The following is a 112,756-nucleotide window of genomic DNA, read 5'->3' as shown; positions in this document are numbered from 1 at the left end:
GAGCTCAAGCCCGGCGGCTACCATGTGATGCTGCTGGGTTTGAAGGCGCCGCTGAACGTCGGCGACAAGGTGCCGGTGACGCTGAAGTTCGAACAGGGCGGCAAGCTGATCGAGCAGCGCGTCGAAGCCGAAGTGCGCGGGCTGACGGCGCCGGCTCACGGCGGCGGCGCCGCGGCCAATCACAAGCACTGACGTCACGCTTCGCCGCAACGCCAGCGGATCGCACCGGCGCGAAGCCGGCCGGTCCGCGGCCGAACCGCCGGGTATCAACCGCGCAGGCTGATCGCCTCGTCCAGCCCCTGGCCCGCGCCGACCGCCAGCAGCCGTTCGCGCAGCCACGCATGCCCCGGATCGGCATCGTTGCGCTCGTGCCAGATCGCGCTGAAGGTGAAGCCGGGAAACGCGAACGGCGGCTCGAACACCGCGAAGCGCGGATCGTCTTCCAGCGCCGCCAGGCTGCGGCGCGCCGTGGTCAGGACCAGGTTGGTGCCGGCGATCAGCGCCGGCGCGACGCTCCAGTGCGGGACCACGCAGGCGATCTTGCGGCGCCCGCCGTGCTTGGCGATCGCTGCATCGATCGGATCGACCTTTGCGCTGTGGGCGGCCACCAGCACGTGCGAGCGCGCCAGGTAGGCAACCTGGTCCAGCCGCCCGTGGTCGCGCACCGTCGCCGCATCGACCGCGCAGCCGTACTCCTCCTCGAACAGCGCCGCCATCCTGACGCCCTCGGGCTGATAGACGAACACGCCCAGCGCCAGATCGATCTCGCCATCGGCGACCTGCGCCGACATCGCTTCGCGGCTGCCCTGTGTCACCACCAGCTCGATGCCCGGAGCGGCCTTGCGGACGGCGCGCAGCAGATTGGGCAGCACCACCATCGCGCCGTAGTCCGACATCGCCAGACGGAAGGTGCGCCGGGCCGTGGCCGGCTGGAAGCCAGACGGACCGAGCAGGATGCGCACCTGTGCCAGCGCCTCGGCCAGCGGACCGGACAGTTCGTGCGCCCGCGCGGTCAGCACCAGCCCGCCCTGGCCGCGCACCAGCAAGGGGTCGTCCAGCAGCTGGCGCAGCCGGGCCAGCGCGTGGCTGACCGCCGGCTGGCTCAGATGCAGCCGCAAGGCGGCGCGGGAAATATGACGCTCGGCCAGCAGGGCCTCGAGCACGACCAGCAGGTTCAGGTCGACGTTGCGCAGATTATTCATGCGGCGAATATTAAACGTTCGAAACGAGAATTGGAAATCCATCCGGCGTAGGGGCAGACTGGCGCGGTCTCGTTTTCGCAAGCATCGAGGAGGTCGCATGTTGTCTTCGTCCCATCCCGCCGCCCCGGCCCTTGCGGCCGCGGTGCCGGTGCTGATCGCCGCGCTGGCCGGCGCCATGATCCCGCTGCAGGCGGGCGCCAATGCCGCGCTGGGCCGCGCGCTCGGGCATCCGTTGTGGGCCACGCTGGTGTCGTTGCTGGTCAGCCTGGCGGTCGTGGTGGTGCTGATGCTGGCGCTGCGTGTCGGTCCGCCGGGCGCCGGCTGGGCGGGCGGGCCCGCGTGGATGTGGATCGGCGGCGCGGTCGGCGTGTTCTATCTGACCGCCGCGCTGATGCTGGCGCCGCGGCTCGGCGCCAGCGGCTTCATCGCGGCGGTGGTGGCCGGCCAGATGCTGGCGTCGCTGTGGATGGACCATGCCGGCCTGGCCGGCTTCGCGGTGCGCGAACTCACGGCGCCGCGGCTCGGCGGCGCGCTGCTGATCGTGCTGGGTGTGGTGGCGATGCAGTGGAGCGGACCGGCGCGCGTGGGCGCGGCGCTGGATTGAAACGGCGGGACCGATGGGAAAGCCAAGCCCATGACCGGCTCCCTGTCCGTGTTCACTGTCCCGCTTGAGCCTGCCGCGCGCGCAGGCAGTCCGGACACAGGCAGTGCTGCCCCGGCACGATCAGCCGGGCCGGCAGCAGCGGCATCGTCGCACACCAGCAATGCGGCAGGCCGGCGGCATGGCCGCAGACGAAGCGCGCGCCGCAGGCCGCGCACTGCTCGACCGGCCGCAACTGGCCGGTCAGCACGGCAGCGGGGCCGGTGTTCGCGTCGGGGCTTTTCGCAGCGCCTTCTGCTGACATCGCGGTGGCTTCCGTTGGCGTAGTTGTTGCATGAAAAGAACGGCCGATGGGCCCCCGGACGCACCGTTGGCGCCCCGCGCAGGGTCCGGTCGGCCCTGTCGCTAGCGTGGCACCCCGTTTCTTGTAAAATTCGGGCGCCTGCCGCGGGGCGCCGGATGCGCCGCGTTGCCATGATACCTGTCGATTTTCACGGATTGCCATGACCTCCGATACCTCCGGGCCCACCGCAACCGCAGTGGCCGCCATCGCCCCCGCCCTCAAGGCCGAGATCCTCGCCGAGGCGCTGCCCTATATCCGCAAGTTCCATGGCAAGACCATCGTGGTCAAGTACGGCGGCAATGCGATGACCGAAGAGAAGCTCAAGCATGGCTTCGCGCGCGACGTGATCCTGCTGAAGCTGGTCGGCATGAATCCGGTGGTCGTGCACGGCGGCGGTCCGCAGATCGACGAGGCGCTGAAGAAGGTCGGCAAGGTTGGCACCTTCATCCAGGGCATGCGCGTCACCGACGAAGAGACCATGGAAGTGGTCGAGTGGGTGCTCGGCGGCGAGGTCCAGCAGGACATCGTGATGCTGATCAACCAGTACGGCGGCCAGGCGGTCGGCCTGACCGGCAAGGACGGCGGCCTGATCCGCGCCAAGCGGCTGAAGATGCCGGACCGCGAGAATCCCGGCGCGTTCATCGACATCGGCTATGTCGGCGACATCGAGGCGATCAATCCGGCGGTGGTCAAGGCGCTGCAGGACGATGCCTTCATCCCGGTGATCTCGCCGATCGGCTTCTCCGACGACGGCCAGGCCTACAACATCAACGCCGACGTGGTAGCCGGCAAGATGGCCGAGATCCTGAAGGCCGAAAAGCTGGTGATGATGACCAATATCCCCGGCGTGATGGACAAGAAGGGCAATCTGCTGACCGACCTGTCCGCGCGCGAGATCGAGGAGCTGTTCGCCGACGGCACCATCTCGGGCGGCATGCTGCCGAAGATCTCGTCGGCGCTGGACGCCGCCAAGAGCGGCGTGAACTCGGTGCACATCATCGATGGCCGCATCGAACATTCGCTGTTGCTTGAGATCCTGACCGAGCAGGCGTTCGGCACCATGATCCGTTCGCACTGACGTACCGCCACCAGGCGCCCGCCGTCGCCGCGGCGGCGCGGCGCCTTCCCCTCGTGCCTTCCCACGCCTCCCGCCGCTCCCCCCACCGCCTGCGGCATCGCCCGGCCGGCAACAACGCCGGCGACACGGTCTGGCTGTTCGATCTCGACAACACGCTGCACGATGCCTCGCACGCGATCTTCCCGGCGATCAATGCCGCGATGACCGCGTACGTCGCGCGCGTGCTCGGCTGCGACGAGGCCACCGCCAGCCGCGTGCGCGTCGACTACTGGAAGCGCTATGGCGCGACGCTGCTCGGCATGATCCGCCATCACGGCGTGGACCCGGCCGACTTCCTGCGCGCCGCGCATGAATTCCCCGACATCGCGCGGATGGTGCGCGTGCGCCGCGGCCTTGCGAAGCAGCTGCGCCGCCTGCCCGGCCGCAAGGTGCTGCTGACCAACGCGCCGCAGGACTACGCCCGCGCGGTGCTGCGCGTGGCCGGCATCGAGCATTGCTTCGAGCGCGTGATCGCCATCGAGCAGATGTGGGTCCATGGCGATCTGCGTCCCAAGCCCGATCGGCGCATGCTGCGGCGTCTGCTGGCACGGCTGCGGATCGCGCCGGGCCGCGCCGTGCTGGTCGAGGACACCGTCTCGCATCTGAAGCGCTATGCTGGCCTGGGGATACGCACCGCGTGGATCACCGGCTATCTGCGCTCGATCGCGCCGAGCCGGCCGCATGACATACCGGCGGGCGCGGCGCGCGATGCCGCGCAGCAGGCGGCGCTGCGCGCCGAGGCCCAGCGCCATCCCCACGACCGCGACGCCGATCGCGCGGCCAGGCAGGAGGCGGTGACGCTGGTCGCCGCGGAGAACCAGGCGGCCCGCGCACCGCGGCTGTCGCCCGAGGCGCAGCAGGCCGATCGCAACGCGGCCCACACCACGGTACGCACGCGGGCCCGCATGGTGCACCGGCCGGGCTATGTGGACATAAAAGTACAATCGGTGCATCAACTCCATCGACGAATGCGGAGAAACGGGTCATGACGCAGAGCAACGAGGCAGCCGCGCCGGCCGCGAACGCGGACGAGCGCAGCCGGCAGGGCGAGGGCGGTGGCGCTGCCGAGGCCGTGGTCGCGCGCAAGCGGCCGCGCCCCGGCGAGCGGCGCGTGCAGATCCTGCAGACGCTCGCCGGCATGCTCGAGCACCCGCGCTCCGAACGCATCACCACCGCCGCGCTGGCCGCCCGGCTCGGCGTCTCCGAGGCCGCGCTGTACCGGCATTTCGCCAGCAAGGCGCAGATGTTCGAGGGGCTGATCGCCTTTATCGAGCAGACCGTGTTCGGCCTGATCAACCAGATCACCACGCAGGAGGAGCACGGGCTGCGCCAGGTGCAGGCCATCGTGCGGATGCTGCTGTCGTTCGCCGAGAAGAATCCGGGCATGACGCGCGTGCTGACCGGCGAGGCGCTGGTCGGCGAGCATGAGCGGCTGCAGGAACGCATCAATCAGCTGGTGGACCGGATCGAGGCGTCGATCCGCCAATGCCTGAAGGTCGCCGCGACGCAGGGCGCGTTTCCGGCCGACGCCGACGTATCGGCACGGGCCGCGCTGATTGTCGCCACGGTGCAGGGGCACTGGCATCGCTATGCCAAGAGCGGCTTTCGCAAGCTGCCGGCCGGGCAGATCGACGCGCAGCTGCGCGTGCTGCTGGGCTGATCCCCGTAGCCGGACTGCGGCCGTCGATATTCATCTCCGCGCGCCCCTTCTGCCGACTTCAGCTGATGTCTATCGCTTTGCTCTATAATCTGCCGGTCGCGCCGATTTGATGACTGGCTTGCGGGCGCGCGGCGGGGAAACTCCCCGCCACTATAAATGCGGCTAAAGAGGTTGGTCGGCGCCCCCTCTCCGATTCGCGATTCGACAGGAACGCATTTCAGGGACAACGCCACCGCGCGGCGGACAGCGAAGCATCCGGTGCGAAACAACCCGACTTGGCTGCGTGATTCCAGACGCAAGACCGGTCGGGTTTTTTGATGCCTGCTTCGCGCGGGCCCGCCTACATGACTGACGTTGCCTCGCCATCCGCGCACGCGGACCCGGTGGAACCGGCCGCTTCCGGCACTGCTTCGGACGCCGCTGCCGCCGCCGCGCTGCACCTGCCCCTGCCGCCCGACTCGGTCGGCATCGTGACGCCGCAGCGCATGCATTTCGCCGAGCCGCTGCCGCTGCGCAACGGCTCTTCGCTGGCCGGCTACGACCTGATGGTCGAAACCTACGGCACGCTCAATGCCACGCGGACCAATGCCGTGCTGGTGTGCCACGCACTGAACGCCTCGCATCATGTGGCCGGCGTCTACGCGCACGATCCGCGCGACGTCGGCTGGTGGGACAACATGGTCGGCCCCGGCAAGCCGCTCGACACCGACCGCTTCTTCGTGATCGGCATCAACAATCTCGGCTCGTGCTTCGGCTCGACCGGTCCGATGAGCCTGAACCCGGCCACCGGCCAACCGTTCGGCGCCGCCTTCCCGGTGGTCACGGTCGAGGACTGGGTCAATGCGCAGGCGCGTGTGGCCGATGCCTTCGGCATCGAGCAGTTCGCGGCGGTGATGGGCGGCAGCCTCGGCGGCATGCAGGCGCTGGCCTGGAGCCTGATGTATCCGGAGCGGCTGCGCCATTGCATCGTGGTGGCCTCGACGCCGAAGCTGTCGGCGCAGAACATCGCCTTCAACGAGGTCGCGCGCAGCGCGATCCTGTCCGATCCCGACTTCCACGGCGGCAACTACTACGCGCATGGCGTCAAGCCCAAGCGCGGGCTGCGCGTGGCCCGGATGATCGGCCATATCACCTACCTGTCCGACGAGGACATGGCGGCGAAATTCGGCCGCGAGCTCAAGGCCGAGGACATCCGCTTCTCGTTCGACGTCGAGTTCCAGGTCGAGAGCTATCTGCGCTACCAGGGCGACAAGTTCGCCGAGTACTTCGACGCCAATACCTATCTGCTGATCACGCGCGCGCTCGACTACTTCGATCCCGCGCTGGCCTTCGGCGGCGACCTGACCCGTGCGGTCGCGCATACCCGGGCCAGCTTCCTCGTTGCCAGCTTCACCACCGACTGGCGCTTTGCGCCAAGCCGCAGCCGCGAGCTGGTCAAGGCGCTGCTCGACAACAAGCGGCCGGTCAGCTACGCCGAGATCGACGCCCCGCACGGCCACGATGCCTTCCTGCTCGACGATCCGCGTTACCACAACCTGATGCGCGCCTATTACGAACGCATTGCCCGGGAGATCGGCGCATGAATGCCAAGTCCATCACCGAAGCGGCCAACGGCGTGCTGGCACGGCGGCCGGACTTCCGCGCGATCGCGCGCTGGATCGAACCGAATGCGACGGTGCTCGACCTGGGCTGCGGCGACGGCAGCCTGCTGCGCGTGCTGCAGGACGAGCTCGACGTGCAGGCCTACGGCATCGAGATCCGCGACGAGGGCGTGCTGGCGTGCGCGCAGAAGGGCGTGCATGTCATCCAGCAGAACCTGGAGGGCGGGCTGGCGCTGTTCGAGGACAAGAGCTTCGACACCGTGATCCTGTCGCAGACGCTGCAGACCATCCACAACACCGCGCAGGTGCTGCGCGACACGCTGCGCGTCGGCTGCGAATGCATCGTGTCGTTCCCGAACTTCGGCTACTGGCCGCACCGGCTGTCGGTGTTCCGCGGCCGCATGCCGGTGTCCGAGTCGCTGCCCTACCAGTGGTACGACACGCCGAACGTGCGCGTGCTGACCATCAGCGACTTCGAGGCGCTGGCGCCCAAGGTCGGGCTGCGCATCCTCGATCGCGTGGTGATGCACGAGGGCATCACGGTCAACTGGGGCGTCAACTGGCGCGGCAGCTTGGCGGTCTATCGGGTCTGCTCCGCCTGATCGGTTCGGCCCGATCGGTTCGGTCCGAGGATGGCCTCGAACGGAGTGGCCGGCACTTGACGTGCGGCCACTCGGGCGACTACCGTACGGAAATTCCGAACGATCGTTCGCTTTTTCGGCGAGGCCCCATGTCCGCGACATCCGAGCTGCATCCCTTCGACGACGCGATTGCGTTGACCCCCGCCGGCGAGCACCGCTTCGCCGGCCGCACCACCGAGTCGTACTGGAACATGATCGGGCCGTACGGCGGCATCACCGCGGCGACGCTGCTGCAGGCGGCGCTACAGCATCCGCAGCGGCTCGGCGATCCGATCGCGCTGACCGTCAATTTCGCCGGACCGATCGCCGAGGGCCCGTTCACGATCGAGGCGCGGCCCTCGCGCACCAACCGCTCGACGCAGCACTGGTCGCTGGAACTGGTACAGAACGGCGAGGTGGCGACTACCGCCAGCGCGGTGTTCGCGGTGCGGCGCGATACCTGGGGCTGCGGCGAGGCCATCTTTCCCGACGTGCCGCCGGCCGACGCCATCGCGCCGCTGCCGAGCGGCTTCGCGCCGGTGCGCTGGCTCAAGTCCTACGAGATGCGCCCCGTGCGCGGCGCCAAGCCTGCAACCGCCGAACCGGGCACCGAGCATCCCGACAGCCTGACGCAGTTCTGGCTGCGCGACCATCCGGCGCGCACGCCCGACTATGCGTCGATCGCTGCCTGGTGCGACAGCTTCTATCCGCGCATCTTCCTCAAGCGCGCCGGCTTCGTGCCGGCCGGCACGGTCTCGCTGACGACTTACTTCCACGCGGATGCCGCCACGCTGGGGGCGCTGGGCGATCGGCACGCGCTGGGCAGCGCGCGGGCGCAGGTGTTCCGGCAGGGCTTCTTCGACCAGAGCGCGCAGCTGTGGAGCCCGGACGGCGAGCTGCTGGCGAGCTCGCATCAGATCGTTTACTACAAGCAGTAGAGGCGCCTGCTGCCCTCTCCCCAGCCCTCTCCCGCAAGCGGGAGAGGGAGCCAACCGGTAGTCCGCTAAGGGATACCGCTTCGGACCGGCTCCTCTGCCGCGGTCGCTCGCATTCGGCTCCCCGCTCCCGCTCGCGGGAGAGGGGTGGGGGAGAGGGCAGCGGCGCCCGCTGACCCACTACCGCGTCAGCCCTCGCGAACGCCCTTGCCCTCTCCCCGGCCCTCTCCCGCAAGCGGGAGAGGGGGAACACCCGCAGCCTCGACGGACGCCGTGCGCGTCTGGCTTTCATAGCGCTCGACCGTGCCGCGCATCGCACGCAGCAGCAGCAGCCCCGGCAGCGCGACCAGCACCGTGCCGAGATAGAAGGGCGCCCACCCGTACGATTCGACCAGATAGCCCGAGGTCGGGCCGACATAGACGCGTCCGACCGAGGCCAGCGCCGACAGCAGCGCATACTGCGTCGCCGAAAACGAGCGGTTGCACAGCGCCATCAGCAGCGCGACGAACGCCGCGGTGCCCATGCCCCCGCACAGGTTCTCGACCGCGATGGTCGCGCCCATCGACCACAGATGGGCGGGCGTCACCGCCAGCAACCAGTAACCGAAGTTCGACACGGCCTGCAGCACGCCGAACAGCATCAGCGAGCGGTACAGGCCGAGCCTGACCATCAGCGTGCCGCCGAACAGCGCGCCGATGATGGTCGCGGCCAGGCCCAGCGTCTTGTTGACCAGCCCCACCTCGCCAGCGGAAAAGCCCACGCCGCGGATCAGGAAGGTCGTCGACAGGCTGCCGGCGAAGGCGTCGCCGAGCTTGTACAGCACGATCAGCCCCAGCAGCCACCAGGCGCCGGTGCGGCCGAAGAAGTCGCGCAGCGGGCCGACCACCGCCTCCTCCAGCGAGCGCGGCGCGCGCGGCGGCGATTCGGCGCGCGGCGCCCACGGCAGCGTCAGCAGGCCGACCGCCATCAGCGCCGCCATCAGCAGGTACATCTGCTGCCAGCCCAGCACGCGGTCGGCCAGCCACAGCGCCAGGCCGCCCGAGACCAGCATCGCCAGCCGGTAGCCCAGCACCTTGACCGCCGCGCCGGCGCCGCGCTCGGCGGGCCGCAGCACGTCGGTGCTGTAGGCGTCGAACACGATGTCCTGCGAGGCCGACAGGAAGGCCACCAGCGTGGCCAGCCCCGCCAGCAGCCACAGCGCCTCGCGCGGCGGGCAGAACGCCATGCCGGCGATGCCGAGCACCAGGCCGACCTGCGTCAGCAGCAGCCAGCCGCGCCGCCGGTCCAGCAACGGCGGCGTGTAGCGGTCCATCAGCGGCGCCCACAGGAACTTGAAGATGTAGGCCTGGCCGACCAGCGAGAAGAAGCCGATGGTCTTGATGTCCAGCCCTTCGACCGTCATCCAGGCCTGCAGCGTGCCCGAGGTCAGCGCCAGCGGCAGCCCCGAGGCAAAGCCCAGTGTCAGCATCGCGCCGATGCGGCGGTTGCGGAAAATATCGAGATAGTCTTGGAAGGTCATGAAGGCGGGAGCAGGGGCCGGGCGGAACAGGCGGTGGAAGTGCCTGGAGGGCCCTGGGTGGCGATCGGGCGCCGTGTATTATTGCATCAGCCTTCGTGATGTCTGTCGCATTCTCGTTGAAACGATGCCCCTTCCCTTGCGTCTGGCCATGTCCGCTCCCTCCGTTGCCGTTCCCCGCATTGCCGTTCCTTCCTCGCGTTCGCTCGGGCTCGCGGCGCCGCTGCGCCGGCTGACGCTGGCCATGCTCGGCGCCGTCGCGCTGCTGGGCGCGCCCGCCGCGCTGGCGCAGTCGGACGGCGTCAATGTGCAGCGCGGCGGTGGCGCGGTCAGCCAACTGGTGCCGGCCGAGGCGATCGAACAGCAGGCCGCGCAGGAATACGAGCAGATCAAGCAGGAGGCACGCGCCAAGGGCGCGCTGGCGCCGTCCAACGATCCGCGGCTGGCGCGCCTGCGCACGATCTCCGAACGCATCCTGCCGCAGGCCGGGCGCTGGAACGACCGCGCCCGTGGCTGGAAGTGGGAGGTCAACCTGATCAAGGCCAAGCAGGTCAATGCGTTCTGCATGCCCGGCGGCAAGATCGCGGTCTATACCGGCTTTCTGGACCAGATCAAGCCGACCGACGACGAGCTGGCGATGGTGATCGGCCACGAGATCGCCCACGCGCTGCAGGAGCATGCGCGCGAGCGCGCCGCCAAGGCCGAGATCACCAACCTCGGCGCCAACGTCATTTCGCAGCTGTTCGGCTTCGGCAACCTGGGCAATCTGGCGCTGGGCACCGGCGCGCATCTGCTGACGCTGAAGTTCTCGCGCTCGGACGAGACCGAGGCCGATCTGGTCGGCATGGATATCGCGGCGCGCGCGGGCTACGATCCGCGCGCCGCGGTGACGCTGTGGCAGAAGATGGGCAAGGTGTCGCAGTCGTCGGCGGCCGGCGCCAGCATGGACTTCCTGTCCACGCACCCGTCCGGCCAGTCGCGCATCGCCGAGCTGCAGCGGCATATGCCCGAGGTGCTGCCGCTGTACGCGCGGGCGATCGGCACCACCGTCGACCGGCTGCCGGCCTACCGGACCAATATGGGCGGCCTCGCCAACGCGCCGGTGGACCGCGGCGACGAGGACAAGCAGCAGCCGCTGAAGCGGTAGCACAGGCCTCGTTCCCGCGCAGGCGGTACCCAGCGTCTTGTGAAGTCACTGGGTCCCCGCATTCGCGGGGACGACAAGCTTGCCGACAAAAGCAAACGGCCCCTGATTCAGGGGCCGTTTGCTTCGGTCAGGCAGGAAAGCGTCAGGCGGTCAGCCCGGTCGCCTCGTCCGCGCCGATATGCACGTTCATGCATTGCACCGCGGCGCCGGCCGCGCCCTTGCCGAGGTTGTCCAGCCGCGCGATCAGCACGATGCGGTCCGCCGAGCCGAACACGAACAGGTCGACGCGGTTGGTGTCGTTGTTGGCCTGCACGTCGAAGAAGCCGTTGTCCAGATGCTCGTCGCTGGCCGCGGGCATCACGCGCACGAACTGCTCGCCCTCGTAGTGCTTGCGGTAGATCTCGGCGACTTGCTCCGGCGTGACCTTGCGCGCCAACCGATCCGGGAACACCGGCACCGTCACGGCCAGGCCCTTGTAGAACTTGCCGACGATCGGGCTGAAGATCGGCGCCTGCGCCAGGCCGGTCTGCACCCGCATCTCGGGCAGATGCTTGTGCTCCAGCCCCAGCGCGTAGGCGCGCGGGCTGTCGAGCTTCGGATTGCCGCCCGCCTCGAAGTCCGCAATCATCTTCTTGCCGCCGCCGCTGTAGCCGGTCAGCGAGAACGCGGTGACGGGGTAGTCGGGCTGCATCACGCCGGCATCGACCAGCGGACGCACGGCCAGCACGAAGGCGCTGGCGTGGCAGCCCGGCACCGCGATGCGCTTGCTGGCGCGGATCTTCTCGCGCTGGCCGCGCACCAGTTCGGGCAGGCCGTAGGCCCAGTTGTCGGCGGTGCGGAACGCCGTGCTGGCGTCGATCACGCAGGTGTCCGGATTGGTCACCAGCGACACCGCCTCGCGCGAGGCCACGTCCGGCAGGCACAGGAAGGCCACGTCGGCGGCGTTCAGGAAGCGTGCTCGCTCGGCCGGATCCTTGCGCTTGTCTTCCGCGATGCGCAGCAGTTCGACATCGGAACGGCCGGACAGATAATCGAGCAGCCGAAGGCCGGTGGTGCCTTCCTGGCCGTCGACGAACACTTTGAATGCCATGGTGGACTCGCTTGGGTATTACGGGTAAGAGGTGCATTGTAGCGAGGATGCCCCGGCATCGCAGCGGCAATCCGCCCCGGCGGCCGGGCGGCCCCGTTACAGCGGGAAGTCGTAGTCGATCGACAGCGGCGCGTGGTCGCTGAACTTCTCGTCCTTGTAGATCGAGCAGGCCTTTGCGGTGTCGGCGATCTTCGGCGTCGCCAGGTGGTAGTCGATGCGCCAGCCGACGTTCTTCGCGTAGGCCTGGCCGCGGTTGCTCCACCAGGTGTACTGCTCGGGCCGCGGGTCGAGCTTGCGGAACACGTCGACATAGCCGTGCACGTCGAACAGCTCGCCGATCCAGGCGCGCTCCTCGGGCAGGAAGCCGGAGTTCTTCAGATTGCCCTTCCAGTTCTTGATGTCGATTTCCTTGTGCGCGATGTTGACGTCGCCGCACAGCACGATCTCGCGCCCGCTGGCCTTGAGCTGCAGCAGATGGGGCAGGAAGGCCTCCATGAAACGGTACTTGGCCAGTTGCCGTTCCTCGGAGCTGGAGCCCGACGGCACGTAGACCGAGATCACCGCCAGATGCGGATACTGCACTTCAACGTAGCGCCCCTCGCTGTCGAACTCGGCATTGCCGAAGCCGGTGATCACGCGCTCGGGCTTGTGGCGCGTGTACAGGCCGACGCCGCTGTAGCCCTTCTTCTCGGCGTAGTGGAAGTAGCCGTGATAGCCGTGCGGGGCGAGGAAGGCCTCGGTCATGTCGGCGGCCTGCGCCTTGAGCTCCTGCACACAGACCATGTCGGCGTCCTGCTTGCCCATCCAGTCGAAGAAGCCTTTCTTGCTGGCGGAGCGGATGCCGTTGAGGTTGGCACTGATAATCCGTAACATCTCGGGAAATTTTTGGAACAGAGAGAAAAGATGACGCAGCAAACCACGCCGGCGGCGGACGACCTCAGCCAGACCTTCATCCGCTTCGCGCTGGACGCGGGCGTGCTGTCCTTCGGCGAGTTCGTCACCAAGGCGGGACGCAAGTCGCCGTATTTCTTCAACGCGGGGCTGTTCAACGAGGGCGCCACGCTGGGCCAGGTGGCGCAATTCTATGCGAAAACCCTGCTGGCCTCGGGTGTCGCATTCGACATGCTGTTCGGGCCGGCCTACAAGGGCATCACGCTGGCGTCCGCCACCGCGGTGGCGCTGGCCGGCATGGGCCGCAATGTCGGCTTCGCCTACAACCGCAAGGAAGCCAAGGACCACGGCGAGGGCGGTACGCTGGTCGGCGCAAAGCTGCAGGGCAAGGTGGTGATCGTCGACGACGTGATTTCGGCCGGCACCTCGGTGCGCGAATCGGTGCAGCTGATCCGTGCCGCCGGCGCGGAGCCGGCCGCGGTGCTGATCGCGCTGGACCGGATGGAGAGAAGCGGCACCGCGGAGCAGATCGGCGCCCATTCGGCGGTGCAGGACGTGCAGCGCGAATTCGGCGTGCCGGTGATCGCGATCGCCTCGCTGGCCGATCTGCTGGCATACCTGGACGCCGCGCAGGACCCGGCGCTGGGTGCGTCGCGCGACGCGGTGGCCGCCTACCGCCAGCGCTACGGCGTCTGATCAGTCGACCTTCAGCTGGTCCAGTCCCGGCGCCGACGGCGGATAGGCCGGCTTGAGCCGCGCGAAGGTCTCGCGCAGGATCTCCGCGATCATCAGATTGCGGTGCGTCTTCGAATCGGCGGGAATCACATGCCAGGGCGCGTCCGGCGTCGCCGTCGCGGCGATCGCGTCCTGGTAGGCGTCCATATAGGCGTCCCAGTGCCGGCGCTCGGCCAGGTCATTGGGATCGAACTTCCAGTGCTTGTGCGGATCGGCGAGCCGCGCCTCCAGGCGCGCCTTCTGCTCGTCCTTCGAAATATGCAGGAAGCACTTGACCAGCGTGGTGCCGGTCTCGGCCAGCAGGCTTTCGAAGTGGCGGATCTGCCGATAGCGGCGCTCGCACTCGGCCGCGTCGATCCAGCCATGCACGCGCGTGATCAGCACGTCCTCGTAGTGGCTGCGGTTGAACACCGCGATCTCGCCGGCGCGCGGCACCTGAGCGTGGATGCGCCACAGGTAGTCGCGCGCCTTCTCCTCCGCGGTCGGCGCCTTGAAGCCGACCACGCGCACGCCGAGCGGATCGAAGCTGCGGAACACGCCGCGCACGGTGCCGTCCTTGCCGCTGGTGTCCATCCCCTGCAGGATCACCAGCAGCTTGCGTGACTGCTCGGCGTAGAAGATGTCCTGCTGCTCGTCCAGATGCGTCGACAGCTCGGTCAGGCGAGCCCGGTCGCTGGTCTTGTCGCCGCTGGAGAAGGGCCTGGCGCCCGCGTCGAAGCGGTCCAGGCGAAATCCCTTGCCATTGGCGATGCGGTAGGGGTCGAGCGGGGTGTCTGGCATGGCGCGTCTCCGCGTGGGCGCCGGGCTTCCGGCAGGGTCGCTGGGGCGGGGCGCCGCTGGGGCATGCCCCCCAAGGTCGCTGAATCAGCCGCGCGGCTGCAGCGCGTCCAGATCGATCGAACCTTCGAACACCGTGGTGGCCGGGCCCGTCATCCGCACCGGCGTGCCGTCGCCATCCCAGGCGATGGTCAGGTCGCCGCCGTGCGTATGCACCTTGACCGGCGAATCGAGCAGGCCGCGCCGGATGCCGGCGACCACCGCCGCGCAGGCGCCGGTGCCGCAGGCCAGCGTCTCGCCGGAGCCGCGCTCGAACACGCGCAGCCGGATCGTGTTGCGGTCGACCACCTGCATGAAGCCGGCATTGACGCGCTTCGGGAAGGCCGCATGGTGCTCGATCACCGGGCCGTCCTCGCGCACCGGGAAGCGCTCGGTGTCATCGACCACCTGCACCGCGTGCGGATTGCCCATCGACACCGCGGAAATCCACACGGTGCGGCCATTGGTCTCGATGCCGTACAGCGTGTCGTCGCCCTCGGTCCGCGTCGGCAGCCCCTCTGGCAGGAACGGGATGCGCGCGGGCTCGAACTCGGGCGCGCCCATGTCGACCGTGACCTGGCCGTCGTCCTGCAGCGTCAGCGTGATGACGCCGTTCATCACCTCGACCCGCACCGAGCGCTTGTCGGTCAGGCCGTGGTCGGTGACGAAACGGACGAAGCAGCGCGCGCCGTTGCCGCAGTGCTCGACCTCGCCGCCGTCGGCATTGAAGATCCGGTAGCGGAAGTCGACGTCGGGGCGGGTCGGCTTCTCGACGATCAGGATCTGGTCCGCGCCCACGCCGAAATGGCGGCTGGCCAGCGCGCGCCACTGCTCGGTGCTCAGGTTCAGGGTCTGGTGGATGCCGTCCAGCACGACGAAGTCGTTGCCGGCGCCGTGCATCTTGGTGAACTGGATTTTCATGGCGGGGAGGGCGGGGCGGTCTTGGTTCGATGGATGGGCCGCGGCGGGCGGTTCAACAATGCCTGGGACCGGCGTACCGGTCCCTCATCAGCGTCAATATATCCCGGGCTCGCCGGGCGGGCGATTCTTGAACCGCTTGTGGACCCAGTAGTACTCGGGAATCCTCGGCCGGATGCAGTCCTCGAAGAACGCGTTCATGCGGCGCGTGTCCTCTGTCACGTTCTCGCCCGGATAGTTGTCCCACGCGGGGAGGATCCGCAGCACGTAGCCGCGATAGTCGGGCAGCTGCTCGGTATAGATCGGCACGACCTTGGCGCCGGTCAGCCGCGCCAGCCGCGACACCGAGGTCAGCGTCAGCGCCTGGGCGCCGAAGAAGGGCACGAATTCCGAGTCGCGCTCGCCGAAGTCCATGTCGGAGATCAACTGCAGCGCCTCGCCCTTCTTCAGGCAGCGGATGATGTCCCGCACGCTGTCGTTGCGCGCGATCATGTGCGCGCCGAAGCGGCCGCGCGCCTGCTTCAGGAAGCCGTCGAACAGCGCGTTCTTCTGCTTGGTGTACAGCGAGGCGCCGGAGCGGCCCACGTGGTCGCGCAGATAGATGGTCAGCCGGATCGCGCCGGCCTCGACGCCCGACAGGTGCAGCGTGACCAGGATGTGCGGCTCGCCGTCGAGCGCGACCAGGTTGGCCTGGTCGTCGATCTGCACCCAGCGGCGCATCTGCGCCTCGCTGCCGGTCCAGAAGATGCCGCGCTCGGCGAAGCTGCGGAACACCGAGCGGAACGACTGGCGCGACAGCTCGGCGATCTCGGCCTCGGACTTGTCGGGAAAGGCGAGCCGCAGGTTGGCGCGGACCACCTCGCGGCGGCCACTGGGGAACAGATACAGCAGGCTGCCCAGCCCCTCGCCGAAGCGTGCGACCAGGGGGTAGGGCAGCTTGCCGAGCACGGTCAGCAGACCGATGCCCAGCCAGGTGAAAAGACGGCTCATGGATGGGAAGTGGACGAAGTCGATTCCGTGGCGCCCGCGTCGGCGGCCTTGAGCGGTGCCGGCGGCGTGGTGGACGGCGCGGCGGACGGCGTGGGCAGCGATGGGGCTTCGGCATCGGCGGGCCACGCGGGCGGCAGTTCCGCGCCGGCCGGGTGCTTGTAGCGGTTGTAGCCCCACAGGTACTGGGTCGGCGCCAGCCGTACCAGTTCCTCGACCACGCCGTTGATCACGGCGGCGGCCGCGGCCGGATCTTCCGGCAGCGGCTCCTCGATGACACGCACAAAGGCGCGATAGCCGCTGCCGCGCGGCAGCCGTACCGAAGCGACGATCGCCAGCGGCGCGCCGCTCCATTGCTGCAGCCGCTGCACCAGCGTCATCGTGTAGGCCGGGCGGCCGAAGAACGGCGCCCACGTGCCCTCGCCGCCGATCGGCACCTGGTCGGGCAGGATGCCGATGGCTTCCTTGCGCTTGAGCGCCTTGACCAGCATCCGCACGCCGCGCGGATTGGCCGGCGCGCTGGTCATGTTCGGGCGGTTGCGCATGCGTTCGACCCAGTCGCGCAGCCAGGGCTGGTGCGGCGGCTTGAACAGCACCGTGACGGGCCGGCGCATCGCGTACGACTGCGGCAGCACCTCGAAGCAGCCCAGGTGCGGCGTCAGCACGATCACGCCGCGCCCCTGGTCCTGCAGCCGGTCCAGCGTCGGCCAGACCACCTCGTTGAAGTCGACCAGCTTTGCCTTGATGGTGTGCCGGGTCCAGAAGTACGGCATTTCCAGGATCATGCGCCCCATCGAGCGAGCCGCCTCATCGATCATGTCGTCGGTGGCGTCCGGAAAGGCGTGGCGGAAATTCTCGGTCAGGCGGGTGCCATAGCGGCCGGGCATCCTGGCGGCCAGCAGGCCGAGCGCGCCACCGATGGCGTGCAACCAGGCCAGCGGCAGACGGGAGATCAGCCAGAACAGGAAAGTCATGGAAGTCGGTCACGCAGCCCGGGGCGGAAGCTCCGCACCGGCCGGGTGCTTGTAGCGGTTGTAGCCCCACAGGTATTGGGTCGGCGCCTCGGCCACCAGCGACTCCGCGGTGCGGTTCAGCAAGGCCGCGGCGTCGGCGGGGTTGTCCGGCAGCATGTCTTCCAGCACCCGCATATGGGCGACATAGGTCGCGCCGCGGGCGGTGCGCTCGGCGAAGACCATGGCGATCGGCGCGCCCGTCAGCTGCTGCAGACGCTGGACCAGCGTCATCGTGTACGCGGGTTTGCCGAAGAACGGCGCCCATACCCCATCGCCGCCGGTGGGTACCTGGTCGGGCAGGATGCCGATCGATTCGCCGCGCTTCAAGGCCTTGAGCAGCGTGCGCACGCCACGCGGCGTGGCAGGCGCCATCACCAGGTTCGGGCGGGTGCGCATGCGCTCGATCCAGTCGCGCAGCCAGGGCTGGTGCGGCGGCTTGTACAGCGCGGTCACCTTGCGGCGCATCGCGTAGGCCTGTGGCAGTACCTCGAAGCAGCCCAGATGCGGCACCAGCATGATCAGCCCGTTGCCCTTGCCGAGCAGCCGGTCCAGTTCCGGCCAGGTGTGCTCGGAAAACCGGGCGAGCCGCTTGCTCAGCGTCTTGCGGCCCCAGAAATACGGCATCTCCATCATCATCCGGCCGGTGGAGCGGGCGGCCTCGGCCAGCATCTCGTCGGTGGCGTCGGGATAGGCGTGGCGGAAGTTTTCGGTCAGCCGCCTGCCGTAGCGGCCGGGCAGGCGTGCGGCCAGCAGGCCGAGCGCGCCGCCAATGGCTTGCAGCCATGCCAGCGGCAAGCGCGCAATCAGCCAGAACAGGAAGGTCATGGAGTCCCAACAATGGCCGGCAGCAGGGCCGGCGAGTTCATTTTTCCGCGGATATTGTTTCCCCGGCAGTGGTTTCCCGGCGGCGGCCGATAACCCCGACAGCAGCGATGGCATCGGCATCCTGCCGCGGGGTGCGTGTGCCGCGCCGCGCAGGCGCGTATAATACCGCGCATCGCCGAGTTAACTGACAACTTGCGGGGCGATGCGGACCGAATCCCGATGGGAATCCGGCCCGGCTGAAATACCGCTAAAGCGTCGCCCTCCAGGTTTGAGCATGGTTGGCACGCAATAGCCAACGATAGCCAACAAGTTTCGAACAGCGCCATCCCGGCGCCGTAGCCAACCTGGAGAATAGTTCGTGGCAAACGACTTCCTGTTTACTTCGGAATCCGTCTCCGAAGGCCATCCCGACAAGGTCGCCGACCAGATTTCCGACGCCGTCCTGGATGCCATCCTGGCCCAGGACAAGTACGCGCGCGTCGCCGCGGAAACCCTGTGCAATACCGGGCTGGTGGTACTGGCCGGGGAAATCACCACCACGGCCAACGTCGACTATATCCAGGTCGCGCGCGAAACCATCAAGCGCATCGGCTACGACAACACCGACTACGGCATCGATTACAAGGGCTGCGCGGTGCTGGTCGCCTACGACAAGCAATCGCCCGATATTGCCCAGGGCGTCGACCGCGCCTCCGACGATTATCTGAACCAGGGCGCCGGCGACCAGGGCCTGATGTTCGGCTATGCCTGCGACGAGACCCCGGAACTGATGCCGTTCCCGATCTACTACTCGCACCGCCTGGTCGAGCGCCAGTCGCATCTGCGCCGCGACGGCCGCCTGCCCTGGCTGCGTCCGGATGCCAAGTCGCAGGTCACGGTGCGCTATGTCGACGGCCGTCCGCACAGCGTCGACACCGTGGTGCTGTCGACCCAGCACGCGCCAGACATCACGCAGGCGCAGATCCGCGAGGCGGTGATCGAGGAGATCATCAAGCCGGTGCTGCCGCCCGAGATGCTGAAGGACACCAAGTACCTGGTGAACCCGACCGGCCGCTTCGTCATCGGCGGCCCGCAGGGCGACTGCGGCCTGACCGGCCGCAAGATCATCGTCGACACCTATGGCGGCGCGGCGCCGCACGGCGGCGGCGCGTTCTCGGGCAAGGATCCGTCCAAGGTCGACCGCTCGGCGGCGTACGCGGCCCGCTATGTGGCCAAGAACGTGGTGGCCGCGGGCCTGGCGCGCCAGTGCCAGGTGCAGGTCAGCTACGCGATCGGCGTGGCGCGCCCGATCAACGTGACGGTCTACACCGAAGGCACCGGCAAGATCTCCGACGAGGCGATCGCCAAGCTGGTGATGGAGCACTTCGACCTGCGGCCCAAGGGCATCGTGCAGATGCTGGACCTGCTGCGCCCGATCTACGAAAAGACCGCCGCCTACGGCCACTTCGGCCGCGAGGAACCGGAATTCTCGTGGGAAGCCACCGACAAGGCCGCGGCGCTGCGTGCGGCAGCCGGGCTGTAATTCGCGGGCGCCGGGTCCATTCGGCCGGCGCGAGGGAGCCGGGGGCGTGAAAGACCACCCCCTCTCCCCAACCCTCTCCCCCTGAGGGGGAGAGCGAGAAAGACCTGCCATCTCCCCCGCGGGAAAGAGGGAGAAAGACCTGCCATCTCCCCCGCGGGAAAGAGGGAGAAAGACCTGCCATCTCCCCCGCGGGAGAGAGGGAGAAAGACCTGCCATCTCCGCCGCAGGAGAGAGGGAGAAAGACCTGCCCTCTTCGCCGCGGAAGAGAGGGAGAAAGACCTGCCCTCTTCGCCGCGGAAGAGACGGAGAAACACCTCCCCTCTTCGCCGCGGAAGAGAGGGAGAAACACCTCCCCTCTCCCGCTTGCGGGAGAGGGGCCGGGGGAGAGGGCAGCGGCGCGGACTGCCGCCACCGCCGCCTTCCCTCCCCACCTCCACTTACCCCACCTTCACTTCGATCCGCCGCGGCTGCGCTTCGGCCTGCTTCGGAATCCGCAGATTCAGCACGCCGTCCTTGAGCACCGCCGAGATCGCGCTGCTGTCCAGCTCGCGGCTCAGCGTGAACACGCGCTTGTAGCGCGCGATCTGGACCTCGGCATAGACCGGCTCCAGCCCTTCGGGCATCTCCTGGCGAATCTCGCCCTCGATGGTCAGGCTGTCGCGGTCGGCGCGCACCTGCAGCGTGTCGCGCGACACGCCCGGCAGGTCGGCCAGCAGCGTGATGCCGGTCGCATCCTCGGTCACGTCCACGCGCGGCAACAGCGTCGCGCTGGTGCCGGCATTGCCGTTGCCGTTGGTGTTCCCGCTGACGTTCACGTTCCGGTCCTGCTCGGTCCGGGTAACGGCTTGATCGTTCATGTCGAACCTCCTGCTCGGTGCAATCATCGGGTCAGTGATCGGGTCAGTTCACGGTGATCCGGCGCGGCTGGGCCGCTTCCTGGCGAGCGATCGAGATCCGCAGCAGCCCGTCGCGATAGGTCGCCTCGATCCTGGCGGTATCGACGTCCTCCGGCAGCGAAATCACGCGCCGGAAGCTGCCGTCGAAGCGCTCGCGCACATAGACGTTGGTGTCGTCGCGCAAGCTCGACGCGCCCGGGGCCGGCTGGCCCTGCTGGCCGGCTTGCGGATTGGCCTGCTGATTGGCCGACGGGTCGCTCTGCCCGGTTTGTTGCCCGGTGCCCTCGACCCGCGCACTGCGCCGCCCGGCGATGGTCAGCAGTCCGCGGTCGACGCTGACCTCGAGCGTGGACGGATCGATACCCGGCGCGAACGCATAGACCTCGACGCTGGACGGCGTCATGCCGATATTGACCGCGGGAAAGGCGCCGCGCGCCACCGCGCGGATGCTGCTCGGCGCCGAGAAGGCCTGCTGCAGTTCGCGCTGCAGCCGGTCGAACTCGGCAAACAGGCTGCCCGGAGAACTCAGCAACGATGCATACATGGCATTCCCTCCTTGCTCCTTGCTACTGCTGGCTGTCTGCATTCGGACCGGCGCGGCCGGTCCCCCGCGTGCCGGACCTTGCCGGCGCGCTTCGACACGAATGTAGTGTCGGACCGCGTCGCTTCAAGAGTCGCATGCGTGGCCGCGGGCGCGCGCGAAGCGTTCCGCGGCGCGGCGGTAGAATCGCGCCATCAGGCGTGGCACACGCCAGCATGCCGAGGAATCCCATGTCCGTTCAAACCGTTGTCCCTCCCGCCGCGCCTGCCAGCGGCGCCGCACCGTCCGCTGTGTCCGCCGCTGCCGGCGGGCTGGACCTGATCCGCCCGCAGCCCTATACCGACTGGGCGCCGCAGCTGCGCGCCGAAACGGCCGCCGGCCTGCGCCGCGAGCTCGAGCAGGGCGCCGTGCTGTATTTCCCCGATCTGCATTTCCGCTTCGAGCCGGGCGAGGAACGCTTCCTCGACAGCCGCTGGTCCGATGGCAAGTCCAAGAACATCAACCTGCGCGCCAACGACTCCGCGGTGCGCGGCGCCGTCGGCAGCCCGCAGGACCTCGCCGGCCTGTATGCGCTGATCCGGCGCTACGCGGAATACAGCGAGCGTCTGGTGCTGTCGCTGTTCCCCGAATACGGTCCGCATCTGGAGCGCGCCGGCACCTCGCTGCGGCCCAGCGAGATCGCCGGGCGTCCGGTCAGCTGGCGCAAGGACGACACCCGGCTGCACGTCGATTCGTTCCCGTCCAATCCGCTGCTCGGCAAGCGCCTGCTGCGCGTGTTCCACAACATCGATCCGCAGGCGCCGCGGGTGTGGCGCGTCGGCGAGCCGTTCGCCGATTTCGCCAAACGTTTCGTGCCGCGTACCAAGGGCATGTGGCCGGGACAGGCCTGGCTGATGAAGCAACTGCATATCACCAAGCGCGAGCGTTCGGAATACGACCACCGCATGCTGCAGCTGCACGACATGGCCAAGGCCGACCTCGACTACCAGGCCAGGGTGCCGCAGCAGGAATTCCACTTCCCGCCGGGTTCGACCTGGATCGTCTTCAGCGACCAGGTGCTGCACGCCGCGATGCGCGGGCGCGCGATGATGGAGCAGACCTATTACCTCGATCCGCGCGCGATCTCGGACCACACCCATTCGCCGGAAGCGGTGCTATCGCGGATGCTGGGCAAGCCGATGCTGAAGTCCTGATACGCGCTGCAAGGGCAGGGCGCGCGGGCGCGCGTCCTGCCTTGTTTCCACCCTGTTCCCCTCCTTTCGCCGGGCTTGTCCGGCCCCTCGCTTTCCCCCGCCGCCCCTCCACAAAGCGCCTACACTGGGCAGCATAGACCGCGTTCGCGCCCCGTCCGCCAGCCTTCGGTGGCGGCCCGACGCGCGAGCGAGCGGCGCGCCGACTTGCCATCGTGCGAGGGGACAAATGGACACCAGTTTCGATTACATCGTGATCGGGGGCGGCGCGGCGGCATGCGCGCTGGCCGGCAGGCTCGCCGACAGCGGCAGCGAATCGATCGCACTGATCGAGGCCGCCTGGCCCGACGATGACGCGCCGGACTGGGGCCCCTATCTGCGCGGCGCGCCATCCGACTACGACGGCTGGGCCGAGGCCGGTTGCGACGGCTGGTCCTGGGACGACGTACTGCCGTGCTTTCGCCGCGCCGAATGCAATACCCGCGTGATGGGGCGCGACGACGATCCCTGGCATGGCGGCAACGGCCCGCTGCATGTCGGCGATCCGCCGGCGCCTTCGCCGCTGGCCCGCTACTTCGTCGAGTCGGCCGCGCACGCCGGCCATCCCCGCAACGACGACTTCAACGGCCCCGAGCAGGAGGGTGTCGGCTGGTTCCAGAGCGCGCGCCATCGCGGCGAGCCGTGGAGCGCCGCGCGCGCCTATCTGCATCGCGGCGTCGGCGGCAATCTGCAGGTTCTGCACGGCATGCAGGCGCAGCGCATCGTCTTCGAAGGACGGCGTGCGGTCGGCGTGCAGGCGCTGCGCCATGGCAGGCAAATCGCGTTGCGCGCGCGGCGCGAGGTGGTGCTCGCAGCCGGCGCGATCGGCTCGCCGCAGTTGCTGATGGTTTCCGGCATCGGCCCCGCCGATCATCTGCAGGAGCACGGCATCGGCGTGGTGCAGCATCTGCCGGGCGTGGGGCTGAACCTGCAGCAACCGGTCGGCATGCTGCTGCACAAGCGCGGCCCGACGCCGCCGTCGCTGCGGCAATCGTTTGGACCGCGCTGGTTCGGCGTCCAATCGGCGATCGGCATGTCGGTCGGCAGGACGTTCGCCGCGGCATGGCACTGGTTGCGGCATGGCGCCGGACTGGGCGGGCGGCGCAGCACGCTGGCGCAGGCAGAGCCGATCAGCGCCGGCGCACTGCTGAAGAGCCAGCCCGAATTGCCGGAACCCGATCTGCAACTGCGCTTCGTCGTCGGTCCGGGTCATGCGCGCGGCGACGGCGGCGGGCACGGCCAGAGCTACGGATGCCGCGTGCTGCTGCTGCGTCCGCGCAGCCGCGGAAGGTTGCGGCTGGCCGGCAGCGATCCGCAGCGGCGCCCGCTGGTCGAGGCCGGGCTGCTTGGCGATCCGCAGGACGTGCGCGACCTGATCGCGGGCGTGGCGCTGGTGCGGCGCATTCTCGCCCAGCCCCCGCTGGCCGCGTTCGGCGGCAAGGCGCTGTATTGCGGCGGGGTGCGCGCCGATCCCGGTGACGAGGCGGCCATCGATGCGCTGGTCCGCGCCCATGCCGAGGCCGCGGAGCGGCCGGCCGGCACCTGCCGGATGGGCATCGATGCGCTGTCGGTGGTCGATCCGCAATTGCGCGTGCGCGGCGTCGAGGCGCTGCGCGTCGCCGATGCGTCGATCATGCCGACGCTGGCCGGCGGCGATGCCGATGCGCCGGCGATCATGATCGGCGAGCGCGCGCATGACCTGATACGGCACGGTCCGCGGGTGAGGCTGCGCGCGCTGGAGACCTTGCTGGCACGCGCCTGAGCGCCACGCTCGCCCCGCGGACGCCGGTTTTCCCCTGCTTTCGCCGCATTTTTTCCCATTTTCGGTACGCCGATACTCGCGCAGCAGCCTGTGCGGCGGCGAGCGGCCTTATGCTGTGAGCCCACCATGGAAAGGAGAGTCACCGTGCAAAGCACAGGGACCCCCAGGGCCGCCGCGGCCTGGCATGCCGGCCGGCCCCCCGCGGATGCGCGCCATCGTCAGCCGCCCGGCGCCGCCAACGCCAACGCTCCGCTGTCGTCCCATCGGATCGACTGGATCGAAACCGAGGGCGACAACGCCCGCGATCCTGGCGCCGACGGATTGCGGCGTGCCTGGATCGCCCTCGGGGCCTTGACGCGCCATCATCGCGCGCTGGCGACCGTGGTCATGGCGACGGCGATGTCGCTGCCGATCGGCCTGGCCGGCGCCGTTGTGCTGGTCCGCGGCGACCCGCAAGCGCTCCACCCTGGCGTGGCAATGATCATCGCAGCCACGGGCCTGTGGTGCGGCACCTGCTGCCTGTTCTATCTGGATCAATGTCGGCGCCTGCTGCGCGACGGCGAGTCCAACGAGTAGACCTGACCGCAATTGCCGCGATCAAACCGGCCAGGCCCGCTCGATCAGCTTGCCCAGCTGTGCCGCGCCGCCGTCGAGCGTGCCGAACACGCGCCCATGCTGCCGCTCGAGCCGGCTGGCGACGAAGCGCTCGGCGCTATCGGCATCGGCGTGCGCCAGCATCAGCGCCGCCTGCGCGGTCAGGACCAGACCCTGCGCGAAGCGGCGCGCGCAGGTTTCCAGTTCTTCCGGCGCGGCGCGCAGCATCGCCTGCAGCGAAGCAAGTTCGGCGCGCACCGCGGCATGCCCGCCGGCGCGCTGGCCGAGATCCTGCAGCAAGCGCAGCGCATCGTCGGGACTGCGCTGGATCGCGCGCAGCACGTCCAGGCACATGATGTTGCCGGACCCTTCCCAGATCGAATTGACCGGTGCCTCGCGGTAGAGCCGCGCCATCGGCCCTTCCTCGACGTAGCCGTTGCCGCCCCAGACCTCCATCGCCTCGCCGGTCGCCTCGATCGCGCGCTTGCAGATCCAGAACTTTGCGGCGGGCGTCACGATGCGCTTCCACGCGCCGGCCAGCGGATCGGTGGCTGCGTGTTCGAACGCATGGGCGAGCTCCATCATCAGCAGCGTCGCGGCCTCGCTCTCGAGCGCGAGATCGGCCAGCACATTGCGCATCAGCGGCTGGTCGGCGAGCCGCTTGCCGAACGCCGTGCGATGGCGCGCATGGTGGATCGACTGGACCAGCGCGGTCCGCAGCAGCGCGGCGCTGCCGATCACGCAATCGAGCCGGGTATTGGTGGCCATCTCGATGATGGTCGGAATGCCGCGCCCTTCCTCGCCGATCAGGATGCCGCTGGCGCCCCGGAATTCGACCTCGCTGCTGGCATTGGAGCGGTTGCCGAGCTTGTCCTTGAGCCGCTGGATCTGGATCGCGTTGCGGCTGCCGTCGTCGCGAAAGCGCGGCACGAAGAAGCAGGACAGCGGCCCGTCTTCGGCGCCCATGCGGGCGACTACCAGGTGCGCGTCGCACATCGGCGCGGAGAAAAACCACTTGTGTCCGGTCAGTGCGTACTCGGCGCCGCGGCCCTCGCCCCGCACCGGCCGCGCCACCGTGGTGTTGGCGCGCACGTCCGAGCCGCCCTGCTTCTCGGTCATGCCCATGCCGATCATCACCGCGCGCTTGTCGCGCCAGGGCAAGTCCTCGGGATCGTGCGCGGTGGCATAGAGCCGCGGGGCCAGCTCGCTGAACAGCGCGGCTTCCTTCTGCAGTACCGGGATGCTGGCGAAGGTCATCGTCGCCGGGCACAGCGAGCCCGATTCGAGCTGCGCCTGCAGGAAATAGCCGGCGGTGCGCGCGGCCCAGGCGCCGGGGCGCGGCTGCGCGAACGGCAACGCCTGCAGCTGGCGGCTGCGCAGCAGCGACAGCAGCGCATGCCAGCTCGGATCGAAGCGGACCTGGTCGATCCGTTCGCCGGTGCGGCTGTGGGTGTGCAGCTCGGGCGGATGGCGATTGGCCTGATCGGCCCAGGCCTGGACCTCGGGCTGGCCCAGCGTCGCGCCGAACTCGCGCAGCTCGCCGGCATGCCAGCCGCCGCCAAGGCGTTCGAGCGCGGCGCCGAGCGCGGTGTCGATCGCGAACAGGTTGTGGTGCGCCAGATCGGGGACCTGGTTGAAGACGCGGTGAGTGGCGGCGTCGCTGGTGCTCATGGTGTCTCCTGTGGCGGGCTTTCCCGGCTCTGTCCACGCCGTTGCCGTTGCGATTGCCGTTGCGATTGCCGCTGCAATCGCCGCCGGCGCGCTGTGCATGCGCGGACACGCTTTCTGCATGGTAGAGCACCGCCGGCGCTCGTGGCCGGCGCCGACGCAGGCGGCCCAGGCGTCACGCCGAAAGGCCGATCCGATACCGCAGTGCACCACAGTGCGAATGAAACAAGGCTGGCGCAGCCAGTTTCCTTGTGCTTAAATTGGCCCCGTTGGATGAAACAGGGGTGCCGTGCGGATTGGCCGCGCGGCTGAGAGAGTCCCTTCGAACCCGATCCGGTTAGTACCGGCGTGGGAAGTTTCACTGAAGACCCGCAGTTCCCGCCGGCGCGCATTCCAGCCGCGCCAGCATGGTCCCCGAGGGACATGCTCACAGGACTCCTGGTTTCGTCCATCCCCCAAAGAGAGAGGACGATATCCATGGCCCGCAACAACGCCGCCCCCGCCGCATCCTTCGAATCGCTCGCCAGCGATCTCGACCAGAAGTTCGCCTACCCCGCGTCGAACAAGACCTACCTGACCGGCAGCCGCCCGGACATCCGCGTGCCGATGCGTACCATCCTGCAGACCGCGACGCGCACCGAGCACGGCGAGATGCCGAACCCGCCGATTCCGGTCTACGACACCTCGGGCCCGTACAGCGACCCCGACGTGCGCATCGACCTGAAGGCCGGTCTGCCGCCGGTGCGGGCCAAATGGATCGAGGAACGCGGCGATACCGAGGTGCTGCCGGGCCTGTCGTCCGAGTACGGCCAGGCGCGCGCCAACGATCCGGCCACCGCGCACCTGCGTTTCGCGCAGCTGACCAATCCCCGCCGCGCCAAGGCTGGCGCCAATGTCTCGCAGATGCACTACGCGCGCCGCGGCATCGTGACGCCGGAGATGGAATACGTGGCGCTGCGCGAATCGCTGAACCTGCAGGCGCTGTACGACAAGCCCGAATACAAGGCGCTGCTGCGCCAGCATCCCGGCAATGCGCTGGGTGCCGGCCTGCCGCTGCGGCCGGAGGACATCACGCCCGAATTCGTGCGCCAGGAAGTGGCTGCGGGCCGCGCGATCATCCCCGCGAACATCAACCACACGGAGCTCGAGCCGATGATCATCGGCCGCAATTTCCGCGTGAAGATCAACGGCAACCTGGGCAATTCGGCGGTGACCTCGTCGCTGGCCGAGGAAGTCGAGAAGATGGTCTGGTCGATCCGCTGGGGTGCCGACACCATCATGGACCTGTCCACGGGCAAGCATATCCATGAGACGCGCGAATGGATCCTGCGCAATTCGCCGGTGCCGATCGGCACGGTGCCGATCTACCAGGCGCTGGACAAGACCGGCGGCATCGCCGAAGACCTGACCTGGGAGATGTTCCGCGACACGCTGATCGAGCAGGCCGAGCAGGGGGTCGACTACTTCACGATCCACGCCGGCGTGCTGCTGCGCTATGTGCCGCTGACCGCGGACCGCGTGACCGGCATCGTGTCGCGCGGCGGCTCGATCATGGCGAAATGGTGCCTGGCCCACCACAAGGAAAACTTCCTGTACACGCACTTCGACGAGATCTGCGAAATCATGAAGGCCTATGACGTGTCGTTCAGCCTCGGCGACGGCCTGCGTCCGGGCTGCATCGCCGACTCGAACGACGAAGCGCAGTTCGGCGAGCTGCGCACGCTGGGCGAGCTGACCGCCAAGGCGTGGAAGCACGACGTGCAGGTGATGATCGAAGGCCCGGGCCACGTGCCGCTGCAGCGCATCCAGGCCAATATGGACGAGGAACTGAAGCACTGCTACGAGGCCCCGTTCTATACGCTCGGACCGCTGGTCACCGACATCGCCCCCGGCTACGACCACATCACCAGCGGCATCGGCGCGGCCAATATCGGCTGGATGGGCACGGCGATGCTGTGCTACGTCACGCCGAAGGAGCACCTGGGCCTGCCGGACAAGGAAGACGTGCGCGAGGGCATCATCACCTACAAGATCGCCGCGCATGCCGCCGATCTGGCCAAGGGCTGGCCCGGCGCGCAGCTGCGCGACAACGCGCTGTCGAAGGCGCGCTTCGAGTTTCGCTGGGAGGACCAGTTCAACCTGGGCCTCGATCCGGAACGCGCGCGCTCCTTCCACGATGCGACGCTGCCCGCCGAGGGCGCCAAGATCGCGCACTTCTGCTCGATGTGCGGTCCGAAGTTCTGCTCGATGAAGATCACGCAGGACGTGCGCGACTACGCCGCCTCGCTGAAGTCCGACGAGGCCGCGCAAGCCGAACGCGGCATGCAGGAAAAGTCGATCGAGTTCGTCAGCAAGGGCGCCAAGATCTACTCGTAAACACCGGCGTGTCGTTCCCGCGAGCGCGGGAACCCAGCGGCTTTTCCCCGCCGCAACAGGCGAAGTCGCTGGGCCCCCGCCTTCGCGGGGGCGACGCAGTGGCTTGCTGGCGAATTCGATGTTCCCGGGCCGCCCGCGGCCGGGCTGGCACAATACACCCCATGAAACAGCAGTTTGACGTCGCCATTCTCGGCGCCGGCCTGGCCGGGCGCCTGGCCGCCTGGCGCCTGGTCCGGGCCGGGCTGCGCGTGGCCCTGGTGGAACGCGCCGGTCCCGACGGCGCGGGCGCGGCCGCCCATGTCGCCGCCGCGATGCTTGCGCCGCTGGCCGAATCGGCCATCAGCGAGCGCCGCATCGTCGAGCTCGGCATCGCCAGCGTGGACCTGTGGCGGGCATGGGTGGCCGAGCTCAATGCCGAACAGGCGGCCGAACAGGCGGACGGGCCCACCGCGGTCGAACCCGTCTTCTTCCAGCAGGACGGCACGCTGGTGGTCTGGCACGCCCACGACCGCGGCGAGATGCCGCTGTTCACCAGCCGCATCCGCGCCGTGTCGCCGCCCGAGCTGGTCGCCAAGCGTCTGCACCGGGTCGACGGTGCGGGCATCGCGGCGCTCGAGCCCGCGCTGGCCGGCCGCTTCCAGCAAGGGCTGCTGCTCGAGGGCGAGGGCCAGCTGGACAACCGCGGCACCCTGCGCGCGCTGCTGGCCTGCGCGGTCTCCGCCGGCGTGCATTGCGTCTGGGAAGCGGGCGAGATCGACGAGCGCGACCTGCCGCGGCTTGGCATCGACGCGCGCGTCGTGCTCGATTGCCGCGGCCTGGGCGCCCGTGCCGCGTGGCCCGCCGAGGGCGGCATCAGCGGCGGGGGCGGGATGCCGGGCCTGCGCGGGCTGCGCGGCGAGGTGGTGCGGGTATTCGCGCCCGAGGTTTCGCTGCACCGGCCTGTGCGGCTGCTGCATCCGCGTTACCCGATCTATATCGCGCCCAAGCCCAACCATCTGTACGTGATCGGCGCCACCGAACTGGAAAGCGAGGACGACTCGCCGATGAGCGTGCGCTCGGCGCTGGAGCTGCTGTCGGCCGCGTATTCGCTGCATCCGGCCTTCGGCGAGGCGCGCGTGCTCGAGCTGAACGTGCAGCGCCGGCCCACGCGTCCCGATCATCTGCCCGCGGTGCGGGTCGACGAAGAGTCGCGCGTGGTGCGCCTGAACGGCCTGTACCGGCATGGGTTCCTGATCGCGCCGGCGGTGGTCGAGGCGGCCTGCGAAGTCGTGTGCGCGCTCGCCGACGGCGATCCCGCCGCGCATGCGGTGCCCGCGTCGGCGCGCTGGCCGGGCATGATCGCGCCCGTGCATGGCCAGGCGGTGCTGCATTGATGCGGCATCGAGACAACCGTGCGCTGCTGAACCCCATGCAATCGCGCCCCACCGTCGATCCTCGATCGCCGGACGGCGCGGTTCATCTCAACCGACGACCTACGCGCTGAACATGGAAATCCTGCTCAATGGCAAGCCGCTGGCGCTGAATGCGCCCGCCACGCTGGCCGACGCGGTGGCCGCGGCGCAGATCCCGCCACCGTTCGCCGCCGCGCTCAACGGCCGCTTCGTGCCGCGCGGCGCGCATGCGGATACGCCGCTGTCCGCCGGCGACCGCATCGATCTCGTGCAACCCGTTACCGGAGGCTGATCCCATGACCTTCCCGACCCAGGATGCCGTGCGCGATCCCTTCGTGCTCTACGGCGAATCGTTTTCCTCGCGCCTGCTGCTCGGCACGGCGCGCTATCCGTCTCCGGCGACGCTGCAATCCGCGGTCGAGGCCTCGAAGCCGGCCATGCTGACGGTGGCGCTGCGCCGCCAGGGCGCGGTCGGCGATGGCGAGGGCGGCCACGCCTTCTGGCAGATGCTCAAGTCGATGCAGGTGCCGGTGCTGCCCAATACCGCTGGCTGCATGGCGGCGCAGGAGGCGATCACCACGGCGATGATGGCCCGCGAGGTGTTCGAGACCGACTGGATCAAGCTGGAGCTGGTCGGCGACGACTACACGCTGCAGCCCGACACGCTGAACCTGCCGGCGGTGGCCGAGACGCTGATCAAGGAAGGCTTCAAGGTGCTGCCGTATTGCACCGAGGATCTGGTGCTGTGCCGCCGCCTGCTTGACGCCGGCTGCCAGGCGCTGATGCCGTGGGCCGCGCCGATCGGCACCGGCAAGGGCGCGGTCAATCCGCATGCGATGCGCGTGCTGCGCGATCGCCTGCCCGACACCCCGCTGATCGTCGACGCGGGCCTGGGCCTGCCGTCGCATGCGGCGCAGGTGCTCGAGTGGGGCTACGACGGCGTGCTGCTGAACACCGCGGTGGCGCAGGCCGCCTATCCGATCGAGATGGCCCGTGCCTTTGCGCGTGCGGTCGAAGCGGGACGCCTCGCCTATCTGGCCGGACCGATGCCCGAGCGCGAGATCGCGCAGGCCAGCACGCCGGTGGTCGGCATGCCGTTCTGGCACGCACAGGAGCACGCATGACGCGCCAACCGACGCCGATGCCGGTCGATGCGGCGCTGCAATCCGCACTGGTCGCGCGCCATGGCGAAACCTTCGGCGTGGCCGACCGCGACTGGCGCGCCTTGCGGCTGCAAGACACGCTGACTGCCGATTCCGCCGAGACGCTGGGCCAGACGGACCTGTTGCTGGCCGACGGCGAGGTCGATGCGGCGACGCTCGAACGCGTCGCCGCACGCGGCGCGATGCTGATCCAGACCGAGCGCGAGGGCGGGCAGTGGATCGACACGGTGCGCTCGCCGATGGGGACCTGGGTGTTCGCCACGCCGGCCGACGCCAGCGACGATGCCGCGCAGCCGCCGGCCTTCGTCGCGACGCTGCTGGCCACGCTGGCGCTGCATTTCCCGGCGCACGACGCGCTGTGCCTGGCACGCGCCTGGCAGCCCGGCACGCTGGACTGGCCGGCCGAGTTCGCACGGTTCCCGCGCGTTCGGCACGCCGCGCTGGTCGCGCCGGAGCAGTCCGCCGAACCGTTCGTGCCATGCCCGGCGCGCCTGGGCCTCTACGCCGTAGTGCCGACCGCCGACTGGATCGAACGGCTGGTACCGCTCGGCGTGCCGACCGTGCAGCTGCGCTTCAAGTCCGACGACGCGGCCGCGGTACGCGAGCAGATCGCGCGCTCGGCGGTGGCCGCGCGCGGCAGCCGCAGCCGACTGTTCATCAACGACCATTGGCGCGCCGCGCTGGACTACCACGCCGCGCACGGCAACGACAGCGCGGCCAGCGGCATCTATGGCATCCACCTGGGCCAGGAAGACCTGGATGAGGCGGACCTCGACGCACTGCGCGCCTCCGGCCTGCGGCTCGGCGTTTCCACCCACGGCTACGCCGAGATGCTGCGCGTCGCGCCGCTGCGTCCCAGCTACCTGGCGCTCGGCGCCATCTTCCCGACCACCACCAAGGTGATGCCCACGCAGCCGCAAGGGCTCGGACGCTTTTACGCCTACGCGCGCCTGATGCGCGAGCAGGTCCCGGCACTGGTCGGCATCGGCGGCGTCGACGCGGGCAATCTGCCGCAGGTTCTCGAGGCCGGCGTCGGCAGCGCCGCCGTGGTCCGCGCGATCACCGAGGCGGCCGACGTGCCGGCGGCGGTGGCGCGGCTGATGGCGGCGTTCGGGCAGGCTGATTGAAGCGCCGGGCGGCACCATGCTGCCCGGCACGCTCATAGGGTAGTGCTTCGTGCACCGCGCTTTGATTAGATTTTGCGGCAGAAATAAATCAAGGCGCTATTTGTTCTGCCCACGCTAATCGATTCTGCCGCAAGTGTTTGGATCTAGTGCTATTCTTCAACGATGGTTGAAGTTTCGCGCTACCAGATAATCAAACGCCTGCAGACCGGTCTGCACCGGGGGGCGCCGTTCAGCCTTGCGACATTGCGGGAATTTGGCGTGTCGCCACAACTCGCCGCGCGCTATGCCGATGGCGGCTGGCTGGTTCGCCTTGCCCAAGGCGTCTATGCCTTCCCGAACGATGACTTCGGCATCGATGGCTCGCTACGTTTCCTGCAGCGGCAAGTGCCCGGCTTCCACGTAGGCGGCAAGACGGCTCTGGCCTGGCAAGGCATGCGACACAACCTGGGGTCCCGCGAAGCCATCGTCGTTTGGGGCGATGCCCGCTTTTCGCTTCCGGAGTGGTTCACCGCGCGACATCCTGCTCGCTATGCGCACGCGCGCCTGTTCGATTGGCCGGATCGCGCATTGGCCGATCGAACGCTGATGACTCCGCCCGGCATGTCGAACGGCGTCAGCGTGTCGGCTCCCGAACGTGCCGCACTTGAGATGCTTTACGAGGTGGGTGTTAAGCAAAGCCTTGAGGAGGCGCGTAACGTTTTCGACGTCTTACGCTCCCCTCGCAAGGACCTGCTGGGACAATTGCTATCGTGCTGTACCAGCGTCAAGGCCGTTCGCCTCTTTTTGACGTGGGCCCGAGAGACCGAACTGGTCGACGTCGATGCCCTGCTGGCCCAGTATCCGGTGCGCTCAGGCAGCAACAAGCGATGGATCAGCCGTCTCGACGACGGTACGTTGCTCAGCCTGAAGCCCCATGGATAACGCCTACGCCAATACTGTCCGTCTCCTGCTTGCCATTGCTCCCACGGTTTTCGCCAGCGACCTGTTCGCCATGAAGGGGGGCACCGCCATCAATCTGTTCGTCCGCGATATGCCTCGCCTCTCCGTGGACATCGACGTGGTCTACCTTCCGCGCGACGTGCTGAGAGAGGACGCGATGCTTGCCATCCATCGCGAACTGACTGCTATCGCGCAACGCGCGGCAGCGCTTGGCTTGCGCACGAGGATGATCGGCGCACGCGATCAGCGCGAAACCAAGCTCATCGTCGACAACGACATCAGCCAGGTGAAGGTCGAGGTCAACCTGGTATTTCGTGGCACTGTGCTGCCGGTCGAGCGACGGACGTTGAGCAAAAGGTCCGCTGATCTTTTCGGTGTCGAGTTTGACGTGCCGATTCTCGCCACCGATGAGCTCTACGCCGGCAAACTGGTCGCTGCGCTTGACAGGCAGCATCCCCGCGATCTCTTCGACGTATGGCGACTGTACGAATCGGGCGGGATCACGGACGGCATGGTGGAGTGCTTCGTGACCTATGTCGCCGGCCACAATCGGCCCATTCATGAGGTGCTGTTCGGCAACGACAAGGAAATCAGTGGCGAGTATCACCGCGCCTTTGTCGGCATGACGGAGGTCGACTGCTCCCTGAAGACACTGATCGATACCCGGATACGGCTGAAGGAAGAACTGCCAAGGCGGCTCAGCGAGCGGCACAAGCAGTTCCTGACGGGGCTATCCCGAGCCACGCCGGACTGGTCGCTGCTCCAATGCAGGCATGTCGCGGAACTGCCGGCATTGCGATGGAAAGTCGGCAATCTGGAAACGTTTCGCCAGCGGCGCCCCGCGGAGTTTGCAAGGCAAGTGGAACTGCTCGAAGCGGCGTTCGTCGCGCAAGGGCATTGAATTGTCGGGGCGCCACGGCAAGGGTCACCGTGGCCCGCTATCGATTCGCTCCATCACCCGTCCCCCGCGCCAGCAACGTGTACAAATGCGAGCGCGAAATCCCCAGCGCCTGCGCGGCGCGTTTCTTGTTGCCGCCATGGTCGGCGATGGCCTTCAGTGCGGCTTCGTAGGCGAGTTCCCGCAGGCCGGATGAGCGGGAGGCTGGCGTGATCGCAACGGGTGGCGGTGTCCCGCTGCGCGGGTCGTCTTCCAGCTCGTGTTCGGCATAGCTTCGTGCCAGCGGGTACGGTGTCGCGTCGGCGGCGAGGGCCGCTGCCGCGGAGTCGTCGCCGCGGGCGAAGTCGGCCACGCGCAGGCGGCCGCCGTCGCAGAACACCAGCGCTTCCTCGATCTTCTGCCGTAGCTGGCGGATATTGCCGGGCCACGGCCGTTCGGCCAGATGGCGGGGGACCGCGCTGTCGATGGCGGGCACCGGCACGTTGTTGCGCTGGCAGAAGGCCTGCACGAAGTGGTGCAGCAGCGCGGGGATGTCCTCGCGGCGCTGGCGCAGCGCGGGGATGCGCAGCACCACGCCGCTCAGTCGGTAGTAGAGATCCAGCCGAAAGCGGCCGGCGTCGATCAGCGCCTGGATGTCGCGGTTGGTCGCCGCCACCAGCCGGAAGTCGATGCGGCGCGCCTGCCGGCTGCCGATGCGCTCGACCAGATGGTCCTCGAGCACCCGCAGCAGCTTGACCTGCATCTCCATCGGAATGTCGGCGACTTCGTCGAGAAACAGCGTGCCGCCTGCCGCCTGTTCCAGCTTGCCGGCCTGGCCCTGGCGGCGGCTGCCGGTGAAGGCGCCGGCGGCGTGGCCGAACAGTTCCGACTCGATCAGCGTGGCCGGCAACGCCGCCAGGTTCAGGCTGACCAGCGGCTTGCCGTCGCGCGTGTCGCCGCCGTCGCGCTGGCTGGCCTCGTGGATCGCGCGTGCGACAAGCTCCTTGCCAGTGCCGCTTTCGCCCAGGATCAGCACCGGCACGTCGAGCCGCGCGACCGTTTCGATCTCGCGCCGCAGCCGCTGCATCGGCGCGCTGTCGCCGATCAGCCGGCCGGGGCCGCCGCGCAGGTCGTCCAGCGCGCGCCGGTAGTGCGCGACCTGCGAGCGCAATTCGCTGACCTCCTTGTGCATCCGCGCGATCGCTTCGGGTTCCTTGAACAGGACCTGCCCGATCGCGCCGACCACCTCGCCGTGCTGGACGATCGGGATGCGGTTGACCACGCGCGTGACGCCGTTCATTCGCTGCAGCTGCCCGATCTCGGCCTTGCCGGTGGCCGCGACCTGCGGCAACCGCGAATTCGGAATCACGCGCTCGGCGGGCTGGCCGATGCCCTCGCCGGTGCGCAGCCCCAGGAAGCGCTCGTGCACCGGGCTGATATAGCGCATGCGGCCGTCGCGGTCCGCCACGGTGATTGCCTGGTACGGGTTGGTGATGAAGTGTTCGAGGATGGCGCCGGCAAACGGCACGGCGCCAAGGAAATCGAACAGCGCGGTGGCGCTGCCCGGACGGTGCAGCAGCACCAGCGTCGTGGTGCCGTCGTCCAGCGCCAGCGCGATATGGCGCGTTGCCTCGGCGCCGGGCGCGGCTACCTCGAACAGATACGGACGAGTGCCGGCAACTTCATCGGTGGAGGGGCGGCCGGCCCGGGCGGTGTCGGAATCGGTGGCCTGTGCCAGCGCGGCCAGCGCGGCCAGCGCGGCGCCGGCCAGTGTGTCGTCGCGCGCGATGCCGGTTGCCGCGGCGACCCGCCCGTCGCGGTCGATCACCAGCGCGCCCAAGGCGTCCGGAACGGGAGCCGATGTCCCGATAGGTGTCTTCAATGACGACAAGAACTGTCTCCGTGGCGGACACCGCGGTGTCCTGATATGTCGTTATCGCGGACACCGTAACAGCCGCCGCTCTCGTCCGCAAGGTTTTTTGCAAGCAGATCAACGACTTGCAGCGGTGGCGCCGCCTGGCACGGTTGCTGCGCTTGTGTTGTCCACAGCAACGAGCAACAGGAGACAACGCGTGTCGTGGCAACCCGAAATCGATGAACTGGCCTACCGCCGGCAACTGGCGGCCCAATTGGGCGGGCCGGACAAGGTCCAGCGGCACAAGGACGCCGGCAAGCTGACGGTACGCGAGCGCATCGATGCGCTGGCCGACCCCGGCTCCTTCCATGAGGTCGGCAGCCTGACCGGCAGCGGCCAGTACGACAGCAACGGCCGGCTGGTCGGCTTCACGCCGGCCAATCTGGTGATGGGACGCGCCCGCGTCGACGGCCGCCCCGTCGTGCTGGTCGGCGACGACTTCACCGTGCGCGGCGGCGCCAACGATGGGGCGGTCGGTGACAAGCTGGTCCACGCCGAGAAGATGGCGCGCGACCTGCGGCTGCCAATGGTGCGGCTGGTCGACGGTACCGGTGGCGGCGGGTCGGTGCGCAATATCGAGACCAAGGGCCATACGCTGATTCCGACCATGAAGGTGTGGCAGCACGTGGTCGAGAACATGTCGCTGGTGCCGGTCGTGTCGCTGGCGCTGGGCTCGGTGGCCGGCATGGGCGCGGCGCGGGTCGCGGCCAGCCACTACTCGCTGATGGTCAAGGAGACCTCGCAGCTGTTCAACGCCGGTCCGCCGGTGGTCGCGCGCATCGGCCAGCATCTGACCAAGAACGAGCTCGGCGGCAGCCATATCCACACGCGCAACGGCGTGGTCGACGACGAGGTCGCCAGCGAAGAAGAAGCGTTCGCGCGCGCCCGCCAGTTCCTGTCGTATCTGCCGACCTCGGTGTTCGAGTTGCCGCCGCGCGCCGAGCCGGCCGACGATCCGGCGCGCCGCGACGAATGGCTGCTGTCGGCGATTCCGCGCGATGGCCGCGCGGTCTACAAGATCCGCCCGATCGTGCAGACGCTGGTCGACTCCGGCTCCTTCTTCGAGATCGGCCGGCATTGGGGCCGCGCCATCGTCACGGGGCTGGCGCGCGTCGACGGCTGGCCGGTCGCGGTGGTGGCCAGCGACCCGTACTACTACGGCGGCGGTTGGGACAGCGCCACCGCGGAGAAATTCACGCGCTTCGTCGACATGGCCGAGGCCTTCCATCTGCCTGTGATCAATCTCGTCGACATCGCCGGCTTCCAGATCGGACTCGAGGCCGAGAAGGCCGGGACCATGCGCTACGGCGTGCGTGCGCTGTCGGCGGTCTATCAGGCCACGGTGCCGTGGTGCTCGGTGATCCTGCGGCGCGCCTACGGCGTCGCCGCCGCGGCGCACCAGCATATGGGCCGCTTCAACTTCCGCTATGCCTGGCCGTCGGGCAACTGGGGCTCGCTGCCGATCGAGGGCGGGCTCGAGGTCGCCTACAAGGCCGAGATCGAGGGCGCCGACGATCCGGTGCAGAAGCGCGCCGAGATCGAGCAGCGCGTGCGCAGCCTGACCTCGCCGTTCCGCAGCGCGGAGGCCTTCGTCATCGAGGACATCATCGATCCGCGCGATACGCGGGCGCTGCTGTGCGAGTTCGCCAACCTGGCCGCGCCGCTGCGCGAGGCCGGCGTGCGCAAGTTCGGCATCCGGCCATGAGGCGGGGCTGTGGCACGCCGGCGGCAACGACAACGCCGCGCACAAAGACAACGACAACAACGACAGCCAACATCAAGGAGACCATCATGAATCGAACCCACCGGCCCATGCGCCGAACCACGCTGGCGCTGACCGTCCTCGGTGCCATGGCCGCCGTGTCGGCCATCATGCCGAGCACCGCCGCCGCGCAGGAGAACTGGCCGTCCAAGCCGGTCACCATCATCGTGCCGTTCCCGGCCGGCGGCATGACCGACGTGCTGGCGCGCCGCATCGCCAAGGACATCGCCGTCGACCTGAAGCAGCCTGTCGTGGTGGAGAACCGCGCCGGCGCCAGCGGGCAGATCGGCACCGAGATGGTCGCGCGCGCCAAGCCCGACGGCTACACGCTGCTGGTCTCGGCGACGCACCACGTGATCAACCCCGCGGTGCGCGGCACGCTGCCGTACGACGCGGCGAAGGACTTCACGCCGATCGCGCTGCTCGCGACCACGCCCAACGTGCTGGTTGTCAACAACAACATCCCCGCCTCGACGTTGCCCGAATTCCTGGCCTACGCGAAGAAGCAGAAGGAGGGGCTGTCGTTCGGCTCGTCGAGCATCGGCGGCGCGACGCACATGTCGGGCGAGCTGCTGAAGCTGATGACCAAGGCGCCGATGGTCCATATCCCGTACAAGGGTGCGACGCCCGCGATGGCGGACCTGCTCGGCGGGCAGATCCCGGCGCTGTTCCACGATGCGATGACGATGGCGCCGTACGTCAAGGACGGCAAGGTCAAGGCGATCGGCATGACCTCGGCCAGGCGCAGCGATGCGCTGCCGAATGTGCCGACCATCGCCGAGCAGGGCGTGGCGGGCTACGAGGCCACCACCTGGATCGGCTTCTACGGGCCGGCCAATCTGCCCAAGCCGATCGTCGACCGGCTCAACCGCGAGGCGGTCAAGAGCATGAACGCGCCGGATTCGAAGGCCAGCCTCGCGCAATCCGCGACCACGCCGGGCACGATGTCGGCCGAGCAGTTCGGCGGCTTCGTGCAGGCCGAGCTGGCCAAGTGGAAGCGCGTGGCGAGCGAAGCCAAGGTCAAGGTGGAATGACGCGATGACCGATCTCCATGCCAATCCGATCGCGTCGGCGGACGACGGCCGCGCGCTGCTGTCGCTGCTGTCGCCGCGCTCGGTCGCCGTGCTCGGCGCCTCCGACAGCACGATCAAGGCCGGCGGCCGGCCGATCGACTACATGCGGCGGCACGGCTTTGCCGGCGCGATCTATCCGGTCAATCCGAATCGGGCGACGATCCAGGGGGTGACCGCCTATCCGTCGCTGGACGCGCTGCCGGCCGCGCCGGATCTCGTCGTCATCAGCGTGCCCGGTTCGGAAGTCGAGTCGGCCATCGACCAGTGCCTGGCGATCGGCGCGCGCGGCGCGGTGATCTATTCTTCGGGCTTTGCCGAACTGGGCGAGGATGGCGCGGCGCAGCAGCGGCGGCTGGTCGAGCGTGCGCGTGCCGGCGGCCTGCGGCTGTTCGGCCCGAACACGCAGGGCCTGGCGAATTTCGCCAGCGGCGCGATCGCGCACTTCTCGACGATGATCAATGAGGAGGCGGGCCAGGACGGGCCCGTCGCCATCGTCAGCCAGAGCGGCGCCGGCTCGGCCATTGTCTATGGCGGACTGCGCCGCAACGGCATCGGCGTGCGCTATATGGTCGCCACCGGCAACGAGGCCGACGTCAGCGCCGCCGAAGTCGTGCGCGCGGTGCTGCACGACGAGCAGGTGCGCGTGGTGCTGCTCTATATCGAGTCGCTGCGCGACCCGCAGGTGCTGGCGCAGGCCGCGCGGCTGGCGCACGAGCGCGATGTGCCGATTCTGGCCGTCAAGGCCGGCCGCACGCGCGCCGGCCAGCTGACGGCGAGCTCGCACACCGGCGCGCTGGCGGGCGAGGACGCGCTCGCCGATGCCTTCCTGCGCCGGCATGGCATCGTCCGCGTGGCGGACTTTCGCGAGCTGGCCGAGTACTGCCAGGTCTTCGCCGGCGGCCAGCGGCCGCGCGGCGACGGCGTGGTGGCGATCAGCAATTCGGGTGCGACCTGCGTGCTCGCGGCCGATGCCGCCGAGGACGAGGGCCTGCGCCTGGTCGAGTTCGACGCCGCCGGCACCGAGGCGCTGCGCGCCGTGCTACCCGGCTACGTCAGCGCGCGCAATCCGATCGACATGACGACCGCGCTGCTGGGCCAGCCGCAGATCTTCGGCCGCACGCTCGACGCTGTGGCCGAGCGCGGCGCCGCCGACATGATCCACGTCGGCTTTCCGATCGGCGGCGAGGGCTACGATTTCGACGACTTCTCCCAGCAGACCGGCCGCTTCGCCTCGGCCAGCGGCGTGCCGGTCGTGGTCAGCGCCAATCAGCAATGGGTGGCGCAGGCCTTCCGCCGGCATGGCGTGCCGGTGTTCGACAGCGAGCGCGCGGCGATGCGCGCGCTGGGGCTGCTGTCGCGCTATGTGCGGGGGCGTGCCGCGGCGCTGGCGGCGGCGCTGGCGGCACCGCCGGCGGCACCGGCGGTGTCCGGTTCAGCGAGCCAGCCCACCGCATCGTCAACCACCACGCTCGATGAAGTGCAAAGCCTGGCGCAACTGGCCGCGGCCGGCCTGCCGGCGGTCGCCCATCGGCTGTGCCGCGACCGCGAGCAGGTTCGGCACGCCGTGGCCGAGCTGGGTTTGCCGGTGGTCGCCAAGGGCGTGTCGGCGTCGATCACGCACAAGTCCGAGTACGGGCTGGTGCGCCTGGGCCTGGACAGCGAAGCGCGCGCGCTGGCCGCCTTCGACGAGCTCGATGCGAGGCTCGCCGCGCTGGCCGCCGAGCAGGGCGTCGAGCATGGCGGCGTGCTGATCGCGCGCCAGCACAAGGGAGCGTTCGAACTCGCGGTCGGCGCGCATCGCGATCCGGTCTACGGGCCGGTGGTGATGATCGGGCAGGGCGGCGTGCTGGTCGAGGCGCTGGACGACGTGCAGTTCCTGCCCGCGCCGTTCTCGGCCGCGCAGGCGCGCGAGGCCATCGACCGCCTGCATGTTGCCCGCGCGTTTGGCGCGGTGCGCGGCATGCCCGCAGTCGATGTCGATCGGCTCGCGGCAATGCTGGTGGCGCTGGGCGACTGGTTCGCCGGCAGCGACGCCGGACGCGCTTGCGCGTCGGTCGATGCCAATCCGGTGATCGTGCCGCGTGGCGACGCCGCCCCGGTCATCGTGGATGCCGTGGTGGTCCGCAACGTCGCCAGCGAGGAGACCGATCGATGACGCCAAAATTGCAGGTCCGTCCGTTGCGCCGCGTGCTGGTCGCCAACCGCGGCGCGGTGGCCGCCCGTATCCTGCGCGCGCTGAACGCGCAGGGCATCGAGTCGATCGCGGTCTATTCCGACGCCGATGCCGAATTGCCCTATCTGCAGCAGGCTACGGTGCGCGTGCGGCTGGGCGAGGCCGCGCCGCTGCAGAGCTATCTGAACCAGGACGCGCTGCTGCAGATCGCGCGCGAGCATGCGGCCGACGGCGTCCATCCGGGCTACGGCTTCCTGTCGGAGAACGCCGGCTTTGCCGAGCGCGTCGAGGCGGCGGGACTGTGTTTCATCGGCCCGTCGTCGCGCTGGATCCGCAGGCTCGGCCACAAGACCGAGGCGCGCGCGCTGATGGCGACCCATGGCATGCCGATGACGCCCAGCAGCGCCGTGCTGCCCGACGATCCGGAGGTCGTCGCCAGGGCGGCGGCGCGCATCGGCTATCCGGTGCTGATCAAGCCGGCCGGCGGCGGCGGTGGCATCGGCATGCTGCCGGCCCACGACGACAGCGAGCTGGCCGCGGCGTGGCAGCGCGCCCGCTCGGTCGCGCAGCGCAGCTTCGGCCAGGCCGAGCTGTATCTGGAAAAGCTGATCGAGCGGCCGCGCCATATCGAATTCCAGGTGCTGGCCGACCGCTACGGCGGCGTGCGGGTGCTGGGCGAGCGCGATTGCTCGGTGCAGCGGCGCCATCAGAAGGTCATCGAGGAGGCGCGCGCGCCGAACGTGCCGGCCGACGAGATCGACGCGATGGCCAGGCGCCTGGCGACGCTGCTGGCGGCGCTGGGCTACGACGTGATCGGCACCGTCGAGATGCTGTACACGCCGGCGACCGGCTTCGTCTTTCTCGAGCTCAATACGCGCCTGCAGGTCGAGCACGCGGTCACCGAGCAGGTCACCGGCATCGATATCGTCGCGGCGCAGCTGCGGCTGGCCCGCGGCGAGCCGATCGAGGCGGTGCTGCCGACGCCGGTTCGCTCGCGCGGCCATGCGATCGAGGCGCGCGTCTATGCCGAGGATCCGGTGCGGTTCCTGCCGTCGCCCGGTCCGCTGACCGTGTATCGGCCGCCGGCGGGCGAGGGCGTGCGGGTGGAGACCGGCTATGCGCAGGGCGGCCGTGTCACCTCCTACTACGACCCGATGCTCGCCAAGGTGATCGCCACCGGCGCCGATCGCGCCCAGGCGATCGCGCGGCTGCGCGCGGCGCTGGACGCCTTCGCCATCGAGGGCGTCAAGACCAATCTCCCCTTTATCCAGCGGGTGCTGGACGACGACGATTTCGTCGCCGGCCGCATCGATACCGGCCTCGCGCAGCGCGTGCTGGCAGGCGGTGCGAAGTCCGCCGCCGCGGCGCAGGCGGCCGCATCCACCTGACATCCTGATCCCGGAGTCCCCCATGAAGCAAATCGAAGCGGCCGTCGCCGGCCATGTCTGCGCCGTCGACGTGCAAGTTGGCGCTACCATTGCGGCCGGCGATGCCGTGATGACCATCGAGTCGATGAAGATGGAAATCCCGCTCGAGTCCGAGCAGGCCGGCGTCGTCAAGGCCATCCTGGTGCAACCCGGCGATGCGGTCGCCGAGGGCCAGGTCGTGATCGAACTCGAGTAAGGAAGTGGTTTTGGAAAGCAGTACGCAAATCGTCCCGCAGATCGTCCCTGAGATCGTTCCGGCCGCGCCGGGCACGGCCGAGAAGCCCTATTTCGGCATTGACGTCCCGCTGATGCGGCATCTGGGCCTGCAGCCGGTCCATATCGAGGAGGGGCTGTGCCAGACGCGGCTGCCCGCGCATCCGGCCCTGGTCAACAGCCGTGGCGACGTGCATGGCGGCACGCTGATGGCGGTGCTGGACTTCACGCTGAGCGGCGCCGCGCGCTCGCATGCGCCGCTGGAGACCGGCGTGATCACGATCGACATGTCGACCCACTTCCTGGCCGCCGCGCGCGGCGAGTTGACCTTCGAAGCCCGCTGCATGCGGCGCGGCGCGCGCATCGCGTTCTGCGACGGCGAGGTCAAGGATGCCGCCGGCAACGTCGTGTGCGTGGCGCGGGCGGCGTTCAAGCTGGTGCCGTTGGCGGCCGGGGGGAATTGAGGGCAGAGGTCGGCCGCATTGGCTGGCCGGGCGCCCTTTGCCCTCTCCCCCACCCCTCTCGCGCAAGCCGGAGAGGGGAGTGAGGTTTCCGTGAGGGCGTCGACCTTGCTGACGCTATCGTCGGTGATCTCCCTCCGACCGCCCGCGGGAGAAGGGATGAGGTTTTCGAGAGGGCGTCGGCCTTGCTGACGTTATCGCCGGTTTGCTCCCCTCGCCCGCTTGCGGGAGAGGGGCCGGGGGAGAGGGCAATCCAGCGTCCGCAAAACCGCCATCACCCCAACACCCGCGGCGCGAAGCCGTGGTTCAGCGGGCCGTTGCCGGCCCCGAGTCGCAGGTCCGCGCCCGCCGCGATGGCCTTGGCGACAAAGTCCAGCGCGGTGCCGACCGCCTGCTCCAGCGCGTCGCCGCGCGCCAGTTGCGAGGCGATTGCGGCGGCCAGCGTGCAGCCGGTGCCGTGCAGGTTGCGGGTATCGATGCGCGGATGGCTGAACACGCGCACGCTGCCGTCGGCGCTCATCAGCAGGTCGTCCAGGCTGTCCTGGCCGGCTTCGGCCAGATGCCCGCCCTTGAGCAGCACCGCCTGGCAGCCCAGTTCGATCAGTTCCCGCGCGGCGCGCTCCATGTCGGCGCGGCGCGTGACCGGCCGGCCCAGCAGATAGGACGCTTCCGGCAGATTCGGCGTGACCAGCAGCGCGCGCGGGAACAGCAGCCGCACCATCGCCTGCGCGGTGGCGTCGTCCGACAGCGTCGCGCCGGACGTGGCCACCATCACCGGATCGACCACCAGCTTGCGCACGCCGTGGCGGTCCACCGCGGCGGCCACCGCCTCGACGATCGCCGCCGTACCGAGCATGCCGGTCTTGGCGGCGTCGATGCCGATATCGCCGGCCACCGCATCGATCTGCGCCGTCACCATCTCGGCAGGGATCGCATGCACGCCGGTCACGCCGAGCGTGTTCTGCGCGGTGATCGCGGTGATCGCGCTCATGCCGTAGCAGCCAAGCGCGGCGAAGGTCTTCAGGTCGGCCTGGATGCCGGCGCCGCCGCCGGAGTCGGAACCGGCGATGGTCAGGGTACGCGGGGGAAAGGCGGTCATAACGAGTCGAAAGGCGAGGCCCGGGACGGCCGGCGGAGGAGCGCCGGCCCAGTCCGGACCTGGCAGAAAAGAATTCGGAGAGCGGCACACCGTCGCCGCGCAGGGCAGGTACAATACCGCCACTCCGAGGAGCGTTGCAACGGACGGCGCGCGGGCCCAACCCCGCATTCTGCCATCCGCCAGGCTCGGAATGTCTTCAACGGCGCTCGCTGAACCGTGGTCCGCACGGTGGCGAGTCGACCTATCCGCACGCTGCACCCATCCCTGGGCACGCAGCCGTCCCGGATCCCGTCCCCCCTCCCGTCACCGGCGTCCCACTCTTCGACGGAGTGAAACATGAACGCTGTGACCGATCTCAAGAACGATTTCGTGGTGGCCGACATCGGCCTGGCCGGCTGGGGCCGCAAGGAAATCGCCATCGCGGAAACCGAAATGCCGGGCCTGATGGCGATCCGCGAGGAATTCGCCGCCAGCCAACCGCTCAAGGGTGCCCGCATCGCCGGCTCCCTGCACATGACGATCCAGACCGCGGTGCTGATCGAGACGCTGAAGGCGCTCGGCGCCGACGTGCGCTGGGCCTCGTGCAACATCTTCTCGACCCAGGACCACGCCGCCGCCGCGATCGCCGCCTCGGGCACGCCGGTGTTCGCCTTCAAGGGCGAGTCGCTGAAGGAATACTGGGACTTTACCCATCGCATCTTCGACTGGGCCGACGGCGGCACGCCGAACATGATCCTGGACGACGGCGGCGATGCCACGCTGCTGCTGCACCTGGGCGCGCGCGCCGAGCGCGATCCGACGGTGATCGCCAACCCCGGCAGCGAGGAAGAGACCTTCCTGTTCGCCGCGATCAAGGAAAAGCTGGCCAAGGATCCGGGCTGGTACAGCCGCAACCTCGAAGCGATCCGCGGCGTCACCGAAGAAACCACCACCGGCGTGCACCGCCTGTACCAGATGGCGCAGAAGGGCGAACTGCGCTTCCCGGCGATCAACGTCAACGACTCGGTCACCAAGAGCAAGTTCGACAACCTGTACGGCTGCCGCGAATCGCTGGTCGACGGCATCAAGCGCGCCACCGACGTGATGATCGCCGGCAAGGTCGCGGTGGTGTGCGGCTACGGCGATGTGGGCAAGGGCAGCGCGCAGGCGCTGCGCGCGCTGTCGGCGCAGGTGTGGGTCACCGAGGTCGACCCGATCTGCGCGCTGCAGGCGGCGATGGAAGGCTATCGCGTGGTGACGATGGAATATGCGGCCGACAAGGCGGACATCTTCGTGACCTGCACCGGCAATTACCATGTGATCACGCACGACCACATGGCGAAGATGAAGGACCAGGCGATCGTCTGCAACATCGGCCACTTCGACAACGAGATCGATATCGCCTCGCTGGAGAAGTACCAGTGGGACGAGATCAAGCCGCAGGTGGACCACGTGATCTTCCCCGACGGCAAGAAGCTGATCATCCTGGCCAAGGGCCGCCTGGTGAACCTCGGCTGCGCGACCGGCCACCCGTCGTACGTGATGAGCAGCTCGTTCGCCAACCAGACGCTGGCGCAGATCGAGCTGTGGCAGCAGCGCGATAGCGGCAAGTACCCGGTCGGCGTCTACACGCTGCCCAAGCACCTGGACGAGAAGGTCGCGCGCCTGCAGCTCAAGAAGCTCAACGCGCAGCTGACCGAGCTGACCGACCAGCAGGCCGCGTATATCGGCGTGTCGAAGGAAGGCCCGTACAAGGCGGATCACTACCGGTATTGATTGCAGAACCATTGCCCGGATGGTGCTCCCCTCTCCCGCTTGCGGGAGAGGGGTTGGGGGAGAGGGAACGAGCGGTGGTCATGCCGCCGTCGCAAGCCACTGCGAATGCCCTTGCCCTCTCCCCAACCCTCTCCCGCAAGCGGGAGAGGGAGTACGCCAAAGGCAATCGGCGCGTTTTCGCTTTGCCTTTTTCCACCGACAAGGAGTTGCCATGAGATTGCTGGCGGTATGGATCATCAACGCGCTGACGCTGTTCGCGATCAGCGCGGTGGTCGACGGCATCGAAGTGCGGGGCTTTGGCTCGGCGATGATCGCGGCGGCGGTGCTGGCCATCATCAATACGCTGATCCGGCCAATCCTGGTGCTGCTGACCCTGCCGGTCACGCTGCTGACGCTGGGCCTGTTCATCTTCGTGATCAACGCGCTGCTGTTCCTGTTCGTCGGCAATCTGCTGTCGGGCTTCACCGTGTCGGGCTTCTGGACCGCGCTGCTCGGTTCGCTGCTGTACAGCGTGATTTCGACCCTGCTGGCCGGCCTGCTGCTGCGCGACCGCGAAGCAGCCTGACGCCGGGCGCTCCCTTCCCCGCGCCGCCTCGGCGGCGGCGCCACCCATCATGCAAGACCGCTACTACAGCTTCGAGTTTTTCCCGCCCAAGACGCCCGAGGGCCGGGAAAAGCTGCGCAATACCCGCGCACAGCTGGCCCCGCTCGGGCCCAAATACATCTCGGTGACGTTCGGCGCCGGCGGCACCACGCAGCAGGGCTCGCTCGACGCCGTGCTGGAAATCCAGCGCGACGGCATCGACGCCGCCCCGCACCTGTCCTGCGTCGGCTCGACGCGCGAGGGTATCCGCGAGATCCTGCGCACCTACCGCGACAACGGCATCCGCCATATCGTCGCGCTGCGCGGCGACATGCCGTCGGGCATGGGGGAGATCGGCGAATTCCGCTACGCCAACGAGCTGGTGGAGTTCATCCGCGCCGAGACCGGCGACTGGTTCCAGATCGAGGTGGCCGCCTATCCCGAGTATCACCCGCAGGCACGCTCGCCGCGGCACGACCTCGAGAACTTCGTGCGCAAGGTCAAGGCCGGCGCCGACTCGGCGATCACGCAGTACTTCTTCAACGCCGACGCGTACTTCCGCTTCGTCGACGACGTGCGCGCGCTCGGCGTGGACGTGCCGATCGTGCCGGGCATCATGCCGATCACCAACTACTCGCAGCTGATGCGCTTCTCGGAGATGTGCGGCGCCGAGGTGCCCCGCTGGGTCGCCAAGCGTCTGGAGAGCTTTGGCGACGACCGCGAGGCGATCCGCGCCTTCGGCCTGGACGTGGTCACCGCGCTGTGCGAGCGGCTGCTGGCCGGCGGCGTGCCGGGCCTGCATTTCTACACGCTGAACGCGGCCGGCGCGACCAAGGCGATCTGGCAGCGGCTGAAGCTGTAAGGCGGTAAGGCTGCAGGGCTGCAAGGCGGCCCGCCGCAATGGTGGCGATGCGGTGCCCGGTGCCGATGGCATACTGTGCCGCATGGTTACCGCCACGTTCCGCTTCTACGAGGAGCTGAACGATTTCCTCCCCCCGGCGATGCGCGGACGGGACTGGTCCTGTCCGTGCGCCCGCGCGGCCACGGTCAAGCACATGATCGAGGCGCTCGGGGTGCCGCACACCGAGGTCGAACTCATCCTGGTGAACGGACAGTCGTGCGGCTTCGACCGCGTGCTGGCCGACGGCGACCGTGTCTCGGTCTACCCCACCTTCGAGGCGCTGGACGTCACGCCGCTGCTGCGGGTACGGCCGGCGCCGCTGCGGGTCACCCGTTTCGTCGCCGACGCCCACCTCGGCGGGCTCGCGGCGCTGCTGCGCCTGACCGGCTACGACACCCTCTACGACAACCACTTCGACGATCGCGAGATCGAGGCGATCGCGGCGCGCGAGGGCCGCATCGTGCTGACGCGCGACCGCGAGCTGCTCAAGCGCAGCAGCATCACGCATGGCTGCTATGTGCGCGCGCTCAAGCCCCAGGCGCAGTTGCGCGAGATCTTCGGCAGGCTGGACCTGCGCCGGCAGGCGCGGCCGTTCTCGCTGTGCCTGAGCTGCAATGTGCCGCTGCGCGCCGCCTCGAGCGACGAAGTGGCCGGCCGCGTGCCGCCCGCGGTGCTCGAGCGGCACGAGCGCTTCTCCACCTGCGAGGCCTGCCGGCGGGTGTTCTGGGAGGGGTCGCACTGGCGCCGGATGCGGGCGCTGGTCGATTCGCTGATGCTGCCGGAAGGGACGGCCGACGCGCCCGACGCGGCGGCCGACTGCTGACGACGTCCCGATTGCCGCCATGTCGTTCCCGCGAAGGCGGGAACCCAGCGTCTTCAGCAGTCGCCGGGTCCGCGCATGCGCGGGGATGACGCAGGCGTCAGAACCGCCCGGCCTCGGTCACCATCCAGTCCATCGGGATATCGTGCGCGGCCGGCGCCAGCGCGATCCGGCAGTCTTCGTAGCCGATGCCGATCGCCACCGGCTTGCCCGGCAGCGCCGCCAGCGTGCGGTCGTAGAAGCCGCCGCCGTAGCCGAGGCGGAACTTCTGCGCACTGAAACCGACACAGGGAATCAGCAGCGCGTCGGGCGTCACCGCGGCGGTGCCGTCGGGCACCGGGATGCCGTAGCGGCCCTCGCGCATCGGTGTGTCGGGCGTCCAGCGATGGAAGTCCAGCGGCACGCCGGGCCGGCTGACGGCCGGCAGCGCGGCGTCGCGCCCCGGTGCGGCCGCGAGCCAGCGCGCCACCAGGCCGCGCGCGTCGAATTCCTGCTGGATCGGCCAGTAGAACCCCAAGCAACGCACCGGCAACCAGTCGAGCAGCGCGGCCAGCTCGGCCTCGATGCGCGCGTCCAGCCGCTGCCGCTGCGGCAGGCTGGCGCGGCGCGCCAGCAGAGCAGCCCGCAGCGCCCGGCGTTCGGTCCCCGGATCAGCGGCGGGATCGCCGGACGGCGAGGACGGTTGCGCGGACGAGGGCGAGGGATCGAGCGGACCGGTCGGTGCGTTGGCCATGAGCGGGAGAAATACGTGCCGAAGCGGGGCGTTAGTCCCGGATCGGCCGGTGAGAAGTGCGTGTGATAATGTCCGCGGACTATTGGTTTTCAAGCGGTTCGGCAGCCACATCCAGCGCCGGCCGGGCCGCCACAACAAGGAAAGACAGGATGCGCAACGGAGTATATCGGCAGCGTGCGGGACAGTTCGCATTGACCGCGATCGCCACCGCCTTGAGCTTGACGCTGCTGGCAACACCGGCCGCCGCGCAGAAGCGCACGGTATCGTCGAACGGACAGGGCGCCGCATCGACGATGATCCCGGGCAATCCGGACGACGCCTTCCGGGCGCTGCGCGAAGCCGCCCGCAAGAACGACGTGGCGCGCGCCTATGCGATCTCGGCCACGCTGGTCGACTACCCGGTGCCCTCCTACGTCGAATACTTCCGCATCAAGCCGCAGCTGTTCGATGCCAGCGGCCTGGCGCGCATCGACGCGCCCGACGACGAGGTGCGCGCCTTCCTGCAGCGCTACCAGGGCGAGGCGATCGCCGACCGCATGCGCAACGACTGGCTGCTGGTGCTCGGCAAGCGGCGCGACTGGGCCAACTTCGACGCGCAGTATCCGCAGTTCGTGCTGAAGGACGATACCCAGGTCGAGTGCTATGCGTTGCTGTCGCGCGCGCTGAAGGGGCAGAACGTCGCCGCCGAGGCGCGCGCGCTGCTGACCGAGCCGAAGAACTATGGCGAGGGCTGCGTCGACCTGATCGGCTATCTGTACCAGAGCCGCCAGATCACGCGCGCGGACGTCGCCTTCCAGGCCCGCACCGCGCTGGAGCAGAACTACACCACGCTGGCCGGACGCATCGCCGCCACCGTGCCGGACGCCCCCGTCGACGGCGATACGCTGGCCATGGTGGTCAAGATGGCGCGCAGCGATCCGGCGCAGGCCGCCGCCTACCTGACCGCCAGCTCCGGCAGCCTGTCGCGCGACGAGCAGGGCGCGGGCTGGGGCGTGGTCGGCCAGTTCGCCGCCAAGAAGCTGCTGCCCGATGCGGCCGGCTACTTCCGCCGCCAGGTCGAACTGGGCGGCAACCAGTGGCTGTCGACCGAGACGCAGGAGTGGCGCGTGCGCGCGGCGCTGCGCCAGGGCGACTGGAAGCTGGTGCGGCTGGCGATCGAATCGATGCGCCCCGAATTGCGCACCAAGGATCCGGCCTGGACCTACTGGCTCGGCCGCGCGCTGGCCGAAGCGGGCCGCAACGACGAGGCCCGCCAGCAGTACCAGTCGATCGCCAGCGGCTTCAATTTCTACGGGCAGCTCGCCAGCGAGGAACTGGGCCAGCGCATCACGCTGCCGGCGCGTACCCAGGTCAGCGATGCCGAGGCGATGGCGATGCGCACGCGCCCCGGCTTCCAGCGCGCCAAGGCGTTCTACGACATGGACCTGCGCTTCGAGGGCAACCGCGAATGGAACTGGGAGCTGCGCGGCATGAGCGACCGCGAGCTGCTGGCCGCGGCGGAGTACGCGCGCCGCATCTCGCTGCTGGACCGCACCGTCAACACGGCCGACCGCACCCAGGCGCAGCATGACTTCTCGTTGCGCTTCCTGATGCCGTTCCGCGACATCATGCAGCGCGCGACCGACCAGGCGGGCCTCGACATGGCGTGGGCCTACGGCATCATCCGGCAGGAGTCGCGCTTCATCATGAACGCGCGCTCGTCCGCCGGCGCGCACGGCCTGATGCAGGTGATGCCGGCCACCGCGAAGTACGTGGCCCGCAAGATCGGCATGACGGACTTCACGCCGTCGATGATGAGCGATCCGAACGTCAACATCCTGCTCGGCACCAGCTACATGAGCATGGTGCTGACCGACCTGGACAGCTCGCAGACGCTGGCGTCGGCCGCGTACAACGCCGGCCCGGGCCGGCCCAAGAGCTGGCGCACCAGCCTGTCGCGGCCGGTCGAGGGGGCGATCTTCGCCGAGACCATTCCGTTCACGGAGACGCGAACCTACGTCAAGAATGTGCTCTCCAACGCCACGTACTATGCTGCATTGATGCACGGACATCCGCAGTCGCTGAAGGCGCGGCTGGGCACGGTGGTGCCGTCGCAGGTCACCACCACCAGCCTGCCCTGACGGGGCCGTGACGGCGCCCCGCGGGTGCGCCGACGGGGTGCCCCGGGGCGAGATGTCCGCCGCTGCTTGACGCAGCATCGAACGCGCAGCATCGAACGCTGGGTCGAAACCCGCCGCGGCAGCCGTGCCGCGGCCACCGTGCCACGGAGGACATCATGCTGACGAGCAATGTGCTGGTGATCGGCGGTTCGGGCTTTATCGGCAGTCATCTGGTCGCGCGCCTGTCGGGCGTGGCAAACCGCAGCAACGCGCCGCTCGAACACGCGACGGTGGTCATCCCGCCGATGGATCCCGAGCGGATCGTGGTGGCCACGCGCAACGAGGACAATGCGCGCGATCTGCTGGCGCTGCCGCGGGTCGAGATCGCGGTGCTCGATGTCGCCGACGAGGCGGCGCTCGACAGCGCGATCGGATCGCTCGGCATCGAGGGCATCGCCGTCAATCTGGTCGGCGTGCTGCACGGCGGGCGCGGCGACCCTTACGGGGCGGGGTTTGCCGCCGCCCATGTCGAACTGCCACGCCGCCTGATCGAATCGATGCGGCGCACCGGCGTTCGCCGGCTGCTGCATATGAGCGCGCTCGGCGCCGACAGCGCGGGCCCGTCGATGTATCTGCGCAGCAAGGGCGACGGCGAGCGCGCGGTGCGCGAGAGCGGGCTGGACTGGACGATCTTCCGCCCCTCGGTGGTGTTCGGCCCCGACGATCATTTCCTCAACCTGTTCGCCAGCATGCAGCGGCTCGCGCCCGTGGTACCGCTGGCCTGCGCGCAGGCGCGGTTTCAGCCGGTGTTCGTGCAGGACGTCGCGCAGGCGATGGTCAATGCGATGGCGACCCCGGCCACGATCGGCCGCTGCTACGAACTCGGCGGCCCGCAGGTCTATACGCTGGAGGAACTGGTGCGCTTTGCCGGCGAGGCCTCCGGCCATCCGCGCCCGGTACTGCCGCTGCCCGACGCGCTGGCACGCCTGCAGGCGGCCGTGCTCGAACATATGCCGGGCGGCCCGGTGATGTCGCGCGACAACCTCGATTCGATGCGGCTGGACAATGTGCTGAGTGGCCCGATGGCGCCGGAGCTCGGCGTGCATCCGACCAGCCTGGAGGCGGTGATGACCGAGGCGCTGTCCGGTGGCAGGGAGACGCGGCTGGAGGCGCTGCGCTCGAGCGTGCATCGGCGGTGAAGGTGGGGTGGGAGCTGCCCTCTCCCCGGCCCTCTCCCGCAAGCTGGAGAGGGAGAAAACCGGCAGGCGGCTCCCACTGCCGCTTGCGGGAGAGGAAGAAAACCGGCAGGCGGTTCCCACTAACGCTTGCGCGAGAGGAAGAGAAACCAACAGAGGATTTCTCACCCCCCTTGCGGGAGAGGGCAGCGGACCCGATGCGCTCGTATGTGACCCAGATTGACACTCCTTGCGAGCCCAATTCGTTTGGCCCGGCCCCGAGCCGCTGGCTACAATGTTCGGCCTGAAGCGCAGAGTGGTCAGCCATACCGCTTTCCTGTCTTTCCGGTCTTTCCCGCATGCCACCGATCGCGCTCGCCTCGCTCTCTCCCTCTCCAAGGACTCCCAAATGAAGCTCGTCATCGGCAACAAGAACTATTCCTCCTGGTCGTTGCGTCCCTGGCTGGTGATGGCGCACGCCGGCATTCCATTCGAGGAAGTGCCAGTGCGCCTGTTCACGCCGAGCTTCGCCGAGGAGATCGGCCGCTATGCGCCGGCCAACAAGGTGCCGGCGCTGATCGACGGCGATATCGTGGTCTGGGACTCGCTGGCGGTCGTCGAATACCTGGCCGAGCGATTCCCCGACAAGCAGCTGTGGCCGCAGGACCCGGCCGCGCGGGCCTTCGCGCGCTCGATCTGCGCCGAGATGCACGCCGGCTTCGGCAATCTGCGCAGCCAGCTGCCGATGAACCTGAGCGCGATGCTGCCCGGCATGGGCTGGAACGTCGCGGTGCAGCGCGATATCGACCGCATCGTGCAGCTGTGGCAGCAGGCGCGCGAGCGCTTCGGCAACGGCGGCCCGTTCCTGTTCGGCGCGTTCTCGATCGCCGATGCCTACTTTGCGCCGGTGGTCTGTCGCTTCGCGACCTATGGCATCCACCTGCCCGAGCACGCCAAGGCCTATGCCGATCTGGTGCTGGAACTGCCGGCGCTGCAGCGCTGGATCGCGGCGGCCCGCGAGGAGCGCGATTTCCTCGCGCCGGACGAGCCGTATCGCGCCGCGCCGGACCGCGACGACGCGATCGTGATCCAGCACTGAAGCGTCGGACCGAGGAAGCAGCTCCATGCAGATCTATGCCGTCGGCGGCGCCATCCGCGACCAGTTGCTGGGCACCCCCAGCCAGGACCGCGACTACGTGGTCGTCGGCGCGACGCCGGCGCAGATGGAAGCGGCCGGCTTCAAGCCGGTCGGCAAGGACTTCCCGGTCTTCCTGCATCCGCGCACCCGCGAGGAATACGCGCTGGCGCGCACCGAGCGCAAGACCGCCGCCGGCTACAAGGGCTTCGCCTTCTATTGCTCGCCCGATGTCACGCTGGAGGACGACCTGATCCGGCGCGACCTGACCATCAACGCGATGGCGCAGGCGGTGGACGAGCAGGGCAGCCTGGTCGGCCCCGTGATCGACCCGCACGGCGGCCAGCGCGATCTGGCCGCTCGGGTATTCCGCCACGTGTCGCCGGCCTTCGCCGAGGACCCGGTGCGCATCCTGCGCCTGGCGCGCTTTGCCGCGCGCCTGCCCGAATTCACCGTCGCGCCGGAGACGCTGGCGCTGATGCGGTCGATGGTGGACAGCGGCGAGGTCGACGCGCTGGTGGCCGAGCGCGTCTGGCAGGAGTTGGCGCGCGGGCTGATGGAGGCGCGGCCGTCGCGGATGTTCGAGGTGCTGCGCGAGTGCGGTGCGCTGGCGCGGCTGATGCCGGAGCTGGACAGACTGTGGGGCGTGCCGCAGCGGGCCGAGTATCACCCCGAGGTCGATACCGGCGTCCACGTGATGATGGTGATCGATACCGCTGCCGCGATGCGGGCACCGCTGACGGTGCGCTTCGCGGCGCTGGTCCATGACCTGGGCAAGGGCACCACGCCCGTCGACGTGCTGCCGCGCCATATCGGCCACGAGCAGCGCAGCGTGGCGCTGCTCGAAGCGGTCTGCAAGCGGCTGCGCGTGCCGACCGATTGCCGCGATCTCGCCGTGCTGGTCGCGCGTGAGCACGGCAATATCCATCGTTCCACCGAATTCGGCGCCGCCGCGGTGACGCGGCTGCTCGAGCGCTGCGACGCGCTGCGCAAGCCCGAGCGCTTTGCCGAGGCGCTGCAGGCCTGCGAGGCCGACGCGCGCGGCCGGCTCGGCTTCGAGCAGCGCGACTATCCGCAGCCGGCCCGCCTGCTGGCCGCGCGCGAAGCCGCCGCCAGCGTCGATGCCGGGGCCATCGCGCGGGACTGCGCGGGACAAGTCGAACTGATCCGCGAGCGCGTGCACCAGGCGCGGGTCGCCGCGGTGGCACGCGCGCTGGGGCAGCCGGGCGAGTAGCGCGGCGGGCGACGAGACAAGTCACCGCGGCAAGTCACCGCTGCAAGCCACCGACACAAATCGATAGCGACGGTCAGGAGCGGACAACAGAATGGCGCCTCGCTCGAATGCGGGGCGCCTGCCGGCCTGTCACTGCGTTCGAGCGGCTAGTCGCCGACGCCTGCACCGACGCGCATCGTCTCTTCCTCGCCATGGTGCCGATCCGGCACGGCAGCCCAGCGTCGGCGTTGTCCTGTCCAAAGGTCCAACGCCATGCCCGATCCCATCGCTCCGTATCTCCCCGCCTGTCCGATGCCGCCGGCATCGAACGATTCCACCGCCGCGATCCCGTACGTCCCAATCGAAGCCGAAAACAAGGCCGACACCAACCTCGACACCAACCTCGACACCAACCCCGACACCAACCCCGATACCGATATCGAACCCGACACGGGTTGGCATCGGCTGCCCGCCGAGCTGGTCGTCCATATCGGAGGTTTCCTGCCATGGCAGGCGCTCGACGCGCTGGGTCGAACCCATCACCGGTCGCGCCAGGCGCTCGCCGCTTGCATCGTTCACTCGCGCATCGGCTGGCGCATTGCCTGCGTTTCGAGCCTGTCGCTGCTCGGGCGCACGGTAGGCGAGTTGCGCAGCCCCCAGCTGTCCGGCCTGCAACGCGCTCGGGCGCTTGGCGCGCTCGCGGGCCGCCTGCCGAGCCTGGATGGCGGCATGGTCTGCGCGGCACGAGATGTCCTGCTGGACGAGATTGCGCGGCTGCCGCGCCCGCTGCGGGCAGAGCCGCTTGTCGGCGTGATGCATGGGCTCGCGCGCTGCTCGCCATCGCCGGTGCACAAGGGCGGTGCCTGGCCGCTGCTGATAGCGGCGCATGCCGTGGCGCCCGCGCGGCGCGGCGAGGCGCTGATTGCGTGCCTGCGCATTCCGTCGTTGACGCGAAACGCCATGCCCAACGTCACGCATTGGATCGACGAGGCGCTGTCCCTGCCGGCGCCGGACCGTGGCGCCTTGCTGGCAATGGTCGTGCGGCTTTTCCCGCTCGGCAGTGCGACGCGCACGGACGCGCGCTTGCAGCGGTTCTTGCGCGCCTGCCAGGCGCTGCGGATGCCCAACGGAGAGCCGGCGGCGGGCGAGCAGGCCGTCGTGCTGATTGCGTTGGCCGATGCGCTGGACCAGCATTTGGCGCGGCAGGCCGGGGAAGACGAGGCCGCGCACGTCTTGTGGTGCGACCTGCTGGCCGCGGCGCAGGCGTTGCGGCCCGACTGCGCACTCGACGTGATGGCGGCACTGGCCGGGCCGGGCGCCTTGAGGGGCGGCGCAGGTGGCCCGCTGCGCTGGGCCATGCTGTGGCAGGCGGGCCGGCGTTTCGGCGCGGACCCTGCGCAATACGCCCGCTGGCTGGCGGCGCTGTCCCTGCATCACGGCTCGGTACAGCTCGAGGGAACATGGCAGTGCCTGTTCGATGCGGCCATCACGTTGCCGCCACGCGAAACCGGGCCGGTGGTCGCCATGCTGGCGCACGGCGTCGCGGCCGCCCCCGATGAGGCGGATCGCCATGCCCGCTGGCTCGCGCTGTACCAGATGACCCTCGCAATACCGCTGCCCGAAGCGCGCACCGCCTCGTTGGTGGAACTGGCCGAGGCCTTGCTGACGGAGGATGCGGCGATCCAGGACGAGCGCTGGCGGCTATTGGTCGACGCCATGCCTGCGCTGCCGACAGCCGCGCAGGTCAGGGCGCTGCTTGCCTGCATCGATTTCGGCACCGCCGAACCGTTCTGGGAGCCGTGCCGCCGCATCATCCTGCGTTTGCCGATGGGGCAGCGCGGCGCGGCGCTGTCGCAGCTGGCCGACCGCATCGTCCGGCTGCAGGCGGAAGCGCATCGGGTACAGGCATGGCGGGATATCGCCGATTCCGTGAACGACTTGCCGCCGGAGCACCGGCAGGCGCCGTGGCAGATGCTGTTGCGGCGGATCAATCGGGTGTTCGAGCGCGATCCGGTCGGACACGAACGCGCGCGCGACACGCTCGCCGATCTGCTGGCCGGACAGCCGGCCATCGCGCGGCAGCAATGCCTGCTGAGCGCGACCTGGCGAGCCGATCACAGGCGCTGCGAATGGATCGTGGCGCAGGCACGCGACCTGCCCCCGGCGCTGCAGGCCGAGGTGCTGGCGAGGGTAGCGCGGGCGGCACGGCTTGCCGGCACGGGCCATCGCGTTGAATGGGGCACCGATCAACGCATCGCGGTGTGGGTCGATCTGGTCGGCGCGGTCAAGGAGTTGCCGACCCACTATCGCGGCGCGCCGCTGCAGCAACTGGCGCAACTGCTTGCCAAGTTGCCACCGGACATGCGGCGCACGGCCCGCCGGTATTTCGTCGCGCTGCTGCGCGGCGTACCGCCCGCCGACATGCCGGCCGGCTTCGCCGCGGCCGATCCCTTTGCGGAATCCGCGATGGTACGCCGTGCATTGAAGCGGCCGCGGTACCCGCTCGCCATGCAGGCCGTCGCGCCGAAGCGCGCGCGGATCGACGAGACCTGGCCTTGAACTGTTTCACGGAGCCACCATGCCGCTGCAAATCGATACCCGATGCATGACCAACCCGGCGTTCGTGCCGGCCGGGGAAACCGGGGAGGCAGGGGCGGCCGCACAAGCCGGACATCCCCGCGCCACGTGGCACGATCTGACGACCGATCTGCTGTGGCATATCGCCGGCTATCTCGACGATCGGCCGCTTTGCGCGATCGCGCGCACGGACCACCGCAGCCGCGCGACGCTGGCGTCGGTGGTGCGCCTGGCCCGGATCGGCTGGCGCATTGCGCGCGCGTCGAGCCTGTCGACGCTGCGCGACGCGTTGCGGGAGATCGATGCGGCCGGGGTGCCGGCAACCACGCGTGGCGATCGTCTGGCGGCGCTGGCGCAGCGGCTGCCGATGCTGCATCTCGACATGGGTCCTGAAGCGTGCGATGTCCTGCTCCAGGCCATCGCCGCGCTGCCGCCCGGCGCACGTCAGACGGCGCTGTGCGAATGGCTGCGCGGCTTCGGCTGGGTGCATGGCAGAAGCGAGCGGGCGCGCGATCCATGGCTGCAAGCCCGATTGCTGCGCCTGGTGTTCGAACTGCCCGGCCGGCAGCAGGCCGCGGCATTCCAGGCATTCTTTGACAACATGCCTTGGCTGGCCCCCTCGCTGCTTGCCGAGCTGCCCGCGCGCCTGCTGTGGGCACTCGCCTTGCCTGAGGCGGATCGTGGTCCCCTGGTCGTGGCCATGCTGCAGTCCGTTCGCACGGTCGAACACGCGCGGCAGTTCGATCTGCTCGGCGTGTTGCAGTCGGTGTACGCGCAATTGGTGCGGCCGGATGGGCAGCCGGCGGTTCCTGAGCGCACCGCGTTGCTGTGCGCGGCGGCGGGCGAGGTCGGCGCGGTCCGGCAACTGCCGGATGACGAGGCCAGGACCGTGGAGTTGCGACGGTGGCTGATCGGCACGGCGCAATCGCTGCCCGGCGACAGCTTGTTGCCGGTGCTGATTCGGGTGGCCGCGTGGCCGACGGTGTCCCTGTCGCTCCATGCCGATGGCGACGGGCCGCAACGGCTGTGGGCCATCGGTGTGCGAGCGTGCGGCGATGCACTCGCATTGGGGCGGTGGCTCGCGGCGATGCACCGTCATCCGGTGCAGGACCTGTCGGAGGTGTGGGCCACGGTATGGGCGGACGCGATGACAATGGCGCCACCTCGGCGTGCCGATGCGATCGCGTCCCTCGCGGCGTCACTGACGGTGATGCCAGGCTATCCGCAGCGGGTCAACTCGTGGCTGACGCTGTTTCAGCATACCGTCGAGGCATTGCCGCTGGCGTATCGTGCCGCTCCGTTGCAGGCGCTGGTGACAGCCTTGCCCGAACTGGGCCTGATGATCTGGGACCCGCGGGGCGATATGGTGGTCGATGCCGCGGCTTGCCTTCCTCCGGCGCAGCAGGTGGCGGTGCTGCACGAATGCTGTGCCGATTCCGGCGCGCTGCTCGAGCGCCATTGGGACCGTTATCTCGAACAGATCAGGCAGCTGCCTGCCGCGGCGCTGGCGGTCGAACTGGAGCGGATGGCCTGGCAGCTACGCAGAATGCGTCCCGCCCTGGCGGCATCGGCATGGCCCGAGCTCGTCGCGCTGCTGCACCGCGTACCGGCCGAACAGCGCTTGCGGCCATGGCTGGCGCTTTGGCGGGTGGTCGGCGTTACGTTCGGCCAGGCGAACCGGGCGGCGGCATGCGAGGGCTTGCTGCAGGCACTGACGCGGCAGCCGCCGGCCGCGCAGGAGCAATGGCTGGTGGCCGCCGCGGCGATCGACCATCCGGACGCGGCGTTGCTGCTGCTCGAGCGGGTGGCCGGCCTGCCGGCCGCGCGCCGCGCCAGCGTGCTGACGGTACTGGCGCGCGGCTCCGTGATGATCCGCTCCCGGGCGGAATGCATGGCGATATGGCATGCGCTGCTCGACGCGGTGGGTGGCCTGCCGCCGGCCTACCGCGGCTCGCCGCTGCACGCGCTGGCCGATCTGCGGCGCCGGCTGGCGTGGGGATATGGCGAGCCCTCGTTGGAGCCTCTGCTCGCGTTGTGCGACGGCGTGCCGGCAATGGACCTGCCCGCGGATCTTGTCTCACCGGATCTCCCGCCGGACTTCTCGCCTGACCTCCCGCTATAGCAGCCGGCCAACCACCAGCGCGATCAGCGACAGCAATACCGTCGACGCGAACGGCAGCACCCACTCGCGGCCGAACAGGCGGAAGCGCACGTCGCCCGGCAGGCGGCCCAGCCCGATCTTTTGCAGCCACGGCAGCGCGGACGACAGGATGATCACGGAAAGGAAGATGGTCAGTGTCCAGCGCAGCATGGGGGCCTTCCGTGGCTACAGGGTGTGGCTGCGGTCGCCCGCGGCAAAGCCGATCGGCACGCTGTCGCCCAGACCGCGCGTCAGCGCGATGGCCTTGAACAGCTCGCCCATTTCGGCTTCGGACAGCAGCTTCTGCACCGCGTTGGCGGCCGGCAGGAAGCTGCGCGCATCGTTCGGGTCCAGCGACATCAGCAGTTCCGTGATGCCGGCGTTCATCAGCAGGCGCGCCTGCGAGGCAAAGCCCGCGACCTCGAGCCCGGCGTCGACCGCGGCCTGCGCGATGCCGCTGAAGTTGACGTGGGCAGTGATGTCCTGCAGCCCCGGATAGAGAAACGGATCGGGATGGGCGTGATGGCGGTAGTGGCACATCAGCGTGCCGCCGGTGCGCTGCGGATGGTAGTACTCGCTGGCCGGGAAGCCGTAGTCGATCAGCAGCGCCGCGCCGCGCGTCAGCATCGCGCCGAGCGAGCGGACGAAGCCCTCGCCCTCGGCATGGGTCTCGGTGACGACGTCGTGGTCGCCGGGAATCGCCGCGACGGCGGCGGGCACGTCGGCCGCGCCCAGCGGCCGGTCGGCGAAGCGGAAGGGCGCATCGTTACCATGCTCGCCGCCATCGTTGCGCGCGACCCCGCGCTCATGCCAGACACCGCCCACCCGCGCGTAGAGCCGCACCGGCATCGCATCGAGGACCTCGTTGCCGATCGCTACGCCCTCGAAGCGCGCCGGCAGCGCGTCGAGCCACTGCACGCGGGCGGCCAGATGCGGGGCGCGCGCGGCCAGCGTGGCCTGCTGGCGGGCGCGCAGTTCGCCGGACAGCTCGACGATCCAGTAGCGCGAGGGCAGTTGGCCTTCGTCTTCGAGCGCCAGCAGCAGATCCGCCGCCAGCCGGCCGGTGCCGGCGCCGAATTCCATCACCTCGTCCAGGCCGAGTTGGAGCCATTGGGCCAGCTGGCGCGCCAGCGTGCGGGCGAAGAACGGGGTCAGCTCGGGGGCGGTGATGAAGTCGCTGCCGTCGCGCACGTCGCGGCCGAACTTGGCCGCACCGCCGCTGTAGTACCCGAGCCCGGGCGTGTAGAGCGCCATCGCCATATAGCGGTCGAAGCCCAGCCAGCCTTGCGCGGCGTCGATCGCCTCGCCGATGCGCGTGGCCAATGCCGTGGAGGCGTCGAGCGCGTCCGCGGAGGGAAGGGGTAAACTACCGGTTTTCTGCATCCCGCGATTGTAGCAATGCCAGATTTCACTTCTTCCGGCGCCGCGCCCGCTTCGTCCGCGGCTTCGTCGACGCAGGCGGCCGTGCCCGGCAATGGCCGCGGCATTGCGCTGGTGACCGGCGGCGCCCGCCGCATCGGCCGCGCCATTGCGCTGGAGCTGGCGGCGCGAGGCTGGGATATCGCCGTGCACTGCCATCGCTCGCGCGACGAGGCCGAAGAGGTCGCCGGCCAGATCCGCGCGCTGGGCCGCCGCGCCGCGGTGCTGCAGGCGGACCTCGCCGACGAGGCCGCGACTGGCGGGCTGATCGCCGCCTGCACCGCCGCCATCGGCACGCCGACCTGCCTGGTCAACAACGCCTCGCTGTTCCAGTACGACGTCGCCACCAGCTTCTCCTACGGCTCGCTCGACACGCATATGCGTACCAATGTCGCCGCGCCGCTGCTGCTGTCGCGCGAGTTGCACCGGGCGCTGCCGGACGATGCGCGCGGCGTCGTGATCAATCTGCTGGACCAGAAGCTCGACAACCTGAACCCGGACTTCCTGTCGTACACGCTGTCCAAGGCCGCGCTGCAGACCGCAACGATGCAGCTGGCCCAGGCGCTGGCGCCGCGGCTGCGTGTGGTCGGCGTGGCGCCGGGCATCACGCTGGTGTCCGGCGACCAGTCCGGCGGCGGCTTCAAGCGCGCGCACCGGATGACGCCGCTGGGCCAGTCGTCGACGCCCGACGATATCGCCCAGGCGGTGGCCTATCTCGCCGAGGCGCGCGCGGTCACCGGCACGACGCTATATGTGGACGGCGGCCAGCACCTGATGCCGCTGGCGCGCGACGTGATGTTCCTGACCGAATGACTTCCCCGGAGCCGGCGCCGCCTGTACCATCGGCGGCCTTTGCCGGTTCCCGGCTTTCTCCTCTCTGCCCTTTCTCTCCCACGCCGCCATGTCCGCCGCTCTTTCCCATCCCAGCCTGCAAGACTGCCGCCGCATGTTCCTGCGCAACTACGAAGTGCAGATCAACATCGGCGTGCACGAGTTCGAGAAGAAGGGCGAACAGCGCGTGCTGATCAATATCGACCTGTACGTGCCGCTGGCGGAAAGCACGCCGCACGACGACAAGCTGCACGAGGTCGTCGACTACGACTTCATGCGCAATACCGTTGCCGAACGCATGGCGCTGGGCCATGTCCATCTGCAGGAAACGCTGTGCGACGACGTCGCCCGCGCGATGCTGCGCCACCCCAAGGTGCGCGCGGTGCGCGTATCGACCGAGAAGCCGGACGTGTACCCGGACTGCGATTCGGTCGGCGTCGAGGTGTTTCATATCAAGTCGGAATAGCGCCTGACGACGTGGCCAGATGGCCGGTACCGAAACCAGGGAGGTTGTCCTATTGCTCTCCGGCGTGCTTCCCATATCATTTGCCGAGAAGTCCCACTCTTAGCAGATTGGTGAGCCATGCGACCCTCGAAGGCATTTCAAGCGCATCGCGCTGCGATCCGAAACATCATCGAGCGCCATCACGGCTCCAACCCCCGGGTGTTCGGCAGCGTGCTGCATGGATCCGATACGGCGGCCAGCGATCTCGATATCCTGATCGATCCTACGCCGGAGACAAGCTTGCTCGATATCGGGGCCATGCGGCTCGAGTTGCGCCGCCTGCTGGGCGTTCCGGTAGACGTCGTGACGCCCAACGCCTTGCCGGACCAGTTTCGGGATGAGGTCGTCAATGAAGCGGTCCCCGTATGAGCCGAGACCGTCGCAGGCTGATTGAATATCTCGGCCATATGCTCGACGCGGTCAAGCAGGTGGATTTGTATGTGGCGTGCATGGACGAGTCGGAGTTTCTGCGCAATCGCCTGGTGCAGGACGCCGTCATCCGGAACATCGAAATCGTTGGCGAAGCGTGCCGCAACATTGATCGTCATTACCCGGAATATGTCCGGGCGAATCCGGATGTCCCTTTCGCCGCGGCATACGAAATGCGAAACGTGCTTGCCCACGGCTATTTCAAGGTAGATCTTCAAGCGGTATGGCTGACGGTGAAACGCGATCTCCCCGCGATTGCTGCGCAGATCACTCCGTTGCTCGCGGCGCTTCGCCTGCAAGACGGGAAGGAACCGACCGCCTAGTCCTGTCCGGCAGCGCCAAAGGCGCGCCGCTTCCGGCTGCAGCCCCTTCCCCTGATACCCGCTAGAATGGCGTTCTTTGCCGTAAGGCCGGCCCCCCCACAGTGCCGGCAATAGCCCTCCCGCCATGACCGAAACCACCCATTCCAAGAACTTCTACCGCCTCGAGACCTATCTGCAATCGCAGACGGGCCGCGCGATCGGCGACTTCAAGATGATCGAGGACGGCGATACGGTGCTGGTCTGCCTGTCGGGCGGCAAGGACTCGTACACGATGCTGTCGGTGCTGATGGCGCTGCAGAAGCGGGCACCGATCGACTTCAAGCTGATCGCGATGAACCTCGATCAGAAGCAGCCGGGCTTCCCCGAGGACGTGCTGCCGCGCTACCTCGATGGCATCGGCGTGCAGTACGTGATCGTCGAGGCCGACACCTATTCGATCGTCAAGGAGAAGGTGCCCGAGGGCAAGACCACCTGCTCGCTGTGTTCGCGGCTGCGCCGGGGCGTGATCTACCGGACCGCGAAGGAACTGGGCGCCAACAAGATCGCGCTGGGCCACCACCGCGACGACATCGTCCAGACCTTTTTCCTGAACATGTTCTTCGGCGGCAAGATGAAGGCGATGCCGCCGAAGCTGGCCACCGACGACGGCCAGCACATCGTGATCCGCCCGCTGGCCTATTGCTCGGAGAAGGACATCGCCGCCTATGCGCGCGCGATGGAATTCCCGATCATCCCGTGCAACCTGTGCGGCTCGCAGGAGAACCTGCAGCGCAAGAAGGTCAAGGAGATGCTGCTCGAGTGGGAACGGCAGAACCCGGGCCGCATCGACAACATCTTCTCGGCGCTGAAAAACGTGGTGCCGTCGCATCTTGCCGATACCGAGCTGTTCGACTTCAACGGCCTGGCGACCGGCCTGGCCAAGGTCGACGAGGCCTCGCTGTTCGGCGACTCGACATTCTCGCAGCAGCCGCTGGTGTTCGCCGGCGGCAGCGCCGAGAACCGGATGGAATTCGTCCGCTTCGAGAGGCCGGGGGGGCGGGACACGAAGCCCGAAGGCGCGGCGGCGGGGACCGCCACTGCGGCGGCCGCGTCGGCGGCCGAATAAGGCATCGGCGCCCTGGCGCCGGTTCATTCAGCGCTCCTCCGGCTCTTCTCCCGCCCGCCTTCCGCGCTCTTCGGCTTTTCCTTGCCCGCCGTCTCAGTTCGCGGCGCGCGACGGCGCGATGGCCGGTTGCCGCGGCTCTTCGCGCATCAGCGACCGCGTATCCTCGATCCACTTCTGGAAGCGCTCGACCGCGTGGCGCTTCTGCTCCGGCGTCGTCATGTTGGCGATCCGCGCCGCCACCGTCAGTCCGGCCTCGGTATTGGCCTCGTAGCTGACGCGGCGTTCGCGCGTCGGCGGCGCCTGCCACTGGTCGCCGAAGCGCTGCAGCAGCGCGATCACGCGCGCCTTGGGCGGATGTTCGGCCTGAACCTGCCGAACCAGCGCCAGCCAGGCCTGTTGGCGCTTGACCCGTTCGCCGAAGCGCGACTCGGCGTTGTCGACCACCGGGCGAAGCGCGGCACGGATCGCTTCCTGCTGCTCGCGCGAGAAGCGGCCGTAGATCAGCGTAGCCCACTCCATCACCTTGTCGTAGCGCGCCTCGAGCCGGTCTTCGGGGCTGCCGCGCAGGAATTTCTTGCGGTACTTTTCGTTGCCGTCGGCGAACTTGCGTTCCATCCGCTTGATCTGGTCCGGCGTCAGCGTCAACAGCAGATCGGCGACATCCGGAATCGCATGGTCGAAGGCGACGCGCGCCATGCGCTGCGTGTCGTCGCGCACGCGCTCCAGCTGCGCCTCGGTGACCGGCCCCTGGACCTCGCTCTTGGCGCGCTGCAGCAAGGCGGCGATCTCCGGCAACTGCTCGCGCCGGTGCCAGGCGAAGAAACGGGCGATCGCGTCGCGCGTCTGCGGTTCCTGGTCGTCGGAGACGTCGACATAGTTGTCGATCCACCAGTAGGCGAGGTGGTCGCCCTGCTGGTAGCCGAGCTTCATCGCATTGCAGGCGGTCAGCAACACCAGCATCCCCGCCGCGATCAGTTCGCGCCACCGCACATTGTGAATTTGCGCAACAGCCGTCAAGCGGCGGATACCCCCCATGCTAGAATCGCCGGACGCGCCGACGGCAGCTCGCCGTCGCCCGCCAGGCAAGGTCTGGCAACGGTTTGCGGGCGATGGCGGGGTGCCGGCGACGGCCTCCGCATCCGCCCGTCCAGGACGAAACGCAGCCGATAAACGGCCAGGCGTCTGCCAGTTGCGCCAATGCCCGGCTGTCACGTCGGGGCTGGTCGCGCGTCTTTCCGATCCGGATCTCAATTCGGGCGCACTCACTTAGGAACCTCCTCGTGAACATCGTCATTCTCGCCGCCGGCATGGGCAAACGGATGCATTCCGATTTGCCGAAGGTGCTGCATCCGCTGGCCGGCCGGCCTCTGCTTGCTCATGTGATCGATACCGCGCGTACGCTGTCGCCGACGCGGCTGGTGGTGGTCGTGGGCCATGGCGCCGAGCGGGTCCAGGCCGCGGTCGCCGCCCCCGATGTCGCCTTCGCGCTGCAGGCTCAGCAACTGGGCACCGGCCACGCGGTGATGCAGGCGCTGCCGCTGCTCGATCCGGCCCAGCCGACGCTGGTGCTGTACGGCGACGTGCCGCTGACCCGGGCCGATACGCTGGCCCGTTTGGTGGAAGCCGCCGGCAAGGACCGTTTCGGCATCCTGACGGTCGAGATGGACGATCCGACCGGCTACGGCCGCATCGTTCGGGACGCCGCCGGCAGCATCGCCCGCATCGTCGAGCAGAAGGACGCCAGCGAGGCCGAACGCGCGATCCGCGAAATCAACACCGGCATCGTGGTCTGCCCGACCGCGAAGCTGACCGAGTGGCTGTCCACGCTGCGCAACGATAACGCGCAAGGTGAGTACTACCTCACCGATACCGTCGAGCGCGCCGTCGCCGATGGCGTCGAGGTCGTGTCCGCCCAGCCCGGCGCGCTGTGGGAGACGCTGGGCGTCAACAGCAAGGTGCAACTGGCCGAACTCGAGCGCCTGCATCAGCGCAATCAGGCGATGCGGCTGCTGGAAGCCGGCGTGACCGTGCTCGACCCGGCCCGGATCGATATCCGGGGCGAACTGACATGTGGCCGAGACGTCACGATCGACGTGGGGTGCGTGTTCGAAGGACAAGTTCACCTGGAAGACGGCGTGCAGATCGGTCCTCACTGTGTGATCCGCGATAGCCGCATCGGTTCCGGGGCACGGGTGCTGGCGTTCTGCTATCTGGAGCAGGCGCAGGTCGGCGCCGACGGCCGGATCGGGCCCTATGCCCGTCTGCGCCCAGGCACCGAACTGGGCGAGGACGTCCATATCGGCAACTTCGTCGAGGTCAAGAACAGCCAGATCGCCGCGCACAGCAAGGCCAACCATCTGGCCTACGTCGGCGACGCCACGGTCGGCTCGCGCGTCAACATCGGCGCCGGCACGATCACCTGCAACTACGACGGCGTCAACAAGCACCGCACGGTCATCGAGGACGACGTCTTCATCGGCTCGGACTCGCAGCTGGTCGCGCCGGTCACGGTGCGGCGCGGCGCCACGCTGGGCGCCGGCACCACGCTGACCAAGGAAGCGCCGGCCGACCAGCTGACGCTGTCGCGGGCCAAGCAGATGACCGTCCCCGGCTGGCAGCGGCCGGTCAAGCAGCCCAGGCAGGGCACGAAGTAAGATAGGCGCACCGCGCTGGCCGGCGCGCCAGGCCGGGGGCGGGCGGCATAAGCGCCCAGCCATCCGGGACATCGAACAAAGCATCAACGCAGGCGGTCACGAGCCGCGGCACCCAGGGAGAGCAACATGTGTGGCATCGTCGGCGCGGTCTCGACGCGCAATATCGTTCCGGTTCTGATCGAAGGCCTGCGCCGCCTGGAATACCGCGGCTATGACTCCTGCGGCGTGGCGGTGGTCCGCGAAGACACGCTCGAGCGCGCCCGCACTGTGTCGCGGGTGGCGGACCTGGACGAGCAGACGCGCGGCTCCGGCCTGTCCGGCACGATCGGCGTTGCCCACACGCGCTGGGCCACGCACGGCAAGCCCGACACCATCAACGCGCACCCGCACTTCTCGGGCGAGACCATCGCGCTGGTGCACAACGGCATCATCGAGAACTACGAGCCGCTGCGCGACGAACTGCGCGCCGCTGGCTACGGCTTCGATTCGCAGACCGATACCGAAGTGGTCGCGCATCTGGTGCACCAGGCCTACACCTATCCGAGCAGCGCCACGCGCGGCGACCTGTTCGCCTCAGTGCGCGCGATCACCAAGCGCCTGCACGGCGCCTACGCCATTGCCGTGGTCGCCAAGGACCAGCCGGACGTCGTGGTCGGCGCGCGCGCCGGCTCGCCGCTGGTCGCGGCGCTGGGCGAAGGCGAGGCCTTCCTCGCCTCGGACGCACTGGCCGTCGCCGGTACCGCCAACCGCGTGATCTACCTGGAAGAGGGCGACGTGGTCGAGGTGCGGCGCGACGCGATCACGATCCACGACCTCGACGACGAGCCGGTCGAGCGCGAGGTGCGCGTGGTCGAAGCCCATGCGGCGGCCGTCGATCTGGGCCCGTACCGGCATTTCATGCAGAAGGAAATCTTCGAGCAGCCGCGCGCGCTGGCCGACACGCTCGAAGGCATCGAAAGCATCGAACCGAGCCAGTTCGGCGAACGCGCCGCGCAGGTGTTCGCCAATATCGACAGCGTGCTGATCCTGGCCTGCGGCACTAGCTACTACTCGGGCTGCACCGCCAAGTACTGGCTCGAGGCGATCGCCCGCATCCCGACCCAGGTCGAGGTCGCCAGCGAATACCGCTACCGCGAAACGGTGCCGAACCCACGCCAGCTGGTGGTCGTGATCTCGCAATCGGGCGAGACCGCCGACACGCTGGCCGCGCTGCGCCATGCCAAGGGACTGGGCCACGAGCACACGCTGTGCATCTGCAACGTCGCCAGCAGCGCGATGGTCCGCGAAACCGAGCTGCGTTTCATCACCCGCGCCGGCACCGAGATCGGCGTCGCCTCGACCAAGGCCTTCACCACGCAGCTGGCTGCGCTGTACATGCTGACGCTGGCGCTGGCCAAGCTGCGCGGCACGCTGTCGGAGGAAAGCCAGGGCAGGGCGCTGGCGAACCTGCGCCACCTGCCCGCCGCGCTGCACGGCGTGCTGGCGCTGGAGCCGCAGATCATCGCCTGGTCCGAAGACTTCGCCCGCCGCGAAAACGCACTGTTCCTCGGCCGCGGCCTGCACTACCCGATCGCGCTGGAAGGCGCGCTGAAGCTGAAGGAAATCTCGTATATCCACGCCGAGGCCTATCCGGCCGGCGAGCTCAAGCACGGGCCGCTCGCGCTGGTGACCGAGGCCATGCCGGTGGTCACGGTGGCGCCGAACGACGCGCTGCTGGAGAAGCTGAAGTCGAACATCCAGGAAGTGCGCGCCCGCGGCGGCCGGCTCTACGTGTTCGCCGACGCGGACACGCACATCACGTCGACCGACGGCATCCAGGTGATCCGCCTGCCCGAGCACTACGGCGACCTGTCGCCCATCCTGCATGTCGTGCCGCTGCAATTGCTGGCGTATCACACGGCCTGCGCGCGCGGCACCGACGTCGACAAGCCGCGCAATCTGGCGAAGTCGGTGACGGTGGAGTAAGCGGATCGCCCGCCTAGTCTACGAAAGTGGTGAATTCGGTTAGTTAGTCCGGCGCCGCCAATAGTTAGTCAGGCTTGAAGACGGTAGGCGCCGCCAACTGGCAGCGCGCCCCGTTACTCGACTTTGATGCAGCAGTCATTGCTGCAAAGGCCAAGTTGGGGGCGCGAAGGCGCTAAATTTCAAGAGAGAGGTGGGCACTCTGGTTCCGACAACAGCGATACGTGTCGCTTGGGGTTGAGCCAAGCTCGACCTGGAGATAGCAGAACAGCTCAAATTCCCGGCTTGGTACGCGAGAATGCCAAGCGACATCGAAATGGCTTGGTCAGCAGCTGACGCCCTCGCGAACTCTAGCGCCCGTCGAGTCCAAGATTAAGACGATACATGGCCGGGAAGGCTTGTGCACTAGATTGAGCGCGCTTATTTCGCGTTGTTTTGGTTCAATCGCGGGCAGCCGTGCAATAGATATGAGGCACCTTGAAGATGCGGCGTTTTGCACGGCGTGGGGCTTTATCGATTGGAGTGCTTAACGTGTTACAGCCTGCACCACAATAGCCTCGTTGGCAGCTATGAGAGCTTGCGTCGCGATCAAAACGACTAGCAGCCCTACTAGTGTCGCAATCACTGACCGCCCTCGTGATGCCTGGATATTAGATCGTAGGCCTCGGTACACGTGATAGGCCATCCAAAAATAGCCGAGGAGCACAATAAAGTTGCCCCAGTGATTCGCGTTCGAGGCAAAGCTGGGATCCAGCACGGACTGCACGCGTATCCGGGCCCAAGACAGTGTGAGGAAGGCGGTCGGCAACAGTACCGCTGTCGCGCATAGCGCGTTCGCAAGATGTGTGAGAAACGGTGTTGAGCGCTCCGCCATCTTAGATGGGATTGCGAAGGCGCCCGCCATGACAATCAGATGCACCACATTAAAGAATAGCGAGCCGGCAGCATAAGCTGTGGGGTTTTTGATTTCGTTCACTGATGTGATAACGAAATACTGGAAAAGCGCAAGGACGAGCGCTAACCAAGCCAATAGCGAAGCGGCCTCTTTCAGTCGTTGATCCGGATCGCGGGAGCGCTCCGAATAATAATGGTGCGGCTGGCCAACAAACTGAATGCATGCTGGAGCTATCCGCACAGTGGTATAGATTGCAGCGCGCAGCTGCTGCAGCATCTCTTTGATCTTATCCACGTTATTCATTTTTTCTGACTTGAAGAACTCTGACGCTCGGCTATGCCTACAAGGATACCCGTTTCAAGACCTGGCCCGCAGGCATGGTTCCGCTGCCTCCCGCCGTTTGCCGCGATCGAAAGCCCTCTGCTGACTTGCTTCAACGGCGACAGTGCGCTGCTCCGGGCGTCTAGGAGTCGGTAAAGCAGAATGCCGCGTAGAGCAACAGGTTTATAGCCAGGACCTCTACCATACGTTTGGAAAATCACTCCATTGGCTGGAGCCCGCATGTGTGTAGCAGTGGTTCTGCTACTCTGGGACGCACTTTGCTTGACGTCATAAATCCCTATGGCCCGGCTTTCGTGGTCAACGGCAAGCGGTGACAGAGGCCAGTGACGTGGAGAGGGGCAGCGGTCGATTTGCAAAGGAAGTCCCGTAATTGGTGGCAAGGCAAGCTGCTGGCTGTTAGTACGGCCTAGTCAATCGCCGCGCGAGTGAGGAGTGCAATTTGCTAACCACTGGATGATGATCGCGGGCAGAACTCGGCTGCATCTGAAGTTGTGGCGCTAGGGATCATGAATGCCTTGCAATAACCCACGCACATCAAGGCGGGTCCGCCTTTGCAGTTCGACGCCATCCCTTCTTGGACTAGACGGACCGGAGGAGCGGACCGATCGGCCAACGATTGCCCCCAACGTTTTTCTGCCTTTCAATCTGCCCGCTTCGGAAACCTCAGACCAAAGCGCGTCTTGCCCTGCTGAGACCGCACCGCGATATCCCCGCCATGCGCCAGCATGATGGCCTTGGTGATCGACAGCCCCAACCCCACGCTGTCCGATTCGGGCCTGGTGCGCGATTTATCCCCGCGAGAGAAGCGGTCGAAGATCGAAGGCAGCAGGGCGGGGTCGATCTCGGTGCCATCGTTTTCCACCGCGACCTCGACGTGTTCGCCGGCGTCGGCCACCGCGACGACGATGCGGCCGCCGGGCGGCGTATAGCGCAGCGCGTTGGAAATCAGATTGCTCAGCGCCCGCCGCAGCATCAGCCGGTCGCCCTGGATGCGGCCGTCGCCTTGCAGGTCCAGCCGCACCGCCTTGTCCTCGGCCAGCGCCTCGTAGAAGTCGAACAGCGCGCGCACCTCGTCGGCGATGCGGATCGCCTCGGTATTCGGCAGGTCGAGCCCGTGTTCCATCTTGGCCAGATACAGCATGTCCGACACCATGCGGGCGAGGCGCTGCAGTTCCTCGGCGTTCGACGCCAGGATGTCGCGGTAATTGCCGGCATCGCGCGGCTGCGACAGCGCGACCTGGGTCTGCGTCATCAGATTGGTGATCGGCGTGCGCAGCTCGTGCGCCAGGTCCGAGGAGAACTCGGACAGGCGGCGGAAATCGTCCTGCAGCCGAGCCAGCATCGCGTTCAGGTTGGCCGCCAGATCGGCCATCTCGACCGGCACCGCTTCGACCGGCATCCGTTCGGACAGCTTGCTGCCCGTCACGGTCTGCGCGCGCGAGGCCATGGTGCGCAGCGGCGACAGGCCGCGGCGCGCGGCCCACCAGCCGAGCACGCCGCTGGCCAGCGCGGCAAGCGCGATATAGAACACCAGCGACTGGCGGAATGCGTGAATGAAGTGATCGTGGATCTCGGTGTCCATGCCGACCAGCATGCGCAGCGGTTCGCCCGTGCCGGATTCGCGCAGGGTGCGGACCATGCCGCGATAGAGCTGGCCGTTCTGCCGCCATTCGAGCGCATCGCCGTCCGCACCGGGCCGCATCGCCGCATCCAGCGCCGCACGGAAATCGAAGCCGGGGCTCGCAAACAGCGGCGCGCTTCGATCGCCCTGCACATGGATCAGCAGGCCGCCGTGGTGCTTCTGCGCGTCGGCCAGCCGCGCGGCGATGCCGTCGGATGGGCCCGTCGTCACGATCCGCTCGACCATCCGCAGATTGTCCCCGAGCAGCGCGTAGTCCTGATCGGCAAAGTGCCGGTCCATCGCCGAGAAGATCAGCCACCCGAGACCCAACAGCACGCAGGCGGAGGTCAGCGAGAACAGCGCGGTCAGCCGGGCCGTCAGCGAGAGGCGCGGCATCAGTCGGCGTCCTCCGGATTTTCGAGCACGTAGCCCATGCCGCGCACGGTCTGGATCAGCTTGATGTCGAAGTCGTCGTCGATCTTGGCGCGCAGGCGGCGGATCGCGACGTCGATCACGTTGCTGTCGCTGTCGAAGTTCATGTCCCAGACCTGCGAGGCGATCAGCGAGCGCGGCAGCACCTCGCCGCGCCGGCGCGCCAGCAGCTCCAGCAGCGAGAATTCCTTGTTGGTCAGCACGATGCGCCGCCCGGCACGGGTGGCGCGGCGGCGGGCCAGGTCGAGTACCAGGTCGGCGATCTGGATGCGGTCCATCGCCACCTGCGTGGCGCCGCGGCGCAGCAGCGTGCGGACGCGGGCCAGCAGTTCGGCGAAGGCAAACGGTTTGACCAGATAGTCGTCGGCGCCGAGCTCCAGCCCCTTGACGCGATCGGCGACGCTGTCGCGTGCCGTCAGGAACAGCACCGGCACGCGGTTGCCGGCGGCGCGCAGCGTCTGCACGATGCGCCAGCCGTCGACGTCGGGCAGCATCACGTCGAGCACGATCAGATCGTACGGTTCGGTCATGGCCAGATGCTGGCCGTCCAGGCCGGTGGCGGCCAGGTCCACCACGAACCCCGCCTCGGTCAGGCCCTGCCGCAGGTATTCCCCGGTCTTGGCCTCGTCTTCGACTACCAGCAATTTCATCGGCGCTTTCCTGCTGTCCCGCTTCCCGCTTTCCCGCTTCCCGCTTTCCCGCTTCCCGGTCGCTTCCGCTTTTGCTCCGGCCCGCCATCGGCGTCCGGCGCGACTGTCGCGATAGTGTAGGGCCACGCTCACAACATGACGCCAACCTTACCGGAATGTAATGTCGGGGTAATTGGGCGGTTACTGCCGTGTCCTTATGCTGGCGACGCGATAGATCACGATAGACAACGATAGAAAACGAGGACCGCTTCCATGCCACGCATTGCCCCGACCACCCTGGCCCTGCCGCCCCATCTGTCCCGCCGGCGTTTCGTGCAGGGACTGGTGGCGGGGGGCGTGCTCGGTGCACTGTCCGGCGTGTCCGGCGCAGGCTGGGCCCAGCAAGCGGACCGCCCGCGGCGCGCGGGCAGCGGCAGCGCGCCGGTGCTCTCCGGCACCGAGTTCGACCTGGTCATCGAGGAGGCGGTGGTCAACTTCACCGGCAAGCCGGCCATCGCCCACACGATCAACGGCATGCTGCCGGGGCCGACGCTGCGCTGGCGCAAGGGCGATACGGTGACCATTCGCGTCACCAACCGGCTGCGCGAGCCGACCTCGATCCACTGGCACGGCATCATCCTGCCGTTCGAGATGGACGGCGTGCCCGGCATCAGCTTTCCCGGCATCGCCCCGGGCGAGAGTTTCACCTACCGCTTCAAGGTCGTGCAGAGCGGGAGCTACTGGTACCACTCGCACTCGGGCTTCCAGGAGATGACCGGCGTCTACGGCGGCCTGATCATCGACGGCGACGACGACCCGATCCGGGCGGACCGCGACCATACCGTGCTGCTGTCCGACTGGACCGACGAGGACGGCATGCGCGTGCTGTCCAAGCTGAAGACGCAGAGCGACTACTACAATTACAACCAGCCCACCGTCGTCGACTTCTTCCGCGATATCGCCAACGACGGCGTCAAGGCCGCTGTCGACAAGCGCCGCATGTGGAACCAGATGCGGATGAGCCCGACCGATCTGGCCGACCTGTCCGCGCATACGCTGACCTATCTGACCAACGGCGTGACCCCGGCCGGCAACTGGACCGGCCTGTTCAAGCCGGGCGACAAGGTCCGCCTGCGCTTCATCAATGGCAGCGGCAATTCCTTCTATGACGTGCGCATTCCCGGGCTGAAGCTCAGGGTCGTGCAGGTCGACGGCCAGAACATCGAGCCGGTGACGGTCGACGAATTCCGCTTCGGCCCCGGAGAGACCTGCGATGTCATCGTCGAGCCGCGCGACGAGGCCTACACGATCTTCTCGCAGTCGATGGACCGCACCGGCTACGCGCGCGGCACGCTGGCGACGCGCGAAGGGCTGCAGGCCGCCGTGCCCGCGCTGGACAAGGCCGAATGGCTGACCATGACCGACATGATGGGCGACATGGGGGCGATGGCCCACGGAAGCCATGGCGGCGCTCACGATCACGGTGCCATGCACGGCGCGCACGCGATGCATGGCATGCATGGCACGCAACATGGCGGCATGGCGATGGACCACAGCCAGCATGCGATGGCCGCGATGCCGGTCGACGGTTCGCTGAAGGTTCCCAGCAAGACCGCCCGTCATGCGCGCACCGAATACGGCCCGAGCACCGATATGCGGGTCGACATGGCGCGCACCAATCTGGACGACCCCGGCATCGGCCTGCGCAACAACGGACGCCGCGTGCTGACGCTGGCCGACATGCGCACGGTCGGCGGTCCGATGGACCCGCGCGGCGCGGGCCGCGAGGTCGAGCTGCACCTGACCGGCAATATGGAGCGCTACACCTGGTCGTTCGATGGGCTGGAGTTCGGCAAGTCGACGCCGGTGTATTTCCGCCACGGCGAGCGGCTTCGCGTGATCTTGCACAACGACACGATGATGACCCACCCGATGCATCTGCACGGCATGTGGAGCGAACTGGAGGCGCCGGACGGCTCGTTCCAGGCGCGGCGGCACACGATTCCGGTGCAGCCGGCCCAGCGCATCAGCTTCCTTGTCACGGCCGATGCGCTCGGACGCTGGGCGTGGCATTGCCATCTGATGATGCATATGGACGCCGGCATGTTCCGCGAAGTGCTGGTGGCCTGACGGGCCCGAGCTTTCATCCGAATTCCAAGACGCACGGAGCCCGAGCCATGCCTTCGAAAACACTTGCAGCCTTCCTGCTCGCGTCCGCCGGCGCCAGCGCCGCATTGGCACAGCAGCCGCACCAGCACGATCACGGTGATCATCACCAGCACCAGCACCAGCACCAGCACCAGCACCAGCAGCAGCATCAGCAGCAGCACGGGCGCAACGACCACCACGGGCATCACCATCAACCGGCCGCGGCACAGCCTGCGGCCGGCAAGCCCGCCGAAGCCGCTGCCGCGCCCGCCGACAAGCCGGGCCCGGACCATGGCGCGATGCACCACATGGACCACGGCACTGCGCAATCGATGGACCACGGCGTCCACGGCAACGGACAAGCCATGCCGCCCGCCAGCGCCCCGCAACCGGCGATGGACCACGGCGACATGAAGATGCAGGGCGGCAGCGCTCCGCCCGACGCGCGCGATCCGCACGCCTACTCCGGCGGCCATCGTCTCGGCGTCGGGCAGTACGCGCTCGGTCCCCATCGCCAACTGCATATGGCGGACGAGCACCTGTTCGGCTCGGTGCTGGTGGACCGCCTCGAATGGGCCCGCGGCAGCGACACCGACGCCGCCGCGTACGAGGCACAGGCGTGGTTCGGCAATACCTACGACCGGCTGGTGATCAAGGCCGAGGGCGAGGTCGAACGCGGCAGGGTCCACGAGGCCCGCACCGAACTGCTGTGGGGCCACGCGATCGCGAGCTACTGGGACACCCAGCTCGGTATCCGCAACGACGCCGGCCACGGCCGTCCCGCGCGCAACTGGCTCGCGTTCGGCGTACAGGGGCTGGCGCCCTACTGGTTCGAGGTCGACGCCACCGGCTACCTCGGCACCGAAGGGCGGACGGCGCTGCGGCTGTCCGCCGAGTACGAGTTGCTGATCACGCAGCGCCTGATCCTGCAGCCGCGCATCGAGGCCAATGTCTACGGCAAGAACGACCGCGAGGTCGGCGTCGGCAGCGGCCTGTCCAACGGCGCGGTTGGCGTGCGGCTACGCTATGAGTTCAGCCGCCAGTTCGCGCCGTATATCGGCGTCGAGCGCTACCAGACGTTCGGCAATACGGCGGACATGGTCCGCGCGTCCGGCGGCCGCAGCGGCGAGACGCGCTTTGTCGCCGGCGTGCGCGTGTGGTTCTGAGCCGGGTTTTCGTGATTGCCAGACTTTCTGGAGGGCTGCCATGCGCGCTATCCGCAAGACCATCCAACTGCTGTCGCTCGGTGCGGCCCTGCTGATCGGCCAGACCGCGTTCGCGCATCCGAAGCTGTTGTCCTCGACGCCGGCCGATCACGCGCAGGTGTCGGCGCCGGAGCGGATCGAGCTGCGGTTCTCGGAAGCTCTGGTCAAGCAGTTTTCCGGCGCCAATCTGCTGATGATAGGCATGCCGGGCATGGGCGACCATGGTCCGATGAAGATCGCGGCGACCGTGGCGCCGGGCGACGACCCCAGGACGCTGGTTGTCACGCCCGCAAAGCCGCTGTCGCCGGGCAGCTACCGTCTGGAATGGCGTGCCGTCGCGTCCGACACGCACCCGGTCAGCGGCAGGATCTCGTTCCAGGTGAAGTGAGCCGATGCCGCCGGACTGGCCGACCGTCCTGCTGCGGTTTGCGCTGTACCTGGACCTGATGCTGGTGTTCGGGCTGCCGTTTTTTGTCGTGCACGGGCTGCGCGGAGACGAGCGGCAATCGCGCTTCGCCACATCGGTGCGGTACGCGGCAGTCGGTGGCGCGATCGCGGGCCTGCTTCTGTCCGTCGGCAATTTGCTGCTGATGGCCAAGGCGCTGTCGGGCGTCGCGCAATACGCACTGCTGGACCGGGAAACCGTCGGCATGGTGCTGACCGCGACCGACTTCGGCTTGGCCTGGAGCGTGCGGATGGCGGCGCTGCTCGCCGTGTTGCTTGCCTTTTCCATCCGTCGCCTGCCACACGCGCTTCGTCTCGGCAGTGCAACCGTCGCGGCGGCCGTGGCGCTCGCCACGCTGGCGTGGTCCGGCCACGGCGCCATGGACGAGGGAGTCCGCCGCTACGTGCATCTGGGCGCCGACATCGCGCATCTGCTTGCGGCAGGTACCTGGGTCGGCGCGCTGCTCGCCTTCGTCTGCATGGCCGCCGGTGTGCGCCGCGCCACCACGGCCGAGGTGGCGATGCTCGCTCGCGCCGCCAGCGAGTTTGCACGCGTCGGCACGCTGGTCGTCGCCACGCTGGTGCTGACCGGCGCCATCAACTACTGGCTGATCGTCGGCCCGTCGCTGGCCGGCATCGCCTCCACCGGTTACGGTCAGCTGCTGCTGGCGAAGCTCGCGCTGTTCGGCGCGATGCTGGGGCTTGCCGCGTTCAACCGCTATCGCTTCAGCCCGCGCCTGGCAGCGGCGCTGGCTTCAGGCGAAGCGCGCTCGGCGGCAGCGGCGCTGCGCCGCAGCCTGTGGCTGGAGACCGGCTGCGCCACGGCCATCCTGGCGCTGGTGGCTTGGCTCGGCACGCTGTCGCCGGAGGCGCTGCAAGGGGGGTAGCCGCGGTGGGCCAAGGCTCGTTTGCAGCATTGACAATACCTCGTGCAGATTCTGCGACACCGACTGCCTTAGCGACTGCCTTGCCGAAGCGCATGACGCCTGCGCTGCGGACGATAGGTCTCCTCACGTCGGTATCACGCCCAATCTGTCCGCTGGCACGCTCGATGCATCCATTCGGGTCCGGACGTCATGTCCGCACATCCGGAGACCATCATGACTCAGCAACAGCAAGGCCAAGGCCAAAAGAGCGGCAGCAAGCAGCAGCAACAACAGCAACAAAGCAAGGGCGGCCAGCAGCAGCAAGGCGGCCAACAGCGCGAGCGCAAGCAGCAGCAACAGAAGTAAGGCAGTGCGGGAGTATGCGGCGGCGAATGCCCGGAGGGATTCGCCGCTGTTTTTTTTTGCGTTACAAGAAGACGGCTGGCCGTGAGCTTTACGCCCCCAGTTGCTCGGCCAGGAATCCCTTCATCGCCGCCCATGAGCGCCTGTCGGCCCTCGGGTCATAAACGATCCCCCGTTCCGGGAAGTTCGCGCCGGCGAAGGTGAAGGCATGGCGGGCGTGCCCATAGGCGTGCAACTGCCAGTCCGCCCCTGCGTCGGTCAGTTCCCTGGCGATGGCCAGCACATCGGCCGGCGGCGCGACGGGGTCCTCCCACCCGTGCAACAGCAGCACGCTTGCGGAAATCGGCCCTTGCCGGTCGACCCGTGGCGGCTGTAGCACGCCATGAATGCTGATCGCGGCGACCAGATTCGGCGGCGCCGCGCGCGCCAGGTCGAGCGCGCACAGGCCGCCGAAGCAGTAGCCGACCGCGGCGATGCGGGCCGGATCGACGCCGGGGAGCGCCATGGCGGCATCGAGCCCCGCCAGCAGCCGTTGCCTCAGCAGGGCACGGTTGGCGAGCATCGGATTCATCAGACGCGAGTTGTCGCCCATCGGGTCGCCGCGGACCCCCTTGCCGTAGACGTCGGCGGCGAAGCAGACGTAGCCCAATGCGGCCAGCCGGTCCGCGCTGCACTTGATGGGATCGCTCAGGCCGCTCCACTCGTGGGCCAGCAGCACGCACGGCGCGGAAGGCCCGAGGCGCGTGGGCCGGGCCACGTAACCCTCCAAGGTCGTCTCGCCGTCGGTGTAGTCGACCAGCGATCGTTCCAGCGCAATTTCATCAACGTCCATCCGTACCTCCTGTCGTGTGCCACCGGCAGGATGCCGCCGCGCGGACGCGCCGTATTGAACGTTTGGGACGCCGGACGCCGCGCCGTCAGAGGTAGAAGGCCGGGCCGTCAGTCGATTGCGCGCCGAAGTGTTCGGCAAGCGGCGATGGTCCGGCGCGGGCGTAGCCGCCTGGGGTCTGGGCCAGCCGTCGCCGCCAGTTGCGGATCTGGTGGGCTTGGTCGCTGTAGCCGGACAGCGCGTCCCCATCGCCGCGTTGCACGGCCTGGATGCTCGACTGCAGCCGCTCCAGGTCCATGAGCTGCTTGGGGCCGAGGCCGAGATGCCGCTCGAACCATCGGTGCAGTTGGCGGCGATCGACGGCGGTCAGCCGGGCGATGTCCTGCACCTGCCGGCCTTGCCGCAACAGCGCGTGGGCTGCCGCGAGGGTTGGCAGTTCCATTGGCGCCCGGATGGCATCGAGGCGCCGCAGCAGCCAGTCGTCCAGTTGGCGGGCGATCCGGCCCGGCGACCACGCCGCGCTGAGGTCTGCCTCGAGCGCGCAGGCCGCCCCGTCGCCCAGATAGCCCGCGAGGTCCATCAGGCGATCCTTGCAGTCCGCGCCAATGCCGGGAAACAGCCGCGCCAATCCCACGGCGCCGAGCATCGCCATGACGAAATACGTGTCCGACCACGAGCGCCAACGGCGGCTGGCCGACTGGAAACCCAGCAGCGAGACCTTGGGCACGGTGGGGCCGCCCTCCATCGCATTGGGACGGCCGAAGTTGACCGACAGCACCGCGCCCGGGTAAGGGCAGGTCACGATCGGCTGCCCTTCATACATGCCCTCCAGATCCTGGACGAACCAGTAGCCGTTGACGTAGGGCGCCAACGCGGGGCAAGGGGCGATCACCTGGAACATGGCGGACTCCTCCGGGCTCATCCGGGGCAGTGGGGAAGCGTCGAACGCTGTCAGGCGCAAGACGCGACGCTCAACATACCAGAAGCCGGTTCTGGCACGCCGCCCGTGTTCGCCGATCGCATCGGCGCGGAAGGCGGGGAGCGCTATCGCACGGCGACGCTGGTGCCCTGCAGATACGGCAGGATCACGGCCTTCCAGCGCGCATAGCCTGCGCCGTTCAGATGCACGCCGTCATAGGTGTACGCGCGGTCCAGGTTGCCGTCGCGGTCCGCCAGCGCGCGGCCGACGTCGATCCACTCGACGCGATCGTCCCTGGCCGCCAGTCCGGCCAGCAGCGCGTTGAGCTGCGCGACACGGCCATTGTCGCGGCCGGTGTCGCGGATCTCGCGGTTGACCGGCAGCGTGCTCTGCAGATAGATCCGCGTGCCGGGCGACACGCGCTTGACCGTGTCGACGATCTGCCGATAGCGGTCGAACACCTCGCGTTCGTCGAAGGCGCCCAGGTCGTTGATGCCGGCCATCAGGAACAGCTTGGACGGCCGCGTACCGGCGACGGATTCGATGCGGTCGAGAATCCGCGCGGTCGAATCGCCGCCGATGCCGCGATTGACCACATCGCCGTGACCGAGAAACTCCGACCATTCCCCGGCTTCGGTGATCGAGTCGCCGACGAACACGATCTTGCCGGCGGGCAGCGTGGCATCGAGCGAGCGCAGATGCTGCAGCCGCCCCGCGCTGTAGCCCGAGCCATCGTCGCGGTGCTTGAGCTTGAAGGCGAGATAGCTGATGCCGCCAAGGCGGTGGATCGCCATCACGGTGGCGCTGACGAATGCGAGGTTCAGCAGCAGCGACGCCACCAACAGCAGTCTGATCGGACGCATGGCCGACTCTCCCGGGTAGGCGGAGGTTGGGCGGCCGATCTCCCTTCGATGCCGGGCGGCCGCGGCCAGGGAAAGCTCCGCGAGCCGATCTTCGGACGGTCGGGCTGCTGCGTCAGTGCGACAGCAAACGCTTCTCATTTCAAAGGCAAGTTAGGGTTGGCGAGCACGAACGCGCCGGAGCGCACAACCATATACATCTAATTCATATAGATGAGTTGGTTGACCTTTATGTTTTGAGCACCTATGATCCGATGCACGCACCAACCCACAGAGGAGACACAACGATGATTCACGTCGTATTGCACGACGCCAAGGACACGGTGGCCGTGGCCGTGGTGGAAGGGATCGAGGCGGGCACCGAGCTGAACGCCTGGATCATGGATGAGGACCGCACCATCACGGTGACCGCGCGCCAGCCGATCCCGATCGGCCACAAGGTCGCGCTGCGCGACATGGCGCCGAACGACACGGTCTACAAGTACGGCGTCGACATCGGCAAGGTGGTCGCGCCGATCAAGGCCGGCGAGCACGCCCACGTGCACAACATCAAGACCAAGCGCTGGTAAGGCATCGCCGCGCGGCGATCCGCGCGGGACAGTGCATCGATCCCCCGCGCAGCCATTCACGCCCGACCAGGCGATTCAGTCATCCGAGAACCGAATACCAAGCCATGTCCATCATCGACCAAAACACCACCTTCTGGGGCTACCGCCGCGACAACGGCCGCGTCGGCGTGCGCAACCACGTGATCATCCTGCCGCTGGACGACCTGTCCAACGCGGCCGCCGAGGCCGTCGCGCATGCGATCAAGGGCACGATGGCGATCCCCCATCCCTATGGCCGCCTGCAGTTCGGCCCGGACCTGGAGCTGCATTTCCGCACGCTGATCGGCGCCGGCAGCAATCCCAATGTCGCCGCCGTGGTGGTGATCGGCATCGAGGACGGCTGGACCAAGCGCGTGGTCGACGGCATCGCGAAGACCGGCAAGCCGGTGGTCGGCTTCGGCATCGAGGGCCACGGCGACCACGAGACCATCAAGCGTGCATCGAAGGCCGCCAAGGAGTTCGTGCAGTACGCCACGGCGCTGCATCGCGTCGAATGCCCGATCGCCGACCTGTGGGTGTCGACCAAGTGCGGCGAGTCGGATACCACGTCCGGCTGCGGCGCCAACCCGACCGTCGGCAATGCCTTCGACAAGCTGCATCCCCTTGGCACCACGCTGGTGTTCGGCGAGACCTCCGAGCTGACCGGCGGCGAGCATATCGTCGCGGCACGCTGCGCCAACGACGAGGTCCGCCATCAGTTCATGGCGATGTTCGAGCGCTACCAGGGCATGATCGACCGCTGGAAGACCACCGATCTGTCGGAGTCGCAGCCGACCAAGGGCAATATCGCCGGCGGCCTGACGACGATCGAGGAGAAGGCGCTGGGCAACATCCAGAAGATCGGCAAGAAGTGCACCGTCGACGGCGTGCTCGACAAGGCCGAGGAGCCGACGCATCCGGGCCTGTGGTTCATGGATTCGTCGTCGGCCGCGGCCGAGATGGTGACGCTGTGCGCGGCCTCCGGCTTCGTCGTGCATTTCTTCCCGACCGGGCAGGGCAACGTGATCGGCAACCCGATCGTGCCGGTGATCAAGCTGTGTGCGAATCCGCGCACCGTGCGGCTGATGAGCGAGCACATGGACGTCGATTGCTCCGGGCTGCTGCAGCGTGAACTGAATCTGGACCAGACCGGCGACAAGCTGCTCGAGTGCATGCTGGCCACCGCCAACGGCCGCTGGACCGCGGCCGAGGCGCTGGGCCACCGCGAGTTCGTGCTGACCCGCATCCACGAGTCGGCCTGATGAAGCGGATCTGCATCAGCGAGTTCATGGACCCGGACGCGGTGGCCGCGCTGACGCCCGGGTTCGAACTGCGCTACGAGCCCGACTGGGTCGACCGCCGCGCCGAACTGCTGGCGGCGCTGCCTTCGGCCGACGCGCTGATCGTGCGCAACCGCACGCAGGTCGATGCGGCGCTGCTCGACAGCGCGCCGCGCCTGCGCGTGGTGGGGCGGCTCGGCGTCGGTCTGGACAATATCGACGTCGAATCGTGCAAGGCGCGCGGCATCCGCGTGATTCCGGCCACCGGCGCCAATGCGCGCTCGGTCGCCGAGTACGTCGTCACCACGGCGGCGATGCTGCTGCGCGGCGCCTATCAGAGCAGCGGCGAGGTGGTGCAGGGCAAGTGGCCGCGCGCGCGCTTGTCGGAGGGCCGCGAGACGCTGGGCAAGACGCTGGGCCTGATCGGCTTCGGCGACATCGGCCGGCAGACCGCCGCGCTGGCGCAGGCCTTCGGTATGCGCGTGGTCGCGCACGATCCGATGCTGCGCGACGACGATCCGGTCTGGCAACGCAGCGGCGTCGCGCCGCGCGGTCTCGATGCGCTGCTCGCCGAGGCCGATGCGGTCAGCCTGCACGTGCCGCTGGTGCCGGCGACCCGGCATCTGCTCGATGCGCGTCGCCTCGCCGCGATGCGCCCGGGCGCGGTGCTGATCAATACCGCGCGCGGCGGCGTGGTCGACGAGTCCGCGTTGGCGGCGGCGCTGCGCCAGGGGCATCTGGCCGGCGCCGCGCTCGACGTGTTCGAGCGCGAGCCGCTGCCGGCGGGCTCGCCGCTGGACGGTGTGCCCAATCTGGTGCTGACGCCGCATATCGGCGGCGTCACGCGCGAGGCCAATGCGCGCGTGTCGATGCGGATCGCGCAGCAGGTGCGGCAGGCGCTGGACGAGGTATCGACATGAGCGCCCCCAACATCAAGGCCGTCGATGCCGCACGCCTGACGCGGCTGGCCGAGGCCGCGCTGCGCCGCGCCGGTGCCAGCGCGCTGCAGGCCCAGGCCACCGCGGCGGCGCTGGTGCGCGCCGATGCGGCGGGCCTCGCCTCGCATGGCGTGTCGCGGGTGCCGATGTATGTCGCGCACCTGCGGCGCGATCGCGTCGATGGCGCGGCGGTGCCCGTGCTGCAGACGCGCAACGACGAAAGGCGTGCCGCGCTGTTGGTCGACGCCCGCTGCGGCTTCGCCTTCCCGGCCTGCGCGATGGCGATCGAGCAGGCGATCGTGCGCGCGCGCGAGCTCGGCGTCAGCGTGGCCGCGGTCACCAACAGCCATCACTTCGGCGCCGCCGCCTCGCATCTGGAGCCCGTCGCCGCCGCCGGCATGATCGGCATCGCGCTGGGCAACTCGCCGGCCGCGATGCCGGCCTGGGGCGGGCGCAAGCCGCTGTTCGGCACCAATCCGATCGCCGCGGTGTTTCCGCGCCGCGGCGCGGCGCCGGTGGTGATCGATCTGTCGCTGTCGGAGGTCGCGCGCGGCAAGATCATGGTCGCCGCCAAGGCAGGCCAGCCGATTCCGCTGGGCTGGGCGCTCGACGAAGCCGGCGAGCCGACCACCGACGCGGCGGCCGCGCTGCGCGGCTCGATGCTGCCCGCGGGCGGCGTCAAGGGCGCGATGCTGGCGCTGCTGGTCGAGCTGCTGGTGGTGTCGCTGGCCGGCGCGCAGTTCGGCGCGGAGGCCGATTCCTTCTTCGAAGACGCCGGCGGGCGGCCGCGCATCGGCCAGGTCTTCCTGGTGCTGGATCCGGCCGCGTTCAGCGGCGAGCAGGTTTATCACGATCGCGTCGAGGCGCTGCTGGCGGCGATGTTGGCCGACCCGGGAACGCGCCTGCCGGGCGCGCGCCGCGAGGCATCGCAACAACGCGCCAGCCGCGAGGGCATTGCCGTGCCTGCCGCGCTGCTGGCCGAACTGGAGGCGCTGGCCGGGGAGGGTAGTCCGGCCTAGCAAGCGTCAGCTGGGGCCGGCCTCCGCGCCGGCCCCCCAATACGCCGAGGTCCGCAAAGTACGGATGGCGGCAAACAAAGGAGACAAACCATGCATCGCCCGTTGATTCGCACCATGCTGCGGCATGTGGCCGCGTTGTCCGTTGCCTTGTCCGCCGTTACCGCCGTCACCGCGGCCGCCCCCGCGGCGGCCCAGGGGCCCGCCGACTATCCGAGCAAGCCGATCCGCTACGTGGTGCCGTTTGCGCCCGGCGGCCTGACCGACATCATGGCGCGCATGGTCGGCCATCAGCTGTCGGAGGAGTGGGGCAAGCCGATCGTCATCGACAACAAGCCGGGCGGCAATGCCAATATCGGCGCCGACCAGGTGGCCAAGGCGCCGGCCGACGGCTACACCTGGCTGGCCGTCACGCTGACGCACGCGTCCAACGTCACGCTGTTTCCGAAGCTGCCGTTCAACATGCAGAAAGACCTGGTGCCGGTGGCGCGGATCGCCTCGTCGCCGATGACCGTGGTGGTGCCCGCCAACTCGCCGATCCAGTCGATGAAGGACCTGGTCGAGGCGGCCCGCAAGGGCAAGCTCAATGCCGGTTCCAGCGGCAACGGCACGCCGCCGCACCTGACGCTTGCCCTGTTCGAGAGCCTGACCGGCACCAAATTGACGCACGTGCCGTACAAGGGTGGTGCGCCGTCGATGACCGACCTGATCGGCGGGCAGATCGACGTGGTGTTCTCCAACTTCCCCGAGTCGCTGGCCTACGTCAAGGGCGGCAAGCTGCGCGCGCTGGCGGTGACCACGCGCGAACGCCATCCGCTGCTGCCGGATGTGCCCACCGTCGGCGAAATGGGCTTCCCCGACCTGCTGGTCGAGAACTGGACCGGGCTGATGATGCCGGCCGGCACGCCGAAGCCGGTGATCGACAAGGTCGGCACCGCGGTGGCGAAGATGGTCGAGGTCAAGTCGGTGCGTGACCGCATCGTGGCGGCGGGCTTCTCGCCCGCTCCACAGGCGAGCGCGCCCTTTACCGACTACTTCCAGGGCGAGGTCGCGCGCTGGGCGAGGCTGATCGACCAGAAGGGCATCCGCGCCGAGTAGATCGCAGCGCGCGGGGCGGGGCGCGAAGCCCAGGGTTCGAGACGATCTTCGACACGGCGGGCGCGGGCGGCGGCAGTCATCCATGTTATATAGACGTTCCGTTCCGACGCCGGGCAGCCGGCGGCGGTCCGGAACCGGCATCGTGCCAATCCATCCGTCAGGGAGATCGTTGAAGGTGGGCGCAGAATTCGAAGCAGGCGCGGCAATCGGCGGCGTGCTGTACAAGGACGTCAAGCGGGCGATCCTGGCGGCGCTGGCCGCCGGCGAGTGGAAGCCGGGCGAGGCGATTCCGGCCGAACGCAAGCTGGTGGAGCGCTTCGGCGTGTCGATCGGCACGCTGCGCAAGGCGATCGACGAACTGGTGGCGGAGAACATCATGATCCGCCATCAGGGGCGCGGCACCTTCGTCGCGACCCACCGCCAGGAGGATCATTTCTTCCGCTTCTTCCGCGTGGTGCGCGAGGACGGCCATCGCGCGTTTCCCAGCGTGCGGCTGGCCAGATTCCGGCGCGGCAAGGCCAGCAAGGAAGAGGCGCTGGCGCTCGGCATCGCGCCGGGCGAGCGGGTCTTCCATTTCATCAACGTGCTGTCGCTGGACGGCAGGCCGGTGATGACCGATGCGATCACGGTGCCCGAGGCGCTATTCGACGGGCTGACCGAGACGATGCTGCGCGAGCGGCCCAACACGCTGTACAACTTCTATCAGGACGCCTTCGGCATCAACGTGATCCGCACCGAGGAGCGCCTGCGCGCGGTGCTGGCCGACGAGGACGACCATCGGCTGCTGCCGGTGCCGGTGGGCGGCCCGCTGCTGCAGATCACGCGGATCGCCTCGTCCTATCACGACCGGCGCGTCGAGCGCCGCGTTTCGCGGCTCGACACCACCGCGCACGAGTTCGCGATCTCGCAGCCGTAACTCCGTCGCCGCTCGCGTCGTCATTCCCGCGCATGCGGGAACCCAGCGACTTTGAATGCCACTGGGTCCCCGCGTTCGCGGGGACGACGACATCCCTTCGTATCAGCTTGCCCGCCGTTTCCCCGCCTTCTTCGTCGCGCATTCGATGCAGCGGCCGCGCAGCGTCAGCTCGTGCTGCTCGACGACGAAGCCCGGCGGCGTGATCTCTTCCAGGTGCCCGGGGCACCCTTCCAGCGGAAACACGCGGTCGCAGCTCAGGCACTGGAAGTAGTGCTTGTGCACGACCGCGTCAGGTTCGTCCGCGACCTCGTAGCGGTCCGCCTGTCCCGGCAGCGGCACCGCCACCAGGCCACCTTCCTGCAGCATGGCGCGGATATTGCGGTAGACCGTCGCGAGTCCAAGCGTCGGCACCGTGCGCTGCGCGGCGGCCAGGATCTCGGCAGGGCTCAGCGGCCGGGCGGCCTCGCGCAGCGCGCCCAGCACGGCCTCGCGTTGACGGGTCATGCGTTCCATGGCTAGAATGATAATGAAAATTCGTTCTCAATAAGGCGCGCCGTCGCTCGGCAGCGTCGCCGCAGCCCGTATTGTCGCCGCTATTGTCGTTGCCTGCGGCTTCCATTGCCGGCCCGCACACGCGGTACGGCATGACGGTGGCGGTGATCGCCTGTCTTCGCTCACTCTTCGTCCACATGTCCACGCCGATTTCATCGCCCGCGCGGGTACCCGCGCGCCGCGCTGCGCGACCCTTGCGCGCGGTTCATCCGCTGTCGCCGCTTGCCGCCGCGCTGTTCGCCGCTGCCGCGCTCGCCGAACCCACCGAGGCCGCGGAGCGGGAGGAGGCCGTGCTGCCCGAGGTCGCGGTGGTGACGTCCGGCGCCGCATCGTACAACCCGGATGAAGCCAGCGGCGCGACGCGCACCGACACGCCGCTGCGCGAAGTCCCGCAGGCGGTGCGCGTGGTGCCGCGCGCGATGATCGACGATATCGGCGCGACCCGGCTCGAGCAGACCTTCGACTATGTCAGCGGCATCGCGCGCCAGGACAGCTTCGGCGGCCTGTGGGACAACTTCGCGGTGCGCGGCTTCGCCGGCAACGAAAACACCGGCACCGGCTACCTGGTCAACGGCTTCGTCGCCAACCGCGGCTTCACCGCGCCGCGCGACGTCGCCACCATCGAGCGCGTCGAGGTGCTCAAGGGCCCCACCTCGTCGCTGTACGGCAGCGGCGAGCCGGGCGGCACGCTGAACCTGGTCACGAAGCAGCCGCAGTTCAAGCCGGCGCAGAACTACGAGCTGGAAGTCGGCAATCGCGACCGTTATCGTGTCGCCGCGGATGTCACCGGGCCGCTGGGCGAGAACGTCGCCGGCCGCCTGATCGCGGTGGGCGACCATCAGGGCAGCCAGCGTGCCTTCGTCGACAGCCAGCGCTATCTGCTGGCGCCCTCGCTGACGTGGACGCTCGGCGCCGATACGGTGGTCCAGTACGCCGGCGAATGGCAGCGCTTCTCGACGCCGCTGGACCGCGGCATCGTCGCGGTCGACGGCCGACTCGATGCGATGGGCCGCAAGACGTTCCTCGGCGAGCCGGCCGACGGCGATATCCGCCTGGACAGCCAGTCGCACCAGCTCGGCGTCGAGCATCAGTTCTCCCCCGCGTGGAAGGGCCGGCTGTCGCTGGCCTATCGCGGGGGCTCGCTGGAAGGATATTCGACCGAGCCCTTCGCGCTGGCCGCCGACGACCGCACGCTGCGGCGCCAGCGGCGATACCGCGACTACCAGTCCGACGATACCGCGCTGCAGGCTGACCTGACCGGCCGCTTCGACACCGGCGCGCTGTCGCACACGCTGCTGGTGGGCCTGGACGCCTATCGCTTCAGCAGCAGCCAGGTGCAGCTGCGCGGCAATCCGACCGCCGCGACGCCATATCCGATCGACATCTACGAGCCGGTCTACGGATCGACGCCGCCGCCGTTGTTGCCGAACACCGATACGCACGAGCGGCAGACCAATCTCGGCCTGTACGCGCAGGACCAGATCGCCTTTGGCGAGCGCTGGCGCCTGCTCGGCGGGCTGCGCGTCGACTCGTATCGGCAGACGCTGGACAACCGCCTGCGCGGCACGCGCGTCGAGCAGGACCAGACCGCGGTGTCGCCGCGGCTGGGCCTCGCCTATCTGGCCAGCAACAACGTGACGCTGTTCGCCAATGCCAGCCGCTCCTTCCGTCCCAACCCGGGCAGCAACGCCGCCGGCGAGCCCTTCACGCCCGAGCGCGGCCGCGCGGTGGAGGCGGGCCTGAAGTTCGAGACCGACGATCGCCGCCTCGGCGCGACGCTGAGCGCGTTCACGATCCACAAGCGCAATGTGCTGACCGCCGATCCGGCCGATCCCTCGTTCTCGACCACCGCAGGCGAGGCGCGCAGCCGCGGCCTCGAACTCGATGTGGCGGGCCGCCTCGGCCAGCATTGGCGCGTGTCGGGCAGCGTCGCGCTGACCGATGCCGAGATCACCGCCGATACCCGGCTGCCGGCCGGCACGCCGCTGCGCAATATTCCGCGCACCAGCGCGAGCGCGCTGGCGGTCTACGAGGATGCGGCGCCGGTCGGGCAACGCTATGGGCTCGGCGCCGGCGTGCGCTACGTCGGCAAGCGCTCGGGGGACGCAGCCGACAGCTTCACGCTGCCGTCGTACACGCTGGTCGATCTGCTCGCCTACTGGCAGCTCAGCAAGCAGGCCCGGCTGACGCTGAACGTGCACAACCTGTTCGACCGGGACTACTACGCCAGTTCCTACAGCGCGCTGTGGATCGCGCCGGGAGCGGGGCGCACGGTGCGGCTCGGGCTGCGGCTCAGCTATTGACGCGATGAAACGGTCCGCTGCCATGTCCCCGCCTGCATCGATGCCAGCCGGTTCACCGGATTCGCCGCGTTCGCCACGCCGCCGGCGCCTGCTGGGAGCCGGCGTCGCCGCGCTGCTGTCGCCGACGCTGGCGCAAGGCAAGGGGACGGACACGGACGCGGACAAGAGAGCCGCAGCCGACCGCACCGTGCGCGTGATCGGCCCGTGGGAGCTGTCGAGCCTGGATCCGCTGCGCGGCGGCTATCTGTTCGCGCGCATGCACGTCGCCGAGACGCTGGTCGACTATGACGCCCAGGCCCGGCCCGTCGCCGGACTGGCGTCGCGCTGGCAGGTGTCCGGCGACGGGCTGGTTTGGCGCTTTGCGTTGCGCCAGGGCGCGCGCTTTCATGACGGCTCGCCGGTGCGCGCGGCCGACGTCGTGCAGGCGCTGCGGCGCGCGCTGCATCCGGCCGGCGTGCTCGGCCAGGCGCCGATCGCCGCGATTGATGTCGCGACCGATGCCGCGACCGACGCCGCGCCTGGCGCGGTCGTCCGGATCCGATTGCGCCAACCGTTTCCCGCGCTGCCGGCGCTGCTGTCGCACAGCAGCACGCAGATCCTCGCGCCCGCGTCCTTTGGCGCCGATGGCGCGGTCCGCGCGATCGTCGGCTCGGGCCCGTACCGCATCGTCACGCTGGAGCCGCCGCAGCGCTTCTCGGTGGCGGCTTTCGATGGCTGGCAGGGGCCAGTCCCGGCGGTGCGCCGGGCCAGCTATCTGGCGATCGGACGCGCCGAGATGCGCGCGCTGATGGCCGAGGCGGGCCAGGCCGAACTGGCCTACGGCCTCGATCCCGGCAGCGTGGCGCGGCTGCGGCGCGGCGACGCGGTCCGCGTGCTGCAGCAGCCGATCCCGCGCACCACCGCGCTGAAGCTCAATGCCCGCCATCCGCTGCTCGCCGATCCGCGCGCGCGGCAGGCGCTGTCGCTGGCACTGGACCGGCGCGGCATCGCGCAGGCGGTGCTGCGAGAGCCGTCGCTGGCGGCGACGCAGCTGTTCCCGCCCGCGCTGGCCGGCTGGCACCGCGCCGAGCTGCCGGGACTCGCGCACGACCCCGTACGCGCCCGAGCGCTGCTCGCCGAACTGGGCTGGCGGCCCGGCACCGACGGCGTGCTGGCACGCGGCGGCGAGCGTTTCGCGCTGACGCTGCAGACCTTTCCCGATCGCCCCGAACTGCCGGTGATCGCCGCCGCGATCCAGGAGCAGCTGCGCCTGATCGGCATGCAGGTCCGCGTGGCGATTGGCAATTCCAGCGAGATCCCGCTGGGCCATCGCGACGGCACGCTGCAGATGGCGCTGATTGCGCGCAACTATGGCGCGGTGCCCGATGCCTTGGGCACGATCGCGCAGGACTTCGGCACGGCCGATGGCAACGGCGGCGATTGGGGCGCGATGGGCTGGTCGTCGGCGACGCTGACGCGCGCGCTGGCGGCGATGTCGTCGACCACGGACGCGGCCCGTACGCAGGGGCTGCGCGGGCAGATCGCCGGCGCGCTGCACGAGGGCCTGCCACTGGTGCCCGTGCTCTGGTATCAGCAGACGCTCGCGGCCAGCCCGCATCTGGCCGGCGTGTCGATCGACCCGTTCGAACGCAGCTACCGGCTCACCGAATTGCAATGGACCCGATGACGCCACCGAATCCTCAGGCCACAGCGCTGGCCGCCACACCGGCCGCGGCAAGCGTCGCCGAATCCGCATCGGCATCGCACGATGCCTTGCGCCGGCGGCGCGCCACACCGGCCGCCCGGCTGATCGCTCGCGTGCTGCTGCAGCGCGGGGTGCAGGCCGCGGTCGTCGCCGCGCTGGTCGGCAGCCTCAGCTTCCTGATGATGCGGCTGCTGCCGGGCGACATGGCGTTCCGCATCGCCGCCGGCCGCTATGGCTACGACATGGTGACCGCGCAGGCCGCCGACGCGGTGCGGGCCGAACTGGCGCTTGACCAGCCGTGGTTCGACGGCCTGCTGGCGTGGTGGTCGCGGCTGCTGCACCTGGACCTTGGCACCTCGACGGTGACCGGCGCGCCGGTCGCCGCCGAGATCGCGCATCAGCTCGGCCATACGCTGTGGCTGGCGCTGGCCGCGCTGGCGGTGTCGACGCTGATTGCGCTGCCGCTGGGCTTTGCCGCAGGCAGTCGCGCCGGCGGCCACACCGATCGGATCACGCTGGCGTTGTCCGTGCTGCTGCGTGCGCTGCCGCCATTCGTGCTGGGCATGCTGCTGGTGCTGGCGTTCGCGGTCGAGCTCGATTGGCTGCCGGCCGGGGGCCACGGCGAGCACGGCAGCTGGATCGCCCCGGCGCTGACGCTGGGACTGGGCCTGGCCGCCACCGCGATGCGCGTCGCGCGCGATGCGATGGCCGGCGTGGTGGCGGCGCCGTACTGGCTGTTCGCGCGGACCAAGGGGCTGACGGACCGGGTCGCGATGGCGCGGCACGGCGTGCGCAATGCCGCGGTGCCGGTGGTCGCCTATCTCGGCGTGCAGCTGGTCTATCTGCTCGAGGGCGTGGTGGTGGTCGAGACGCTGTTCGCGTGGCCCGGCATCGGCCATGCGCTGGTGCATGCGATCTTCGGCCGCGATGTGCCGATGATCCAAGGCACCGCGTTGACGATGGGACTGCTGTTCGTGGTGTTGAACGCCGCGGTCGACCTCGCCTGCATGGCGATCGATCCGAGGCTGCGAGCGAGGGTGGCACGATGAGCGGAATGGCAAGCCTGAGCTTGAAGGGCGTATCGGCGGCTGCCACGCCGCGGCGGCGAATCGCCTTGCTGCTGATCGTGCTGCTGGCCCTGTTCGCCGTGGTCGGCCCGTGGGCCACGCCACGCGAACCGTTCGAACAGGATCTGTACCGCGTACTGCAGGCGCCGACGATGGCCGAGCCGCTCGGCACCGATCATCTGGGCCGCAGCGTGCTGGCCCGCACCGCGCACGCCACGCGGCTGTCGCTGGGGCTCGCGCTGCTGTGCGTGCTGTCGGCCGCGCTGCCGGGCACGTTGCTTGGGCTGCTTGCCGCGTGGCGCGGCGGCTGGGTCGATCGCGTGGCGGGCGCACTGGCCGACGCGGTGCTGGCGCTGCCGGGACTGCTGCTGGTGCTGCTGCTGTCCGCGCTGGCGCCGGGCGCGATGTGGCCGCTGTATCTGGGGCTGTCGCTGGTGCTGTGGGTCGAGTATTTCCGCGTCGCGCGCGCCAGCGCGCGGATCGTGCTGCAGAGCCACCATGTCGAGGCCGCGCGCCTGCTCGGCTTCGGACCGCTGCATATCGTGCGCCGGCACCTGCTGCCCGAGCTGGCACCGGTGCTCGGCACGTTGAGCAGCTTCGGGCTTGGCGCGGCGGTGCTGGCGCTGGCCGCGATGGGCTTCGTCGGCATGGGCGTGCAGCCGCCGATGGCCGAGCTCGGCCTGATGATGACCGAGTTGCTGCCCTATGCGGCCGAGGCGCCGTGGGCCATCGCCAGCCCGATCGCGGTGCTGACATTGGCGATTCTGGCGTTGGCACTGCTCAACGACCGCACGCGTGCCGGGGTGTCGTCATGAACGCGCGGAACGACATCCTCATCGAGGACTTGCACGGCGACCGCGCCGGACGCCTGCTCGGCGTGACGGACCTGTCCGTCGCGAGTGCCGACGGCGTGCTGCTGCAGCCGGTGTCGTTCGAACTGCAGGCCGGCCGCGCGCTGACGCTGCTGGGCGAGACCGGTTCCGGCAAGAGCCTGCTGGCCCATGCCGTGATGGGCTCGCTGCCCTCCGGCCTGCGCGCGAGCGGGCGCCTCGCCGGCGATGGCTGGCAATGCGAGGCCGGCGATAGGCGGGCGCGGCGGCCGCTATGGGGCCGCGAGCTGGCGCTGCTGCCGCAGGAGCCGTGGTTTGCGCTGGACCCGCTGATGCGCGTCGATGCGCAACTGGCGGAGACCTATCGCTGGGTCGCCGGGCAGTCGCGACAGCGCGCCGCGCACCACGCCGCGCAGGCGCTGCGCGCGGTCGGGCTCGGGCATGCGGCGCGCGCCTGGCCGACCGCCTTGTCGGGCGGCATGGCGCAACGCGCGGCGTTCGCGATCACCGGCGCCGGCGATGCGCCGATCCTGATCGTCGATGAACCGACCAAGGGCCTGGACCGGATCTGGCGCGACGATCTGGTGGCGCGCCTGCGCGCGGCGCTGGAACAGGGCTGCGCGGTGCTGACCATCACCCACGACATCGGCGTGGCGCGCGCGCTCGGCGGCGACACGATGGTGATGCTCGATGGCCGCGTCGTCGAGCGCGGCCAGACCCACGCGGTGCTGGGCGCGCCGTCGCACGACTACACGCGCGCGCTGATCGCAGCAGAGCCCGCGGCGTGGCCGCGGCGGCCGCTGCCCGATATCGGCGGCGAGGTGTTGCGCGCCAGCGGCCTGAGCAAGCGTTTTGGCGACCATCTGCTGTTCGACGGCCTCGACCTGGCGCTGCACGCGGGCGAGCGCGTGGCCGTCACCGGACCCAGCGGCAGCGGCAAATCGACCTTGGGCAATGTGCTGCTCGGTCTCGCCCGGGCCGATCGCGGCAGCGTGCGCCGCGCCGACGGCATTGCGCGGGTTCGTTTCCAGAAGCTCTATCAGGACCCGGCCGGCGCCTTCGCGCCGCATGTCTCGCTGGGCCGCGCGCTGCAGGACCTGATCGCGCTGCACCGGCTCGAACGCGCGCCGCTGCGGCCGTGGATGGAGCGGCTCGGCTTGTCGGCCGATCTGCTCGAGCGGCTGCCCGGCGCGGTATCCGGCGGCGAACTGCAGCGCTTCGCCTTGCTGCGCGCGCTGCTGCTGCGGCCGGCCTTCCTGTTCGCCGACGAGCCGACCTCGCGGCTCGACCCGGTGACACAGCGCAATACCATCGACCTGATCGTCGAGGCGGCGGAACAATCGGACTGCGCGCTGATGCTGGTCACGCACGATCCGGATCTTGCCGCCAACGTGGCGGCCCGCACGCTGGCGTTCTGATGAACATGGCGCCGGCTGATGTCGTTCCCGCGAAAGCGGGAATCCAGCGTCTTTGAAAGACACTGGGTCCCCGCCTTCGCGGGGACGACCGGCATGGTCAGCAAGGATGGCCGAGCGTCAGTCGAAGATCTCGTGCCAGATGCTCTTCTTGCGATAGTGCTTCTGCTCGCGATAGCGGTCGTCGTCGCGATAGCCGCGCTCGTAGCCGCGGTCATAGCCGCGCGGATCGGCCGGGCGTTGCGGCGCAGCGGCCGGGGCCGCCTGGGCGACCGGCGCCTGTTCGGCGGACGCGCGTTCCAGGATCTTGTCGAGCTCGCCGCGATCGAGCCACACGCCGCGGCATTTCGGGCAGTAGTCGATCTCGACGCCCTGGCGTTCGGCCATCACCAGCGTGGTCTCGGTACACACGGGACATTGCATCGCAGCTCTCCTTGATTGCGTGTTCAACGGCTGTCAGACCGTCGGTGGCCGGCTTGGTTCGGCACCGCGGATGCCGGCTTGCGCTTGATGCGCTACATCTGGTGGATCGGAATCTTCAAGTTGCACTTGTTGATGGGATCAAAACTTCTCGTTTCCATCAGGCCTGGCCGATCGGCGATAGTTGCGCCACTTGACGATCACATACAGGAGCGTGCCATGTCAGCCGAATCGAAGTTCCAGATCGCCTACCTCGACGGACAGCCCGCCTCGGCGGCGGACCTTGCCCCGATCGCCTTCGCCGGCTATGCCCACTTCACCGCGATGCAGGTCAGGGATGGCCGCATTCGTGGCCTGGACCTGCATCTGTCGCGGCTGCGCTCGGCATCGGCGGCGCTGTTCGGCACCGCGCTGCCGGATGAGCAGGTGCGGCAGCAATTGCGGACCGCCTTGCAGGCGGGGCCCGGCGACCTCTCGTTGACGGCGACGGTGTACTCGCCCGAAGGCGAATTCACGGCGCGCGGAGCTGGGACGCCCCGGCTGCTGATCCGGACCGGTCCGCCTTCGTCGGGCCCCGACGGTCCTCTGTCCCTGCAGACCGTCGAGCACGAGCGCGTCCTTCCCGCAATCAAGCACGTCGGCGAAATCGCCAAGACCTGGTACCTGCGCCAGGCCGTGGAACAAGGCTTCGACGATGCGGCCTTCGTCGACCGTCATGGGCGGCTCAGCGAGGCCAGCATCTGGAACCTGGCGTTCTGGGACGGGGAGGCGGTGGTATGGCCGGTAGCGGAAATGTTGACCGGCACCACGATGGGCATCGTGCGGCGTCAGCTGGACCGGCTTGGCATTGCGCAGCGCTCGCGGGAGATCAGGCTTGCCGATGTGCCTGCGCTCGCCGGCGCCGTGGTGATGAACTCGTGGACGCCCGGCGTGCCGGTGCGGCGCGTCGGTTCGGTGCCCATCTCCGATGCGCCGGAGTTTGTCGCGCTGCTGCGGCGCGCCTATCAAGCGGAGCCCGCGGTGGCGCCATGACGCGCTTCACCGCCTGCACTCATTGCCTGCGCTCATTGCTTGGGCTCATTGCTTCGGAATCCCCGCCAGCGTGGCCGCCGCCGACCACCGCTTGATCTCGTCGAGCTGGAACTTGCGCAGCACGTCGGCGCCGCCGGCGAAGATCTGGCCATTGGTGCGGCCGATGAATTCGGCGGCCTCCTTGCTGTTGAAGATCTCGACCGCGGCCTGGCTCAGCTTGTCGACGATCGGCTTGGGCGTATTGGCGGGCGCGAACAGCGAGACCCAGTTGATCATGTAGTAGTCCTTGAAGCCCAGTTCCTGCAGCGTCGGCACATTGGGCTGCACGTCCAGCCGCTTGTCGCCGGTGACCGCCAGGATCCGCGTCTTGCCGGTCTGCGCCAGCGCCGCCGCGGCGGTGTAGTCCGACAGCGCGAAGTCCACCTGGCCGCCGGCCAGGTCCGCGACGGCCGGCGCCGCGCCCTTGTACGGAATCGCCACGGCCTTGACGCCGGCCTGCTTCAGGAACAGCTCGGTGGCGATCTGGTACGAGGCCGAGCCGGAGCCGTAGCTCAACTTGCCGGGCCGTGCCTTGCCGTCGCGGATCAGGTCCTGCACGGTGCGATACGGTGAGCTCGCGGGCACCGACAGCACCATCGCGCCGTAATAGAGCCGCGCCACCGGCGCGAAGTCCTTGACCGGGTCGTAGGGCAGCGACTTGAACTGCACCGCGTTGGTGGCCATCGGCGAGTTGCTGGCGACGAACAATGTGTAGCCGTCGGGCTCCGCACGCGCCACCGCCTGCGCCGCGATGAAGCTGTTGGCGCCGGGCCGGTTCTCGACCACGAAGGGTTGGCCGAAGCGTGCCTCCAGCTTCTGCGCGAGGAAGCGCGCGGTGCTGTCCGAGCCAGTGCCCGGCGGGAACGACACCACGATCTTGACCGGCTTGCCCGGATAGCCGGCGGCATCGGCAGCCGCATTGCCGGCGACCGCTGGCGACGGCGACATCATCGCCAGCGCGATCGCCGATCCGGCGGCAAGCGAAGCCAGCCGCGCAACGTTGCCCATGTCCATCCACTGATAACGCATCGTTCTGTCTCCTTGCGGACGGTGTGAATCCCATCCTGTCGAACCAGGCCACAGGCTAAGCGCCCACCGGCGGCCGGGCAATTGTCGCGAGGGCATATCGCTTATGCGCATGCCGCATGACGCGCTCCGCTCTGCCGCTCGCGGGAGAGAGGGGAGAGGGCAAACGGCGGTCGCCATGTCGCCGGCGTCGGAAAACCACCTCCCTCTCCCCAACCCTCTCCGCCTGAGGGGGAGAGGGAGGACAGCTACCGCAGAGCCGGACGCCATGCGGCTCGAGCTGGACGCCATGCGGTTCTGCTGTCCCAACCCCAGACAACCGGATTTTTGTTATGCCGCCGCCGCGATGGGCGGCCGCCCTCGCCGTCGCTAAGCTGGCCGGCACATCGACTGTGGACGTACGCAGTGGACCAACGACAGGAGGGGGAGTGGACACAGCCAGCCAAATCGTGATTCGACCGGCGCAGCCCGATGGCGATCTCGCGCCATTGCGAGCGCAAGTACGCGCCTTTCTCGCCGAGACCGTCGGCGACCGCCCGCCGCAGAAGCGGGCGCAAAGCTGGTCCGGCTTCGACCCCGAATTCAGTCTCGCGCTCGGCGCCAAGGGCTGGATCGGCATGACATGGCCGAAGGCCTTCGGCGGACAGGAGCGCTCGATGCTGGAGCGCTATGTCGTGCTGGAGGAACTGTTGGCCGCAGGGGCGCCCGTGGGCGGCCATTGGGTCGCCGAGCGGCAGAGCGGTCCGCTGCTGATGCGCTATGCGGACCCGGAAGTCGCCCGCGAGATCGTGCCCCGCATCACGCGCGGCGAGCTGCGCTTCTGCATCGGCATGAGCGAGCCCGATTCGGGCTCGGACCTGGCGTCGATCCGCACGCGCGGCGATCGCGTCAACGGCGGCTGGGTCGTCAACGGCACCAAGCTGTGGACGTCGAACGCGCATCGCTCGCACTACATGATCGCGCTGGTGCGCACCGACCGCAGCGCCGACGACAAGCACAAGGGCCTGTCGCAGCTGCTGATCGACATGCGCTCCGAAGGACTGCAGGTGCGGCCGATCCGCAATCTGGCCGGCGAAGAACACTTCAACGAGGTGGTGTTCGACAACGTGTTCGTGCCCGACCGGATGGTGATCGGCGAGCCGGGGCAGGGCTGGGCCCAGGTCACCGCCGAGCTGACCTTCGAGCGCAGCGGCCCCGAGCGCTATCTGAGCAGCTACGCGCTGCTGGCCGAGATGGTCGACCACGCCGATGCCGACGACGCGCGGCACGCGGTCGAACTCGGCTATCTGGTGGCCGAACTCGGCAATCTGCGGCAGATGTCGCGCGGCATCGCGGCGATGCTTCATCGCGGCGAGAACCCGCAACTGGCGGCGGCCAACGTCAAGGACCTGGGCGCGCTGTTCGAGCAGCGCATCCCCGAGATCGCGCACCAGCTGTTCGGCCATGAACTGCGCCCGGACGGCTCGCCCTTCGTCGCCACGCACTGCCACCTGACGCAAACCGTGCCCTCGTTCTCCCTGCGGGGCGGCACGCGCGAAATCCTGCGGGGAATCATTGCCAGAGGGCTGGGGGTCCGATGAACCAAAGGGAACAAAGGGAACGCGAACTGGCGCTTGAACTCCAGCTCGAGCAGATGCTGGCCGACAGCGCGCAACGGCTGTTCGGCAACGAAGTCACCACCGCGCAGCTGGAAGCGGCCGAGCGCGGCGAATGGCAGTCGGCGCTGTGGCAAACGGTGGAGGACAGCGGCCTGACACGGCTGTTCGCCGGCGAAGACGACGGCGGCGCCGCGGCCGGCTGGCAGCAGGGCCTGCCCGCGCTGCTGGCGGCGAGCCGCACGCTGGCGCCGATTCCGTTCATCGACACCGCGGTGTGCGGATGGGTGCTGGCGCAGCTGGGCATCGCGATGCCCGATGGGCCGATGGCATTGGCCGCGCACGTTGGCGATGCCGAAGCGGAGCGGCCGGTCGCACGCTCGAGCGCCGAAGGCTGGCGCCTCGACGGCACGGTGGACGTGCCGTGGGGCCGGCACGTGCGCCACGTCGTGGTGCGGGCGGCCGAACGCCAACCGTTCGGGCGCGCGGTGTGGCTGCTGGCGCCGACCGCCGCGTGCCGCGTCGAAACGAGCGCCAACCTGGCCGGCGAGCCGCGTGACCGGCTGCGCTTCGACGACACGCTGTCGGCCGCCGCGGTGGTGGTGGAGAACCCGGCCGACGAGGCGATGCTGGGCCCCGTCGCCGGGTCGTCGCAACCGTCGCAACCGTCGCCGCTCGGCGCGCTGATGCGCGCGATCCAGATCGCCGGCGTGCTCGAGCGCGTGCTGAACCAGACCGTGCAATACGCGACCGAGCGCATCCAGTTCGGCCGGCCGATCGCGAAGTTCCAGGCGATCCAGCAGCAGCTGGCGATGCTGGCCAACGAGGTGGTGGCCGCGCGCATGGCGGTGGCCAGCGCCTGCGCGGCGATGCGCGCGCCCGGCTGGGACAGCCAGGCGATGGTGGCGAAGGTGATCTGCGGCAACGCCGCTGGACGCGCGGCCGCGATCGCGCACCAGGTCCATGGCGCGATCGGCTTCACGCACGAGCACTCGCTGCACTGGTCGACCCGCCGGCTATGGAGCTGGCGCGCCGAGTACGGCAGCGAGGCGCACTGGGCGCGCGAGATCGGCGCGCAGGCGATCCGCGCCGGCGGCGCCGCGCTGTGGCCGCGCGTCACCGCGCCGCAGGCGGCCTGAGCCGCGCGGCGCCACGCGCAACCGCCACGCGCAACGGATCGCCCCACCGCAAACAACACAGGGACAAACCAGCCCACTTCAGGAGACATCGATGCGAGTACCGGGTTTGCTTCGGGCGCTGCTGCTGGCCAGCGTCGCCTTTGCCAGTGCCGCCGCCAGCGGCATCGCCGCCGCGGAATCGGCGAGCGAATTTCCTTCGCGGCCGTTGCGCATCATCGTGCCGTTCACCTCGGGCAGCGGCTCGGATTCGTCGGCCCGCTTCTACGGCGAAGCGCTGGGCCGCGTGCTGGGACAGCCGGTGGTGGTCGAGAACCGCCCCGGCGCCAACGGCGTGATCGGCATCCAGGCGCTGAAGAGCGCGCCGGCCGACGGCTACACGATCCTGCTGGCAAGCAATTCGCCACTGTCGGTCAATCCGATCGTGCTGAAGAACCTGCCCTACGACCCGCTTGCCGATCTGCGCCCGGTGGCGGGCCTGAGCCGGAACATGAACGTGTTCCTGGTGCCGGTCGATTCCCCGTGGAAGACGCTGGCCGATGTGGTCGCCGCGGGCAAGGCCAAGCCGCTGAGCGTCGGCACCTATTCGGCGGGATATCGGCTGGCCGCAGCATGGTTCGGCAATCTGGCCGGCATCAAGCTGGTCAATATTCCCTACAAGGGCCAGGCGCAGATCATGACCGACATCATCGGCAGGCAGCTCGATCTCGCGGTGGTCGACACCAGCGGCGCGCTGACGCTGATCCGGCAGCGCAAGGTGCGGGCTTTGGCGGTGTCGGGCGAGAAGCGCCATCACGAGTTGCCCGAGGTACCGTCGGTGCGCGAGCTCGGCTATCCGGACTACGTGCAGTACAGCTGGGTCTCGTTCTACGTGCGGGCGCAGACGCCGGACGACATCGCCGACAAGCTGGCGGGCGCGATGCAGTCGATCCTGAAGACGCCCGAGTCGATCGCGTTCCTGGCCACCAAGGGCAGCGACCTGATGCCCTATGCCCCGCAGGCGATGCGCGCCTTCCATCAGGCCGAGATCGCGCGTTTCCGGCGGGTCGCGCAGGCCGCGGGCATCCAGCCGGAATGACGCAATGACCGAATAACGGCTACACCGGCAGGCCGCGGGCGACCTCGGTCAGCATCGTGCGCAGCAGGGAGACGAAAGGATGGGTATGGACGTTGTTGTGCCAGCACAGGTGCACCGGGATGGCCAGTGCCGGGTCGTCGATCGCAATGAAGCGCACGCCCGGATGCCGGCACAGCACCGGCGCCAGATAGCCCGGCACCATCGCGTACATGTCGGTGCCGGTGATCGCGTCGGCGACGGCCAGGTAGCTGGTCATCGTGCAGGCGATATGGCGCTGCTGCCCGTGACTGGCGAAGTAGCGGTCGACCATGCGGGTGACCACACCGAACTGCGAGATGTCGAGGCACGGCAGCGGCGCGAGCTCGGCGGCGCCCGGCGTGCTGCCGAGATGGGCGTTGCCGGCATCGCACAGGCAGCCGAACGGCGCGTTGAACAGCAGCTCCGAACGCAGCGCCTCCGATTCGACCGGGTAGAACGCCACCATCACGTCGATCGCGCCGCTGGTCATCGCGCTCAGTCCGCTGGGCATCGGCACCGGATGCATGCGCACCCGCGCGCGCGGCGCCACCTGGCGCAGCCTGGCGAGGAAGGCCGGCGCGATCAGCGCCTGCAGCGAGTCGTTGATGCCGATCGCGTAGGAGCCGGTCTCCTGCGCGGGGTCGTAGCGATCGGTCTGCGTGTAGATGCTTTCGATCGTGCGCAGCGCGGCGTCGAGCGCCTGCTGCAGTTCCTGCGCGCGGCGCGTCGGCAGCATGCGGGCCGCGCTCTTGATCAGCAGCGGGTCGCCGAATTCCTCGCGCAGGCGCTCGAGCATGCGGCTGGTCGATGGCTGGCTGCTGTCGAGCCGCCGCGCCGCCTCGCTGACGCTGCGGCTTTCCAGCAGCGCGGCCAGCACGACCAGCAGGTTCAGGTCCTTGTGCCGCAGTTCGGCCAGCGGCAGGCGCCGGTGGTCGCTGGCGGGCGTCGGCTCGCCCTGTCGATGGTCTCCGCTAGGCATCGTTCGATTCGCGTTGCGCTCCTGGTGAGCGGGTCCGGCAAGCCGCAGCCTGCGCCCGCTTTCGATTGGCTGGCCCGGATCGATCCGTCCGGACGGGTGCCGACATTATCCCGGACCTGCGCCGCGCGGCCCATCGGCACTTTCCCAAGCCGCTTTCACCGTCACTGTCACCGGCTTCCCTTGCCACCGACTTCCTTGTCACCGACTTCCTTGTCATAGCCCACTGCCATGGACAACACTTCTTCCGTCTCGCTGCGCCGGCTGCCGCAGGACCACGTCGCGCACGTGGTGCTGCAGCGCCCGCCCCATAACCATGTCGATGTCGACTGCATGGCGGCACTGGCCGACGCCTTCGAGCAGATCGACGGCGACGACGACTGCCGCGCCATCGTGCTGGCCGCCGATGGCAAGTCGTTCTGCGCCGGCGCCGACTTCGGCACGCCGGACCCCTCGGTCCGGCGCGACCCGAGCCCGTTCTACCGGCAGGCGATGCGGCTGTTCCGCACGCGCAAGCCGATCGTCGCCGCGGTGCATGGCGCGGCGATCGGCGCCGGCGTGGGGCTCGCGCTGGTCGCCGATTTCCGCGTGACCTGCCGCGAGGCGCGCTTCAGCGTCAATTTCAACCGGCTGGGCTTTCATCCGGGCTTCGGCCTGAGCCTGACGTTGCCGCGCTTGATCGGCGAGCAGCGCGCCGCGCTGCTGTTCTACACCGGCCGCCGCATCGACGGTGCGACCGCGGTCGAGATGGGCTTGGCCGACGAGCTTGTCGAGCAGGCCGACGTGCTGGCGCGCGCCCACGCGCTCGCCTGCGAGATCGCGGTCTCCGCGCCGCTGGCCGTCGAGAGCACGCGCGCCACGCTGCGTGCCGGCCTGGCCGATCGCATCGCGCAGATCAACCGGCACGAACTGGAAGTCCAGTTGACCCAGTTCCCGACCGAGGACTTCCGCGAAGGCGTGGCCGCGATGGCGGAACGACGCCTGCCCAATTTTCAGCGCCGCTGATGCGGCATCACAGGAGTGCGTCAGTGAACGAATACAACGGAGGCGGCCGGGCCGCCGTGGCCGGGCCGCTGGACGGCGTGCGGGTACTGGACCTGTCGTCGGTGGTGCTGGGGCCGATGGGCACGCAGGTGCTGGCCGACATGGGCGCCGACGTGATCAAGATCGAAGCGCCGGAGGGCGACCTGATGCGCGCCAACGGCGTGGTCGAGCATGCGGGCATGAGTTCGATCTTCCTTGCGCTCAATCGCAACAAGCGCTCGGTGGTGCTCGACCTGAAGGACGAGCAGGGCGCCGCCGCGCTGCGCGCGCTGATCCCGACGGTCGACGTGCTGGTCCACAACATGCGGATCGGCGCGATCGAGCGGCTCGGCTTCGGCTACGAGGCGGTCGCGCGCCTGCGCCCCGACATCGTCTATTGCGCCGCGCCGGGCTTCGGCCAGGACGGTCCCCACCGCGACAAGCCGGCGTTCGACGACATCATCCAGGCGGCCTGCGGCTTCGTCGGCGCGGCCAGCGCGGCCGGCGCGGAGCCGGACTACCTGCCCAGCCTGATCGCCGACAAGACTACCGGACTGGCGGTCGCCAACGCGGTGCTGGCCGCGCTGTTCCGGCGCGAGCGCCATGGCGAGGGCCAGTACGTCGAGGTGCCGATGCTCGAGACGATGGCCGCCTTCGTGCTGACCGAGCATATGGGCGGCATGATGTTCCCGTCGTCGACCGCGAAGGCCGGCTATGCGCGCCTGCTCGAAGGCGGCCGCAAGCCGGTGCGCACCGCCGATGGCTGGATCAGCATGCTGCCCTACACGGAGCGGCACTGGAAGGCGTTCTTCCATGACCTCGGACGCGACGATCTCGCCGAGCGCTATCAGATTGCAAGCCGCCGCGAGCGCAACGCCAACATCAAGGCGCTGTATGGCCATCTGGCCGAGCTGGCGCCGCTGCGCACCACCGCGCAATGGATGGCGCTGTGCGAGCGGCTCGATATTCCCGCCACGCCGATCTATCGGCTCGAGGACCTGCCGCAGCATCCGCACCTGTCGGCGGTGGGACTGTTCGAGGAGTCCGTGCATCCGGCGGTCGGTCCGATCCGGCAGGTGCGGCCGACCACGCGCTTTGCCCGCACGCCCACCGCGATCCGGCGGCCCGCGCCATCGCTGGGCGAGCATACCGAGGAGGTGTTGCGCGAGGCCGGCGTCGCGCCGGCGCGCATTGCGGCGTTGGCGGGGGCGGCGGGGCGCTGAACACCACCTCCTCTCCCCGGCCCTCTCCCCCTGAGGGGAGAGGGAGGATCCCGTCGGCGGGGACCCATGCCGCGAGCGAAGCCTGGTATCGCGCCGGTCTTCTCCCGCGCTGGTCTTCTCCCCTCTCCCGCTTGCGGGAGAGGGGCAGGGGGAGAGGGCAACCGCGCCACGCAGACCGACATGGTCTCCGCACGCGAAAACCTCCACCCACCCATTTCCCCAAAAACCCGCTAAATCCATCGAGATTATCCATTTCTCTCCGATCAATCTCCTTCCTAGACTTGGCGCCAACGCTCCGTCAGTGGGCGTGAAGACAAGCGACCCGAAGAAGAACCACCAGGGCAGGAGAAGACATGGAGATCAGGCACGCTCGCCGCGTCGGTACGGCGCGGGCGATAGGATGGGTATTGGCCGCGGCGGCCGCGGCGGCCGCGGCGTCCGTATTGGCCGGCTGCGGCAGCGACGATGATGGCCCGCCGGCCGGTGGGCCGCCCGGCGGCGGACAGCGTCTGACGCCTGCGATCACGCTGACGATCTCCGCGCGCGAGGACTTTCCCGGCAGCTTCGGCAGCGTTGGCGCCTACGAGAAGCTGACCGGCTCGCTGCACGGCGAGGTCGATCCGAAGGACCCGCGCAACGCGGTGATCCAGGACCTGGAGCTGGCGCCGGTCAATGCGCGCGGCATGGTCGAGTACACCACCGAGTTCGTGATGCTCAAGCCGAAGGACATCGGCAAGGCCGGCGGCGTGCTGCGCTACGACGCGCCCAATCGCGGCAATATCCTGACGATGCCGAACCCCGCCGCGGTACCGGGCGACGCGGTCTATTTCGAACGCGGCTATGTGTTCCTGTACGCGGCCTGGCAGGGCGACGTGCCCAAGAGCTCGCCGGCGCGGCTGACGCTGAGCGTGCCGGTGGCGCGCAACAAGGACGGCAGCAGCATCACCGGTCCGTACGCGGCCGAGCTGGTGCCGAGCGTCGCGACCTCGACGATGAGCCTGCCCGGCGGTGTCTTCAACGGCTCGATGATTCCGTACGCACCGGCGAGCCTGGACAACACGCAGCCGGGCTACACGCTGACACGCCGCGTCAACGAGACCGATCCGCGCGTGCCGATCGCACCGTCGGAATGGAAGTTCGCGGACTGCGGCGCCAGCGGCGCGCCGTTTCCCGGCAAGCCCGACGGCAGCAAGGTCTGCCTGAAGGACGGCTTCCAGCCGGGCTATCTGTACGAGATCACCTACGTAGCCAAGGACCCGAAGGTGATGGGCGTGGGCCTCGCGGCGCTGCGCGACACCGTGACCTTCTTCCGCCATCGCAGCGCCGACGCCGCCGGCACGCCCAATCCGATCGCCGGCGCGATCCGCTACGCGATCGGGCAGGGCACCTCGCAGTCGGGCAATGCGATGAAGACCTTCCTGCATCTGGGCTTCAACGCGGCGCTGGACGGCGGCAAGGTGTTCGACGGCATCTTCGCGCATGTCGCCGCGCGCCAGACCAATATCAACACGCGCTTCGCGGTGCCGGGCGGCGGCGGTGGCCTGCGCACCGATCATCGCGCGTTCGGCCAGACCGCGCCGCGCGGCCTGGCGGCCGACTACGAGGACGCCGTCGCGGGCCGCACCGGCGGCGTGATGAAGCGCTGCAGCGAGACGCAGACCTGTCCGCGCTTCTTCCTCGGCCTGTCGGGCACCGAGTTCTGGCAGCTGCAGGGCTCGCCGGTGCTGACCGACGCCTACGGCTTCACCGACCTGAAGCAGCCGGACAACGCGCGCATCTACTACTACGCCAGCACGCAGCACGGCGGGCGCTCGGCGCAGATCAACTACAACCCCGCGCAGACCGTCTATCCGGCCGGCTCGATGATCGACTTCGCCGATACCTTCCGCGCGCTGTTCATTGCGCTGGAGGACTGGGTCGCGCGCGACATCGCGCCGCCGGACAGCCAGGTGCCGCGCATCGCCGACGGTACGCTGGTGCGTCCGGACCAGCTGCAGGTGCCGGTGATCAAGGGCGTCAGCTTCACCGGCCCGAGCGGAACGGTCCCGATCCCGGACTTCCAGTACCTCGGCCGCTACAACGGCTTCCCGCTGCTGGACTACGGGCCGCAGTACCGGCCGCAGGACGAGTCTGGCATCGCCACCGTGCTGCCGCCCGCCTATCTGGGCCGCGACTACGCGATCCTGGTGCCGCAGCTCGATCCCTCGACCGGACTGGCGAGGGCCGGCATCCGCTCGCTGGACGTACAGGTGCCGGTCGGCACCAGTCTCGAGTTCAACTACGTCGCCACGCCCGGCATCGTCGATCTGGTCAATCTGACCGGCAGCTATCTCCCGTTCCACAAGACCGAGGCCGCGCGCACGGCGGCCGGCGACCAGCGGCCTTCGCTGGAGGCGCTGTACGGCGACCAGGCGGGCTATCTGGCGAAGCTGCGGTCGGCGGCCGATGCGCTGGTGGCGCAGCGTTTCCTGCTGCCCGCCGATGCGCAGCGCGCAATCGCGCGGGCCCAGGCCAACCCGGTGCTGCCTTGATGCGTTGCCGAACGAACGGAGGAGACGAGATGGACAAACCAGTCCCATGGCGCGCGCCGGCGACGGCCGCGCTCGCCGCGATGACCCTGGCGGTGGCAGGCTGCGGCGGTGACGACGACGCGCCGTCCGCGCCGCCTCCGACCGCGAACCAGCCGCCGAAATCCTGCGCGCAGATGGCTGCCGCCGCGCTTGACGGCGCCACGGTGCAGGCGGCCACCGAGATTGCCGCCGGCAGCTTCTCGCCCAGCACCGGCACCACGGTGACGGTGCCCGCGTTCTGCCGCGTGCAGGCGGTGGCGCGGCCCAGCAGCGATTCGGAGATCCGCTTCGAGGTATGGATTCCGGCGGCCGCGCAATGGAACGGCAAGCTGCTGGTGACCGGCAATGGCGGTTACAGCCCGGCGCTGGGCTACCGGGCGATGGCGATGGGGCTCGCGCGCGGTTATGCCACGGTCGGCGGCGATACCGGTCACCAGTCCGCCAATCCCAACGACATGCTGTTCGGCGTCAACCATCCGGAGAAGATCGTCGACTGGGGCACGCGCTCGATCCATGCGATCACGGTGCCGGGCAAGCGGCTGGTCGCGGGCATGCACGCGCGCGAGATCGAGCGCGCGTACTTCTACGGCTGCTCGACCGGCGGCCATCAGGGCTATGCCGAGGCGCAGCGCTACCCCGACGATTTCGACGGCATCATCGCCGGCGCGCCCGGCAACAACCGGGTGCGGCTCAACGCGGGCTTTCTGTGGCAGTTCCTGGCCAATCACCGGCCCAACGACAATCTGTCCCCGATCATCCCGGCCGCCAAGCTGCCGATGGTCACGCGCGCCGCGGTGGCGGCCTGCGATGCGGACGATGGCGTCACCGACGGCGTGGTCGACGACCCGCGGCAATGCGGCTTCGATCCGGCCACGCTGCAATGCACCGGGGCCGACGCCGACAATTGCCTGACCGCCGAGCAGGTGTCGGCCCTGAAGGCCATGTACGCCGGCGCGCGCAATCCCCGCACCGGCGAGCAGGTGTACCCGGGATGGCCGAAGACCAGCGAGGCGCTGTTCACGGCCGGCGGTTCGCCGGTGGGCTGGAACAGCTACTGGGGCACGACCGAGCCGACGCGCGCGGACTTCTGGCGCTACTGGGTGTTCGACAACCCGCAGTGGAACTGGTGGACCTTCGACTTCGATCGCGACCTGGCCTATGCCGATGCCAAGGTCGGCGCGATGGTCGACCAGAACAACCCGGATCTGTCGGCGTTCAAGGCCAGCGGCGGCAAGCTGCTGGTCTACAACGGCTGGCAGGACCCGGTGGTCAACGCGATCGACACCATCGCCTACTACGATCGCGTCAAGGCCGCGCAGGGCTCTCAGGCGGCGGTCGACGGGTTCTTCCGGCTGTTCATGGTGCCCGGCATGGGGCACTGCTCGGGCGGACCGGGGACGACGCAGTTCGGCAATGGCGATACGCCGGCGCCGGTGGTGGACGCGGACCACGACATCCTGGAGGCGCTCGATGCGTGGGTCACGCGCGGCACCGCGCCGGACCGGATCGTCGCCTCTGCGGTCAGCGGCGGGGCGGTGACGCGCACGCGGCCGCTGTGCCCGTATCCGCGCAAGGCCGTCTACCAGGGCAGCGGCAGTACCGACGATGCGGCCAGTTTCTCGTGCCGGTAGCGCGGGCCATCCGGTGCACCGCCGGCAGAAGTTGCAAGGCATGTAAGAGCGATCGGCGCGGTGCCACAAGGCGCGGTGCCGGCGGGAGGCACTGACGAAGCGCCGTCGTCGTGGTCCGCGCCTTGCTCGGTCGGGTATGGCGCCAATCCGGCGTCGACCGAGCGAGGAGCGATGCCATGCCTCACGAGCAATATCAAGCCTGTATCGATGCCTGCACGCGCTGCGCGCAGGCCTGCCGTCACTGCGCGGCTTCCTGCCTGCAGGAACACGACGTGCAGAAGATGACCGAGTGCATCCGGCTGGACCTGGACTGCGCCGGCATCTGCGAACTGTCGGTGGCCTATATGTCGCGCGGCAGCAAGCAATCGCGCGAGCTATGTGCGCTGTGCGCGCAGATCTGCGAACGCTGCGCCGAGGAGTGTGCGCGTCATCAGGCCCAGCATTGCCAGCAGTGCGCGCAGGCCTGCCGCGACTGCGCACAGGCGTGCCGGCAGATGGCGGCGGCCTGAAGCAGCCGGGCGGGGTGGTTTGCCGGGGGTGACGAGCCGCAAGGATCGACCCCCGCAAGCCGCTGGGTCCCCGCGTTCGCGGGGACGACAGGCTTTCAAGGGCAGGCCGGCAAGATCGCCGGCCCATTGCCCATTCTCAGTCGTCGTGATGCAGGTACTTCGCCTGGCGCGGCAGCCGCATGCTGACGAAGAAGGCCAGCACCATCATCGCGGTCACGTACCAGTAGAAGGCCGACTCGTGGCCGACCGCCTTCAGGTTCAGCGCGACGTATTCGGCCGAGCCGCCGAACACGGCATTGGCGATCGCATAGGCCAGGCCCACGCCGAGCGCCCGCACTTCCGGCGGGAACATCTCGGCCTTGACGATGCCGCTGATCGACGTATAGAGGCTGACCACCGCCATCGCGAGCGTGATCAGCACGAAGGCGACCGCCGGATTGGTGATCGTATGCAGCGCGGTCAGCACCGGCACCGTGATCAGCGCACCGAGCGCGCCGAACAGCATCATGTTGGTACGCCGGCCGATGCGGTCCGACAGCGCGCCGAACACCGGCTGCATGCACATGTAGACGAACAGCGCGCCGGTCATCACGTAGCTGGCGGTCTTGATCGGCATGCCGGCGGTGTTCACCAGATACTTCTGCATGTACGTGGTGAACGTATAGAAGATCAGCGAGCCGCCGGCCGTGTAGCCGAGCACCGTGAAGAAGGCCGCCTTGTGGTCGCGCAGCAGCGTGACGACGCTGCCGGCGCCCTTGGTATTGCGCGACGCGGCGCTCGACGTCTCCTTCAGCGTCCGGCGCAGCAGCAGCGCCACCACCGCGGTGATCGCGCCGATCACGAACGGAATGCGCCAGGCCCAGGCGCGCAGCTCCTGCTCGGTGTACAGCTGCTGCAGCACGACCACCACCAGCACCGCCAGCAACTGGCCGCCGATCAGCGTCACGTACTGGAACGACGAGAAGAAGCCGCGCCGGCCCTTGAGCGCGACCTCGCTCATGTAGGTCGCGGTGGTGCCGTACTCTCCGCCGACCGACAGGCCTTGCAGCAGGCGCGCCAGCAACAGCAGCGCGGGGGCCCAGGCGCCGATGCTGTCGTAGGTCGGCAGGCAGGCGATCATCAGCGAGCCCGTGCACATCATCACCACCGAGATCAGCAGCGAATGCTTGCGGCCGTGGCGGTCGGCGATGCGGCCGAACACCCAGCCGCCGATCGGCCGCATCAGGAAGCCCGCGGCGAACACGCCGGCGGTATTGAGCAGCTGCACGGTGGGATCGGACTGCGGGAAGAACGAGTGCGCGAAATAGATCGCGCAGAAGGCGTAGATATAGAAGTCGAACCATTCGACGAGATTGCCGGACGAGGCCGCGACGATCGCGAAGACGCGGCGGCGGCTGTCGTGGTCGCGGTCCGCCGGGCCGGCCGGAATGGTGGTGCTGGTCAGTTCTGTCATGGGAGATCGCTGAGTAGGACGCCGGCGATCATGCGCGGGCATGCGTGCGCCGGCGTCGGGCGAAGCGCGGCGGGGGCACCGCTGCTGCAACAGACGCCGCCCGCGACGGCCAGGGGTCTGGCGGGCGGGCGGCAGGACGGTGTAAGGGTAACCCCTAGGGCGTGATCCTGCACGGCACGGCGGTGCGGCGTGCGGGGCGGGGCGATGCCGAGCCCAGACAGGGCGCGGGATGGCGCGCGATTGTTCGCGACCGCGAACACAGTGTCTCGTGCAGCGTTCGCGGAATGGCGAGCGCTGTTGCCCTCTCCCCCGCCCCTCTCCCGCAAGCGGGCGAGGGGAGGACCCACCTGGTGGTTCGAGCGGCGATGGTAGGGGCTCCCCTCTCCCGCGAGCCGGAGAGGGGTTGGGGGAGAGGGCAACGGCGCCCGCTACCGCGCTACCCCGCTACCCCGCTACCCCGCTACGACCCCACCATCACTCGGCTCTGTCCGCCCGACAGCCTGCGCACCTCGATGCGCGTGCCGATGCGTTCGGTCATCTCGTGCACGTGCGAGATCACGCCGACCTTGCGGCCCTGGGCCTGCAGGCTGTCGAGCGCGTCCATCGCGACGCGCAGCGTGTCGCCGTCGAGGCTGCCGAAGCCCTCGTCGATGAACAGCGATTCGACCCGCACGCGATGCGAGGACAGCGATGCCAGCCCGAGTGCCAGCGCCAGCGACACCAGGAACGACTCGCCGCCGGACAGCGAATGCACCGAGCGGGCCTCGTCGGCCATGTCCTGGTCGATCACCAGCAGCGCCAGGCTCTGTCGCACGCGCTCGAGCCGGTAGCGGCGCGACAGCGTGGCCAGATGCCGGTTGGCGTAGCCGAGCAGGATGTCCAGCGTCATCTGCTGGGCATGGTTGCGGAATTTCTTGCCGTCGGCCGAGCCGATCAATTCGTTCAGCACCTGCCAGGTGTGCGCCGCGGCCTGCTGCCGCTCGATGCGCGTGACGAGGTCGCTGGCCTGCGCGCGCCGCTCGTCGTCGCGGCGCAGCGTGAAATCGGCCTCGGCCAGCGCCTGCTTGGCGCGCTCCAGTTCGGCACGGGCCGCCGCCAGTGCGGCTTGCACGGTGGCGGCGTCGTCCTGCCCAGGCCGCTGCGCCAGATGGCGTTCGCGTTCGGCGCGGCGCGTCTGCACCGCGCCGTGCGCCGCATCGACTTCGCGTTGCAGCGCGTGCAGCGCCTCTTCCTCGCGCGCCAGCCAATCGGCATCGAGCGCCAGCAGCGCGCGCAGGCCGGCTTCGTCGAGCGGCGCGGCCGCTGCCGAACCCTCGCGCCGGGCGTGCCAGTCCTGCAGCCAGGCCTCGAGCCGCGCCGCCGCTTCGCGTGCCTGCCGGTCCAGCACCTCGCTTTGGGACTGCGCCTGTTCGGCGCGCGTGCCCTGCCGCGCCAGTTGTTCGTTGGCCGCCTGGCTCGCGCGCTGCGCCGCGTCGACGCGCGCCGTGGCGTCGGCACCGGCCTGCGCGAGACGGGCCGCGATCGTATCGACCGTCAGGCCCGCGTCGGGCGTGCCGGCAAACAGTGCCTCGCGATCGGCGCGCCGTTCGGACAGGCGCGTGTCGGCGAACGCCAGCGCCTCGGCGGCCTTGCGATGCGCGTCGAGCGCGTGCTCGTGCGACTGCGTGGCGGCCGCCAGCGTGCCATCGAGCTGCACGATGCGCTGGCGCTGCGCGTCGCGTTCGTCGCGATGCCGCGTCCATTGGCCGGCATCGTCCGCGCAGCGCGTACGGAATCCCGCGGGATCATCGTGCCACTGGCCGCGCCAGCCGGCGCCCGCGGCCCGCGCCAGCGCGCCTTCGTCCAGTTCCCGCAGGGCCTGGTCGCGCTGCGCCGCCGTTGCCGCGGCCGACTCGTTGGCCGCGCCATGACGCAACGCGAGTTCGGCGGCCAGCGCCTGCGCGCGTTGCAGCGCGCTGTCGGCCGCGGTCTGCTCGGCCTGGCCCGCGTCCAGACGCAGGCGTGCGGCCTGCAATTGCTTGTCGAGCACGCGCAGCTGGGTGTCGAGTTCGGCCGCGCTGCGCTGCTGTGCGTCGGCGTCGGCCAATTGCCGCGCAAACCAGTCGGCGCGTTGGTCGGCATCGATCGTTTCGGCCTGTGCGGCCACCGCGTCGGCTTGCCATTCGCGCGCCGCCAGGTCGCGCTGCTGCGTCGCCGCGGCGAGGCGCGTGTCCAGCTGCGCCAGCGCTTCGCCGTGGCTGTGCGCCAATGCGGCGGCGCTGCGCTCGTCCGCATCGATCCGCGCCAGCGCCTGCTGGCAGCGGCGGTGCTCGTTCTCCAGCGCGCCGAGCGTGGCCTGCAGCGCCGCGCGCAGCGGCGAATCGTCATGCGCGTACGGGTGCTCGCTGGCGCCGCAGACCGGGCAGGGCTCGCCGGGCTCCAGCGTCTCGCGCAACTGCTCGACGCTTTGCTGGCAGGCGGCCAGCGCGCGTTGCCAGCAGCGTTCCGCCTGCGCCGCCGCTTGCTCGGCGGCGGGCCGTGCGGCGCGGGCCGCGTCGATGCCTTGCTGGCACTGCTGCCATTGCGCCTGCAGCGTGTCGCGCTGCTGGACCAGCTCGGCCATGCGCGCTTCAGCGGCGAGCCGTTCCCGCCAGCGCGCCGCTGCCTGCTGCAGCGCGTCGCGTTGCCGCTGCAATTCGGCGGCTCGCGCGGCGATGGCATCGCGGTCGTGACCGGCCAGCGCCTGCTGCGCGACCGCGTATTGCTGCTGCGCCTCTTGCAGCGACGCGGCGGCGGCCGCAAGCCGCCCCTGAGCATCGGTCTGGTCCTGTTGTGCCTTGGCGAGCTGCGCTGCCAGTCGCGCGGCCTCTTGGGTGGCGGCGGCGTGCCGGATGTGCCAATCGTCGGCCTGCGCAAACAGCGCGTCCCAGCGCGGCCATTGCGTGGCCAGGGCTTCGAGCCCGGCATGCCGGACGAGCCAGTCCTCGGCCGCGGCCAGCGCCGAGCCGGCGGATTCGCGCTCGGTCCGCAGCCGCGCCTGATCGCGGCGCGTTTCTTCGAGCGCCTGCTCGGCTTGCCGATGCGCAAGCACCACGCGCTCGCGGTCCGGGCTCAACGCCGCGATCACGGCATCGAGTTGGCGCGCCTGCGCCAGGCGCGGCGCCATCGCGGCCTCGGCGTGGCGCGCCGCCTCGAGCGCGGCGGCGGCGCGCTGCCGTTCTGCC

General features: G+C 68.9%; 100 protein-coding genes and 2 riboswitches (1 of these 102 cut by a window edge). Of the genes, 69 read left to right on the top strand and 31 right to left on the bottom strand.

All coding sequences use genetic code 11. The annotated features are described in order from the left end of the window. Positions 1-192: the 3' portion of a copper chaperone PCu(A)C gene (locus LRR16_RS12765; RefSeq protein WP_006576297.1), read on the top strand. The gene continues 282 nt to the left of window position 1, outside the view; only the last 192 of its 474 coding nucleotides appear in the window; the start codon falls outside the window, past its left edge; the stop codon is at positions 190-192. A 74-nt stretch (positions 193-266) separates the two neighbouring features. On the opposite strand, the gene LRR16_RS12760 is transcribed toward LRR16_RS12765, so the two are convergent. Next, positions 267-1,202: a LysR family transcriptional regulator gene (locus LRR16_RS12760; protein ID WP_006576296.1), complete on the bottom strand. Its 936-nt coding sequence runs from the start codon at positions 1,200-1,202 to the stop codon at positions 267-269. A 97-nt stretch (positions 1,203-1,299) separates the two neighbouring features. Here LRR16_RS12760 and LRR16_RS12755 point away from each other — a divergent pair, with 97 nt between their 5' ends. After that, the gene (locus LRR16_RS12755; protein WP_023264985.1) at positions 1,300-1,806 is read left to right on the top strand and encodes a DMT family transporter; all 507 of its coding nucleotides are present in this window, start codon (positions 1,300-1,302) and stop codon (positions 1,804-1,806) included. Between the two features lie 52 nt (positions 1,807-1,858). On the opposite strand, the gene LRR16_RS12750 is transcribed toward LRR16_RS12755, so the two are convergent. Continuing rightward, positions 1,859-2,107: a cysteine-rich CWC family protein gene (locus LRR16_RS12750; protein ID WP_232206160.1), complete on the bottom strand. Its 249-nt coding sequence runs from the start codon at positions 2,105-2,107 to the stop codon at positions 1,859-1,861. Between the two features lie 199 nt (positions 2,108-2,306). Between LRR16_RS12750 and argB the strand changes: the two genes are divergently transcribed. From argB to LRR16_RS12720, 6 genes are all read left to right on the top strand, one after another. Beyond that, complete coding sequence (gene argB, locus LRR16_RS12745) at positions 2,307-3,224, top strand: acetylglutamate kinase (RefSeq protein ID WP_006579752.1); 918 nt, start codon at positions 2,307-2,309, stop codon at positions 3,222-3,224. A gap of 53 nt (positions 3,225-3,277) precedes the next feature. Next, positions 3,278-4,252 (top strand): pyrimidine 5'-nucleotidase, encoded by a 975-nt coding sequence (locus LRR16_RS12740; protein WP_370646802.1) that lies wholly within the window; start codon positions 3,278-3,280, stop codon positions 4,250-4,252. Beyond that, positions 4,249-4,923: a nucleoid occlusion factor SlmA gene (gene slmA / locus LRR16_RS12735; protein WP_232206159.1), complete on the top strand. Its 675-nt coding sequence runs from the start codon at positions 4,249-4,251 to the stop codon at positions 4,921-4,923. The genes LRR16_RS12740 and slmA overlap by 4 nt, the downstream gene beginning before the upstream one ends. Positions 4,924-5,267: 344 nt before the next feature. Further along, on the top strand, positions 5,268-6,506 hold the full coding sequence (locus LRR16_RS12730) for a homoserine O-acetyltransferase (RefSeq protein ID WP_255674121.1): 1,239 nt from the start codon (positions 5,268-5,270) through the stop codon (positions 6,504-6,506). Beyond that, complete coding sequence (gene metW, locus LRR16_RS12725; RefSeq protein WP_232206158.1) at positions 6,503-7,126, top strand: methionine biosynthesis protein MetW; 624 nt, start codon at positions 6,503-6,505, stop codon at positions 7,124-7,126. Before LRR16_RS12730 ends, metW begins: the two co-directional genes overlap by 4 nt. 128 nt (positions 7,127-7,254) lie before the next feature. After that, positions 7,255-8,082, top strand: a complete 828-nt coding sequence (locus tag LRR16_RS12720) for an acyl-CoA thioesterase II (protein WP_006577583.1) — start codon at positions 7,255-7,257, stop codon at positions 8,080-8,082. A gap of 185 nt (positions 8,083-8,267) precedes the next feature. On the opposite strand, the gene LRR16_RS12715 is transcribed toward LRR16_RS12720, so the two are convergent. Next, on the bottom strand, positions 8,268-9,599 hold the full coding sequence (locus tag LRR16_RS12715; protein ID WP_023264751.1) for a muropeptide transporter: 1,332 nt from the start codon (positions 9,597-9,599) through the stop codon (positions 8,268-8,270). A gap of 148 nt (positions 9,600-9,747) precedes the next feature. Here LRR16_RS12715 and LRR16_RS12710 point away from each other — a divergent pair, with 148 nt between their 5' ends. Then, entirely contained in the window at positions 9,748-10,743 is a 996-nt protein-coding gene (locus LRR16_RS12710) for a M48 family metallopeptidase (protein ID WP_023264750.1), read from the top strand. A 142-nt stretch (positions 10,744-10,885) separates the two neighbouring features. Here LRR16_RS12710 and argC read toward each other — a convergent pair whose 3' ends face one another. Then, the gene (gene argC, locus LRR16_RS12705) at positions 10,886-11,833 is read right to left on the bottom strand and encodes an N-acetyl-gamma-glutamyl-phosphate reductase (protein ID WP_006578518.1); all 948 of its coding nucleotides are present in this window, start codon (positions 11,831-11,833) and stop codon (positions 10,886-10,888) included. 96 nt (positions 11,834-11,929) lie between these two features. Continuing rightward, complete coding sequence (locus tag LRR16_RS12700) at positions 11,930-12,706, bottom strand: exodeoxyribonuclease III (protein WP_023264749.1); 777 nt, start codon at positions 12,704-12,706, stop codon at positions 11,930-11,932. A gap of 30 nt (positions 12,707-12,736) precedes the next feature. Here LRR16_RS12700 and pyrE point away from each other — a divergent pair, with 30 nt between their 5' ends. After that, on the top strand, positions 12,737-13,420 hold the full coding sequence (gene pyrE, locus LRR16_RS12695) for an orotate phosphoribosyltransferase (RefSeq protein ID WP_232206157.1): 684 nt from the start codon (positions 12,737-12,739) through the stop codon (positions 13,418-13,420). On the opposite strand, the gene LRR16_RS12690 is transcribed toward pyrE, so the two are convergent. The 5 genes from LRR16_RS12690 to LRR16_RS12670 all read right to left on the bottom strand — a co-directional run bounded on the left by LRR16_RS12690 (position 13,421) and on the right by LRR16_RS12670 (position 18,018). Beyond that, positions 13,421-14,239 carry a polyphosphate kinase 2 family protein gene (locus LRR16_RS12690; RefSeq protein WP_232206156.1) on the bottom strand — a complete coding sequence of 273 codons (819 nt, stop codon included), beginning with the start codon at positions 14,237-14,239 and terminating at the stop codon, positions 13,421-13,423. An 84-nt stretch (positions 14,240-14,323) separates the two neighbouring features. After that, a complete protein-coding gene (gene dapF, locus LRR16_RS12685) occupies positions 14,324-15,196 on the bottom strand; it encodes a diaminopimelate epimerase (RefSeq protein WP_006578521.1) in 873 nt (290 codons plus the stop codon). 93 nt (positions 15,197-15,289) lie between these two features. Next, positions 15,290-16,183, bottom strand: a complete 894-nt coding sequence (locus LRR16_RS12680) for a lipid A biosynthesis lauroyl acyltransferase (RefSeq protein ID WP_006578522.1) — start codon at positions 16,181-16,183, stop codon at positions 15,290-15,292. Beyond that, the gene (locus tag LRR16_RS12675; RefSeq protein WP_006578523.1) at positions 16,180-17,154 is read right to left on the bottom strand and encodes a lysophospholipid acyltransferase family protein; all 975 of its coding nucleotides are present in this window, start codon (positions 17,152-17,154) and stop codon (positions 16,180-16,182) included. The genes LRR16_RS12680 and LRR16_RS12675 overlap by 4 nt, the downstream gene beginning before the upstream one ends. A gap of 9 nt (positions 17,155-17,163) precedes the next feature. Beyond that, positions 17,164-18,018 carry a lysophospholipid acyltransferase family protein gene (locus tag LRR16_RS12670; RefSeq protein ID WP_006578524.1) on the bottom strand — a complete coding sequence of 285 codons (855 nt, stop codon included), beginning with the start codon at positions 18,016-18,018 and terminating at the stop codon, positions 17,164-17,166. 358 nt (positions 18,019-18,376) lie between these two features. Between LRR16_RS12670 and metK the strand changes: the two genes are divergently transcribed. Then, entirely contained in the window at positions 18,377-19,540 is a 1,164-nt protein-coding gene (metK, locus tag LRR16_RS12665; RefSeq protein WP_232206155.1) for a methionine adenosyltransferase, read from the top strand. 437 nt (positions 19,541-19,977) lie between these two features. Here the strand turns inward: metK and LRR16_RS12660 are convergent, their stop codons facing one another. Further along, complete coding sequence (locus LRR16_RS12660) at positions 19,978-20,397, bottom strand: Hsp20/alpha crystallin family protein (protein ID WP_082928419.1); 420 nt, start codon at positions 20,395-20,397, stop codon at positions 19,978-19,980. A 43-nt stretch (positions 20,398-20,440) separates the two neighbouring features. Beyond that, positions 20,441-20,980 carry an Hsp20/alpha crystallin family protein gene (locus tag LRR16_RS12655; protein WP_232206154.1) on the bottom strand — a complete coding sequence of 180 codons (540 nt, stop codon included), beginning with the start codon at positions 20,978-20,980 and terminating at the stop codon, positions 20,441-20,443. Positions 20,981-21,207: 227 nt separating this feature from the next. On the opposite strand from LRR16_RS12655, the gene LRR16_RS12650 reads away from it, so the two are divergent. From LRR16_RS12650 to LRR16_RS12640, 3 genes are all read left to right on the top strand, one after another. After that, positions 21,208-22,170, top strand: coding sequence for a Kdo hydroxylase family protein (locus LRR16_RS12650; RefSeq protein ID WP_232206153.1), 963 nt, complete (start codon positions 21,208-21,210; stop codon positions 22,168-22,170). Positions 22,171-22,396: 226 nt separating this feature from the next. Further along, on the top strand, positions 22,397-23,968 hold the full coding sequence (locus LRR16_RS12645; protein WP_232206152.1) for a GMC family oxidoreductase: 1,572 nt from the start codon (positions 22,397-22,399) through the stop codon (positions 23,966-23,968). A gap of 144 nt (positions 23,969-24,112) precedes the next feature. Beyond that, on the top strand, positions 24,113-24,544 hold the full coding sequence (locus LRR16_RS12640) for a hypothetical protein (RefSeq protein WP_006578512.1): 432 nt from the start codon (positions 24,113-24,115) through the stop codon (positions 24,542-24,544). 21 nt (positions 24,545-24,565) lie between these two features. Here LRR16_RS12640 and LRR16_RS12635 read toward each other — a convergent pair whose 3' ends face one another. Then, positions 24,566-26,233, bottom strand: coding sequence for an acyl-CoA dehydrogenase family protein (locus LRR16_RS12635; RefSeq protein WP_232206151.1), 1,668 nt, complete (start codon positions 26,231-26,233; stop codon positions 24,566-24,568). Between the two features lie 267 nt (positions 26,234-26,500). Then, a riboswitch (TPP riboswitch) is annotated at positions 26,501-26,602 on the top strand. A 105-nt stretch (positions 26,603-26,707) separates the two neighbouring features. On the opposite strand from LRR16_RS12635, the gene thiC reads away from it, so the two are divergent. The 7 genes from thiC (at position 26,708) to LRR16_RS12600 (ending at position 34,127) form a co-directional block, all read left to right on the top strand. After that, complete coding sequence (gene thiC, locus LRR16_RS12630; RefSeq protein ID WP_064574980.1) at positions 26,708-28,606, top strand: phosphomethylpyrimidine synthase ThiC; 1,899 nt, start codon at positions 26,708-26,710, stop codon at positions 28,604-28,606. 161 nt (positions 28,607-28,767) lie between these two features. Then, complete coding sequence (locus LRR16_RS12625; RefSeq protein WP_232206150.1) at positions 28,768-29,979, top strand: FAD-dependent oxidoreductase; 1,212 nt, start codon at positions 28,768-28,770, stop codon at positions 29,977-29,979. A 112-nt stretch (positions 29,980-30,091) separates the two neighbouring features. Then, positions 30,092-30,289 (top strand): sulfur carrier protein ThiS, encoded by a 198-nt coding sequence (gene thiS, locus LRR16_RS12620; RefSeq protein WP_064574985.1) that lies wholly within the window; start codon positions 30,092-30,094, stop codon positions 30,287-30,289. 4 nt (positions 30,290-30,293) lie between these two features. Next, on the top strand, positions 30,294-31,121 hold the full coding sequence (locus LRR16_RS12615) for a thiazole synthase (RefSeq protein ID WP_023264988.1): 828 nt from the start codon (positions 30,294-30,296) through the stop codon (positions 31,119-31,121). Next, positions 31,118-32,287 (top strand): thiamine phosphate synthase, encoded by a 1,170-nt coding sequence (locus LRR16_RS12610; protein ID WP_232206149.1) that lies wholly within the window; start codon positions 31,118-31,120, stop codon positions 32,285-32,287. Before LRR16_RS12615 ends, LRR16_RS12610 begins: the two co-directional genes overlap by 4 nt. A gap of 162 nt (positions 32,288-32,449) precedes the next feature. Then, complete coding sequence (locus LRR16_RS12605) at positions 32,450-33,208, top strand: type IV toxin-antitoxin system AbiEi family antitoxin domain-containing protein (protein WP_232206148.1); 759 nt, start codon at positions 32,450-32,452, stop codon at positions 33,206-33,208. Further along, the gene (locus tag LRR16_RS12600) at positions 33,201-34,127 is read left to right on the top strand and encodes a nucleotidyl transferase AbiEii/AbiGii toxin family protein (protein ID WP_232206147.1); all 927 of its coding nucleotides are present in this window, start codon (positions 33,201-33,203) and stop codon (positions 34,125-34,127) included. The genes LRR16_RS12605 and LRR16_RS12600 overlap by 8 nt, the downstream gene beginning before the upstream one ends. A 37-nt stretch (positions 34,128-34,164) precedes the next feature. Here the strand turns inward: LRR16_RS12600 and LRR16_RS12595 are convergent, their stop codons facing one another. Beyond that, positions 34,165-35,994, bottom strand: coding sequence for a sigma-54-dependent Fis family transcriptional regulator (locus LRR16_RS12595; protein WP_232206146.1), 1,830 nt, complete (start codon positions 35,992-35,994; stop codon positions 34,165-34,167). A gap of 181 nt (positions 35,995-36,175) precedes the next feature. Between LRR16_RS12595 and LRR16_RS12590 the strand changes: the two genes are divergently transcribed. The 6 genes from LRR16_RS12590 (at position 36,176) to LRR16_RS12565 (ending at position 43,130) form a co-directional block, all read left to right on the top strand. Then, positions 36,176-37,723, top strand: coding sequence for an acyl-CoA carboxylase subunit beta (locus tag LRR16_RS12590; RefSeq protein WP_006579966.1), 1,548 nt, complete (start codon positions 36,176-36,178; stop codon positions 37,721-37,723). Positions 37,724-37,809: 86 nt separating this feature from the next. Beyond that, a complete protein-coding gene (locus LRR16_RS12585) occupies positions 37,810-38,814 on the top strand; it encodes a tripartite tricarboxylate transporter substrate binding protein (RefSeq protein ID WP_006579965.1) in 1,005 nt (334 codons plus the stop codon). Positions 38,815-38,818: 4 nt separating this feature from the next. Further along, positions 38,819-41,008, top strand: coding sequence for an acetate--CoA ligase family protein (locus LRR16_RS12580; protein WP_232206145.1), 2,190 nt, complete (start codon positions 38,819-38,821; stop codon positions 41,006-41,008). Beyond that, positions 41,005-42,414: an acetyl/propionyl/methylcrotonyl-CoA carboxylase subunit alpha gene (locus LRR16_RS12575; protein ID WP_232206144.1), complete on the top strand. Its 1,410-nt coding sequence runs from the start codon at positions 41,005-41,007 to the stop codon at positions 42,412-42,414. The genes LRR16_RS12580 and LRR16_RS12575 overlap by 4 nt, the downstream gene beginning before the upstream one ends. A gap of 22 nt (positions 42,415-42,436) precedes the next feature. After that, positions 42,437-42,649 (top strand): acetyl-CoA carboxylase biotin carboxyl carrier protein subunit, encoded by a 213-nt coding sequence (locus LRR16_RS12570; protein ID WP_006580124.1) that lies wholly within the window; start codon positions 42,437-42,439, stop codon positions 42,647-42,649. A 28-nt stretch (positions 42,650-42,677) separates the two neighbouring features. Further along, on the top strand, positions 42,678-43,130 hold the full coding sequence (locus tag LRR16_RS12565) for a PaaI family thioesterase (RefSeq protein ID WP_232206208.1): 453 nt from the start codon (positions 42,678-42,680) through the stop codon (positions 43,128-43,130). Between the two features lie 271 nt (positions 43,131-43,401). Here LRR16_RS12565 and thiD read toward each other — a convergent pair whose 3' ends face one another. Then, entirely contained in the window at positions 43,402-44,226 is an 825-nt protein-coding gene (thiD, locus tag LRR16_RS12560; RefSeq protein ID WP_232206143.1) for a bifunctional hydroxymethylpyrimidine kinase/phosphomethylpyrimidine kinase, read from the bottom strand. Between the two features lie 120 nt (positions 44,227-44,346). Then, positions 44,347-44,441: riboswitch (S-adenosyl-L-homocysteine riboswitch) on the top strand. Between the two features lie 121 nt (positions 44,442-44,562). On the opposite strand from thiD, the gene ahcY reads away from it, so the two are divergent. The 4 genes from ahcY (at position 44,563) to LRR16_RS12540 (ending at position 48,288) form a co-directional block, all read left to right on the top strand. Further along, entirely contained in the window at positions 44,563-45,981 is a 1,419-nt protein-coding gene (gene ahcY, locus LRR16_RS12555; protein WP_232206142.1) for an adenosylhomocysteinase, read from the top strand. Positions 45,982-46,192: 211 nt separating this feature from the next. Beyond that, on the top strand, positions 46,193-46,546 hold the full coding sequence (locus LRR16_RS12550) for a phage holin family protein (RefSeq protein ID WP_006580075.1): 354 nt from the start codon (positions 46,193-46,195) through the stop codon (positions 46,544-46,546). 49 nt (positions 46,547-46,595) lie between these two features. Continuing rightward, positions 46,596-47,426, top strand: coding sequence for a methylenetetrahydrofolate reductase [NAD(P)H] (metF, locus tag LRR16_RS12545; protein WP_232206141.1), 831 nt, complete (start codon positions 46,596-46,598; stop codon positions 47,424-47,426). 82 nt (positions 47,427-47,508) lie between these two features. After that, positions 47,509-48,288: a Mut7-C RNAse domain-containing protein gene (locus tag LRR16_RS12540; RefSeq protein ID WP_006580074.1), complete on the top strand. Its 780-nt coding sequence runs from the start codon at positions 47,509-47,511 to the stop codon at positions 48,286-48,288. A gap of 97 nt (positions 48,289-48,385) precedes the next feature. Here the strand turns inward: LRR16_RS12540 and LRR16_RS12535 are convergent, their stop codons facing one another. After that, entirely contained in the window at positions 48,386-49,018 is a 633-nt protein-coding gene (locus tag LRR16_RS12535) for a 5-formyltetrahydrofolate cyclo-ligase (RefSeq protein WP_232206140.1), read from the bottom strand. 149 nt (positions 49,019-49,167) lie between these two features. Here LRR16_RS12535 and LRR16_RS12530 point away from each other — a divergent pair, with 149 nt between their 5' ends. The 6 genes from LRR16_RS12530 (at position 49,168) to LRR16_RS12505 (ending at position 59,339) form a co-directional block, all read left to right on the top strand. Further along, positions 49,168-51,138: a lytic transglycosylase domain-containing protein gene (locus LRR16_RS12530; protein ID WP_232206139.1), complete on the top strand. Its 1,971-nt coding sequence runs from the start codon at positions 49,168-49,170 to the stop codon at positions 51,136-51,138. 155 nt (positions 51,139-51,293) lie between these two features. Continuing rightward, on the top strand, positions 51,294-52,316 hold the full coding sequence (locus LRR16_RS12525; RefSeq protein WP_232206138.1) for a complex I NDUFA9 subunit family protein: 1,023 nt from the start codon (positions 51,294-51,296) through the stop codon (positions 52,314-52,316). Between the two features lie 385 nt (positions 52,317-52,701). Further along, a complete protein-coding gene (locus tag LRR16_RS12520; RefSeq protein ID WP_232206137.1) occupies positions 52,702-53,391 on the top strand; it encodes a glutathione S-transferase family protein in 690 nt (229 codons plus the stop codon). A 25-nt stretch (positions 53,392-53,416) separates the two neighbouring features. Further along, positions 53,417-54,661: a multifunctional CCA addition/repair protein gene (locus tag LRR16_RS12515; RefSeq protein ID WP_232206136.1), complete on the top strand. Its 1,245-nt coding sequence runs from the start codon at positions 53,417-53,419 to the stop codon at positions 54,659-54,661. 252 nt (positions 54,662-54,913) lie between these two features. Beyond that, entirely contained in the window at positions 54,914-57,199 is a 2,286-nt protein-coding gene (locus LRR16_RS12510; RefSeq protein ID WP_232206135.1) for a hypothetical protein, read from the top strand. Between the two features lie 19 nt (positions 57,200-57,218). Then, positions 57,219-59,339 carry a hypothetical protein gene (locus LRR16_RS12505; RefSeq protein WP_232206134.1) on the top strand — a complete coding sequence of 707 codons (2,121 nt, stop codon included), beginning with the start codon at positions 57,219-57,221 and terminating at the stop codon, positions 59,337-59,339. On the opposite strand, the gene LRR16_RS12500 is transcribed toward LRR16_RS12505, so the two are convergent. Beyond that, positions 59,334-59,528, bottom strand: coding sequence for a DUF2905 domain-containing protein (locus LRR16_RS12500; protein ID WP_006579486.1), 195 nt, complete (start codon positions 59,526-59,528; stop codon positions 59,334-59,336). The genes LRR16_RS12505 and LRR16_RS12500 overlap by 6 nt on opposite strands. Before the next feature lie 15 nt (positions 59,529-59,543). Further along, positions 59,544-60,740, bottom strand: a complete 1,197-nt coding sequence (locus tag LRR16_RS12495; protein WP_232206133.1) for a class I SAM-dependent methyltransferase — start codon at positions 60,738-60,740, stop codon at positions 59,544-59,546. Between the two features lie 15 nt (positions 60,741-60,755). On the opposite strand from LRR16_RS12495, the gene LRR16_RS12490 reads away from it, so the two are divergent. The 5 genes from LRR16_RS12490 to ttcA all read left to right on the top strand — a co-directional run bounded on the left by LRR16_RS12490 (position 60,756) and on the right by ttcA (position 63,969). Continuing rightward, positions 60,756-61,589: an SDR family oxidoreductase gene (locus LRR16_RS12490; RefSeq protein WP_232206132.1), complete on the top strand. Its 834-nt coding sequence runs from the start codon at positions 60,756-60,758 to the stop codon at positions 61,587-61,589. 88 nt (positions 61,590-61,677) lie between these two features. Next, the gene (locus LRR16_RS12485; protein ID WP_232206129.1) at positions 61,678-62,073 is read left to right on the top strand and encodes a dihydroneopterin aldolase; all 396 of its coding nucleotides are present in this window, start codon (positions 61,678-61,680) and stop codon (positions 62,071-62,073) included. A gap of 117 nt (positions 62,074-62,190) precedes the next feature. Beyond that, on the top strand, positions 62,191-62,481 hold the full coding sequence (locus LRR16_RS12480) for a nucleotidyltransferase family protein (protein ID WP_232206127.1): 291 nt from the start codon (positions 62,191-62,193) through the stop codon (positions 62,479-62,481). Then, a complete protein-coding gene (locus tag LRR16_RS12475) occupies positions 62,478-62,864 on the top strand; it encodes a DUF86 domain-containing protein (RefSeq protein WP_232206125.1) in 387 nt (128 codons plus the stop codon). Before LRR16_RS12480 ends, LRR16_RS12475 begins: the two co-directional genes overlap by 4 nt. 124 nt (positions 62,865-62,988) lie before the next feature. Further along, the gene (gene ttcA / locus LRR16_RS12470) at positions 62,989-63,969 is read left to right on the top strand and encodes a tRNA 2-thiocytidine(32) synthetase TtcA (protein WP_006575897.1); all 981 of its coding nucleotides are present in this window, start codon (positions 62,989-62,991) and stop codon (positions 63,967-63,969) included. A 93-nt stretch (positions 63,970-64,062) separates the two neighbouring features. On the opposite strand, the gene LRR16_RS12465 is transcribed toward ttcA, so the two are convergent. Further along, complete coding sequence (locus tag LRR16_RS12465; RefSeq protein ID WP_006575898.1) at positions 64,063-64,959, bottom strand: DUF6279 family lipoprotein; 897 nt, start codon at positions 64,957-64,959, stop codon at positions 64,063-64,065. A gap of 290 nt (positions 64,960-65,249) precedes the next feature. Between LRR16_RS12465 and glmU the strand changes: the two genes are divergently transcribed. Then, positions 65,250-66,623, top strand: coding sequence for a bifunctional UDP-N-acetylglucosamine diphosphorylase/glucosamine-1-phosphate N-acetyltransferase GlmU (gene glmU, locus LRR16_RS12460; protein WP_232206123.1), 1,374 nt, complete (start codon positions 65,250-65,252; stop codon positions 66,621-66,623). A 126-nt stretch (positions 66,624-66,749) separates the two neighbouring features. Beyond that, positions 66,750-68,588: a glutamine--fructose-6-phosphate transaminase (isomerizing) gene (gene glmS, locus LRR16_RS12455; RefSeq protein WP_232206121.1), complete on the top strand. Its 1,839-nt coding sequence runs from the start codon at positions 66,750-66,752 to the stop codon at positions 68,586-68,588. 523 nt (positions 68,589-69,111) lie between these two features. On the opposite strand, the gene LRR16_RS12450 is transcribed toward glmS, so the two are convergent. From LRR16_RS12450 to LRR16_RS12440, 3 genes are all read right to left on the bottom strand, one after another. Further along, complete coding sequence (locus tag LRR16_RS12450) at positions 69,112-69,774, bottom strand: hypothetical protein (protein ID WP_232206119.1); 663 nt, start codon at positions 69,772-69,774, stop codon at positions 69,112-69,114. A gap of 688 nt (positions 69,775-70,462) precedes the next feature. Further along, positions 70,463-71,839, bottom strand: coding sequence for a heavy metal sensor histidine kinase (locus tag LRR16_RS12445; protein ID WP_232206117.1), 1,377 nt, complete (start codon positions 71,837-71,839; stop codon positions 70,463-70,465). Further along, complete coding sequence (locus tag LRR16_RS12440; RefSeq protein ID WP_232206116.1) at positions 71,839-72,525, bottom strand: heavy metal response regulator transcription factor; 687 nt, start codon at positions 72,523-72,525, stop codon at positions 71,839-71,841. Before LRR16_RS12440 ends, LRR16_RS12445 begins: the two co-directional genes overlap by 1 nt. Positions 72,526-72,777: 252 nt before the next feature. On the opposite strand from LRR16_RS12440, the gene LRR16_RS12435 reads away from it, so the two are divergent. From LRR16_RS12435 to LRR16_RS24415, 5 genes are all read left to right on the top strand, one after another. Then, on the top strand, positions 72,778-74,634 hold the full coding sequence (locus tag LRR16_RS12435; protein ID WP_232206114.1) for a copper resistance system multicopper oxidase: 1,857 nt from the start codon (positions 72,778-72,780) through the stop codon (positions 74,632-74,634). 47 nt (positions 74,635-74,681) lie between these two features. Next, positions 74,682-75,818, top strand: coding sequence for a copper resistance protein B (locus LRR16_RS12430; RefSeq protein ID WP_232206112.1), 1,137 nt, complete (start codon positions 74,682-74,684; stop codon positions 75,816-75,818). A gap of 40 nt (positions 75,819-75,858) precedes the next feature. Then, a complete protein-coding gene (copC, locus tag LRR16_RS12425; RefSeq protein WP_232206109.1) occupies positions 75,859-76,245 on the top strand; it encodes a copper homeostasis periplasmic binding protein CopC in 387 nt (128 codons plus the stop codon). Positions 76,246-76,249: 4 nt separating this feature from the next. After that, positions 76,250-77,188, top strand: a complete 939-nt coding sequence (gene copD / locus LRR16_RS12420) for a copper homeostasis membrane protein CopD (RefSeq protein ID WP_232206107.1) — start codon at positions 76,250-76,252, stop codon at positions 77,186-77,188. A 213-nt stretch (positions 77,189-77,401) separates the two neighbouring features. Then, positions 77,402-77,533 (top strand): hypothetical protein, encoded by a 132-nt coding sequence (locus LRR16_RS24415; RefSeq protein ID WP_255650794.1) that lies wholly within the window; start codon positions 77,402-77,404, stop codon positions 77,531-77,533. 88 nt (positions 77,534-77,621) lie between these two features. Here the strand turns inward: LRR16_RS24415 and LRR16_RS12415 are convergent, their stop codons facing one another. From LRR16_RS12415 to LRR16_RS12405, 3 genes are all read right to left on the bottom strand, one after another. Further along, positions 77,622-78,362, bottom strand: a complete 741-nt coding sequence (locus LRR16_RS12415) for a dienelactone hydrolase family protein (RefSeq protein ID WP_232206105.1) — start codon at positions 78,360-78,362, stop codon at positions 77,622-77,624. Between the two features lie 85 nt (positions 78,363-78,447). Then, complete coding sequence (locus tag LRR16_RS12410) at positions 78,448-79,260, bottom strand: helix-turn-helix domain-containing protein (RefSeq protein WP_006575909.1); 813 nt, start codon at positions 79,258-79,260, stop codon at positions 78,448-78,450. Positions 79,261-79,403: 143 nt separating this feature from the next. Next, on the bottom strand, positions 79,404-80,141 hold the full coding sequence (locus LRR16_RS12405; protein ID WP_064575036.1) for a GDSL-type esterase/lipase family protein: 738 nt from the start codon (positions 80,139-80,141) through the stop codon (positions 79,404-79,406). A gap of 284 nt (positions 80,142-80,425) precedes the next feature. Here LRR16_RS12405 and LRR16_RS12400 point away from each other — a divergent pair, with 284 nt between their 5' ends. The 6 genes from LRR16_RS12400 (at position 80,426) to LRR16_RS12375 (ending at position 85,973) form a co-directional block, all read left to right on the top strand. Continuing rightward, the gene (locus tag LRR16_RS12400; RefSeq protein ID WP_006575911.1) at positions 80,426-80,707 is read left to right on the top strand and encodes a UxaA family hydrolase; all 282 of its coding nucleotides are present in this window, start codon (positions 80,426-80,428) and stop codon (positions 80,705-80,707) included. Between the two features lie 104 nt (positions 80,708-80,811). Then, positions 80,812-81,987 carry a UxaA family hydrolase gene (locus tag LRR16_RS12395; RefSeq protein ID WP_006575912.1) on the top strand — a complete coding sequence of 392 codons (1,176 nt, stop codon included), beginning with the start codon at positions 80,812-80,814 and terminating at the stop codon, positions 81,985-81,987. After that, the gene (locus LRR16_RS12390; RefSeq protein WP_232206103.1) at positions 81,987-82,925 is read left to right on the top strand and encodes a hydroxyacid dehydrogenase; all 939 of its coding nucleotides are present in this window, start codon (positions 81,987-81,989) and stop codon (positions 82,923-82,925) included. Before LRR16_RS12395 ends, LRR16_RS12390 begins: the two co-directional genes overlap by 1 nt. Then, positions 82,922-83,962 (top strand): Ldh family oxidoreductase, encoded by a 1,041-nt coding sequence (locus tag LRR16_RS12385; protein ID WP_232206102.1) that lies wholly within the window; start codon positions 82,922-82,924, stop codon positions 83,960-83,962. Before LRR16_RS12390 ends, LRR16_RS12385 begins: the two co-directional genes overlap by 4 nt. Before the next feature lie 90 nt (positions 83,963-84,052). Continuing rightward, the gene (locus tag LRR16_RS12380) at positions 84,053-85,057 is read left to right on the top strand and encodes a tripartite tricarboxylate transporter substrate binding protein (protein ID WP_232206100.1); all 1,005 of its coding nucleotides are present in this window, start codon (positions 84,053-84,055) and stop codon (positions 85,055-85,057) included. 175 nt (positions 85,058-85,232) lie between these two features. Then, positions 85,233-85,973 (top strand): GntR family transcriptional regulator, encoded by a 741-nt coding sequence (locus LRR16_RS12375; protein WP_232206099.1) that lies wholly within the window; start codon positions 85,233-85,235, stop codon positions 85,971-85,973. Positions 85,974-86,075: 102 nt separating this feature from the next. Here the strand turns inward: LRR16_RS12375 and LRR16_RS12370 are convergent, their stop codons facing one another. After that, positions 86,076-86,486, bottom strand: a complete 411-nt coding sequence (locus LRR16_RS12370; RefSeq protein WP_006579736.1) for a Fur family transcriptional regulator — start codon at positions 86,484-86,486, stop codon at positions 86,076-86,078. A gap of 176 nt (positions 86,487-86,662) precedes the next feature. Between LRR16_RS12370 and LRR16_RS12365 the strand changes: the two genes are divergently transcribed. From LRR16_RS12365 to LRR16_RS12345, 5 genes are all read left to right on the top strand, one after another. Beyond that, the gene (locus LRR16_RS12365; protein ID WP_232206098.1) at positions 86,663-88,828 is read left to right on the top strand and encodes a TonB-dependent siderophore receptor; all 2,166 of its coding nucleotides are present in this window, start codon (positions 86,663-86,665) and stop codon (positions 88,826-88,828) included. A 22-nt stretch (positions 88,829-88,850) separates the two neighbouring features. Beyond that, on the top strand, positions 88,851-90,494 hold the full coding sequence (locus LRR16_RS12360; protein ID WP_232206096.1) for an ABC transporter substrate-binding protein: 1,644 nt from the start codon (positions 88,851-88,853) through the stop codon (positions 90,492-90,494). A gap of 197 nt (positions 90,495-90,691) precedes the next feature. After that, entirely contained in the window at positions 90,692-91,561 is an 870-nt protein-coding gene (locus LRR16_RS12355) for an ABC transporter permease (RefSeq protein ID WP_232206207.1), read from the top strand. Between the two features lie 5 nt (positions 91,562-91,566). Then, positions 91,567-92,394, top strand: coding sequence for an ABC transporter permease (locus LRR16_RS12350; RefSeq protein ID WP_232206094.1), 828 nt, complete (start codon positions 91,567-91,569; stop codon positions 92,392-92,394). Next, entirely contained in the window at positions 92,391-93,827 is a 1,437-nt protein-coding gene (locus LRR16_RS12345; RefSeq protein ID WP_232206092.1) for an ABC transporter ATP-binding protein, read from the top strand. Before LRR16_RS12350 ends, LRR16_RS12345 begins: the two co-directional genes overlap by 4 nt. Before the next feature lie 117 nt (positions 93,828-93,944). Here LRR16_RS12345 and LRR16_RS12340 read toward each other — a convergent pair whose 3' ends face one another. Further along, positions 93,945-94,247, bottom strand: a complete 303-nt coding sequence (locus LRR16_RS12340; protein ID WP_006579928.1) for a zf-TFIIB domain-containing protein — start codon at positions 94,245-94,247, stop codon at positions 93,945-93,947. 216 nt (positions 94,248-94,463) lie between these two features. Here LRR16_RS12340 and LRR16_RS12335 point away from each other — a divergent pair, with 216 nt between their 5' ends. Then, entirely contained in the window at positions 94,464-95,276 is an 813-nt protein-coding gene (locus tag LRR16_RS12335) for an aminotransferase class IV family protein (RefSeq protein ID WP_232206206.1), read from the top strand. A gap of 45 nt (positions 95,277-95,321) precedes the next feature. Here the strand turns inward: LRR16_RS12335 and LRR16_RS12330 are convergent, their stop codons facing one another. Further along, positions 95,322-96,266: a tripartite tricarboxylate transporter substrate binding protein gene (locus LRR16_RS12330; RefSeq protein WP_156526488.1), complete on the bottom strand. Its 945-nt coding sequence runs from the start codon at positions 96,264-96,266 to the stop codon at positions 95,322-95,324. Between the two features lie 503 nt (positions 96,267-96,769). On the opposite strand from LRR16_RS12330, the gene LRR16_RS12325 reads away from it, so the two are divergent. From LRR16_RS12325 to LRR16_RS12315, 3 genes are all read left to right on the top strand, one after another. Next, positions 96,770-97,921 carry an acyl-CoA dehydrogenase family protein gene (locus tag LRR16_RS12325; RefSeq protein WP_232206090.1) on the top strand — a complete coding sequence of 384 codons (1,152 nt, stop codon included), beginning with the start codon at positions 96,770-96,772 and terminating at the stop codon, positions 97,919-97,921. After that, entirely contained in the window at positions 97,918-99,075 is a 1,158-nt protein-coding gene (locus LRR16_RS12320; RefSeq protein WP_232206088.1) for an acyl-CoA dehydrogenase family protein, read from the top strand. Before LRR16_RS12325 ends, LRR16_RS12320 begins: the two co-directional genes overlap by 4 nt. Before the next feature lie 91 nt (positions 99,076-99,166). After that, a complete protein-coding gene (locus LRR16_RS12315; protein ID WP_232206087.1) occupies positions 99,167-100,150 on the top strand; it encodes a tripartite tricarboxylate transporter substrate binding protein in 984 nt (327 codons plus the stop codon). Between the two features lie 19 nt (positions 100,151-100,169). Here LRR16_RS12315 and LRR16_RS12310 read toward each other — a convergent pair whose 3' ends face one another. Continuing rightward, on the bottom strand, positions 100,170-101,147 hold the full coding sequence (locus LRR16_RS12310) for a LysR family transcriptional regulator (protein WP_232206086.1): 978 nt from the start codon (positions 101,145-101,147) through the stop codon (positions 100,170-100,172). 228 nt (positions 101,148-101,375) lie between these two features. Here LRR16_RS12310 and LRR16_RS12305 point away from each other — a divergent pair, with 228 nt between their 5' ends. From LRR16_RS12305 to LRR16_RS12285, 5 genes are all read left to right on the top strand, one after another. Continuing rightward, entirely contained in the window at positions 101,376-102,149 is a 774-nt protein-coding gene (locus LRR16_RS12305; RefSeq protein WP_006578808.1) for an enoyl-CoA hydratase/isomerase family protein, read from the top strand. A gap of 23 nt (positions 102,150-102,172) precedes the next feature. Then, positions 102,173-103,390, top strand: coding sequence for a CoA transferase (locus tag LRR16_RS12300; RefSeq protein WP_232206083.1), 1,218 nt, complete (start codon positions 102,173-102,175; stop codon positions 103,388-103,390). Between the two features lie 353 nt (positions 103,391-103,743). After that, positions 103,744-105,921 (top strand): alpha/beta hydrolase domain-containing protein, encoded by a 2,178-nt coding sequence (locus tag LRR16_RS12295; protein ID WP_232206082.1) that lies wholly within the window; start codon positions 103,744-103,746, stop codon positions 105,919-105,921. A 29-nt stretch (positions 105,922-105,950) separates the two neighbouring features. Next, on the top strand, positions 105,951-107,591 hold the full coding sequence (locus LRR16_RS12290) for a tannase/feruloyl esterase family alpha/beta hydrolase (protein ID WP_232206080.1): 1,641 nt from the start codon (positions 105,951-105,953) through the stop codon (positions 107,589-107,591). A 176-nt stretch (positions 107,592-107,767) separates the two neighbouring features. Then, positions 107,768-108,100 carry a four-helix bundle copper-binding protein gene (locus LRR16_RS12285; protein ID WP_006579003.1) on the top strand — a complete coding sequence of 111 codons (333 nt, stop codon included), beginning with the start codon at positions 107,768-107,770 and terminating at the stop codon, positions 108,098-108,100. A gap of 136 nt (positions 108,101-108,236) precedes the next feature. Here the strand turns inward: LRR16_RS12285 and LRR16_RS12280 are convergent, their stop codons facing one another. Both LRR16_RS12280 and LRR16_RS12275 read right to left on the bottom strand, forming a co-directional pair. Next, complete coding sequence (locus LRR16_RS12280) at positions 108,237-109,553, bottom strand: MFS family transporter (protein ID WP_064575059.1); 1,317 nt, start codon at positions 109,551-109,553, stop codon at positions 108,237-108,239. A gap of 460 nt (positions 109,554-110,013) precedes the next feature. After that, positions 110,014-112,756: SbcC/MukB-like Walker B domain-containing protein (locus LRR16_RS12275; protein ID WP_232206076.1), on the bottom strand; the 2,743-nt coding region annotated here is incomplete at its 5' end.

This window comes from Cupriavidus sp. UGS-1 (genome assembly GCF_021213615.1).
Classification (GTDB): domain Bacteria; phylum Pseudomonadota; class Gammaproteobacteria; order Burkholderiales; family Burkholderiaceae; genus Cupriavidus.
The sequence above is the reverse complement of the archived record's forward strand: the minus strand, read 5'-3'. Positions and strand labels throughout refer to the sequence as shown.

What these genes read in the sequence shown, in the direction of transcription:
- LRR16_RS12760 (WP_006576296.1), bottom strand. Translation starts at nt 1,202, where the DNA reads ATGAATAATCTGCGCAACGTCGACCTGAACCTGCTGGTCGTGCTCGAG.
- LRR16_RS12755 (WP_023264985.1), top strand. Translation starts at nt 1,300, where the DNA reads ATGTTGTCTTCGTCCCATCCCGCCGCCCCGGCCCTTGCGGCCGCGGTG.
- LRR16_RS12750 (WP_232206160.1), bottom strand. Translation starts at nt 2,107, where the DNA reads ATGTCAGCAGAAGGCGCTGCGAAAAGCCCCGACGCGAACACCGGCCCC.
- argB (WP_006579752.1), top strand. Translation starts at nt 2,307, where the DNA reads ATGACCTCCGATACCTCCGGGCCCACCGCAACCGCAGTGGCCGCCATC.
- slmA (WP_232206159.1), top strand. Translation starts at nt 4,249, where the DNA reads ATGACGCAGAGCAACGAGGCAGCCGCGCCGGCCGCGAACGCGGACGAG.
- LRR16_RS12730 (WP_255674121.1), top strand. Translation starts at nt 5,268, where the DNA reads ATGACTGACGTTGCCTCGCCATCCGCGCACGCGGACCCGGTGGAACCG.
- metW (WP_232206158.1), top strand. Translation starts at nt 6,503, where the DNA reads ATGAATGCCAAGTCCATCACCGAAGCGGCCAACGGCGTGCTGGCACGG.
- LRR16_RS12720 (WP_006577583.1), top strand. Translation starts at nt 7,255, where the DNA reads ATGTCCGCGACATCCGAGCTGCATCCCTTCGACGACGCGATTGCGTTG.
- LRR16_RS12715 (WP_023264751.1), bottom strand. Translation starts at nt 9,599, where the DNA reads ATGACCTTCCAAGACTATCTCGATATTTTCCGCAACCGCCGCATCGGC.
- LRR16_RS12710 (WP_023264750.1), top strand. Translation starts at nt 9,748, where the DNA reads ATGTCCGCTCCCTCCGTTGCCGTTCCCCGCATTGCCGTTCCTTCCTCG.
- argC (WP_006578518.1), bottom strand. Translation starts at nt 11,833, where the DNA reads ATGGCATTCAAAGTGTTCGTCGACGGCCAGGAAGGCACCACCGGCCTT.
- LRR16_RS12700 (WP_023264749.1), bottom strand. Translation starts at nt 12,706, where the DNA reads ATGTTACGGATTATCAGTGCCAACCTCAACGGCATCCGCTCCGCCAGC.
- pyrE (WP_232206157.1), top strand. Translation starts at nt 12,737, where the DNA reads ATGACGCAGCAAACCACGCCGGCGGCGGACGACCTCAGCCAGACCTTC.
- LRR16_RS12690 (WP_232206156.1), bottom strand. Translation starts at nt 14,239, where the DNA reads ATGCCAGACACCCCGCTCGACCCCTACCGCATCGCCAATGGCAAGGGA.
- dapF (WP_006578521.1), bottom strand. Translation starts at nt 15,196, where the DNA reads ATGAAAATCCAGTTCACCAAGATGCACGGCGCCGGCAACGACTTCGTC.
- LRR16_RS12680 (WP_006578522.1), bottom strand. Translation starts at nt 16,183, where the DNA reads ATGAGCCGTCTTTTCACCTGGCTGGGCATCGGTCTGCTGACCGTGCTC.
- LRR16_RS12675 (WP_006578523.1), bottom strand. Translation starts at nt 17,154, where the DNA reads ATGACTTTCCTGTTCTGGCTGATCTCCCGTCTGCCGCTGGCCTGGTTG.
- LRR16_RS12670 (WP_006578524.1), bottom strand. Translation starts at nt 18,018, where the DNA reads ATGACCTTCCTGTTCTGGCTGATTGCGCGCTTGCCGCTGGCATGGCTG.
- LRR16_RS12660 (WP_082928419.1), bottom strand. Translation starts at nt 20,397, where the DNA reads ATGAACGATCAAGCCGTTACCCGGACCGAGCAGGACCGGAACGTGAAC.
- LRR16_RS12655 (WP_232206154.1), bottom strand. Translation starts at nt 20,980, where the DNA reads ATGTATGCATCGTTGCTGAGTTCTCCGGGCAGCCTGTTTGCCGAGTTC.
- LRR16_RS12650 (WP_232206153.1), top strand. Translation starts at nt 21,208, where the DNA reads ATGTCCGTTCAAACCGTTGTCCCTCCCGCCGCGCCTGCCAGCGGCGCC.
- LRR16_RS12645 (WP_232206152.1), top strand. Translation starts at nt 22,397, where the DNA reads ATGGACACCAGTTTCGATTACATCGTGATCGGGGGCGGCGCGGCGGCA.
- LRR16_RS12635 (WP_232206151.1), bottom strand. Translation starts at nt 26,233, where the DNA reads ATGAGCACCAGCGACGCCGCCACTCACCGCGTCTTCAACCAGGTCCCC.
- thiC (WP_064574980.1), top strand. Translation starts at nt 26,708, where the DNA reads ATGGCCCGCAACAACGCCGCCCCCGCCGCATCCTTCGAATCGCTCGCC.
- LRR16_RS12625 (WP_232206150.1), top strand. Translation starts at nt 28,768, where the DNA reads ATGAAACAGCAGTTTGACGTCGCCATTCTCGGCGCCGGCCTGGCCGGG.
- thiS (WP_064574985.1), top strand. Translation starts at nt 30,092, where the DNA reads ATGGAAATCCTGCTCAATGGCAAGCCGCTGGCGCTGAATGCGCCCGCC.
- LRR16_RS12615 (WP_023264988.1), top strand. Translation starts at nt 30,294, where the DNA reads ATGACCTTCCCGACCCAGGATGCCGTGCGCGATCCCTTCGTGCTCTAC.
- LRR16_RS12610 (WP_232206149.1), top strand. Translation starts at nt 31,118, where the DNA reads ATGACGCGCCAACCGACGCCGATGCCGGTCGATGCGGCGCTGCAATCC.
- LRR16_RS12605 (WP_232206148.1), top strand. Translation starts at nt 32,450, where the DNA reads ATGGTTGAAGTTTCGCGCTACCAGATAATCAAACGCCTGCAGACCGGT.
- LRR16_RS12600 (WP_232206147.1), top strand. Translation starts at nt 33,201, where the DNA reads ATGGATAACGCCTACGCCAATACTGTCCGTCTCCTGCTTGCCATTGCT.
- LRR16_RS12585 (WP_006579965.1), top strand. Translation starts at nt 37,810, where the DNA reads ATGAATCGAACCCACCGGCCCATGCGCCGAACCACGCTGGCGCTGACC.
- LRR16_RS12580 (WP_232206145.1), top strand. Translation starts at nt 38,819, where the DNA reads ATGACCGATCTCCATGCCAATCCGATCGCGTCGGCGGACGACGGCCGC.
- LRR16_RS12575 (WP_232206144.1), top strand. Translation starts at nt 41,005, where the DNA reads ATGACGCCAAAATTGCAGGTCCGTCCGTTGCGCCGCGTGCTGGTCGCC.
- LRR16_RS12570 (WP_006580124.1), top strand. Translation starts at nt 42,437, where the DNA reads ATGAAGCAAATCGAAGCGGCCGTCGCCGGCCATGTCTGCGCCGTCGAC.
- thiD (WP_232206143.1), bottom strand. Translation starts at nt 44,226, where the DNA reads ATGACCGCCTTTCCCCCGCGTACCCTGACCATCGCCGGTTCCGACTCC.
- ahcY (WP_232206142.1), top strand. Translation starts at nt 44,563, where the DNA reads ATGAACGCTGTGACCGATCTCAAGAACGATTTCGTGGTGGCCGACATC.
- LRR16_RS12550 (WP_006580075.1), top strand. Translation starts at nt 46,193, where the DNA reads ATGAGATTGCTGGCGGTATGGATCATCAACGCGCTGACGCTGTTCGCG.
- metF (WP_232206141.1), top strand. Translation starts at nt 46,596, where the DNA reads ATGCAAGACCGCTACTACAGCTTCGAGTTTTTCCCGCCCAAGACGCCC.
- LRR16_RS12540 (WP_006580074.1), top strand. Translation starts at nt 47,509, where the DNA reads ATGGTTACCGCCACGTTCCGCTTCTACGAGGAGCTGAACGATTTCCTC.
- LRR16_RS12535 (WP_232206140.1), bottom strand. Translation starts at nt 49,018, where the DNA reads ATGGCCAACGCACCGACCGGTCCGCTCGATCCCTCGCCCTCGTCCGCG.
- LRR16_RS12530 (WP_232206139.1), top strand. Translation starts at nt 49,168, where the DNA reads ATGCGCAACGGAGTATATCGGCAGCGTGCGGGACAGTTCGCATTGACC.
- LRR16_RS12525 (WP_232206138.1), top strand. Translation starts at nt 51,294, where the DNA reads ATGCTGACGAGCAATGTGCTGGTGATCGGCGGTTCGGGCTTTATCGGC.
- LRR16_RS12520 (WP_232206137.1), top strand. Translation starts at nt 52,702, where the DNA reads ATGAAGCTCGTCATCGGCAACAAGAACTATTCCTCCTGGTCGTTGCGT.
- LRR16_RS12515 (WP_232206136.1), top strand. Translation starts at nt 53,417, where the DNA reads ATGCAGATCTATGCCGTCGGCGGCGCCATCCGCGACCAGTTGCTGGGC.
- LRR16_RS12510 (WP_232206135.1), top strand. Translation starts at nt 54,914, where the DNA reads ATGCCCGATCCCATCGCTCCGTATCTCCCCGCCTGTCCGATGCCGCCG.
- LRR16_RS12505 (WP_232206134.1), top strand. Translation starts at nt 57,219, where the DNA reads ATGCCGCTGCAAATCGATACCCGATGCATGACCAACCCGGCGTTCGTG.
- LRR16_RS12500 (WP_006579486.1), bottom strand. Translation starts at nt 59,528, where the DNA reads ATGCTGCGCTGGACACTGACCATCTTCCTTTCCGTGATCATCCTGTCG.
- LRR16_RS12495 (WP_232206133.1), bottom strand. Translation starts at nt 60,740, where the DNA reads ATGCAGAAAACCGGTAGTTTACCCCTTCCCTCCGCGGACGCGCTCGAC.
- LRR16_RS12490 (WP_232206132.1), top strand. Translation starts at nt 60,756, where the DNA reads ATGCCAGATTTCACTTCTTCCGGCGCCGCGCCCGCTTCGTCCGCGGCT.
- LRR16_RS12485 (WP_232206129.1), top strand. Translation starts at nt 61,678, where the DNA reads ATGTCCGCCGCTCTTTCCCATCCCAGCCTGCAAGACTGCCGCCGCATG.
- LRR16_RS12480 (WP_232206127.1), top strand. Translation starts at nt 62,191, where the DNA reads ATGCGACCCTCGAAGGCATTTCAAGCGCATCGCGCTGCGATCCGAAAC.
- LRR16_RS12475 (WP_232206125.1), top strand. Translation starts at nt 62,478, where the DNA reads ATGAGCCGAGACCGTCGCAGGCTGATTGAATATCTCGGCCATATGCTC.
- ttcA (WP_006575897.1), top strand. Translation starts at nt 62,989, where the DNA reads ATGACCGAAACCACCCATTCCAAGAACTTCTACCGCCTCGAGACCTAT.
- glmS (WP_232206121.1), top strand. Translation starts at nt 66,750, where the DNA reads ATGTGTGGCATCGTCGGCGCGGTCTCGACGCGCAATATCGTTCCGGTT.
- LRR16_RS12445 (WP_232206117.1), bottom strand. Translation starts at nt 71,839, where the DNA reads ATGCCGCGCCTCTCGCTGACGGCCCGGCTGACCGCGCTGTTCTCGCTG.
- LRR16_RS12440 (WP_232206116.1), bottom strand. Translation starts at nt 72,525, where the DNA reads ATGAAATTGCTGGTAGTCGAAGACGAGGCCAAGACCGGGGAATACCTG.
- LRR16_RS12435 (WP_232206114.1), top strand. Translation starts at nt 72,778, where the DNA reads ATGCCACGCATTGCCCCGACCACCCTGGCCCTGCCGCCCCATCTGTCC.
- LRR16_RS12430 (WP_232206112.1), top strand. Translation starts at nt 74,682, where the DNA reads ATGCCTTCGAAAACACTTGCAGCCTTCCTGCTCGCGTCCGCCGGCGCC.
- copC (WP_232206109.1), top strand. Translation starts at nt 75,859, where the DNA reads ATGCGCGCTATCCGCAAGACCATCCAACTGCTGTCGCTCGGTGCGGCC.
- copD (WP_232206107.1), top strand. Translation starts at nt 76,250, where the DNA reads ATGCCGCCGGACTGGCCGACCGTCCTGCTGCGGTTTGCGCTGTACCTG.
- LRR16_RS24415 (WP_255650794.1), top strand. Translation starts at nt 77,402, where the DNA reads ATGACTCAGCAACAGCAAGGCCAAGGCCAAAAGAGCGGCAGCAAGCAG.
- LRR16_RS12415 (WP_232206105.1), bottom strand. Translation starts at nt 78,362, where the DNA reads ATGGACGTTGATGAAATTGCGCTGGAACGATCGCTGGTCGACTACACC.
- LRR16_RS12410 (WP_006575909.1), bottom strand. Translation starts at nt 79,260, where the DNA reads ATGTTCCAGGTGATCGCCCCTTGCCCCGCGTTGGCGCCCTACGTCAAC.
- LRR16_RS12405 (WP_064575036.1), bottom strand. Translation starts at nt 80,141, where the DNA reads ATGCGTCCGATCAGACTGCTGTTGGTGGCGTCGCTGCTGCTGAACCTC.
- LRR16_RS12400 (WP_006575911.1), top strand. Translation starts at nt 80,426, where the DNA reads ATGATTCACGTCGTATTGCACGACGCCAAGGACACGGTGGCCGTGGCC.
- LRR16_RS12395 (WP_006575912.1), top strand. Translation starts at nt 80,812, where the DNA reads ATGTCCATCATCGACCAAAACACCACCTTCTGGGGCTACCGCCGCGAC.
- LRR16_RS12390 (WP_232206103.1), top strand. Translation starts at nt 81,987, where the DNA reads ATGAAGCGGATCTGCATCAGCGAGTTCATGGACCCGGACGCGGTGGCC.
- LRR16_RS12385 (WP_232206102.1), top strand. Translation starts at nt 82,922, where the DNA reads ATGAGCGCCCCCAACATCAAGGCCGTCGATGCCGCACGCCTGACGCGG.
- LRR16_RS12380 (WP_232206100.1), top strand. Translation starts at nt 84,053, where the DNA reads ATGCATCGCCCGTTGATTCGCACCATGCTGCGGCATGTGGCCGCGTTG.
- LRR16_RS12370 (WP_006579736.1), bottom strand. Translation starts at nt 86,486, where the DNA reads ATGGAACGCATGACCCGTCAACGCGAGGCCGTGCTGGGCGCGCTGCGC.
- LRR16_RS12365 (WP_232206098.1), top strand. Translation starts at nt 86,663, where the DNA reads ATGTCCACGCCGATTTCATCGCCCGCGCGGGTACCCGCGCGCCGCGCT.
- LRR16_RS12360 (WP_232206096.1), top strand. Translation starts at nt 88,851, where the DNA reads ATGTCCCCGCCTGCATCGATGCCAGCCGGTTCACCGGATTCGCCGCGT.
- LRR16_RS12355 (WP_232206207.1), top strand. Translation starts at nt 90,692, where the DNA reads ATGATGCGGCTGCTGCCGGGCGACATGGCGTTCCGCATCGCCGCCGGC.
- LRR16_RS12350 (WP_232206094.1), top strand. Translation starts at nt 91,567, where the DNA reads ATGGCAAGCCTGAGCTTGAAGGGCGTATCGGCGGCTGCCACGCCGCGG.
- LRR16_RS12345 (WP_232206092.1), top strand. Translation starts at nt 92,391, where the DNA reads ATGAACGCGCGGAACGACATCCTCATCGAGGACTTGCACGGCGACCGC.
- LRR16_RS12340 (WP_006579928.1), bottom strand. Translation starts at nt 94,247, where the DNA reads ATGCAATGTCCCGTGTGTACCGAGACCACGCTGGTGATGGCCGAACGC.
- LRR16_RS12335 (WP_232206206.1), top strand. Translation starts at nt 94,464, where the DNA reads ATGTCAGCCGAATCGAAGTTCCAGATCGCCTACCTCGACGGACAGCCC.
- LRR16_RS12330 (WP_156526488.1), bottom strand. Translation starts at nt 96,266, where the DNA reads ATGATGTCGCCGTCGCCAGCGGTCGCCGGCAATGCGGCTGCCGATGCC.
- LRR16_RS12320 (WP_232206088.1), top strand. Translation starts at nt 97,918, where the DNA reads ATGAACCAAAGGGAACAAAGGGAACGCGAACTGGCGCTTGAACTCCAG.
- LRR16_RS12315 (WP_232206087.1), top strand. Translation starts at nt 99,167, where the DNA reads ATGCGAGTACCGGGTTTGCTTCGGGCGCTGCTGCTGGCCAGCGTCGCC.
- LRR16_RS12310 (WP_232206086.1), bottom strand. Translation starts at nt 101,147, where the DNA reads ATGCCTAGCGGAGACCATCGACAGGGCGAGCCGACGCCCGCCAGCGAC.
- LRR16_RS12305 (WP_006578808.1), top strand. Translation starts at nt 101,376, where the DNA reads ATGGACAACACTTCTTCCGTCTCGCTGCGCCGGCTGCCGCAGGACCAC.
- LRR16_RS12295 (WP_232206082.1), top strand. Translation starts at nt 103,744, where the DNA reads ATGGAGATCAGGCACGCTCGCCGCGTCGGTACGGCGCGGGCGATAGGA.
- LRR16_RS12290 (WP_232206080.1), top strand. Translation starts at nt 105,951, where the DNA reads ATGGACAAACCAGTCCCATGGCGCGCGCCGGCGACGGCCGCGCTCGCC.
- LRR16_RS12285 (WP_006579003.1), top strand. Translation starts at nt 107,768, where the DNA reads ATGCCTCACGAGCAATATCAAGCCTGTATCGATGCCTGCACGCGCTGC.
- LRR16_RS12280 (WP_064575059.1), bottom strand. Translation starts at nt 109,553, where the DNA reads ATGACAGAACTGACCAGCACCACCATTCCGGCCGGCCCGGCGGACCGC.